The sequence below is a fragment of the Vibrio sp. S457-15 genome (assembly GCF_000960545.1).
Classification (GTDB): Bacteria; Pseudomonadota; Gammaproteobacteria; order Enterobacterales; family Vibrionaceae; genus Vibrio; species Vibrio parahaemolyticus.
Genome location: NZ_JYOQ01000135.1, coordinates 1 through 81,573 on the forward strand (window position 1 = coordinate 1; position 81,573 = coordinate 81,573).

At 47.4% G+C, this 81,573-nt stretch carries 79 protein-coding genes; 45 read left to right on the forward strand and 34 right to left on the reverse strand.

Features of this window, described 5'->3' with window-relative positions; genetic code table 11:
- Positions 1 to 43: 43 nt before the first annotated feature.
- Genes hemG through UF05_RS14945 form a run of 3 tightly spaced genes read right to left on the reverse strand, consistent with a single transcriptional unit; the run spans position 44 to position 2,708 of the window.
- The gene (gene hemG / locus UF05_RS14935) at positions 44 to 571 is read right to left on the reverse strand and encodes a menaquinone-dependent protoporphyrinogen IX dehydrogenase (RefSeq protein WP_005465051.1); all 528 of its coding nucleotides are present in this window, start codon (positions 569 to 571) and stop codon (positions 44 to 46) included.
- Positions 572 to 580: 9 nt separating this feature from the next.
- On the reverse strand, positions 581 to 2,038 hold the full coding sequence (locus tag UF05_RS14940; protein ID WP_005465049.1) for a TrkH family potassium uptake protein: 1,458 nt from the start codon (positions 2,036 to 2,038) through the stop codon (positions 581 to 583).
- Positions 2,039 to 2,084: 46 nt separating this feature from the next.
- Complete coding sequence (locus tag UF05_RS14945; protein WP_005465047.1) at positions 2,085 to 2,708, reverse strand: YigZ family protein; 624 nt, start codon at positions 2,706 to 2,708, stop codon at positions 2,085 to 2,087.
- Positions 2,709 to 2,965: 257 nt separating this feature from the next.
- On the opposite strand from UF05_RS14945, the gene fadB reads away from it, so the two are divergent.
- The 3 genes from fadB (at position 2,966) to acuI (ending at position 7,548) form a co-directional block, all read left to right on the forward strand.
- Positions 2,966 to 5,137: a fatty acid oxidation complex subunit alpha FadB gene (gene fadB, locus UF05_RS14950; RefSeq protein ID WP_045545961.1), complete on the forward strand. Its 2,172-nt coding sequence runs from the start codon at positions 2,966 to 2,968 to the stop codon at positions 5,135 to 5,137.
- A 15-nt stretch (positions 5,138 to 5,152) separates the two neighbouring features.
- Complete coding sequence (fadA, locus tag UF05_RS14955) at positions 5,153 to 6,328, forward strand: acetyl-CoA C-acyltransferase FadA (protein ID WP_005458696.1); 1,176 nt, start codon at positions 5,153 to 5,155, stop codon at positions 6,326 to 6,328.
- Between the two features lie 239 nt (positions 6,329 to 6,567).
- Positions 6,568 to 7,548: an acrylyl-CoA reductase (NADPH) gene (acuI, locus tag UF05_RS14960; protein ID WP_045545962.1), complete on the forward strand. Its 981-nt coding sequence runs from the start codon at positions 6,568 to 6,570 to the stop codon at positions 7,546 to 7,548.
- A 53-nt stretch (positions 7,549 to 7,601) separates the two neighbouring features.
- Here the strand turns inward: acuI and UF05_RS14965 are convergent, their stop codons facing one another.
- Positions 7,602 to 8,543, reverse strand: coding sequence for a LysR family transcriptional regulator (locus UF05_RS14965; RefSeq protein WP_197065585.1), 942 nt, complete (start codon positions 8,541 to 8,543; stop codon positions 7,602 to 7,604).
- A gap of 165 nt (positions 8,544 to 8,708) precedes the next feature.
- Positions 8,709 to 8,891, reverse strand: a complete 183-nt coding sequence (locus UF05_RS14970; RefSeq protein ID WP_045545963.1) for a hypothetical protein — start codon at positions 8,889 to 8,891, stop codon at positions 8,709 to 8,711.
- Positions 8,892 to 9,023: 132 nt separating this feature from the next.
- Here UF05_RS14970 and tusA point away from each other — a divergent pair, with 132 nt between their 5' ends.
- On the forward strand, positions 9,024 to 9,272 hold the full coding sequence (gene tusA / locus UF05_RS14975) for a sulfurtransferase TusA (protein WP_005426051.1): 249 nt from the start codon (positions 9,024 to 9,026) through the stop codon (positions 9,270 to 9,272).
- 44 nt (positions 9,273 to 9,316) lie between these two features.
- On the opposite strand, the gene UF05_RS14980 is transcribed toward tusA, so the two are convergent.
- Both UF05_RS14980 and UF05_RS14985 read right to left on the reverse strand, forming a co-directional pair.
- Positions 9,317 to 9,577 carry a hypothetical protein gene (locus tag UF05_RS14980; protein ID WP_005497541.1) on the reverse strand — a complete coding sequence of 87 codons (261 nt, stop codon included), beginning with the start codon at positions 9,575 to 9,577 and terminating at the stop codon, positions 9,317 to 9,319.
- 206 nt (positions 9,578 to 9,783) lie between these two features.
- Positions 9,784 to 10,338, reverse strand: coding sequence for a TMEM165/GDT1 family protein (locus UF05_RS14985; RefSeq protein WP_005458690.1), 555 nt, complete (start codon positions 10,336 to 10,338; stop codon positions 9,784 to 9,786).
- A gap of 481 nt (positions 10,339 to 10,819) precedes the next feature.
- Between UF05_RS14985 and glyQ the strand changes: the two genes are divergently transcribed.
- From glyQ to UF05_RS15005, 4 genes are all read left to right on the forward strand, one after another.
- Positions 10,820 to 11,737: a glycine--tRNA ligase subunit alpha gene (gene glyQ, locus UF05_RS14990; RefSeq protein WP_005458688.1), complete on the forward strand. Its 918-nt coding sequence runs from the start codon at positions 10,820 to 10,822 to the stop codon at positions 11,735 to 11,737.
- Positions 11,738 to 11,750: 13 nt separating this feature from the next.
- Positions 11,751 to 13,817, forward strand: a complete 2,067-nt coding sequence (glyS, locus tag UF05_RS14995) for a glycine--tRNA ligase subunit beta (protein WP_025796226.1) — start codon at positions 11,751 to 11,753, stop codon at positions 13,815 to 13,817.
- A 217-nt stretch (positions 13,818 to 14,034) separates the two neighbouring features.
- Positions 14,035 to 16,119: an alpha-amylase gene (locus UF05_RS15000; RefSeq protein WP_045545964.1), complete on the forward strand. Its 2,085-nt coding sequence runs from the start codon at positions 14,035 to 14,037 to the stop codon at positions 16,117 to 16,119.
- Between the two features lie 217 nt (positions 16,120 to 16,336).
- The gene (locus UF05_RS15005) at positions 16,337 to 17,590 is read left to right on the forward strand and encodes a valine--pyruvate transaminase (protein WP_005458682.1); all 1,254 of its coding nucleotides are present in this window, start codon (positions 16,337 to 16,339) and stop codon (positions 17,588 to 17,590) included.
- Between the two features lie 84 nt (positions 17,591 to 17,674).
- Here UF05_RS15005 and UF05_RS15010 read toward each other — a convergent pair whose 3' ends face one another.
- The 6 genes from UF05_RS15010 to dnaA all read right to left on the reverse strand — a co-directional run bounded on the left by UF05_RS15010 (position 17,675) and on the right by dnaA (position 25,505).
- Positions 17,675 to 18,112 (reverse strand): Hsp20 family protein, encoded by a 438-nt coding sequence (locus UF05_RS15010; RefSeq protein ID WP_005458680.1) that lies wholly within the window; start codon positions 18,110 to 18,112, stop codon positions 17,675 to 17,677.
- 537 nt (positions 18,113 to 18,649) lie between these two features.
- The gene (locus tag UF05_RS15015; RefSeq protein ID WP_024703786.1) at positions 18,650 to 19,066 is read right to left on the reverse strand and encodes a GreA/GreB family elongation factor; all 417 of its coding nucleotides are present in this window, start codon (positions 19,064 to 19,066) and stop codon (positions 18,650 to 18,652) included.
- A 348-nt stretch (positions 19,067 to 19,414) separates the two neighbouring features.
- Positions 19,415 to 21,832: a DNA topoisomerase (ATP-hydrolyzing) subunit B gene (gene gyrB, locus UF05_RS15020; protein ID WP_031855131.1), complete on the reverse strand. Its 2,418-nt coding sequence runs from the start codon at positions 21,830 to 21,832 to the stop codon at positions 19,415 to 19,417.
- A gap of 13 nt (positions 21,833 to 21,845) precedes the next feature.
- Positions 21,846 to 22,925, reverse strand: a complete 1,080-nt coding sequence (gene recF / locus UF05_RS15025) for a DNA replication/repair protein RecF (RefSeq protein ID WP_005458661.1) — start codon at positions 22,923 to 22,925, stop codon at positions 21,846 to 21,848.
- Positions 22,926 to 22,934: 9 nt separating this feature from the next.
- Positions 22,935 to 24,035, reverse strand: coding sequence for a DNA polymerase III subunit beta (gene dnaN / locus UF05_RS15030; protein ID WP_045545965.1), 1,101 nt, complete (start codon positions 24,033 to 24,035; stop codon positions 22,935 to 22,937).
- 63 nt (positions 24,036 to 24,098) lie between these two features.
- The gene (gene dnaA / locus UF05_RS15035; RefSeq protein WP_005488867.1) at positions 24,099 to 25,505 is read right to left on the reverse strand and encodes a chromosomal replication initiator protein DnaA; all 1,407 of its coding nucleotides are present in this window, start codon (positions 25,503 to 25,505) and stop codon (positions 24,099 to 24,101) included.
- Positions 25,506 to 25,933: 428 nt separating this feature from the next.
- Here dnaA and UF05_RS15040 point away from each other — a divergent pair, with 428 nt between their 5' ends.
- The 23 genes from UF05_RS15040 to glmU all read left to right on the forward strand — a co-directional run bounded on the left by UF05_RS15040 (position 25,934) and on the right by glmU (position 46,175).
- The gene (locus tag UF05_RS15040; protein WP_045545966.1) at positions 25,934 to 26,680 is read left to right on the forward strand and encodes an amino acid ABC transporter substrate-binding protein; all 747 of its coding nucleotides are present in this window, start codon (positions 25,934 to 25,936) and stop codon (positions 26,678 to 26,680) included.
- Between the two features lie 115 nt (positions 26,681 to 26,795).
- Positions 26,796 to 27,467 (forward strand): amino acid ABC transporter permease, encoded by a 672-nt coding sequence (locus UF05_RS15045; protein WP_005497519.1) that lies wholly within the window; start codon positions 26,796 to 26,798, stop codon positions 27,465 to 27,467.
- Positions 27,464 to 28,201 (forward strand): amino acid ABC transporter ATP-binding protein, encoded by a 738-nt coding sequence (locus UF05_RS15050; protein ID WP_005481188.1) that lies wholly within the window; start codon positions 27,464 to 27,466, stop codon positions 28,199 to 28,201. The genes UF05_RS15045 and UF05_RS15050 overlap by 4 nt, the downstream gene beginning before the upstream one ends.
- 241 nt (positions 28,202 to 28,442) lie before the next feature.
- Entirely contained in the window at positions 28,443 to 28,577 is a 135-nt protein-coding gene (gene rpmH, locus UF05_RS15055) for a 50S ribosomal protein L34 (RefSeq protein ID WP_005378825.1), read from the forward strand.
- Between the two features lie 46 nt (positions 28,578 to 28,623).
- A complete protein-coding gene (gene rnpA / locus UF05_RS15060; protein ID WP_015296021.1) occupies positions 28,624 to 28,947 on the forward strand; it encodes a ribonuclease P protein component in 324 nt (107 codons plus the stop codon).
- The gene (yidD, locus tag UF05_RS24805; protein WP_005378822.1) at positions 28,914 to 29,171 is read left to right on the forward strand and encodes a membrane protein insertion efficiency factor YidD; all 258 of its coding nucleotides are present in this window, start codon (positions 28,914 to 28,916) and stop codon (positions 29,169 to 29,171) included. Before rnpA ends, yidD begins: the two co-directional genes overlap by 34 nt.
- A gap of 2 nt (positions 29,172 to 29,173) precedes the next feature.
- Entirely contained in the window at positions 29,174 to 30,796 is a 1,623-nt protein-coding gene (gene yidC / locus UF05_RS15065) for a membrane protein insertase YidC (RefSeq protein WP_045545967.1), read from the forward strand.
- 117 nt (positions 30,797 to 30,913) lie between these two features.
- Complete coding sequence (gene mnmE / locus UF05_RS15070) at positions 30,914 to 32,275, forward strand: tRNA uridine-5-carboxymethylaminomethyl(34) synthesis GTPase MnmE (protein ID WP_005458483.1); 1,362 nt, start codon at positions 30,914 to 30,916, stop codon at positions 32,273 to 32,275.
- 104 nt (positions 32,276 to 32,379) lie between these two features.
- A complete protein-coding gene (gene mioC / locus UF05_RS15075; protein WP_020839871.1) occupies positions 32,380 to 32,814 on the forward strand; it encodes an FMN-binding protein MioC in 435 nt (144 codons plus the stop codon).
- A 473-nt stretch (positions 32,815 to 33,287) separates the two neighbouring features.
- Entirely contained in the window at positions 33,288 to 35,183 is a 1,896-nt protein-coding gene (gene mnmG / locus UF05_RS15080) for a tRNA uridine-5-carboxymethylaminomethyl(34) synthesis enzyme MnmG (protein ID WP_025534071.1), read from the forward strand.
- Positions 35,183 to 35,818: a 16S rRNA (guanine(527)-N(7))-methyltransferase RsmG gene (rsmG, locus tag UF05_RS15085; RefSeq protein WP_005458456.1), complete on the forward strand. Its 636-nt coding sequence runs from the start codon at positions 35,183 to 35,185 to the stop codon at positions 35,816 to 35,818. The genes mnmG and rsmG overlap by 1 nt, the downstream gene beginning before the upstream one ends.
- A 10-nt stretch (positions 35,819 to 35,828) precedes the next feature.
- A complete protein-coding gene (locus UF05_RS15090; protein ID WP_005458453.1) occupies positions 35,829 to 36,602 on the forward strand; it encodes a ParA family protein in 774 nt (257 codons plus the stop codon).
- 23 nt (positions 36,603 to 36,625) lie between these two features.
- Complete coding sequence (locus tag UF05_RS15095; RefSeq protein WP_005458443.1) at positions 36,626 to 37,507, forward strand: ParB/RepB/Spo0J family partition protein; 882 nt, start codon at positions 36,626 to 36,628, stop codon at positions 37,505 to 37,507.
- Positions 37,508 to 37,706: 199 nt separating this feature from the next.
- A complete protein-coding gene (locus UF05_RS15100; protein WP_005458481.1) occupies positions 37,707 to 38,096 on the forward strand; it encodes a F0F1 ATP synthase subunit I in 390 nt (129 codons plus the stop codon).
- A gap of 8 nt (positions 38,097 to 38,104) precedes the next feature.
- Positions 38,105 to 38,917 carry a F0F1 ATP synthase subunit A gene (atpB, locus tag UF05_RS15105; protein ID WP_005458499.1) on the forward strand — a complete coding sequence of 271 codons (813 nt, stop codon included), beginning with the start codon at positions 38,105 to 38,107 and terminating at the stop codon, positions 38,915 to 38,917.
- A gap of 55 nt (positions 38,918 to 38,972) precedes the next feature.
- Positions 38,973 to 39,227, forward strand: coding sequence for a F0F1 ATP synthase subunit C (gene atpE, locus UF05_RS15110; RefSeq protein WP_002540812.1), 255 nt, complete (start codon positions 38,973 to 38,975; stop codon positions 39,225 to 39,227).
- A 71-nt stretch (positions 39,228 to 39,298) separates the two neighbouring features.
- Positions 39,299 to 39,769: a F0F1 ATP synthase subunit B gene (atpF, locus tag UF05_RS15115; protein WP_005458451.1), complete on the forward strand. Its 471-nt coding sequence runs from the start codon at positions 39,299 to 39,301 to the stop codon at positions 39,767 to 39,769.
- A 14-nt stretch (positions 39,770 to 39,783) separates the two neighbouring features.
- Complete coding sequence (atpH, locus tag UF05_RS15120) at positions 39,784 to 40,317, forward strand: F0F1 ATP synthase subunit delta (protein WP_005481164.1); 534 nt, start codon at positions 39,784 to 39,786, stop codon at positions 40,315 to 40,317.
- A gap of 13 nt (positions 40,318 to 40,330) precedes the next feature.
- On the forward strand, positions 40,331 to 41,872 hold the full coding sequence (gene atpA, locus UF05_RS15125) for a F0F1 ATP synthase subunit alpha (protein WP_020839874.1): 1,542 nt from the start codon (positions 40,331 to 40,333) through the stop codon (positions 41,870 to 41,872).
- Positions 41,873 to 41,916: 44 nt separating this feature from the next.
- A complete protein-coding gene (gene atpG / locus UF05_RS15130) occupies positions 41,917 to 42,783 on the forward strand; it encodes a F0F1 ATP synthase subunit gamma (protein WP_005457304.1) in 867 nt (288 codons plus the stop codon).
- Between the two features lie 35 nt (positions 42,784 to 42,818).
- Positions 42,819 to 44,222, forward strand: a complete 1,404-nt coding sequence (atpD, locus tag UF05_RS15135; RefSeq protein WP_005481178.1) for a F0F1 ATP synthase subunit beta — start codon at positions 42,819 to 42,821, stop codon at positions 44,220 to 44,222.
- 18 nt (positions 44,223 to 44,240) lie between these two features.
- Complete coding sequence (locus UF05_RS15140; RefSeq protein ID WP_005456027.1) at positions 44,241 to 44,663, forward strand: F0F1 ATP synthase subunit epsilon; 423 nt, start codon at positions 44,241 to 44,243, stop codon at positions 44,661 to 44,663.
- Positions 44,664 to 44,813: 150 nt separating this feature from the next.
- Positions 44,814 to 46,175: a bifunctional UDP-N-acetylglucosamine diphosphorylase/glucosamine-1-phosphate N-acetyltransferase GlmU gene (gene glmU / locus UF05_RS15145; RefSeq protein ID WP_005497454.1), complete on the forward strand. Its 1,362-nt coding sequence runs from the start codon at positions 44,814 to 44,816 to the stop codon at positions 46,173 to 46,175.
- A gap of 62 nt (positions 46,176 to 46,237) precedes the next feature.
- Here glmU and UF05_RS15150 read toward each other — a convergent pair whose 3' ends face one another.
- On the reverse strand, positions 46,238 to 46,978 hold the full coding sequence (locus UF05_RS15150) for an amino acid ABC transporter permease (RefSeq protein WP_017449315.1): 741 nt from the start codon (positions 46,976 to 46,978) through the stop codon (positions 46,238 to 46,240).
- 115 nt (positions 46,979 to 47,093) lie between these two features.
- Here UF05_RS15150 and UF05_RS15155 point away from each other — a divergent pair, with 115 nt between their 5' ends.
- The gene (locus tag UF05_RS15155; protein ID WP_031852410.1) at positions 47,094 to 47,870 is read left to right on the forward strand and encodes a transporter substrate-binding domain-containing protein; all 777 of its coding nucleotides are present in this window, start codon (positions 47,094 to 47,096) and stop codon (positions 47,868 to 47,870) included.
- 57 nt (positions 47,871 to 47,927) lie between these two features.
- Here the strand turns inward: UF05_RS15155 and punC are convergent, their stop codons facing one another.
- Positions 47,928 to 49,133, reverse strand: coding sequence for a purine nucleoside transporter PunC (gene punC, locus UF05_RS15160; protein ID WP_025631385.1), 1,206 nt, complete (start codon positions 49,131 to 49,133; stop codon positions 47,928 to 47,930).
- 154 nt (positions 49,134 to 49,287) lie between these two features.
- Here punC and punR point away from each other — a divergent pair, with 154 nt between their 5' ends.
- Complete coding sequence (punR, locus tag UF05_RS15165; RefSeq protein WP_045545968.1) at positions 49,288 to 50,190, forward strand: DNA-binding transcriptional activator PunR; 903 nt, start codon at positions 49,288 to 49,290, stop codon at positions 50,188 to 50,190.
- A gap of 102 nt (positions 50,191 to 50,292) precedes the next feature.
- On the opposite strand, the gene ilvA is transcribed toward punR, so the two are convergent.
- Genes ilvA through ilvG form a run of 5 tightly spaced genes read right to left on the reverse strand, consistent with a single transcriptional unit; the run spans position 50,293 to position 56,591 of the window.
- Positions 50,293 to 51,840, reverse strand: a complete 1,548-nt coding sequence (ilvA, locus tag UF05_RS15170) for a threonine ammonia-lyase, biosynthetic (protein ID WP_015297539.1) — start codon at positions 51,838 to 51,840, stop codon at positions 50,293 to 50,295.
- A 2-nt stretch (positions 51,841 to 51,842) separates the two neighbouring features.
- Entirely contained in the window at positions 51,843 to 53,684 is a 1,842-nt protein-coding gene (ilvD, locus tag UF05_RS15175; RefSeq protein ID WP_045545969.1) for a dihydroxy-acid dehydratase, read from the reverse strand.
- Between the two features lie 14 nt (positions 53,685 to 53,698).
- The gene (gene ilvE, locus UF05_RS15180; RefSeq protein ID WP_021483937.1) at positions 53,699 to 54,637 is read right to left on the reverse strand and encodes a branched-chain-amino-acid transaminase; all 939 of its coding nucleotides are present in this window, start codon (positions 54,635 to 54,637) and stop codon (positions 53,699 to 53,701) included.
- Between the two features lie 12 nt (positions 54,638 to 54,649).
- On the reverse strand, positions 54,650 to 54,934 hold the full coding sequence (ilvM, locus tag UF05_RS15185) for an acetolactate synthase 2 small subunit (RefSeq protein ID WP_005378958.1): 285 nt from the start codon (positions 54,932 to 54,934) through the stop codon (positions 54,650 to 54,652).
- Positions 54,935 to 54,944: 10 nt separating this feature from the next.
- Entirely contained in the window at positions 54,945 to 56,591 is a 1,647-nt protein-coding gene (gene ilvG / locus UF05_RS15190; protein WP_045545970.1) for an acetolactate synthase 2 catalytic subunit, read from the reverse strand.
- Positions 56,592 to 57,055: 464 nt separating this feature from the next.
- Between ilvG and UF05_RS15195 the strand changes: the two genes are divergently transcribed.
- Complete coding sequence (locus UF05_RS15195) at positions 57,056 to 58,579, forward strand: YifB family Mg chelatase-like AAA ATPase (protein WP_045545971.1); 1,524 nt, start codon at positions 57,056 to 57,058, stop codon at positions 58,577 to 58,579.
- A gap of 56 nt (positions 58,580 to 58,635) precedes the next feature.
- On the opposite strand, the gene UF05_RS15200 is transcribed toward UF05_RS15195, so the two are convergent.
- Complete coding sequence (locus UF05_RS15200; protein ID WP_045545972.1) at positions 58,636 to 59,592, reverse strand: DUF2860 domain-containing protein; 957 nt, start codon at positions 59,590 to 59,592, stop codon at positions 58,636 to 58,638.
- 162 nt (positions 59,593 to 59,754) lie between these two features.
- Here UF05_RS15200 and UF05_RS15205 point away from each other — a divergent pair, with 162 nt between their 5' ends.
- Positions 59,755 to 60,633: an acyltransferase gene (locus UF05_RS15205; protein ID WP_021483960.1), complete on the forward strand. Its 879-nt coding sequence runs from the start codon at positions 59,755 to 59,757 to the stop codon at positions 60,631 to 60,633.
- A 42-nt stretch (positions 60,634 to 60,675) separates the two neighbouring features.
- Here UF05_RS15205 and UF05_RS15210 read toward each other — a convergent pair whose 3' ends face one another.
- From UF05_RS15210 to UF05_RS15225, 4 genes are all read right to left on the reverse strand, one after another.
- Positions 60,676 to 61,278 (reverse strand): thiol:disulfide interchange protein DsbA/DsbL, encoded by a 603-nt coding sequence (locus UF05_RS15210; protein ID WP_005454748.1) that lies wholly within the window; start codon positions 61,276 to 61,278, stop codon positions 60,676 to 60,678.
- A gap of 34 nt (positions 61,279 to 61,312) precedes the next feature.
- Positions 61,313 to 62,299, reverse strand: a complete 987-nt coding sequence (locus UF05_RS15215) for a serine/threonine protein kinase (protein ID WP_020839880.1) — start codon at positions 62,297 to 62,299, stop codon at positions 61,313 to 61,315.
- 54 nt (positions 62,300 to 62,353) lie between these two features.
- Positions 62,354 to 63,775, reverse strand: coding sequence for a cytochrome c oxidase accessory protein CcoG (ccoG, locus tag UF05_RS15220; protein WP_015297519.1), 1,422 nt, complete (start codon positions 63,773 to 63,775; stop codon positions 62,354 to 62,356).
- A 277-nt stretch (positions 63,776 to 64,052) separates the two neighbouring features.
- The gene (locus tag UF05_RS15225) at positions 64,053 to 64,319 is read right to left on the reverse strand and encodes a YihD family protein (protein ID WP_005461387.1); all 267 of its coding nucleotides are present in this window, start codon (positions 64,317 to 64,319) and stop codon (positions 64,053 to 64,055) included.
- Positions 64,320 to 64,894: 575 nt separating this feature from the next.
- Between UF05_RS15225 and UF05_RS15230 the strand changes: the two genes are divergently transcribed.
- Both UF05_RS15230 and trhA read left to right on the forward strand, forming a co-directional pair.
- A complete protein-coding gene (locus UF05_RS15230) occupies positions 64,895 to 65,701 on the forward strand; it encodes a sporulation protein (RefSeq protein ID WP_005497426.1) in 807 nt (268 codons plus the stop codon).
- 72 nt (positions 65,702 to 65,773) lie between these two features.
- Positions 65,774 to 66,427: a PAQR family membrane homeostasis protein TrhA gene (gene trhA / locus UF05_RS15235; RefSeq protein WP_020839884.1), complete on the forward strand. Its 654-nt coding sequence runs from the start codon at positions 65,774 to 65,776 to the stop codon at positions 66,425 to 66,427.
- Positions 66,428 to 66,494: 67 nt separating this feature from the next.
- Here the strand turns inward: trhA and UF05_RS15240 are convergent, their stop codons facing one another.
- The 6 genes from UF05_RS15240 to def form a co-directional block, all read right to left on the reverse strand.
- The gene (locus tag UF05_RS15240) at positions 66,495 to 67,079 is read right to left on the reverse strand and encodes a DUF3157 family protein (RefSeq protein ID WP_020839885.1); all 585 of its coding nucleotides are present in this window, start codon (positions 67,077 to 67,079) and stop codon (positions 66,495 to 66,497) included.
- Positions 67,080 to 67,104: 25 nt separating this feature from the next.
- The gene (locus UF05_RS15245) at positions 67,105 to 68,550 is read right to left on the reverse strand and encodes a TrkH family potassium uptake protein (RefSeq protein WP_005481183.1); all 1,446 of its coding nucleotides are present in this window, start codon (positions 68,548 to 68,550) and stop codon (positions 67,105 to 67,107) included.
- Positions 68,551 to 68,559: 9 nt separating this feature from the next.
- Positions 68,560 to 69,936: a Trk system potassium transporter TrkA gene (gene trkA, locus UF05_RS15250; RefSeq protein ID WP_005461427.1), complete on the reverse strand. Its 1,377-nt coding sequence runs from the start codon at positions 69,934 to 69,936 to the stop codon at positions 68,560 to 68,562.
- Positions 69,937 to 70,000: 64 nt separating this feature from the next.
- Positions 70,001 to 71,284: a 16S rRNA (cytosine(967)-C(5))-methyltransferase RsmB gene (rsmB, locus tag UF05_RS15255; protein WP_045545973.1), complete on the reverse strand. Its 1,284-nt coding sequence runs from the start codon at positions 71,282 to 71,284 to the stop codon at positions 70,001 to 70,003.
- A gap of 80 nt (positions 71,285 to 71,364) precedes the next feature.
- Positions 71,365 to 72,312, reverse strand: a complete 948-nt coding sequence (fmt, locus tag UF05_RS15260) for a methionyl-tRNA formyltransferase (RefSeq protein ID WP_005461453.1) — start codon at positions 72,310 to 72,312, stop codon at positions 71,365 to 71,367.
- 33 nt (positions 72,313 to 72,345) lie between these two features.
- Entirely contained in the window at positions 72,346 to 72,864 is a 519-nt protein-coding gene (gene def, locus UF05_RS15265; protein ID WP_005461416.1) for a peptide deformylase, read from the reverse strand.
- A gap of 138 nt (positions 72,865 to 73,002) precedes the next feature.
- Between def and UF05_RS15270 the strand changes: the two genes are divergently transcribed.
- The 4 genes from UF05_RS15270 to UF05_RS15285 all read left to right on the forward strand — a co-directional run bounded on the left by UF05_RS15270 (position 73,003) and on the right by UF05_RS15285 (position 76,323).
- Positions 73,003 to 74,097: a LysM peptidoglycan-binding domain-containing protein gene (locus UF05_RS15270; RefSeq protein WP_045545974.1), complete on the forward strand. Its 1,095-nt coding sequence runs from the start codon at positions 73,003 to 73,005 to the stop codon at positions 74,095 to 74,097.
- Positions 74,081 to 75,193, forward strand: a complete 1,113-nt coding sequence (gene dprA / locus UF05_RS15275) for a DNA-processing protein DprA (protein ID WP_045545975.1) — start codon at positions 74,081 to 74,083, stop codon at positions 75,191 to 75,193. The genes UF05_RS15270 and dprA overlap by 17 nt, the downstream gene beginning before the upstream one ends.
- A 2-nt stretch (positions 75,194 to 75,195) precedes the next feature.
- Complete coding sequence (locus UF05_RS15280) at positions 75,196 to 75,675, forward strand: DUF494 family protein (RefSeq protein ID WP_005461440.1); 480 nt, start codon at positions 75,196 to 75,198, stop codon at positions 75,673 to 75,675.
- A gap of 78 nt (positions 75,676 to 75,753) precedes the next feature.
- Complete coding sequence (locus UF05_RS15285) at positions 75,754 to 76,323, forward strand: DNA topoisomerase family protein (protein ID WP_029864579.1); 570 nt, start codon at positions 75,754 to 75,756, stop codon at positions 76,321 to 76,323.
- A gap of 62 nt (positions 76,324 to 76,385) precedes the next feature.
- Here the strand turns inward: UF05_RS15285 and UF05_RS15290 are convergent, their stop codons facing one another.
- On the reverse strand, positions 76,386 to 77,519 hold the full coding sequence (locus UF05_RS15290; protein WP_029864578.1) for a 5-(carboxyamino)imidazole ribonucleotide synthase: 1,134 nt from the start codon (positions 77,517 to 77,519) through the stop codon (positions 76,386 to 76,388).
- A 4-nt stretch (positions 77,520 to 77,523) separates the two neighbouring features.
- Complete coding sequence (purE, locus tag UF05_RS15295; RefSeq protein ID WP_005394016.1) at positions 77,524 to 78,009, reverse strand: 5-(carboxyamino)imidazole ribonucleotide mutase; 486 nt, start codon at positions 78,007 to 78,009, stop codon at positions 77,524 to 77,526.
- A 199-nt stretch (positions 78,010 to 78,208) separates the two neighbouring features.
- Between purE and UF05_RS15300 the strand changes: the two genes are divergently transcribed.
- The 4 genes from UF05_RS15300 (at position 78,209) to UF05_RS15315 (ending at position 80,933) form a co-directional block, all read left to right on the forward strand.
- Positions 78,209 to 78,766, forward strand: a complete 558-nt coding sequence (locus UF05_RS15300) for an L-threonylcarbamoyladenylate synthase (protein ID WP_045545976.1) — start codon at positions 78,209 to 78,211, stop codon at positions 78,764 to 78,766.
- Positions 78,767 to 78,813: 47 nt separating this feature from the next.
- Positions 78,814 to 79,731 carry an oxygen-dependent coproporphyrinogen oxidase gene (hemF, locus tag UF05_RS15305; RefSeq protein ID WP_045545977.1) on the forward strand — a complete coding sequence of 306 codons (918 nt, stop codon included), beginning with the start codon at positions 78,814 to 78,816 and terminating at the stop codon, positions 79,729 to 79,731.
- Between the two features lie 101 nt (positions 79,732 to 79,832).
- Entirely contained in the window at positions 79,833 to 80,666 is an 834-nt protein-coding gene (gene aroE / locus UF05_RS15310; RefSeq protein ID WP_023623056.1) for a shikimate dehydrogenase, read from the forward strand.
- 3 nt (positions 80,667 to 80,669) lie between these two features.
- Positions 80,670 to 80,933 carry a DUF1488 domain-containing protein gene (locus tag UF05_RS15315; RefSeq protein ID WP_012841273.1) on the forward strand — a complete coding sequence of 88 codons (264 nt, stop codon included), beginning with the start codon at positions 80,670 to 80,672 and terminating at the stop codon, positions 80,931 to 80,933.
- Between the two features lie 7 nt (positions 80,934 to 80,940).
- On the opposite strand, the gene UF05_RS15320 is transcribed toward UF05_RS15315, so the two are convergent.
- Positions 80,941 to 81,489 (reverse strand): gamma carbonic anhydrase family protein, encoded by a 549-nt coding sequence (locus tag UF05_RS15320; RefSeq protein ID WP_045545978.1) that lies wholly within the window; start codon positions 81,487 to 81,489, stop codon positions 80,941 to 80,943.
- Positions 81,490 to 81,573: the final 84 nt, after the last annotated feature.

The window sequence follows — 81,573 nt, forward strand, 5'->3', positions numbered from 1 at the left end:
CGGATGAAATTGCAGCAAAACCACTTAAAAGAGCACGTTATTTCTACAGTTCTTTGAATTTATCCGCGAAAAGAGCCACTTTTTCCCAGTTGGTGTACTCCACTTCTTTAGTCGTGTCCGTTTCACCACCAGTCATCGACATAATGAACTTGATCATCATTTTGTCGAACCAACCGTAACGCGGATAGTAAAGGGCACCAGCGAAGACTCCAATTAATGTTGGCTTCCAAGGAGATTTGATTAGGAACTTACGAATGTAGGCACTTCCTTCTGGGGTATCTTTCCCTTGGTCTTCTTTGCGGGCGGTTAAGTTCACACAGAAGAAAGCCACTTTATTCTGTTCTAGCTGAGTGAGGTTGCGTTCAATAAATTGGTATAGCTTCTTATTTAGGTGACCATAACGAATAGAGGCACCAATGAGCACTTTTTCATATTGGCTGAAATCCATCGTCTCTACATTATGTAAATCCACCAGCTCACATTCAAAGTCTGTTAATTGCTCTTCTATATAGTGGAAGATTTTTTTGGTTTGCCCTTCACGAGAAGAGTATAGAAATAATGCTTTTGCCACGATTTCCCCTTAACTACGCCAAAACGTCGGCGTGAGTAGAATAAGTAAGGTAAATATTTCCAGACGACCAAATAGCATGGAGACGATCAACACCCATTTCGCTTTGTCGTTTACATCACCAAAGTGAAGTGCGACTTCGCCCAATCCAGGGCCAAGGTTGTTGAGTGTCGCTGCTACGGCAGAGAATGCACTTAACTCATCCATGCCTGTTGCAATCAAACCCAACATACATACCACAAACACTAATGCGTATGCTGAGAAGAATCCCCATACAGCATCGACCACACGTTGCGGTAATGCACTACCTCCGACTTTGATGGTGTAAACCGCACGAGGGTGAACCAAACGTTTAAGTTCACGCGCACCTTGTAAGGTAAGAAGCAGAATGCGGATCACTTTCATACCACCACCGGTCGAACCTGCGCATCCTCCTATAAAAGAGGAGAACAGCAACAGCACTGGCAAGAACAATGGCCAATCTGCAAAACCGGTTGTGGTGAAACCTGCGGTTGTCGAGATGGAGACAGTTTGGAACAATGCTTGGTCAAACGCATCATAAGGTGATGTGTAAGAGTGGTGCTTCAATAGTAGTAAGAAGCAAACCAAAAACAGTAACACCTGAATAAAGATGAACGCGCGGAACTCTGGGTCTTTCCAGTAATACTTAGGATGAACCCCACCAGAGGCAAATGCCGCAAAGTGCAGAGTGAAGTTACAAGCAGAGATCAGCAAGAACACCACGGTAATCAGGTTAATCGCATAACTGTCGAAGTAGCCCATGCTGGCATCGTGAGTTGAGAAGCCACCAATCGCAATAGTAGAGAAGCTGTGGCTGATGGCATCAAACGGCGTCATGCCCGCGAGCCAAAAAGCAACCGCACAAGCGATTGTCAGGCTTAAATAGATGTACCACAGCGCTTTTGCTGTCTCGGCTATGCGCGGGGTCATTTTGGTATCTTTCACTGGACCCGGGATTTCTGCGCGGTACAACTGCATCCCACCGATGCCCAACACTGGCAAAATAGCGACCGCAAGTACGATGATCCCCATCCCACCAAACCATTGTAGAAATTGGCGGTAGAACAAAATCGCTTTAGGTAACTCATCAAGGCCGACAATAACGGTCGCCCCTGTCGTGGTTAAAGCAGAGAAGGATTCAAAAAAAGCGTCAGTCACAGAAATGTTGGGATTATCTGCGATTAAAAATGGAAGCGAACCCGCGCTGCCCAAAACCGTCCAGAAAAGAACGACGATAAGAAAGCCATCACGTGATTTGAGCTCATGTTTATGCCGACGGTTAGGAAACCAACACATCGCTCCACAAAAAAGCAGCACAAAAAAAGTCGTGACAAAAGGTACACCAGCGCCGTCTCGATAAAGAAGCGCAACCAGTGCAGGTGCCAACATGGTGACACTAAAAAGCGCGAGCAAAAGCCCGACGATTCGAATAATTGAACGAAATTGCATGGATTAATTGACTAGCGAAGCTGTCCCTGTTGCTTCCTGGTTTTCATTATTGTCCGTCGAGTGGGGTTACAATTGCCTTTGCCCCACTTTTATTGATGATAGCTTGGGTAAACGCGCTCACTTCACGAAGCTCAATTTCCACCACTAATATTACCTGATCGCTATATTCAGCAGCGACTTCTACCGCTCCAAATTGAGGCATGATCGACTGGGCGATAGGCATAAACCCATAGTCTAACGTTAGTCTGAGTTTTGTGGTTATTTTTTTCTCAATAGTTTGAAGCAGCTTGAGAGCTTGCTGCACCCCGCCGCCGTAAGCTTTGACTAAACCGCCAGTACCAAGCTTGATGCCCCCTGAATATCGCGTCACTACCGCAGTGATCTCTCCCACGCGAGAACCCGATAGCTGCGCCAAAATTGGCTTGCCAGCAGTCCCGGACGGCTCGCCGTCATCACTGAAGCCCCATTTCATTGAATCTTCAGGTCTGCCCGCTACGAATCCCCAGCAATTGTGTCTTGCATCCGAGTGTTTGGCTTTAATTTGATCAACAAACGCCTTCGCCGCATCAACGCTTGGCGTATGTGCGAGGTAGGTAATAAAGACACTTTTTTTGATTTCTTCTTCAAACAGAGCAGGCGCTGAGGGAATCAGATAAGGCTGGTCATTCATAGCATTAGGTCAATGTTTACTTTGCTCGAAGTCTATCACGAGAGTGAATTCAGAGTCGCATAAGATCTGCCACAGCGCACAATGTTAAACACTTGTTTAAAAAATGTATTGAAATTAAACAATCCGCGATCCAAACTAACTTTACTGGTCAAACCAGAATAAGAATAAACGACTTCCTCGATACTTATTTGCCGACGAATTTAGCACTAACAATAGGTATACAGACAATCCACGATTGTATGTCATGGAGATAGACAATGATTTACCAAGCCGACACCCTACAGGTAAAGGAAATACAAGATGGCATAGCAGAGCTGAGCTTCTGCTCCCCTAAATCCGTAAACAAGCTCGACCTAGCAACGCTAGAGTCTCTCGATAAGGCTCTTGATGCGTTGACTTCACATCAAGGTCTAAAGGGCTTAATGCTCACTTCAGATAAAGACGCGTTCATCGTTGGCGCAGACATCACTGAATTCTTGGGCCTCTTCGCTAAAACAGACGCCGAGCTCGATCAATGGCTACAATTTGCCAATAGCATCTTCAATAAACTAGAAGACTTACCCGTTCCGACAATCTCAGTACTTAAAGGTCACACACTTGGCGGCGGCTGTGAATGCGTACTGGCTACCGACATGCGTATCGGTGACAAAACCACCAGCATTGGCCTACCAGAAACCAAACTGGGCATCATGCCAGGCTTTGGTGGTTGCGTGCGTTTGCCGCGTGTTATCGGTGCAGATAGCGCGATGGAAATCATCACGCAAGGCAAAGCATGTCGTGCAGATGAAGCATTGAAGATTGGTTTATTGGATGCCGTGGTTGAAACTGATGCGTTGTATGAATCCGCATTGCAAACACTGACTTCAGCTATCAACGAAAAGATCGATTGGCAAGCACGTCGTAAACAAAAAACCTCGCCACTGACACTCAGCAAGCTAGAGTCGATGATGAGCTTCACAATGGCAAAAGGCCTAGTGGCACAAGTAGCCGGTCCACACTACCCTGCGCCAATGACTGCAGTTATTACGATTGAAGAAGGCGCACGCTTTGCACGTAACGAAGCACTCGACATTGAACGCAAATACTTCGTTAAACTCGCGAAATCAGAAGAAGCCAAAGCTCTGGTTGGTCTGTTCCTCAACGACCAATACATCAAAGGCATCGCGAAAAAAGCGGCGAAATCAGCAAGCAAAGATACTGAGCGAGCAGCGGTATTAGGTGCAGGCATCATGGGTGGTGGCATCGCTTACCAATCTGCGCTGAAAGGCGTGCCAGTATTGATGAAAGACATTGCCCAACCATCTCTCGATTTAGGCATGACCGAAGCGTCTAAACTGCTAAACAAACGCCTTGCTCAAGGTCGTATCGACGGCTTCAAGATGGCGGGCATTTTGGCATCAATTACCCCAAGCCTACATTACGCAGGCATCGAAAACTCAGATGTGATTGTTGAAGCCGTTGTCGAAAATCCAAAAGTAAAAGCAGCGGTACTGAGCGAAGTCGAATCGCACGTTGGTGAAAACACCGTCATTACATCAAACACATCGACGATTCCAATCAACCTATTGGCACAATCACTTAAACGCCCAGAAAATTTCTGTGGTATGCACTTCTTTAACCCTGTGCATCGCATGCCTTTGGTTGAAATCATCCGTGGTGAGAAAACTTCTGATGAAACCATCAACCGCGTAGTGGCTTACGCAGCGAAAATGGGTAAATCCCCAATCGTCGTGAACGACTGTCCGGGATTCTTCGTCAACCGCGTATTATTCCCGTACTTTGGCGGTTTCAGCATGTTGCTTCGTGACGGTGCAGACTTCACTAAAGTCGACAAAGTCATGGAACGCAAATTTGGCTGGCCGATGGGCCCGGCGTACTTGCTTGATGTAGTCGGCATCGATACTGCGCACCACGCACAAGCGGTGATGGCAGAAGGTTTCCCTGAGCGAATGGGAAAACAAGGTCGTGACGCGATTGATGCTCTATTCGAAGCCAACAAATACGGTCAGAAGAATGGCAACGGTTTCTACAGCTACACCATTGATAAAAAAGGTAAGCCTAAGAAAACCTTCACTGAAGATATCTTGCCAGTACTGGCAGACGTCTGCGCGGATAAACAAGAGTTCGATGAGCAGACCATCATCCAACGTATGATGATTCCGATGATCAACGAAGTGGTGCTGTGTCTGCAAGAAGGCATTATTGCAACTCCTCAAGAAGCAGATATGGCGCTGGTTTACGGCCTTGGTTTCCCTCCATTCCGCGGCGGTGTATTCCGCTACCTAGACAGCGTAGGTATTGCTGAATTTGTTGAAATGGCAAAACAGCACGCTGATCTAGGCGCGATGTACCATGTTCCGCAAATGTTGATTGATATGGCGGCGAAAGGCGAAAGCTTCTACGGCGCGCAACAGCAAGGCTCTATCTAAGGAGGGATTCCAAAAATGACTAATCAAACCAGAAACGTTGTCGTAGTCGATTGTCTACGTACCCCAATGGGTCGCTCTAAAGGTGGTGCTTTCCGTCATACTCGTGCAGAAGACCTTTCTGCACACCTAATGAAAGGCATTCTGGCACGCAACCCACAAGTGAACCCAAGTGAGATTGAAGACATCTACTGGGGCTGTGTGCAACAAACGCTTGAGCAAGGCTTTAACATCGCGCGCAATGCAGCGCTGCTTGCTGGCCTACCAATTGAGATTGGCGCAGTAACCGTGAATCGTCTGTGTGGCTCATCTATGCAAGCCCTGCATGATGGTACTCGTGCAATCATGACAGGTGACGCGGAAATTTGCCTGATCGGTGGTGTCGAGCACATGGGTCACGTACCAATGAACCACGGTGTGGACTTCCACCCTGGCATGTCGAAAAACGTCGCCAAAGCCGCTGGCATGATGGGTTTAACCGCTGAAATGCTTGGTAAGCTTCATGGTATCAGCCGTGAGCAACAAGATGAGTTTGCGGCGCGCTCTCATGCTCGTGCTCACGCAGCAACATTGGAAGGTCGCTTTAAAAACGAAATCCTACCAACCGAAGGCCACGCAGCAGACGGTACATTGTTCCAGTTAGATTACGATGAAGTGATTCGTCCAGAGACCACCGTTGAAGGTCTGTCTCAACTTCGCCCGGTATTCGACCCAGCGAACGGTACCGTAACAGCCGGTACATCTTCAGCCCTATCCGATGGTGCATCCGCAATGCTGATCATGAGCGAAGAGAAAGCCAATGAACTTGGTTTGAAGATTCGCGCACGAATCAAAGGCATGGCGATCGCAGGTTGCGATCCATCCATCATGGGTTACGGCCCTGTACCTGCAACGCAAAAAGCGCTGAAACGTGCAGGTCTTGCAATTGAAGATATGGACGTTGTCGAGCTAAACGAAGCGTTTGCAGCGCAATCTCTGCCATGTGCGAAAGACCTAGGTCTGCTTGAGGTGATGGACGAAAAAGTGAACCTGAATGGCGGCGCGATTGCTCTAGGTCACCCATTGGGTTGTTCTGGCGCACGTATCTCGACAACGCTTATCAACCTAATGGAAGCCAAGGACGCCAAATACGGCCTTGCGACCATGTGTATCGGTCTTGGTCAGGGTATCGCGACAGTCTTTGAGCGCCCGTAGCCCTTAACATCACCAGTTAGGTAATCAACCAATACCAGCAAAATTTGGTATTACACTTAAGGCGGCATCTTATGTCGCCTTTTCTTTTATTAGGCACCCTATAATTTATGCACAAAACACATAAATTAGATGATGAAGTTTCATTTTATTCATAAATAAAGAAGGCATACACTTACAGGCAGTTAATGGCTTGCTGCTCGTGGCATTCCAGCCGCGCTATCGCACACTCGGAGAACCTTATGTTTAATGCTCTAGTTCTAAACCAAGAAGACAAACGTACTATCGCAAACATCGAAAAAATCGATGAAACACAACTGCCGGAAGGCGACGTATTGATTGACGTTGATTACTCATCGTTAAACTACAAGGATGGCCTTGCGATCACAGGGAAAGGTAAAATCATCCGCAACTTCCCAATGGTACCAGGCATTGATCTAGCAGGTACGGTCGTAAGCTCTGATGATGCACGCTACCAAGCAGGCGATAAAGTCGTTCTTACTGGCTGGGGTGTCGGCGAAAACCACTGGGGCGGTATGGCGCAACGTGCACGTCTAAAGGCGGATTGGTTGGTTCCTCTACCAAAAGGCTTAGACAGCAAAAAAGCAATGATGGTCGGTACAGCTGGCTTTACCGCAATGCTGTGTGTTCAAGCTCTGCTGGATGCTGACATCAAACCTGAAGCTGGCGAAATCCTTGTCACTGGCGCCAGTGGCGGCGTAGGTTCGGTGGCAGTGACACTTCTGGCTCAACTGGGCTACAAAGTGGCAGCCGTTACCGGTCGTGTTGAACAAAACGGTCCGCTTTTAGAAAAACTGGGCGCAAGCCGCATCATCGACCGTGTTGAATTTGAAGAGCCTGCACGCCCACTTGAAAAGCAAGTATGGGCAGGTGCGGTAGATACCGTAGGCAGCAAAGTACTAGCAAAAGTATTGGCGCAAATGGATTACAACAGCGCCGTCGCGGCGTGTGGTCTTGCAGGTGGTTTTGATCTACCAACTACAGTGATGCCGTTCATCCTACGTAACGTTCGTCTACAAGGTGTGGACTCAGTAATGTGTCCAACAGAGAAACGCATCGCAGCATGGGAAAAACTGGTTGAACTACTACCAGACAGCTATTTCGAGCAAGCGTGTACTGAAGTAGAACTAGCAGAAGCACCAAAATACGCAGAAGACATCACCAACGGTCAAGTAACAGGTCGTGTGGTTATCAAGCTATAAACACTGACTCAGCGTAAACAAACGAAGAGCCAGCGTTGCTGGCTCTTTTGTTATCAGTTCAATCCCATGTCTTCGATTCGCTTTGCAATCAGCCTGCTGCACTCTTCACGCACAACGGAGCGCAGCCATTCTTGAGCAGGAGAATGCTCACAGCGCGCATGCCAAATCATCGAATAATCAAAAGGCGTAAATTGGAATGGCAACGGTTTTACGACTAGGTCATAACGCTCAGCAACCAGATACGCCAAATCTGCCGGAACGGTAATGATGATAGGTAGTGTATCCACAATCGCCAGCGCAGCTTCTAAATGGTACGCACGCAGCACCATTTTGCGTTGCGGCTTGTCGATCAGAGCCTGCTCAATCAACGCTTTCACTCCGTCACTGATGGCAATCATCGCGTGAGGGTGGCTCAAATAATCGTCCAAACTCATCTCTTGATTCGCCAACGGATGCTGTTTGGACAGTAAACACAACACGCCAACGCGGCCAAGAATTTCGCTACGCAGCGGCTCTACGGGGCCAGTTGGGCGACAAATGGCGAGATCAGCCCCTTCATAAGTCAACTGATCGGATAAACGGTCATGCTGCAAAGGCAAAAAGTTAAACGACACATTCGGCGCTTCTTGATAAATGCGCGGTAAAGCGAACGGCAGAATGGTTTGCATGGCGTAGTCCGTGGTCGCGATAGTGAACGTCTGATCGCACTCCTGAGGATCGAACTCGACGGGCGACAACAATTGGCGCAGCGATTCCAACGGTTCACCTAAGGAGCGATCAATTTCCAACGCCTTTTGGGTTGGGATCAAGTGCTGACCTTGGCGCGTAAACAGCGGATCGCCAAGCAGATCGCGTAATCGTCCTAACACACGACTCATCGCCGATTGGCTTAAATTAAGGCGAGTTGCCGCCTTACTGACGCTGCTTTCTTCAATCAGTACACGCAACGCGACTAATAAATTCAGATCTCGGCGATAGATGTCTTCTAGTTCCACGATTTGCCACTTACAATGCGAGGGGTTTATCAAATTGTACTCTTCAGGCAAAAAAAATCCCGCCTTTCAGCGGGGAAGCCCAAGAAAAATGGGGATAGTGTCGGAATGAAGTGTTGGTAAAAATAGGTGAGCAGTATTGATCATGTTTGATTGAGGCAAGAGGCGCTAATTCTCTTGCTCTGATGCACCTGACCATTTGTGCATCTCAATCCAAATCCCAATAATGGTTGCACTCATGCCTGCTAAAGGCATCAATGAGGTTTCAGCTGGCGTTCTAAGTACCAATGCACAGAACGAGATAAAACACAGCACTGAGTAAATCGTGAGTCTGTCTAACACTGTTAACATCGCCTCTCCTTGCCAGTTGTTACCAAATTGTTAATTTAAGGTAAAACAAAAAAATCCGTTTGCCAAGTGGTTATTGAATATTTTTTCAACGAACGTAAAATTCACCGCTAAGTTAGTTACGAGAATCACACTATGAGCTTTAATCCTGAACTGGCAACAAAGACATTAGAGGCGGAAGGACTGCGCTGCCCAGAGCCAGTGATGATGGTCAGGAAGACAATTCGCAACATGCAAGATGGTGAGGTTTTGCTAGTAAAAGCGGACGACCCATCGACAACTCGAGATATTCCGAGTTTCTGCCGCTTTATGGATCACCAGTTGATTGCAGCGCAAACAGAACAACTGCCTTATCAGTACCTGATTAAGAAAGGTTTGGAATAATCTCAGTGAGATCACAAACGGCAGCCCAGTGGGCTGCCGTTTGTTTATTCGTCATATTCTAGTGTGCGAACTTCAGATTGGAGCTTGTTAAGTTGTTTCTGCATCGCACGTATTTCTTCATGCATTGGAATAATGTGCGCCACCCGAATCCACGCTTCAACCGTCAAGCCAGTAAGAATGAACGTCCCTGCCACAATCGGCAACCACATATCAGTCAGTACCATCGCTAACAAGCACAGCGCCAAACCAAAGGTGAATAAATAACTCTGACTCTTTGGGGTCATCCCCATGTAACGTGTAAGCATAAACTTGCCCTCTCGCTATCATTCACACCATTAAACTACCATGACAAGTATGACACTAATATGTCATCCGTCACGCTACGGAGCGATTTTAAGTCAGAGTTTGAGCTGCGCCACTAATTCGCTAGTTATTGATAATTCGCACCATTTTAACGATTGTTCGCAGATAACGTTTTTCCTTTTCAGGCTACGTTATCCGCTTCAAACCATTAAAAGAAGGCCGCACCAATCGCCAACAACACGAACAAAATAGCGGTTACTTTACGGATCAAACCCAATGGCATCTTGTCTGCTGAAAGCTTACCAATCAACACCACTGGTACGTTGGCCAACAGCATACCAATGGTAGTGCCAAGTATGACCCAACTCAGCGCATCCGCGTATTGCGCGCCTAGAATGGAAGTCGCAATCTGAGTTTTATCACCGATTTCAGCAACAAAGAAGGCAATAAAGCTGGCAATGAATGGTCCACGATTCGATATCTCTTCGTCGTCATCCAGTTTGTCTGGGATCAGAACCCAAGCTGCCATGGCAACAAAACTGACCACCAGCACCCATTTTAAAACATCAGGAGATAGATAGTCGGCCACTACCACACCTAACCATGCAGCTAAAGCGTGGTTGGCAATGGTCGCCAAAAAGATGGCTGCAATAATTGGAATGGGTTTGCGGTAACGACTGGCAAGTAATAGGGATAGCAATTGGGTCTTATCGCCAATTTCTGCTAACGCCACAGTAGTGATTGAAATAGCTAAAACGCTCACGACATGCTCATTGGGGCGGGATAATTATTTTAACCATAGACAAACCTCACGCCCCACCCCGGTTCATGATGATTTGTCTAAGGTCTTGCTAAACTTGAAAGGCTTCAAGTCTCGAACGCCATGGTGATTTTGCACCAATTATGTTGACGAACGAACCGGATGAAACAGAGACTTCATCAGGTAAGCTACTCCCCAAAGACAGGCGCAATTCTAGCCACCTTTGTTGCGCATCACAAGAGTCAAAGCAGGTGAAAACTCCCTTTTAGGAAAAATACAGCAGATAACGCGGTAAAAATTCATTAAAGGAGAAAATTGCCCACGAATTAATCAAGATTAGCTCTACTCCCATGCTCAATATCTGGTTATACTTGATTGTTATTTTATTCAACCGTAATTACTCTTTATCGCCCTTGTTTGAGTTGAAAAACTCGGCATACGAGACGAATTAATGAGTAACTAGAGAATCGCGCGAACCTGACTTATGCAAAAATACGATATCAAAACCTTCCAGGGAATGATCCTCGCGCTGCAGGATTATTGGGCTCAAAATGGTTGTACCATTGTTCAACCGCTAGATATGGAAGTGGGTGCGGGTACCTCTCACCCAATGACCTGTCTACGAGCGCTTGGCCCAGAGCCAATGTCGACAGCTTACGTACAACCTTCACGTCGTCCTACTGATGGCCGTTACGGTGAAAACCCTAACCGTCTTCAGCACTACTACCAATTCCAAGTAGCGCTAAAACCATCGCCTGACAATATTCAAGAGTTGTACCTTGGCTCCCTTGAAGTTCTTGGTATTGACCCACTTGTACACGACATCCGTTTCGTAGAAGACAACTGGGAAAACCCAACACTAGGCGCATGGGGTCTAGGCTGGGAAGTTTGGCTAAACGGCATGGAAGTAACTCAGTTTACTTACTTCCAACAAGTTGGCGGCCTTGAGTGTAAACCAGTGACTGGTGAGATCACTTACGGTATCGAACGTCTAGCAATGTACATCCAAGAAGTAGACTCGGTTTACGACCTAACTTGGAACATCGCGCCAGACGGCAGCAAGGTAACTTACGGTGACATTTTCCACCAAAACGAAGTTGAGCAATCAACTTACAACTTCGAACACGCAGACGTTGATTTCCTATTCAGCTTCTTCGACCAGTGTGAAAAAGAATCGAAAGAACTACTCGAGCTAGAAAAACCGCTACCTCTGCCTGCTTACGAGCGCATCTTGAAAGCGGCACACGCGTTCAACTTGTTAGACGCACGCAAAGCAATCTCGGTTACAGAGCGTCAACGTTACATCCTGCGCATCCGCAATCTGACTAAAGCAGTAGCAGAAGCATACTACGCATCGCGTGAAGCTCTTGGCTTCCCAATGTGTAAGAAAGAACAAGCGTAAGGGGTAGAGTCACATGGCAAAAGAATTTCTAATCGAGCTAGGTACAGAAGAGCTACCACCAACGCAACTTCGTACTCTAGCTGAAGCATTCGCAGCAAACTTCGAAGCAGAACTAAAAGGCGCTGAGCTTGCTCACGAAGGCGTAAAATGGTTCGCGGCACCTCGTCGTCTTGCATTAAAAGTCGCAGCATTGGCAGAAAGCCAATCAGACAAAGTTGTTGAAAAACGTGGTCCTGCGGTTTCTGCAGCATTTGACGCGGAAGGCAACCCGACCAAAGCAGCTCAAGGCTGGGCACGCGGTTGTGGCATCACTGTTGACCAAGCTGATCGCATGGTAACCGACAAAGGCGAATGGCTACTGTTCAAACAAGAAGTGAAAGGTCAGCCTACGTCTGAGATCGTAGTTGAACTTGCAGCAAAAGCACTAGCAAACCTACCTATCGCAAAACCAATGCGCTGGGGTAACAAAACGACTCAATTTATCCGTCCAGTTAAGACGCTAACCATGCTAATGGGCAGCGACCTAATCGAAGGCGAGATCCTAGGCGTAGCATCAAGCCGCACTATTCGTGGCCACCGCTTCATGGGTGAAAAAGAGTTCACTATCGATTCTGCTGAGCAATACCCTGCAATCCTAGAAGAGCGCGGTAAAGTCATGGCAGATTACGAAGCGCGTAAAGCAATCATCCTAGCTGACGCACAAAAAGCAGCAGCAGCGGTTGGCGGTATCGCTGACCTAGAAGATGACCTAGTCGAAGAAGTAACGTCTCTGGTTGAATGGCCAGTAGTTCTAACAGCGAAGTTTGAAGAAGAGTTCCTAAAAGTGCCTTCTGAAGCGTTGGTTTACACTATGAAAGGTGACCAAAAATACTTCCCTGTTTACGATGAAAACAAGAAGCTACTACCGAACTTCATCTTCGTATCGAACATCGAATCAAAAGAGCCTCGTTACGTAATTGAAGGTAACGAGAAAGTAGTTCGTCCTCGTCTTGCTGACGCAGAATTCTTCTTCAACACAGACCGTAAGCGTCCGCTTATCGACCGTCTGCCTGAGCTAGAACAAGCGATCTTCCAAAAGCAACTGGGTACGATCAAAGACAAAACAGACCGCATCACAGAACTTGCTGGCTACATTGCTGAGCAAATCGGTGCTGACGTTGAGAAATCAAAGCGTGCTGGTCTACTAGCAAAATGTGACCTAATGACCTCAATGGTATTCGAATTCACGGATACTCAAGGTGTGATGGGTATGCACTATGCTCGTCACGACGGTGAAGCAGAAGAAGTTGCAGTCGCGCTGAACGAGCAATACATGCCTCGTTTCGCAGGTGATGAACTGCCATCAAACGGCGTTTCAACCGCAGTTGCAATGGCAGACAAGCTAGACACTATCGTCGGTATCTTCGGTATTGGTCAAGCGCCTAAAGGTTCTGACCCATTCGCACTACGTCGCGCATCTCTAGGTGTACTACGTATCATCGTTGAATACGGCTACAACCTAGATCTTGTTGACCTAGTAGCGAAAGCGAAGTCACTGTTTGGTGAGCGTCTAACCAACGACAACGTTGAACAAGACGTTATCGAGTTCATGCTTGGTCGTTTCCGTGCTTGGTACCAAGACGAAGGCTTCAGCGTAGACATCATTCAAGCGGTACTAGCGCGTCGCCCAACGAAACCAGCAGATTTCGACCAACGTGTAAAAGCGGTTTCTCACTTCCGTGAACTGGAAGCGGCAGAGTCTCTAGCAGCAGCGAACAAACGTGTAGGTAATATCCTAGCGAAATTCGACGGCGAACTAGCAGAAGAAATTGACCTAGCACTTCTACAAGAAGACGCAGAGAAAGCACTAGCAGAAAGCGTTGAAGTCATGACAGAAGCACTAGAGCCAGCATTTGCAACCGGTAACTACCAAGAAGCCCTAAGCAAGCTAGCTGACCTACGTGAACCAGTGGATGCGTTCTTCGATAACGTAATGGTAATGGCAGACGACGAAGCACTTAAGAAGAACCGTCTGACACTGCTAAACAACCTGCGTAACCTGTTCCTACAGATCGCAGACATTTCTTTGCTTCAAAAGTAATTCATTACTCTTCGAAGTGATTAAGAGATAAGTAAAAGGGAAGCGTCAGCTTCCCTTTTTTGTTGCCTTCAAACGGAGATAACCGGTTCTTATTATTCATTTTGTGAACAAGGCAAAAATTTGTAGGGTGAGACGCGTTGAACTTGTTGGTGCAGAGCTCGGATTGTAGAGGCACAGTTTTGCTATAACTGGGTTGTTTATTCGGGGGAAGGACACAATGAAAAAAACAATTCTCGCACTCTCTATCGGCCTACTGAGCGCCTGCAGCCAAATTCCAGAAAATGCCATCGTATTAAGCGTTGGAGACGATACTGCCGTCTTCGAACCAAACTCAGACGGTTTACTCGTCGCAGAGCAAAAACTAGAAAAAGGCAACTACACCTTTACCATTGCCGACAGCAAACAAACCTGTGGCAACAGCTTTGCGCTAGCGGAAGAAAGTCGCATCAAATTCAATACACCATTAAAAATGGATAACTGTGCAACCGACACATCTATGCCTCTGCGCATTTTCAAAGCCAATACCTACCTCTTCACGCTCAATCCAGACACCAATGAGCTAACCGTTAAAATCAAACCAAAACAAAGTCAGGACATCACCTATTCTTGCCCTGTTGCAACCGACACAGCTAAAACCATCAACGTAGCCCAAACCTTTACTGATGGCACTGTTGTTCGTGACGCCTTAACCGGGCAAGAAGCCACCGTCGCCAATGGCAGCGTAACCATGCAACCAGGCCCGATTAGCCAAGGTCTATTGCTGTTAGAAGAGGTTGATCAGCAAGCCGAAAAACCTTTCAGCTGGGACAACGCGACGGTGTATTTTGTCATGACCGACCGCTTCTATAACGGCAACCCGGACAACGACAACAGCTACGGTCGCAACAAAGACGGAAAATATGAGATTGGTACCTTCCACGGTGGTGACTTAGCGGGTCTGACGAAAAAACTCGATTACATCGAATCACTTGGTGTGAATGCCATCTGGATAACCTCACCACTGGAACAAATCCACGGCTGGGTTGGCGGCGGCGATAAAGGCGACTTTAAACACTACGGCTATCACGGCTACTACCACCAAGATTGGACCAAGCTTGATGCCAACATGGGTACCGAAGATGAGCTGAGAACCTTCATCGATACCGCGCACAAGAAAGGCATCCGCGTGATTTGGGATGTGGTCATGAACCATACTGGCTACGCAACATTAGCCGACATGCAGGAATTCGGCTTTGGTCAACTTTACCTTGATGACCAAGAAGCCAAAGAAGTCCTTGGTGAAAAATGGACCGACTGGCAACCAAAATCGGGACAAAGCTGGCACAGCTTCAACGACTACATCAAATACGGTGATAGTGAAGCGTGGGAAAAATGGTGGGGCAAAGATTGGATCCGCACCGACATTGGTGACTACGATGCGCCGGGCTACAATGACATCACCATGTCTTTGAACTACCTACCGGATCTCAAAACCGAATCGACGCAGAAAACCGGACTACCAAACTTCTTCCGCAATAAAAACACCAATGCGCAAGATGAGTTGAAAACCCCACGAGAACATCTGATCACATGGCTATCGGATTGGATACGTGATTACGGCATTGATGGCTTCCGCGTCGATACCACCAAACACGTTGAGATGGAAGCCTGGGCAGAGCTCAAAGCAAGTACCACTCAAGCCCTCGCCGAATGGAAACAAAACCACCCCGACAAAGCACTCGACGATCTGCCATTTTGGATGACCGGCGAAGTGTGGGCACACAGCGTGGTGAAGAGCCCGTATTTCGATAACGGCTTCGATTCGATCATCAACTTCGAGTTCCAATCTGACGTGGCACCAAAAGCGCTAAAGTGTTTCGCTCAACTTGATAATGATTACCGCCGCTATGCAGAGCGTATTAACTCCGATCCTGAATTCAACGTGTTGAGTTACCTGTCTTCGCACGATACTCAACTGTTTTGGTCGGCACGCAGCCGCAGCTTTGACGACCAAGCTCGCGCCGCCAATGCGTTAATGCTGGCACCGGGTGCAGTACAAATCTACTACGGCGATGAGATTGCCCGTGACTTTGGCGTGACTGGATCCGATCCGACCCAAGGTACACGTTCCGACATGCCATGGGACAAGATTCATGGCGAGCGTGAAGACTTACTACAACATTGGCAGAAATTGGGCGAATTCCGTCAACGCCACCCAGCGGTTGCTCAAGGTAAGCACATCACTCGTAATCAAGAAGGCTACTACGCATTCGAACGCCAATACCAAGACGACAAAGTACTGATTGTTTACACTGGCGAATAACCGACTCACTCCACCAGCAAGGGAAGCATTTCGCTTCCCTTTTTTAATTCCACATCCTCTCCATCTGGTCTGATGACAAACTTTTTTCTTCTTCGAGTAAATTCACACTTTGCGTCGTAATAACATTAGGGTAAGGTCAAGTATTACTCTATAAGCTGATGTTTCGTCAGCAATCAAGACACATAAAGCAATCACAATGAATTAGGTATATGTAAGCATGCAGTTCTCAAAGTTTGGTGAAAAATTTAATCAGTATTCAGGTATTACGCAGTTAATGGACGATTTGAATGATGGCCTACGCACGCCAGGTGCCATCATGCTCGGTGGGGGTAACCCGGCCGCCATTCCTGCCATGCTCGATTACTTTCACCAAGCCAGTGAAGAAATGCTCGCCAGTGGCGAACTCGTCGCCGCGCTCACTAATTATGATGGCCCTCAGGGTAAAGACGTGTTCGTCAAAGCGCTCGCTCAGCTGTTTCGTGAAACATACGGCTGGGACATTAGTGAGAAGAATATTAGCCTGACGAATGGCAGCCAAAGCGGGTTCTTCTACCTATTTAATTTGTTTGCTGGTCAGCAGCCAGATGGTTCGCACAAAAAAGTCCTGTTGCCTATCGCACCGGAATACATTGGCTACGGTGATGCAGGTATCGATGAAGACATTTTTGTTTCGTACCATCCAGAAATCGAGCTACTCGACAACGGCCTATTCAAATATCACGTTGATTTTGAAAAGCTCACCGTCGATGACTCCGTCGCAGCAATTTGTGCATCTCGCCCAACCAACCCAACAGGTAACGTACTGACTGACGAAGAAGTGCGTAAACTGGACAAATTGGCGCGCGAGAACAACATCCCACTGATTATCGACAATGCGTACGGCTTGCCGTTCCCGAACATCATTTTTGAAGATGTCGAACCGTTCTGGAATGAAAACACCATCCTGTGCATGAGCTTATCTAAACTTGGCTTACCGGGTGTGCGATGTGGGATTGTGATTGCGAGTGAAGAAATCACCCAAGCACTCACCAATATGAATGGCATCATCAGCTTAGCGCCAGGCAGTGTTGGCCCAGCATTGGCAAACCACATCATCGCTAAAGGCGATCTACTCAAACTGAGTTCAGAGGTGATTAAGCCGTTCTACAAGCAGAAATCACAACGCGCGGTAGAACTGCTACAACAGGCGATTACCGATGAGAGATTCCGTATCCACAAACCTGAAGGGGCGATCTTCTTGTGGTTATGGTTTGATGAGCTGCCAATTACGACAATGGAGTTGTACCAACGCTTGAAAGCGCGTGGCGTATTGATTGTTCCGGGTGAGTACTTCTTTATTGGTCAGAAAGACGAGTGGGACCATGCTCATCAGTGCTTACGCATGAACTACGTTCAAGACGATGAGATGATGCAGAAAGGTATCGCGATTATCGCGGAAGAAGTCGAAAAGGCTTACCAACAAGGTCAGTAAAGCAAACTCCCGCATCAAAGACACAAATTAAAAAGAGCGCCAACTGGCGCTCTTTCTCACTCTATAGGGCAAATAACTTGCTGATTAGTTGCTTTCTAGCAGGTTGTTGCCACCGATAGCAATTTTACGTGGTTGCATTGCTTCTGGAATTTCACGCACCAAGTCAATGTGTAATAGGCCGTTTTCCATTGAAGCGCCAGTCACTTTTACATAGTCCGCTAATTGGAACTTACGTTCAAAATCGCGCTCTGCAATGCCTTGGTACACGTAGTTTTTGCCTTCTTCTGCTTTACGCTCGCCCTTCACGATCAACATGTTTTCATTTTGAGTTAGATCGAGTTGGTCTTCAGAGAAACCAGCAACTGCCATAGTAATACGGTAGTTGTGCTCATCTTTTTGCTCGATGTTGTACGGAGGGTAACCGCCAGAAGTATTTTTCGCTGTATTCGCTTCCATCAGGTTTAGCAGACGATCAAAGCCAATTGCATTACGGTATAGTGGTGAGAAATCTACGTTACGCATAAATCTATCCTCTTAATTAAGCAATAGTCTTAGTTCGGATGAAATTCATCCTACTGGCGTGTTTATGCAAAAACCGACGCCGAACTAAGAGATTCTTATCATTCCACTGGCCTTGGTTTGGCTCGGAGACATGATATTGAATCTAAAGGTTTAAGTTGTGTGCTAAAACACCATATCCTCTTTTGAGCGATCTCGTTTTAGCGATTCCAGAGGGCTGGTCTTCTAGTCTCTAGCAAGCCAGTCATCCTCTTCACAACTAGATATAAGGTCATCAAAAATCGCTTTCAAGGGACAAAATGAAAAAAATTTCAACGCGCCTATTAAAGACCTCAAATTAAGCTCGCTTTTCCTACGCGACAACAATACAAAGCCCACCTCTTACGGCGGGCTTATAAGCCGCAATTTTTATTTGCGAGATGGTTTACGCGCTTTCACCATCCCTTGCTCGGCCGCTTTCTCTTGCTTCAACTTACGTTTTTCTTTCAAGCTTAACTGGGGTTGCTTCTTGTCTTTTTTACTCATGACTTCACCTCTATTTTACTGACATAGCATACAGCTACACACCAGATGCGGTGTTGGTGGCTGTGATTGATGAATGATTTCGGTAATCACAAAGCAGCGGCGCTGGTTGAATATCTCGAGTTCTAAGACCTCATCCTGAGAGCGCCCCAACAATCGGGAACCTAAGTACGAATCAACAGCTAGCATCCCCGCAAGAGGTTGGCTCTTACGTGAATCAACTAACGTCATGCGATATTGATAGGAGCGGTCAAGATCCACTAAGCGAACGGTGTCGCCAATCGCAATTCGGGCTAAGTTGCGACACTGGATTTGCTGTTCGTAGACTTCAAACAGCGACAGTAATCTTAGTGGTGATTGATAGGTTAAAAAGCGACTGGTTAACCACCAAGTTCGCAGCGCTAAGCAGTACGCAGTGAACCAGCGTTCAAACATGATATTTTCCTTCTTAATGCCTTGTCTTACAGATAATTGCAGTGCATTGAACCGGAAGTGCGTCACCTCCGGCTTAGTTCAGGAAAATCGTCACCATGTTTTCTAACCTCGTATGATTGGAAAGCTCTACAGCACTATAGCGAGCAGGAAAAAGAAAGCAAAAGCACTCAAGCGAACAAAATGGCAAGAAAAACAGAAAAGGGAAACAAAATGGTGCCGCTACTCAAGCCTCTGGCAGTTAGTAGCAGAAAAGCCAAAGTCTTGGCATAAAGTGGTGATTTTCATACCACCAAGAAACAAAAAAGCAGCGATGACTCGCTGCTTTTTTCTATCCAAAAACGCTTGTCGCTACACGTCTAGGTTTGCAACCTTCAGTGCGTTCTCTTCGATGAAGTGACGACGAGGTTCAACTTGGTCACCCATTAGCGTTGTAAACAATTGGTCTGCGCCTACCGCATCTTCAATCGTTACTTGCATCATGCGACGCGTCTCTGGGTCCATTGTGGTTTCCCAAAGCTGATCTGGGTTCATCTCACCTAGACCTTTGTAGCGCTGACGGCTTAGGCCACGCATCGATTCTTTAACCAACCACTCAAGTGCTTCAGCAAAGCTTGATACTGGCAGAGTACGTTCACCACGTTTGATGTACGCGCCCTCTTCTAGAAGACCGTCTAGGACTTCAGAAAGGTCCGCCAGTTTGCCGTATTCTTTTGAGTTTAGGAAATCAACACTTAGCGAGTGCTCGTGAGTCACACCGTGTGTACGAACGATGATCTTCGGCAGGCTCAAACCAAGCTCTGCGTGCAGCTCCACTTCGTAGCTGTATTGGCTTGCACCCACTTCTTTCGCGTTTAGTTGCTCAACAAGTTGTTTTGTCCAAGCTTCTACTGCTGCTGCATCATGACACTGCTCAGCCGTTAGACGAGATGTGTAGATAAGCTCATGCACTAAGGCGCGAGGGTAACGACGGCTCATACGATCAGCAAGCTTGATACCTGCATTGTATTGTTGAACCAGTTTTTCTAGCGCTTCACCAGCTAGAGCTGGAGCTTCTGCGTTTACGTGCAGTGATGCGTTGTCCAATGCCAATGATACTTGGTATTGGTTCATCGCTTCTTCATCTTTGATGTACTGCTCTTGTTTGCCCTTCTTCACTTTGTATAGTGGTGGCTGAGCGATGTACACGTAACCACGCTCGATAAGCTCTGGCATTTGACGGTAGAAGAAAGTCAACAGTAGCGTACGGATGTGCGAACCATCGACGTCAGCATCGGTCATGATGATGATGTTGTGGTAACGCAGTTTGTCCGGGTTGTACTCGTCACGACCGATACCACAGCCAAGTGCTGTAATAAGCGTTGCAACTTCTTGCGAAGACAACATCTTGTCGAAACGTGCTTTTTCTACGTTTAGGATCTTACCTTTCAGCGGTAAGATTGCCTGATTCTTACGGTTACGACCCTGCTTAGCTGAACCACCCGCAGAGTCACCCTCCACAATGTATAGTTCAGAGAGTGCCGGATCTTTTTCCTGACAATCTGCAAGTTTGCCTGGTAGGCCTGCTAGGTCTAGCGCGCCTTTACGACGAGTCATTTCACGCGCTTTACGTGCAGCTTCACGTGCACGTGCTGCATCGATGATTTTCGAGCAAACCATCTTCGCTTCGCTTGGGTTTTCGACCAAGAACTCAGATAGCTTCTCACCCATCGCCGATTCAACCGCTGATTTCACTTCAGAAGAAACCAGTTTATCTTTAGTTTGGCTCGAGAATTTTGGATCAGGCACTTTTACTGAAACAACGGCTGTCAAACCTTCACGCGCATCGTCACCTGACGTTGCCGTTTTCGCTTTCTTCGAGAAGCCTTCTTTATCCATAAAGCTGTTTAGCGTACGTGTTAGTGCCGCACGGAAACCAGCAAGGTGAGTACCACCATCGCGCTGTGGAATGTTGTTGGTGAAACAGAAGATGTTCTCTTGGAAACCATCGTTCCACTGCATTGCCACTTCTACCGAAATGCCGTCTTCACGTTCTAAGTCGAAGTGGAAGATTTTCTCGATGATTGGAGTTTTGTTGGTGTTTAAGTGCTGAACGAACGCTTGAATACCACCTTCATACATGAAGTGGTCTTGCTTGTCCGCTTCGCGCTCATCAATAAGCTTGATAGAAACGCCTGAGTTCAAGAACGATAGTTCACGCAGACGTTTTGCTAGGATATCGTAATGGAATTCAGTGTTAGAGAAAGTTTCTGCACTTGGCCAGAAACGAATTTGTGTACCGGTTTTATCCGTATCACCCACAACCGCTAGAGGCGCTTCAGGCTCACCATGACGGTAAGTTTGCGTGTGGATATGACCGCCACGATGGATGGTTAGTACCACTTTTTCTGACAGTGCGTTTACTACCGACACACCCACACCGTGCAGACCACCCGATACTTTGTACGAGTTATCATCGAACTTACCACCAGCGTGAAGTACCGTCATGATAACTTCTGCTGCTGATACTTTTTCTTCTGGGTGCATTTCTGTTGGAATGCCACGACCATCATCGCTAACGGAAACCGAGTTGTCCTCATGAATTGTCACAACGATGTCTTTACAGTGACCTGCCAACGCTTCATCAATTGAGTTATCCACCACCTCGAAAACCATGTGGTGAAGGCCGGTGCCGTCGTCCGTGTCCCCGATGTACATACCTGGACGCTTACGTACCGCATCCAGACCCTTCAGTACCTTAATACTCGATGAATCGTAATTTTCAGACATGAGTTTCTCTCTTCTAGTTTGACTCTATCCTGCCATGTTCCACATGAAACAATTTGCCATTATCGTCGAGCATGTCGGCGATTTGGTTTTCAGTGATAGAGCTTACAAATACTTGTGCGCCTGTCTCTTTCAAGCAATCTGCAAGACGCTTGCGACGTTGGCTATCTAATTCCGACGCAAAGTCGTCAATTAGGTAAATGCATTGTTTACCGGTCATCGCTGTAAGATGTTGCCCTTGCGCCACACGCAACGCACACACCATGAGCTTTAACTGACCGCGAGACAGAACATCCTCGACGGGTGTTCCATTCACTTTAATGCGCAAATCCGCTTTATTCGGGCCACTAAAGGTGTACCCCAAAGACTGATCACGCTCGAAATTCTTTTCTAGTATTTCTTGGTATGGGGTGTCTTTATCCCAACCACGATAATACTTCAATTGGATCTCAAATTCTGGCAAAAATGTCTGACAGATCGTTTCTGCGACGGTTTTCATCTGTTCAATGTACAGTGAACGCCACTGGCTGATGTTTTCCGCCAAACGCGCCATCTCTTGATCCCAATAACTGAGCTCACGATAGCTACTCGCGGTCTTCAACAACGCGTTTCTCTGTTTGTTGAGACGCTTAAAACGACCCCATGCATCATAAAATGCAGGCTCGGTATGAAACACGCCCCAATCGATGAATGCACGGCGGTGTTTTGGACCATCCGTCAGTAAATCAAACCCTTCTGGATGTATCAACTGCAGCGGTAACACTTGCGCCAATTGCGCCAATTTTTGCCCAGATTGACCGCCTATTTTAACCTCTGTCGAGCCATCGCGCTGCTTATTAATGCCGATAGGTAGCTCAAATTGATCCGAGTTCAAAAAACGACCATGAACAAACAGTTCATCACACTCATTTTGAATCACACGACCAGTGAGAGAGCTTTTGAATGAGCGACCATGCCCGAGTAAATAAATCGCTTCTAGGACACTGGTTTTGCCGCTACCGTTCGGTCCAATAAGAAAGTTAAAGCCTGCTGATAACTGAATATCACAGGCTTTAATGTTGCGAAACTGCTGAATGATGAGACGAGAAAGAGGCATTCAGTTGGCTTATAGACGAATTGGCATCACCACGTACATGGCACTGTCATCGTCGGCATTTTCAATCAATGCACTGGCATTGGCATCCGACATCGACACTTGTACCTTCTCGCAACGTAGCGTGTTCAGCACATCCAACACGTAGCTAACGTTGAAGCCGATTTCGATTGGGTCACCTTCAAAGGTCACATCCAGCATCTCTTCGGCTTCTTCCTGCTCTGGGTTGTTTGCCGTAATGCGCATTTCGCTGCCCACTAAGTTAACACGCACACCACGGAACTTTTCGTTAGAAAGAATCGCAGCACGCGAGAACGCTTGGCGCAATTCATCACAACTTGCGATCAGTGTTTTGTTGGTATGTTGCGGTAATACGCGGCGATAGTCAGGGAAACGGCCATCAACCAGTTTAGACGTGAAGATAAAGTTGTTCACTTCTGCACGCACGTTTGAGCTGCCAATTTGCAAAACGACAGGTTGCTCTGGCGCATCCATCAGCTTAACCAATTCCTGCACACCTTTGCGTGGCACGATGATTTGCTTTTGGGCGAAGTCAGCACCTAGTTGAGTTTGCGATACTGCCATACGGTGACCGTCGGTCGCCACACTACGCAGTGTCGTGCCATCGATTTCAAACAACATACCGTTGAGGTAGTAACGTACGTCTTGGTTTGCCATCGAGAACTGAGTTTTGTCGATAAGCGTACGCAGGTCCGCTTGGCTCAGTGATACTTCAACTTCACTTTGCCAATCTTCAATGTTCGGGAAGTCATTCGCTGGTAGCGTTGCCAGTGAGAAACGGCTGCGACCAGAACGAACTTGCACGCGATCGCCTTCTAACACGAAAGTGATGATCGCATCGTCTGGCAAGCCACGGCAAATATCGAGAAACTTACGCGAAGGAACGGTAATGCTACCCGCTTCGAAATCCCCTTCTAGAGTCACTTTGCTCACCAATTCCACTTCTAGGTCAGTCGCGGTCATTGATAGCACGTTCTCTTCTACTTTAATCAGTAGGTTGCCCAAAATAGGCAGGGTTGGTCGGCCACCCAAAGCGCCCGAAACCTGTTGTAGCGGTTTGATTAAATGACTACGTTCAATAGTAAATTTCATGCTTGGCTCTTTACGCTGTCAGCTCAAAAATTGATTTGCTTAGAATACCGTTATTCTAACCGATTAAGAAGACAGGGTGCGAATCAAGTTCGAGTAATCTTCCTTAATATCGTGGCTCTCTTCACGCAGCTGCTCAATCTTGCGACATGCATGCAAAACGGTCGTATGGTCTCGGCCACCAAACGCATCACCGATTTCTGGCAAGCTGTGGTTAGTTAGCTCTTTAGCCAGTGCCATCGCCAATTGACGAGGACGTGCAACGGAGCGAGAACGACGTTTAGACAGCAGATCCGCCACTTTGATTTTGTAGTACTCAGCAACCGTCTTTTGAATGTTGTCAATTGTCACCAACTTCTCTTGCAGCGCCAGCAGATCGCGCAGCGCTTCGCGAACGAAGTCGATGGTGATTGGGCGGCCAGTAAAGTTCGCGTTGGCAATTACTCGGTTCAACGCGCCTTCCAATTCACGAACGTTGGAACGCAGACGTTTTGCAATAAAGAACGCAACTTCGTCAGCCAAATGAATTTGATGGTCTTCAGCTTTCTTCATCAAGATCGCCACACGCGTCTCTAGCTCAGGCGGCTCGATCGCAACCGTTAGACCCCAACCAAAGCGCGATTTCAGACGATCCTCTACCCCGCTGATCTCTTTTGGATAACGGTCAGAAGTTAGGATGATCTGTTGGTTACCTTCCAACAATGCGTTGAAGGTATGGAAGAATTCTTCTTGTGAGCGCTCTTTGTTGGCAAAGAATTGGATGTCATCGATAAGGAGTGCATCCACACTGCGGTAGTAGCGCTTGAATTCTTCAATAGCATTGTTTTGCAGTGCTTTTACCATGTCTTGCACGAAACGCTCAGAGTGCATGTACACCACTTTCGCGTTAGGGTTGTTATCCACAATCGCGTTACCCACAGCGTGAAGCAAGTGAGTTTTACCTAGACCAGTACCACCGTAAAGGAACAGTGGGTTGTAGGCAGCTCCTGGGTTATCCGATACCTGACGCGCCGCAGCCAAACCCAGTTGGTTCGATTTACCTTCTACGAAGTTGTCGAACTTATGTTTTGGGTTCATGTTTGAGCGGTGATTGATCGCTGCAATCGCTTGAGGGTCGTCATCCCATGTTTTGTGCACAGGTTTACGTGCTTGCAACTGCGCAGGCGCTGAAGATTCCGCAGCCACATCCGCCGGCGTACGTGTCGGTGCTGGCTTAGGCGCAGAAACTGGGCGACTGCCCACTTCAAAGCGTAAATTCGGGATGTCGTTACCACAGTATTCCTGCAGTAAACGAGTAATGCTGTTCAGATACTTATCACGCACCCAATCCAACACAAAGCGGTTTGGCGCGAATAGAGTGAGAGTATTGTCATTGAGCTCCGCTTGTAACGGACGAACCCACATACTGAATTCTGTAGCTGGTAGCTCTTCTTGAAGCTGCTGCAAACATTGCAGCCAAAGCGAAGATGACACGGTGCCCCCACTGAGTAATTGAATTATCGGAAAAGACTGGCAATTTTACCTGTTGATAACCAAGATCGCCAGCAATTGATCGACGATCAAGTGAATAAGATCTAAGTTATTCACAATTATTTCGCCAAACTTGGTGAGATCAACACACCTTGCCCCAAATTTGCCCACACATTGATCCACATTTGGGCAAATTTAGCGAGATCGACAGATTGGTGATAACTCTGTGTATTATTTTCTTTCCAGCGCCTCTTTTTTAGATCCTTTCGCTTTGATTCGATCGTTTTTCCATCGCCTCCTTGCCAAATTGTCTATTATCTAAACCAAATGAGAACTTATTACTCTCTGGTCTAGGTTATTGCTCTTGGTTATTTATTTAATTGAGCTAACTAACAGTAGTATTTCCAACTATAAAAATATGGAGATGTATTATGAAAAACTGGGTTAAGGTTGCCGTTGCAGCCATCGCACTATCTGCCGCGACTGTTCAAGCCGCAACTGAAGTCAAGGTGGGCATGTCTGGCCGTTACTTCCCATTCACTTTCGTGAAGCAAGACAAGCTACAAGGCTTTGAGGTGGATATGTGGGATGAGATCGGTAAGCGTAACGACTACAAGATCGAATACGTGACGTCGAACTTCTCAGGTTTGTTTGGTCTTTTAGAAACTGGCCGCATCGATACAATCTCAAACCAAGTCACCATGACAGATGAGCGCAAAGCGAAATACCTGTTTGCAGACCCTTATGTGATCGACGGCGCGCAAATCACGGTACGTAAAGGCAACGACAGCATCAAAGGTGTAGACGATCTAGCAGGCAAAACCGTTGCGGTTAACCTAGGTTCTAACTTTGAGCAGTTACTACGCCAATACGACAAAGATGGCAAAATCAACATCAAAACTTACGACACTGGTATCGAGCATGATGTTGCGCTTGGCCGTGCAGACGCTTTCGTGATGGACCGTTTGTCCGCGCTAGAGCTGATCAAGAAAACCGGTCTGCCACTAGAACTGGCTGGTGAACCGTTTGAAACCATTCAAAACGCATGGCCTTTCGTCAACAATGAAAAAGGTCAGAAGCTACAAGCGGAAGTGAATAAAGCACTAGCAGAGATGCGTGCAGATGGTACAGTAGAAAAGATTTCAGTGAAGTGGTTTGGTGCTGACATCACGAAGTAATGCTACTTTGCTTTCGAGAATGCGAACAATCGCAACTCTCGACCTAAAATAAACTCATGTGAAGGTGGAACATTGTTTTCCACCTTTTCTTTTCTCTAGCCTTTAGGTAAGCCGTATGGGATTTGATTTTAATTACATGTTGGAACTGCTGCCGATATTGCTCAAATATCTTGGCACAACCATGGAAATGGCCACATGGGGCTTGGTCTTTTCACTGATTTTAGCCGTCATTTTGGCGAACATTCGCGTATTTAAGCTGCCAGTTCTCGACCAATTGAGTCAACTGTACATCAGCTTCTTCCGTGGTACCCCACTGTTAGTACAACTTTTCCTGCTTTATTACGGCTTGCCACAAATCTTCCCTGTGATGGTGGGTATCGATGCATTTTCTGCCGCAGTGATTGGTTTAACATTGCACTTTGCCGCTTATATGGCCGAGAGTATTCGTGCTGCAATCATCGGTATTGATCGTAGCCAAATGGAAGCGAGCCTATCGGTCGGCATGACAACGCCACAAGCGATGCGTCGCGTGATTCTGCCACAAGCAACACGAGTAGCACTGCCCTCATTGATGAACTACTTCATTGATATGATTAAGTCGACTTCCCTCGCCTTTACGCTTGGCGTGGCAGAAATCATGGCTAAAGCGCAAATGGAAGCCTCTTCTAGTTTCCGCTTCTTCGAAGCTTTCCTTGCCGTCGCTCTGATTTACTGGGGCGTGGTGGTGATTCTGACTCGAGTACAAATTTGGGCTGAAGCGAAACTGAATAAGGCGTACGTACGATGATCAAATTAGAAAATATCCACAAGCGCTTTGGCGATACTGAAGTCCTGAAAGGCATTGATCTCGATATCAAACAGGGTGAGATCATCGTGATTATCGGCTCTAGCGGTACGGGTAAATCGACCCTGTTGCGCACCGTTAACTTCCTTGAGCAAGCCGACGAAGGTCGTATCACTATCGACGACATCTCTGTCGATACACAAAAGCACACGAAAGCCGAAGTCTTGGCGCTGCGTCGCCGTACTGGGTTTGTTTTCCAAAACTATGCCCTTTTTGCGCACATGACGGCTCGCCAGAATATTGCCGAAGGTTTGATTACCGTGCGTGGCTGGAAGAAACAGGAAGCTCTGACTCGTGCACAGCAGATTCTGGATGATATTGGCCTTGGCGAGAAAGGTGACAGCTACCCGGCAGCTCTATCTGGTGGCCAGCAGCAGCGTGTCGGCATCGGCCGCGCTATGGCGTTACAGCCAGAACTGTTACTTTTTGATGAGCCAACTTCCGCGCTGGATCCGGAATGGGTCGGTGAAGTTCTCTCATTAATGAAGAAGTTAGCCAATCAGCATCAAACCATGCTGGTGGTAACACACGAGATGCAATTTGCTAAAGAAGTCGCCGATCGGGTGATCTTTATGGCGGAAGGCAACATCGTCGAACAAGGTTCTCCACAGGATATTTTCGATAATCCACAAGATCCTCGTTTGAAAAAATTCCTTAACCAAGTAGGAATAGAGTAACGATCAAGCAACAGGATCGATTGATCCTTGAGATTTTACTCACACTACGTATAATCGCCCGGCCGGAATTTCGTACTCATTGAGTCATTGACACATTATGTGAGTGTGATTACAATTCCGCCTCTTTGTTGAGAGGCGTCGGTTGTTCTTCTCTATATAAAGAGCTTCTTTATAAAGAAAACAGATGCCCACGCCGGGTTTAACAAGAACCTAAAACTACTGATCAGTAAAGGTAATTATCATGAAACGCACTTTTCAACCTACAGTTCTAAAGCGCAAGCGTACTCACGGCTTCCGTGCTCGCATGGCAACTAAGAACGGTCGTAAAGTTATCAACGCACGTCGTGCAAAAGGCCGTGCGCGCCTATCAAAATAATCGCTAGTTTATTTTGAACACGTACGCGTTTAATCGGGAGTTACGCTTGTTAACTCCCGAGCATTATCAAAACGTCTTCCAGCAAGCTCACCGAGCTGGCTCGCCTCATTTCACCATCATTGCTCGCAATAACAAACTTTCTCATCCACGATTAGGTTTAGCTGTTCCGAAAAAGCAAATCAAAACTGCTGTCGGTCGTAACCGCTTTAAGCGTTTGGCTCGTGAAAGCTTTCGTAACTCTCAACATCAACTTCCAAACAAAGATTTTGTTGTGATCGCGAAGAAAAGCGCGCAAGATTTAAGCAATGAGGAAATTTTTAAGTTGTTTGATAAGCTATGGCAACGCCTGTCTCGCCCTTCACGTGGATAGCCATTGGGCTCGTTTATCTTTATCGCTGGTTTATCAGCCCTCTGATTGGTCCTCGTTGCCGGTTCACACCAACTTGTTCCACTTACGCGCTAGAAGCTTTGAGAGCTCACGGTTTTGTAAAAGGATGTTGGTTATCAGGCAAACGTCTATTAAAATGCCACCCTTTGAATGAAGGGGGGTATGACCCCGTTCCACCAGTCCAAAAACAAGACAGAGATAACTAACGATGGATTCTCAACGTAATATCCTGCTCATCGCTCTGGCACTGGTTTCTTTCTTGCTATTTCAACAATGGCAAGTCGCAAAGAATCCAGCACCTCAAGCGGTTGAACAGGCTCAATCAAGCAGCACTCTACCTGCACCATCTTTTGCTGATGAGCTGGACCCAGTTCCTAGTCAACAGCAAGCTTCTGCAAAAACTATCACAGTAACGACTGATGTTTTAACTCTGTCGATCGACACCGTTGGTGGCGATGTGGTACATGCCGACCTAAACCAATACTCTGCTGAACTTGATTCATCAGACCCATTCGTTCTGCTAAAAGACACACAAGGTCATCAATTCATCGCACAAAGCGGTCTTGTTGGTCCTCAAGGTATCGATCTAAGCAGCTCTAACCGTCCTCACTACAATGTGAGCGCAGACAGCTTCACTCTAGCTGACGGTCAAGACGAACTACGCGTTCCGATGACATTTACTGCAAACGGCATCGAATACACAAAAACTTACGTATTAAAACGCGGCAGCTACGCGCTGAACGTTGAATACGATGTAGCGAACAACTCTGGTAACAACGCAACCTTCGGTATGTACGCACACCTACGTCAAAACCTAATGGACGCTGGTGGTAGCATCACAATGCCAACCTACCGTGGCGGTGCTTACTCAACTGAAGATACTCGTTACAAAAAATACAGCTTTGAAGATATGCAGGATCGTAACCTGTCTATCAACCTAGCAGATGGCCAAGGTTGGGCAGCAATGATCCAACACTACTTCGCAGCTGCTTGGATCCCTCGTAACGAACCAGGAACTAACCTTTACACTCGCGTAATTGGCAACCTAGGCGATATCGGCGTACGTATGCCGAACAAAACGATCGCGACGGGTGACCAAGCGAAGTTTGAAGCAACACTTTGGGTTGGTCCTAAGCTACAACAAGAAATGGCAGCAGTGGCACCAAACCTAGACCTAGTAGTGGACTACGGCTGGCTATGGTTCATCGCTAAACCACTTCACTCACTGCTTGCTTTCATCCAAAGCTTCGTCGGTAACTGGGGTGTAGCAATCATCTGTTTGACCTTCATCGTTCGTGGTGCAATGTACCCACTAACAAAAGCGCAATACACGTCTATGGCGAAAATGCGCATGCTACAGCCTAAGCTGCAAGCTATGCGTGAGCGTATTGGCGACGACCGTCAACGCATGAGCCAAGAGATGATGGAACTGTACAAGAAAGAGAAAGTAAACCCACTGGGTGGCTGTCTTCCTCTTGTTCTACAGATGCCTATCTTCATCGCACTATACTGGGCGCTAATGGAATCGGTTGAGCTTCGTCACTCTCCATTCTTCGGTTGGATTCATGACCTTTCAGCGCAGGACCCTTACTACATCCTGCCACTACTGATGGGTGCTTCAATGTTCCTAATCCAGAAGATGAGCCCAACAACCGTAACGGATCCAATGCAGCAGAAGATCATGACCTTCATGCCGGTTATGTTTACCTTCTTCTTCTTGTTCTTCCCATCAGGCCTAGTTCTGTACTGGTTGGTGTCGAACATCGTTACTCTGATCCAGCAAACCTTGATTTACAAAGCGCTGGAGAAAAAAGGCTTACACACTAAGTAACCTTTTAACAAAAGAATAAGAAAGGCGGCCAAAAGGTCGCCTTTTTGTTTTTGGCTGATTACAATTCAGCTAATTAATAGTGATGGCTCCACCGAGCCCAGCTCAAAAGGCAAGATTATGACTACAGATACGATTGTCGCTCAAGCTACTGCACCCGGTCGTGGTGGTGTCGGCATTATTCGTGTTTCAGGCCCTAAGGCCAACCAAGTGGCATTGGAAGTCACAGGGAAAACTCTAAAACCGCGTTACGCTGAATACCTACCGTTTCAAGCCGAAGATGGCACGGTGCTCGACCAAGGCATTGCACTGTACTTCCCTAACCCGCACTCGTTCACGGGCGAAGACGTATTAGAACTGCAAGGTCATGGTGGCCCTGTGGTCATGGATATGCTGATTAAACGTATTCTGGGTATAGCTGGCGTACGAGCTGCCCGTCCAGGTGAGTTCTCGGAACGTGCGTTCTTGAACGACAAGATGGACTTGACTCAGGCAGAAGCGATTGCCGACCTGATTGATGCTAGCTCTGAAGAAGCAGCAAAATCGGCGCTACAATCGCTACAAGGCCAGTTCTCGCAGCGCATTCAAACGCTGGTGGAATCACTGATTCATCTTCGCATCTATGTGGAAGCGGCCATCGACTTCCCTGAAGAAGAAATCGATTTTCTTGCCGATGGTAAAGTTGCAGGAGATCTGCAAGCTATCATCGATAACCTCGATGCGGTACGCAAAGAAGCGAACCAAGGCGCGATCATGCGCGAAGGCATGAAAGTCGTGATTGCAGGTCGTCCAAATGCGGGTAAATCAAGCCTACTGAACGCGCTGTCGGGCAAAGAGTCCGCAATCGTAACAGACATCGCAGGTACCACGCGTGACGTGCTGCGTGAGCACATCCATATCGACGGTATGCCTTTGCACATCATCGATACTGCTGGCTTGCGTGACGCTTCTGATGAAGTCGAAAAAATCGGTATCGAACGCGCTTGGGATGAAATCGCGCAAGCCGACCGCGTATTGTTTATGGTGGATGGCACGACGACCGACGCCACCGATCCAAAAGAAATTTGGCCCGATTTTGTCGATCGCCTGCCAGAAAGCATTGGCATGACGGTGATCCGCAACAAAGCGGATCAAACAGGTGAAGATATGGGGATCTGTCATGTGAACGATCCTACTCTGATTCGCCTTTCAGCAAAAACCGGGGCGGGTGTCGATGCGCTGCGTAACCACCTAAAAGAGTGCATGGGTTTCTCAGGTAATACTGAGGGTGGCTTTATGGCGCGCCGTCGTCACTTGGACGCACTAGAACGTGCAGCCCAGCATCTGCAAATCGGCCAAGAGCAGCTTGAAGGCTATATGGCAGGTGAAATCCTTGCCGAAGAGCTACGCATCACTCAGCAGCATCTGAATGAGATAACCGGGGAGTTCAGTTCTGACGACCTACTCGGGCGCATCTTCTCTTCATTCTGTATCGGTAAATAATCCAATACGCGGCACAAAACCTTGTTTTAGTGCCGCGTTTCTTTTTATATGGACACATCCATTCGCGACTCACATCGTGTCCATTGCATTCAAAAGGAAGAAGTATGATCCACATTATTACAGGTAGCACTCTTGGTGGTGCGGAATACGTCGGTGATCACCTGAGCGATCTGCTCGTTGAACAAGGATTTGAAACCACGATTCACAACCAACCATCATTAGACGAGATCGATAACCAAGGGACTTGGCTTGTGATCACCTCCACCCACGGTGCGGGGGAATATCCAGACAATATTCAACCTTTCATCGCAGCATTGCAAAATACACCACCTAAGATGGCCGACGTAAAGTTTGCAGTCATTGCGATTGGTGATTCGAGCTACGATACGTTCTGCGCTGCCGGTAAGCACGCTTACGACTTGTTAGAAGATATTGGCGCAACGCCGATTGCAGATTGCTTGTTGATTGATGTACTGGCTCATGACGTCCCAGAAGATGCTGCAGAAGCATGGTTAAAAGAGAATATCGAGCGCTTTTAACCCCATACTCATCTCCTACAGAGTCGCGATGCGGCTCTGATTTCCCTCTGTGAATAACCTTCCGTAGAAAAAATCTTTTCAACTGAACAAAAAACACCCAAACCGTCTGTGGATAAGTCAGGTAAGATCCAGTGGTTTTCCTTTAGTTATCCAAATAACAACTTTGATCCATTTTAGCCCCTGTGTATAAACCCCATTTTTGATCCCAGGTAATCCTCGATCAGATCCAACCATGATCACAAGATATGATCCAAAGAAGATCCATGATCTTGTTGATCATTTTTCACTTATCCACAGAAGTAGTCGATCCTAATAATAGATCCAATAAAAGATCATATATATAGATCTTATATATATTTATCTTGAAGCCTAAAACGTAAAAACGAGAAAACGATTTTCTCTCTGGCATAAAGCAGGTAAAATACTGCTCCTTTATCTGTCCATTAAATCCTTTGAATACCTGAGGTCAGTTCATGCTTTATCACGAAAACTTTGACGTCATTGTTGTCGGTGGCGGACACGCAGGAACGGAAGCCGCGCTCGCATCTGCACGCACAGGACAAAAAACTCTTCTCCTTACCCATAACATCGATACATTAGGCCAGATGTCTTGTAATCCGGCGATTGGTGGTATCGGTAAAGGTCACTTAGTAAAAGAAGTGGATGCTATGGGCGGTTTGATGGCAGAAGCTATCGACCATGCAGGTATTCAATTTCGTACACTAAATGCTTCGAAAGGTCCTGCAGTACGAGCTACTCGAGCTCAAGCCGATCGCGCTCTGTACAAAGCGTACGTACGCAACACATTAGAAAACGCGCCAAACCTAACTCTGTTCCAGCAATCAGTTGATGATCTGATTGTTGAACAAGATCGCGTTGTTGGCGTTGTGACTCAAATGGGTCTTAAATTCCATGCCAAAGCGGTTGTGCTGACCGTAGGTACCTTCCTTGGTGGTAAGATCCACATTGGTATGGAAAGTTCTTCAGGCGGTCGCGCTGGGGATCCACCATCGATCGCATTGGCGGATCGCTTACGTGAGTTGCCATTCCGAGTGGATCGTCTAAAAACGGGGACACCACCACGTATTGATGCTCGCACGGTTGATTTCTCAGTGCTAGAAGCGCAACACGGTGACAACCCAACACCAGTTTTCTCATTCATGGGTAAGCGCGAACACCATCCGCGTCAAATTCCTTGTTTCATTACGCATACCAATGAACAAACTCATGAAGTGATCCGCAATAACCTAGATCGTAGCCCAATGTACGCAGGTGTGATCGAAGGAATTGGCCCACGTTACTGTCCGTCTATCGAAGACAAAGTGATGCGCTTTGCGGATAAGAACAGCCACCAAATTTTCATTGAACCTGAAGGTCTTACCACGCACGAGTTATACCCGAATGGTATTTCCACCAGCTTGCCGTTTGATGTTCAAGTTCAAATCGTTCGTTCAATGAAAGGCTTCGAGAACGCACACATTGTTCGTCCTGGTTACGCGATTGAGTACGATTTCTTCGATCCACGTGATTTAAAGCAAACTTACGAGACTAAATTCATCAGTGGTCTATTCTTTGCTGGCCAAATCAACGGTACAACAGGCTACGAAGAAGCTGCGGCACAAGGCTTAATGGCGGGCTTGAACGCAAGCTTGTACAGCCAAGGCAAAGAAGGCTGGAGCCCACGCCGTGACCAAGCATACATGGGCGTTCTGATTGATGATTTGTCGACCATGGGTACCAAAGAACCGTACCGCATGTTCACTTCTCGCGCGGAATACCGCCTATTGCTTCGAGAAGACAACGCCGACCTTCGTTTGACAGAAAAAGCTCGTGAACTTGGCTTGATTGATGATGTTCGTTGGGCGCGTTTCAACGAAAAAATCGAGAACATGGAAACCGAGCGTCAGCGTCTGAAGTCTACTTGGGTAAACCCAAACTCGGCGGGCATTGATGAACTGAACAAACTGCTGAAAACGCCAATGGCGCGTGAAGCAAGTGGTGAGGATCTTCTACGTCGTCCAGAGATCTCATACTCACAATTGACTCAACTTGATGCCTTTGCTCCTGCTCTTGAAGATCAACAAGCGGCAGAACAAGTAGAAATTCAGGTGAAATACGACGGTTACATCAAGCGTCAGCAAGAAGAGATCGAAAAATCACTTCGCCACGAACACACAAAACTGCCTGCGGATTTGGATTACAAAGACGTAAAAGGTTTGTCGAACGAAGTGGTTGCGAAACTGAGCGAAGCCAAACCGGAAAGTATTGGCATTGCTTCGCGTATTTCCGGCATTACGCCTGCAGCGATTTCAATTCTTCTTGTGCATCTGAAGAAGCACGGCTTGCTGAAAAAAGGCGAGGAAGAGTAATGAGTGCACTACGAACCAAGCTTGATTCACTGATTGCACAGACCGATTTAGACGTTTCAGAAAAACAACGAGAGCAGTTAGTCGGTTACGTTGAGCTGCTCGATAAGTGGAACAAAGCGTACAACCTAACTTCGGTTCGCGATCCTTTAGAGATGTTAGTGAAACATATCCTTGATAGCATCGTGGTCGGCACGCATCTGCAAGGTGAACGTTTTATCGATGTGGGCACTGGCCCAGGATTGCCAGGTATTCCTTTGGCGATCATGCATCCGGAGAAAACGTTCTTTCTGCTCGATAGCCTCGGTAAGCGCATCCGTTTTATCAAGCAAGTTGTCCACACGTTAGGTTTGAAAAACGTGACACCAATTCAAAGTCGCGTCGAAGAATTCCAACCGGAAGAAAAATTTGATGGCGTTTTGAGTCGAGCTTTTGCTTCAATGACGGACATGGTGGAATGGTGCCACCATTTGCCGAAAGAACAAGACGGCGTCTTTCTTGCGTTGAAAGGACAGCACCCTAAAGATGAAATGGATCTGCTTCCTGAATGGTGTAGTGTGACCGAGATCATATCTTTAGCTGTTCCTGAGTTGGAAGGCGATCGTCATCTAGTAATCTTATCGCGCAAGGAAAATTAGCGAGGTAGTCGTGGGTAAAATTGTAGCAATCGCCAACCAGAAAGGTGGGGTCGGCAAAACAACAACGTGCATTAACTTAGCGGCTTCGATGGCGGCAACAAAGCGCAAGGTTTTGGTGATCGATCTCGACCCTCAAGGCAATGCTACGATGGCCAGTGGTGTCGACAAATACATGGTTGATGCCACCGCATACGATCTTTTGGTGGAAGAAACCCCATTTGATCAAGTGGTCTGTACTCAAACGACAGGGAAGTACGATCTAATTGCTGCCAACGGAGACGTAACGGCTGCTGAGATCAAATTGATGGAAGTATTCGCGCGAGAAGTTCGTTTGAAAAACGCACTGTCGACAGTTCGCGATAACTATGATTTCATCTTTATTGATTGTCCTCCTTCTCTAAACCTTCTTACAATCAATGCTATGGCTGCAGCCGACTCTGTGCTGGTGCCGATGCAATGTGAATACTTTGCGTTAGAAGGTTTAACTGCTCTTATGGATACGATCAGCAAGTTAGCGGCTGTGGTAAACGAAAACCTCAAGATTGAAGGTTTACTGCGTACGATGTACGACCCGCGCAACCGCCTGTCTAATGAAGTATCCGACCAACTTAAAAAGCACTTTGGCAATAAAGTCTACCGGACTGTCATCCCGCGTAATGTGCGTTTGGCAGAAGCCCCAAGTCACGGTAAACCAGCGATGTACTACGACAAATACTCAGCTGGCGCCAAAGCGTATCTTGCTCTAGCGGGCGAAATGCTCCGCCGCGAAGAAATCCCAGTTTAACTCTAACCTAAGGAATTCAATCCATGTCTAAGCGTGGTCTAGGAAAAGGACTGGATGCGTTGTTGTCGACCAGTTCGTTTGCTCGTGAAAAACAGCAAATTGCATCGCAAAGCCAAGCCTTGTCAGCAGACGGTGAACTCACTGAATTAGCCATTGGCCAATTACAGCCGGGGATCTACCAACCGCGTAAAGATATGGCACCTGAAGCGCTTGAAGAATTAGCAGCTTCTATTCAATCGCAAGGCATTATCCAGCCGATCGTGGTTCGTCAGGTTGTTGGCGGACAGTTTGAGATCATCGCTGGCGAACGCCGCTGGCGTGCCGCGAAACAAGCAGGCCTGAAACGCGTGCCTTGCTTGGTTAAGAAAGTTGAAGACCGCGCAGCTATTGCTATGGCTTTGATCGAAAACATTCAGCGTGAAGACTTGAATGTGATTGAAGAGGCGCAAGCATTGGAGCGCCTGCAAGATGAGTTCTCGCTAACGCATCAGCAAGTGGCGGATGTGATTGGTAAGTCAAGAACTACCGTGAGTAACTTGTTGCGTCTCAACCAATTGGATGCCGACGTCAAACGCTTGGTGGCGGAGAAACAACTTGAAATGGGTCATGCTCGTGCGCTGCTGGCACTGGAAGGTGAACAGCAAGTCGAAGTGGCTCAAATGGTGGCAAAAAAGCAAATGACGGTTCGACAAACCGAACAGTTAGTAAAAAAGTGCTTAGCCCCACAAAATGAGCAAAAAGCTCAACAAGAAGATACCGAAGCCGAGCAAATGTCGCATAAATTGAGTCAACTACTTGATGCGAAGGTTTCCTTAAGCCGTTCTGCAAACGGAAAAGCGAAGTTGACGATAAGTATTGATGAGCCTCACAAATTAGACCAACTAATTGCCAAGCTAGAGGCCTAGATGAGATAATTGATTTAGGTCAATTAATCTAATTAATCTAATTAATCGAATTTTGTGCGAAAGTTGTCGTTTTGTAAACAAAACTGTAAGTTTTTGATGCAATATAATTGCATTAACTCCGACTGAACGTATAATTTTCGCCAATTTCCCTGCACATAGAGAATTAGTGCGAAGTGGATATTACTAGAGGTACGAATACATGGTAGCTGCGTTAGCTAGACCAGGACGAGAGCTCGCAAGGCAATTGTTAATGATCCAGTCTGGCGCGGTTATTTTTGTGGCAGCAGGAATGGCGGTAGCCGTAAATCCTGAATGGGGAATTTCAGCGTTGATTGGTGGTGGCATCTTTGTTGTCGCCAATGCAGTATTCGCGCTATGTGCTTTTATGTTTAGTGGGGCTCGCGCTGCCAAGCGCATCGCTGCGTCCTTCTACACGGGCGAAGTATTGAAAATTCTCATCACGGTTGCACTGTTCTACGTTGCCTACATGTATATGCAGGTGGAACTCGTTCCCCTCAAACTAACCTATTTGCTGGTACTAGGTATTAATATCTGTGCACCAGTGCTATTCATTAACAACAAAAAATAGGATGAGTTATGGCTGCGCCAGGTGAAGCGCTAACATCGTCCGGATACATTGCCCACCACCTTTCTAACCTATCGCTGTATAAGTTAGGCTTAGTAGGGTCGGAGACAAGTTTCTGGAACGTACATATCGATAGCCTGTTTTTTTCTTGGTTTACTGGTTTAATCTTCCTCGGAATTTTTTACAAAGTAGCAAAGAGAACAACAGCGGGTGTACCGGGTAAGCTTCAGTGTGCTGTAGAAATGATCGTTGAATTTGTCGCCGATAACGTCAAAGACACGTTCCATGGACGCAACCCACTGATCGCGCCTTTAGCACTGACTATCTTTTGTTGGGTATTTTTGATGAACGTGATGGACTTAGTCCCGATCGACTTCTTACCATACCCAGCAGAGCATTGGCTAGGTATTCCTTACCTTAAGGTCGTACCTTCTGCTGATGTGAATATCACCATGGCTATGGCTCTAGGCGTTTTCGCATTGATGATCTACTACAGCATCAAAGTGAAAGGTCTAGGTGGATTCGCAAAAGAACTTGCACTACATCCATTCAATCACCCACTGATGATTCCGTTTAACCTACTGATCGAAGTGGTATCGCTACTTGCGAAACCTCTTTCACTTGGTATGCGTCTATTCGGTAACATGTTTGCGGGTGAGGTTGTATTCATTCTTTGTGCGGCAATGCTACCATGGTACTTACAATGGATGGGTTCACTACCGTGGGCAATCTTCCATATCTTGGTTATTACGATTCAAGCCTTCGTATTTATGATGTTGACAATTGTTTACCTGTCAATGGCACACGAAGACTCTGATCATTAATTTTTTAAGCTTTTTATTTGGGCACTAAGCCAACAACTATAAATTGGAGATAGTAATGGAAACTTTACTGAGCTTTTCTGCAATCGCCGTAGGTATTATCGTCGGTCTTGCTTCTCTTGGTACAGCGATTGGTTTCGCACTACTAGGTGGTAAATTCCTAGAAGGTGCAGCACGTCAACCAGAAATGGCTCCTATGCTACAAGTTAAGATGTTCATCATCGCAGGTCTACTTGATGCGGTTCCAATGATCGGTATCGTAATCGCGCTACTATTCACATTTGCAAACCCATTCGTTGGTCAACTAGGTTAATCACCTTTAACTCGGGACAAGTTTTAGCTTGTCACTGATTAACACTAAGTCCAAATAGAGGGGTAGCTGTTGTGAACATAAACGCAACTCTGCTAGGTCAAGCAATCTCGTTCGCACTATTTGTGTGGTTCTGCATGAAGTATGTATGGCCACCATTGATGCAAGCGATTGAAGAACGTCAGAAAAAAATCGCTGATGGTCTTCAAGCAGCTGAACGTGCTGCTAAAGACTTGGATCTAGCACAAGCCAACGCTTCTGATCAGTTGAAAGAAGCGAAGCGCACAGCAACTGAGATCATCGAACAAGCGAACAAGCGTAAGTCTCAAATTATTGATGAAGCTCGCGAGGAAGCTCAGGCAGAACGCCAGAAAATCCTAGCGCAAGCGGAAGCAGAACTTGAAGCTGAACGTAATCGTGCACGCGATGAGCTGCGCAAACAAGTTGCTACTCTGGCTGTAGCTGGTGCTGAGAAAATCCTTGAGCGTACAATCGATAAAGATGCGCAAAAAGATATTCTCGACAACATTACTGCAAAACTTTAAGTCTGGGGGCGCATATGTCTGATTTGACTACAATCGCACGCCCCTATGCTAAAGCAGCCTTCGACTTTGCGGTAGATAAGGGCCAGCTAGACCAATGGGGTCAAATGCTGTCTTTTGCTGCTGAAGTTGCCAAAAACGAACAAATGAATGAGCTTCTAACCAGTTCATTCTCTGCTGAAAAAATGGCAGAAATCTTTGTTGCAGTTTGTGGTGAACAAGTTGATGCGCACGGTCAAAACCTTCTTAAGGTTATGGCTGAGAATGGTCGTTTAGCGGCCCTTCCTGATGTTTGTGAGCAATTCTTCATTCTGAAGAAAGAGCATGAGAAAGAAATCGATGTTGAAGTCATTTCAGCATCAGAACTTTCTGATGAACAACTTGCAAATATTGGCAGCAAACTTGAAGCGCGTCTTGAACGCAAAGTGAAGCTGAATTGCAGTGTAGATGAGACCCTACTTGGTGGGGTTATTATTCGAGCCGGAGACCTAGTCATCGATGACTCAGCGCGTGGTCGTTTGAACCGCCTGAGCGATGCATTGCAGTCTTAATGGGGATTGGAGCATGCAACTTAATTCCACGGAAATTAGCGATCTGATCAAACAGCGTATCGAATCTTTCGATGTTGTTAGTGAAGCTCGCAACGAGGGTACTATCGTATCGGTAAGCGATGGTATCATCCGCATCCACGGCCTAGCGGACGTGATGCAAGGTGAAATGATTGAATTACCGGGTGGCCGTTATGCACTGGCACTTAACCTTGAGCGTGACTCGGTTGGTGCGGTAGTAATGGGCCCATATGCTGACCTTAAGGAAGGCATGAAAGTTACAGGTACTGGCCGCATTCTTGAAGTGCCAGTTGGTCCAGAACTACTAGGCCGCGTAGTAAACACGCTGGGTGAGCCTATCGATGGTAAAGGTCCAATCGAAGCGAAATTGACTTCACCTGTAGAAGTGATCGCACCAGGTGTAATCGACCGTAAATCGGTAGACCAACCTGTACAAACTGGCTACAAATCAGTTGACTCAATGATCCCAATCGGTCGTGGTCAGCGTGAGCTTGTAATCGGTGACCGTCAGACTGGTAAAACAGCGATGGCGATCGATGCGATCATCAACCAGAAAAACTCTGGTATTTTCTCAATCTACGTAGCAATCGGTCAGAAAGCATCGACTATCGCTAACGTAGTTCGCAAACTAGAAGAGCACGGCGCGCTAGCAAACACTATCGTTGTTGTTGCATCTGCTTCTGAATCTGCAGCGCTACAATACCTAGCGCCATATGCAGGTTGTGCGATGGGTGAATACTTCCGCGATCGCGGCGAAGACGCACTGATTGTTTACGATGATCTATCTAAACAAGCGGTAGCTTACCGTCAGATCTCTCTACTACTAAAACGTCCACCAGGCCGTGAGGCATTCCCAGGTGACGTGTTCTACTTACACTCACGTCTACTAGAGCGTGCTGCTCGTGTAAACGAAGAGTACGTAGAGCGTTTCACTAACGGTGAAGTGAAAGGTAAGACTGGTTCTTTGACTGCTCTTCCTATCATCGAAACTCAAGCAGGTGACGTTTCAGCATTCGTACCGACTAACGTAATCTCGATTACCGATGGTCAGATCTTCCTACAAACTGAGCTATTCAACGCAGGTGTACGTCCAGCGGTTGACCCAGGTATCTCAGTTTCTCGTGTAGGTGGTTCAGCTCAGACAAAAATCATCAAGAAACTATCAGGTGGTATTCGTACAGCACTAGCTGCATACCGCGAACTAGCAGCATTTGCTCAGTTCTCTTCTGACCTTGATGAAGCAACGAAGAAACAGCTAGACCATGGTCAAAAAGTTACAGAACTAATGAAGCAGAAGCAGTACGCTCCAATGTCTGTATTTGACCAAGCACTAGTTATCTTCGCGGCAGAGCGCGGTTACCTTGACGATGTAGAACTGAACAAAGTTCTAGATTTCGAGGCGGCTCTACTATCGTACGCTCGCGGTCAATACGCTGAATTAGCAGCTGAGATCGACAAGTCTGGTGCTTACAACGATGAAATCGAAGCTCAGTTGAAGAAACTGACTGACGACTTCAAAGCAACCCAAACTTGGTAATTAGGTCGGTGGCAGTTTCTGCCACCAACTAACGGAGAGTAACGATGGCCGGCGCAAAAGAGATACGTAATAAAATCGGTAGTGTTAAAAGCACGCAGAAAATTACGAAAGCGATGGAAATGGTAGCAGCTTCAAAAATGCGTCGCTCTCAAGATGCAATGGAAGCTTCTCGTCCATACGCTGAAACAATGCGTAAAGTGATCGGTCACGTGGCAAACGCAAATTTAGAGTACCGTCATCCGTACCTAGAAGAGCGTGAAGCGAAACGTGTTGGTTACATCATCGTTTCGACAGACCGTGGTCTGTGTGGTGGTTTGAACATCAACGTGTTCAAAAAAGCCGTTACAGACATCCAAACATGGAAAGAGAAAGGCGCTGAAATTGAGCTGGCAGTGATTGGCTCGAAAGCAACAGCTTTCTTTAAACATGGTGGCGCAAAAGTTGCGGCACAGGTTTCTGGCCTTGGCGACAGCCCTAGCCTAGAAGACCTAATCGGTTCTGTTGGCGTAATGCTTAAGAAATACGATGAAGGTGAACTGGACCGTCTATACGTAGTGTTCAACAAGTTTGTGAACACTATGGTTCAGCAACCAACGATCGATCAATTGCTACCTTTGCCTAAATCGGACAGCAAAGAGATGCAGCGTGAGCACTCATGGGACTACATCTATGAGCCTGAGCCAAAGCCTCTACTGGATACACTATTAGTGCGTTACGTAGAGTCTCAGGTATACCAAGGTGTGGTTGAGAACCTTGCTTGTGAGCAAGCGGCTCGAATGATTGCGATGAAGGCTGCAACGGATAACGCAACCAACTTGATTGAAGATCTGGAACTTGTGTACAACAAAGCCCGTCAGGCTGCGATCACACAAGAACTGTCGGAAATCGTTGGTGGTGCATCTGCGGTTTAAGCTTAGGTAAAACGAAATAGTTTAGAGGATTAACGATGGCTACAGGTAAGATCGTACAGATCATCGGTGCGGTAGTCGACGTAGAGTTCCCACAGAGCGAAGTACCTAGTGTATATGACGCTCTAAACGTAACGGACTCAAAAGAGCGTCTAGTTCTTGAAGTTCAACAACAGCTAGGCGGTGGCGTAGTTCGTTGTATCGTAATGGGTAGCTCTGATGGTTTACGTCGTGGAGTTGAAGTGGTTAACACTGGCGCTCCAATTTCAGTACCAGTAGGTACTAAAACTCTAGGTCGTATCATGAACGTCCTAGGTGACGCGATTGATGAGCGTGGTGAGATCGGTGCAGAAGAGGTTTACTCTATCCACCGTGAAGCACCAAGCTACGAAGAGCAATCAAACGAAACAGCACTTCTAGAAACTGGTGTTAAAGTAATCGACTTGGTTTGTCCATTCGCTAAGGGTGGTAAAATCGGTCTATTCGGTGGTGCAGGTGTAGGTAAGACCGTTAACATGATGGAACTTATCAACAACATCGCACTTCAACACTCAGGTCTATCAGTATTTGCTGGTGTTGGTGAACGTACTCGTGAAGGTAACGATTTCTACTTCGAGATGCAGGAAGCGGGCGTTGTAAACGTTGAGAATCCTGAAGAATCTAAAGTAGCGATGGTTTACGGTCAGATGAACGAGCCACCGGGCAACCGTCTACGTGTTGCTCTGACTGGTCTAACAATGGCAGAGCGTTTCCGCGACGAAGGTCGTGACGTACTACTGTTCGTTGATAACATCTACCGTTACACACTTGCAGGTACTGAGGTATCAGCACTTCTAGGTCGTATGCCTTCAGCGGTAGGTTACCAGCCAACTCTTGCAGAAGAGATGGGTGTACTACAGGAGCGTATCACGTCAACTAAGCAAGGTTCTATCACGTCTGTACAGGCGGTATACGTACCTGCGGATGACTTGACTGACCCGTCTCCAGCAACAACGTTCGCGCACTTGGATGCAACGGTTGTACTTAACCGTAACATCGCAGCAATGGGCCTATACCCAGCGATCGACCCACTAGATTCAACGTCTCGTCAGCTAGACCCACTAGTTGTTGGTCAAGATCACTACGACATCGCTCGTGGCGTTCAGCAGACACTTCAGCGCTACAAAGAGCTGAAAGACATCATTGCGATTCTAGGTATGGACGAGCTATCTGAATCAGATAAGCAAGTTGTATCTCGTGCACGTAAGATTGAGCGTTTCCTAACTCAGCCTTACCACGTAGCAGAAGTATTTACAGGCGACCCTGGTGTTTACGTACCTCTTAAAGAGACTCTACGTGGCTTCAAAGGTCTACTAGCTGGTGAGTACGATGACATTCCAGAGCAAGCGTTCATGTACTGCGGTACGATTGACGATGCTATCGAGAATGCGAAGAAGCTATAAGGCTAACTAGGAGGCGATATGGCACCAATAACCTTTCACCTAGACGTAGTGAGCGCTGAGAAACGTATTTTCTCTGGTCGCGTAGAAACGTTTCAGGTGACCGGTAGCGAAGGTGAGCTGGGTATTTTCCACGGCCACACTCCGCTGCTGTCCGCTATTAAGCCTGGTATGGTGCGTATTGTGAAACAGCACGGCCACGAAGAGTTCATTTATGTCTCTGGTGGTATGGTCGAAGTTCAGCCTGGTACTGCTACAGTACTGGCTGATACAGCGATTCGTGGTGAAGATCTAGACGCAGCGAAGGCAGAAGAAGCCAAGCGCCGCGCTGAGGAGAAAATCCAGAATCAGCATGGTGACATGGACTTCGCACAAGCGGCCAGCGAACTGGCTAAAGCCATTGCTCAGCTTCGAGTTATCGAGCTGACCAAAAAGCGTCGCTAAGCTCAATTAGCAACGTTGCATGACAAAAGGCGGCCAAAGTGGTCGCCTTTTTGATTATTTTTAGTTGGAAATTTACTTAATTCCATTAACTATTCAAAAAGAGCTGTTTAAAATAACGGCCAATTAACAGAAAACGTCAATAGGTTATCAATGAAATTCAGTGCTGTGATTCTTGCAGCGGGTAAAGGTACCCGTATGCACTCAAATATGCCTAAAGTGCTACACACTTTGGCAGGGAAGCCAATGGTTAAACATGTTATCGATACTTGTACTGGCCTTGGCGCACAAAACATTCACCTAGTCTTTGGTCACGGTGGTGATCAAATGCAAACCACACTTGCAGATGAGACTGTCAACTGGGTACTTCAAGCGGATCAGCTTGGTACTGGCCACGCGGTGGATCAGGCTTCTCCACGTTTCGAAGACGATGAAAAGATCCTAGTTCTTTATGGTGATGTCCCACTAATTTCTCCTGAAACCATTGAAAACCTACTTGATGCGCAACCTACAGGTGGCATAGCGTTACTTACTGTAATGCTCGATAACCCGACTGGTTACGGCCGTATCATTCGTAAAAATGGTCCAGTAGTTGCTATCGTTGAGCAAAAAGACGCAAGCGAAGAACAAAAGCAAATTAAAGAGATCAACACTGGCGTAATGGTTGCGACTGGTGGTGATCTGAAGCGTTGGTTGTCTGGCTTAAACAACAACAATGCTCAAGGTGAGTACTACCTAACAGACGTTATTGCTGCTGCGCACGACGAAGGGCGTGCCGTTGAAGCGGTTCACCCAGTGAATGCCATTGAAGTAGAAGGTGTTAATGATCGCGCTCAACTTGCTCGTCTAGAGCGTGCGTTCCAATCTATGCAAGCACAAAAACTACTTGAACAAGGTGTGATGCTACGTGACCCTGCGCGTTTTGACTTACGCGGTGAGCTTCAGTGCGGTATGGATTGTGAAATCGATGCCAATGTGATCATCGAAGGTAACGTATCGCTGGGTGATAACGTGATTATCGGCACAGGTTGTGTGCTGAAAGATTGTGAAATCGACGATAATACTATCGTTCGTCCTTACAGTGTGATTGAAGGTGCAACCGTTGGTGAAGAGTGTACCGTCGGTCCATTCACTCGTCTGCGTCCTGGAGCTGAGCTACGTAACGACGCGCACGTCGGTAACTTCGTGGAAGTGAAAAACGCGCGCATTGGTGAAGGCTCTAAAGCAAACCACCTGACTTACCTTGGTGATGCGGAAATCGGCCAACGCACTAATATCGGTGCGGGCACGATTACGTGTAACTACGATGGCGCAAATAAGTTCAAGACCATCATTGGTAACGACGTGTTTGTTGGCTCTGATAGCCAGCTGGTGGCACCTGTCACTATTGCTGATGGTGCCACTATTGGTGCTGGTACCACACTGACTAAAGACGTGGAAGAGGGTGAGTTAGTGATCACTCGCGTTAAAGAGCGTAAGATTACTGGTTGGCAACGTCCAGTTAAGCAAAAGTAAGCTTTACCTGAATTCTCAAAGCCGCTCCAGTGAGAGCGGCTTTGTCGTTTTTAGTGCAAGTATCAGTAACTGGGAATCGCGATACGCTTTTCTAACCAACGTACTGCTTGAGAAACGAATAGAATGAGCAACAAGTACTCCAGAACCAAGAAGGTATAAATTTCTAACGGTAAGTACTCATTCACCACCAACTCGTTGGCACGTCTCGTTAAGTCACTTAAACCGATTACGCTCACCAGAGAACTCATTTTGAGGATGTAGACAAACTGATTCCCTAACGGCGGTAAAATTTGTCGAAATGCTTGCGGAAGAATCACCAAGCGCATCTTCTGCCAATAATTCAAACCAAGTGATTCTGCCGCTTCATGCTGACCTCGGTTGATCGCTTGAATCCCACCGCGAAATACTTCTGCCATAAACGCACTTTCAGCGATAGTCAGTGCAATTACCCCCGCCCAAAAATGATTGAGAGAGACATCGAGCAGCGTTGGCATGCCGTAGTAAACCCATAAGAGCAACACCAATACTGGGATTGAGCGGATCACCTCAACGTAGATGCGATTCATCCATTTGAGCGTTGGGGAGCGAGAAAGTGCAGGCAATGCAATCAGCAGCCCAAGCGTCATGGCAAAACACATACTCAAGAGTGACACTTGAATGGTGTCATTAAACCCCGCGACTAAAAACTTTAGGTTGGTTATCCCTTGTTCCGTTGACGGGTCGAGTACATACCAGCCCCATTGGTAATCTGAGCAACCCGTTAGCAACAGCAGCGAAATCAGCCATAGAGTTCGAAAGGTCACATTTACTCCCTGAATTAACTAAAAAACTTCCATTGTTACTGCTATGTTATCAATGGGGTTGTAATAAAGGTTAATAATTAAACCGTATAAGGTCATTATTTTTAAGGGAATAAAAATGAAAAAGATTTTGTTTGCGCTAGGAATATGTCTGCTTATGGTCACTCAAGTTGTTCATGCTCAGAGCCGTCTTCAAGAGATTCTGGATAAAGGCGTGTTGAGAGTAGGGACGACTGGGGACTGGAATCCGATGACAATGAAAGATCCAGCCACGAACAGTTACCGTGGTTTTGATATTGATGTCACAACCGAGCTTGCTAAAGATTTGGGTGTCAAAGTGGAGTACATTGCCACCGATTGGAAAACGCTGGTTAATGGCATTACGGCCAACAAGTACGATATCACTGGCAGTGCGTCTTTAAACATGTCGCGTGCGAAAGTAGCCGGTTATAGCCAACCCTATTTCTACTTGGCGTTTGTGCCAGTGGTGCAGAAAAAAGATCTCGCCAAATTCTCTGATTGGGCGGATTTTAATAAACCCGATGTGAAAGTGGCTGCGACGTTAGGTACGGTACAAGAAAAAATGGTGAAAGAGTTCTTCCCATCGGCGCAGCATATTGTGATTGAAGCCCCCGCGCGAGATTTCCAAGAGCTGTTGGCTCGCAGAGCGGATGTGTCTGTGACTTCCAATGTGGAAGCGGCGACGCTGGTGGACAAGTTCAAACAGTTGGCGATCGTGCCTGTGAAAGCTCCTCGCAGACCGACTCCAATTGCCATGTTGTTACCACAAGACGACCAAGTCTGGATTAACTACATCAATCACTGGGTGGAGTTAAAAAAAACACAAGGCTTCTTTAAGCAGACTGCTCAGAAGTGGGGGCTGAAAAGTTTATAAATGAAAAGAGCCGCATTACGCGGCTCTTATTATGATCGGATGGACTGAAGTACTGACTTAAAGTTCATCTTCGCTGACGACGCGAGCGTTGTCAGGTGTAGTGAAATGCTTAGAGAGTTCACGATTCGACAGAATGTAACCCATCCACAAGCCACCCATACAAATGACGATTGCCACGCCCGTAACCACTTGAGCTTGGCTTGCCATCGCGGCAACTAATGCGCTCGATAAGCTGCTCACACAGATTTGCAGACTGTTCTGTAGACCTGCTGCTGTCGCTGGGCTTTGGTGTGCACTAGCTAGGGCACGGTTTACGACGATTGGGTAAAGCGCACCATTTGCAACGGCAATCAAACAGAATGGCGCAAGAATTGGCCAGATTGACGTGAGCTCCCACTGTGAAGCGACGAAAATCAACAACGCGGCAACACTGAATAAACCGATCAACTGACGTAGAATTTTTTCATCACCAAATTTGCGAACACCAACTTTACCTAGGTAACCACCCACCATGAAAGCAATGGTTTGTGGGATAAAGCTCAAACCGATGTCTTTTGCTTCGTAGCCGAGTTGAGACATGATTTCTGGCATACCAGTAAGGTAAGCAAAGAACGCTGCCGAAGCGGTTGCGAACATAAACACGTTACCTAGGTAAGTTTTTGAACCTAGTAACGCTTTAATATCCGCAGACATGCTGGTTTGTTTGATTTCGGCTTGTTCGTTCTTTTGTGCCATGGTGGCAGCAACCAGCACCACGCCAACAAGCGTTAATGCGATAAAAATACTGTGCCAACCAAAGCTATCCGCTAAAACCACACCCAGTTGAGGTGCAAGTGCTGGTGATAGTGCCACCAACGGCATGATGGTTGCAAAAATTTGCTGGCTACTGCTGGAGTAACGCTTGATTACCATCGCTTGCCAGATAACCGCAGGAGCACAAACGCCGATTGCTTGCACAAAGCGCAGTGTCAGTAGCTGCCAAACTTCATCGCAGAATGCTAAGCCGAATGAGGCAATGGTAAAGAGTACCAGACCTGCGGCCAGCGTATTGCGGTGACCAAATTTATCCGATGCCAATCCCCACATCAACTGACCAAAAGCCATACCTACAAGAAATACGGTCAGAGAAAGTGCGATTTGTTCGGGACCTGTAGCAAAGTCGATTTCCATCGCTTTGAACGCAGGTAAGTACATGTCAGTGGCAACAAAGCCAAGCATAGATAAAGCTGCAAGATAAACGAGCTGTAGTTTTGATATTTTCATGATTCAACCAATCAAATTATTTAATCATTTTTTAATCAATATCAGTTGGCGCCAACCCTGATTTATTTACCTTATTATTCTATTTTTCGATTTTGAGAAAATAAAACGCTAAAATTGTTGGTTATCAATCAAATTTTTTGAAAGGTCAGAAATCATGTTCTCCAAAGCATCATTGGAAATGCTCGATACGGTTGCTCGGTTAGGTAGTTTCACGGCCGCTGCTGAAGTGCTTCACAAAGTTCCTTCGGCGATCAGCTATGGCGTGCGACAGGTAGAGCAGGATTTGGATGTCGTGCTATTTCGCCGCTTACCAAGGAAAGTTGAATTAACACCAGCGGGTGAGCTATTCATGGCTGAAGCGCGCTCGTTACTGCGTCAGATGGAAGAGGTGAAAGCACAAACTCGTCGAGCTGCGCACGGCTGGAAAACAACGTTGAAACTGACGCTAGATAACGTAGTGAAGCTCGAAAAGCTCAAGCCGTTAGTGGAAGATTTCTATCGTGAGTTTGAATTTGCGGAACTGCAAATCAACATGGAAGTCTTTAACGGCTCTTGGGAGGCGATCGCTCAAGGTCGTGCCGACATCGTCGTCGGAGCCACTTCAGCAGTTCCAGTCGGCGGGGATTTCGAAGTGAAAGACATGGGTGTGTTGGATTGGGCGTTTGTCATGTCGCCTGCTCATCCTTGCGTACGTCAGCAGGTTCTCACCGAAGAGTTTGTTAGCCAGTTCCCCGCGATTTGTCTGGATGACACATCGAACGTACTGCCAAAACGACACACAAGTCACTATGCCAAGCAGCGTCGTTTATTATTGCCGAATTGGTACAGTGCGATTGAATGTTTAAAAAATGGCGTTGGAGTCGGGTATATGCCGCGTCATATTGCGATGCCACTTATTCATGAAGGTGTGCTGGTGGAGAAACTGCTGCAAGATGACAAGCCATTGAGCCGATGCTGTTTGGTATGGCGTAAAGATGACGATCATAAGTTGATCCAATGGATGGTGGATTATTTGGGATCACCGAATCAGTTGCATCAAGATTGGTTGCAGTGTTAGTCAAAAGAATCATCCGATCTCAGTATTAGCTCATCACTTGGTCCATGAAACCGTAAATTGGAAACAAAACACCTCGCCGCAGCGAGGTGTTGATAAGGCGAATTAAGACAAGAAAAACTTGTAGGATGGATTATCGGTTTCATCCTTACATTGGTAGCCAAGTTCTCGTAAATGCGTTGAAAATTGGGCTAAATCGCTTTCATCTAACTCGAAACCACATAGAACGCGTCCGTAGTCGGCGCCGTGGTTACGGTAGTTGAATAGGCTGATGTTCCAATGGGTGCCAAGCGTGCTTAAGAACTTCAATAGTGCGCCTGGATACTCAGGAAATTCAAAGCTATAGAGACGCTCTTTCAGCTGTTTAGAGGGCTTGCCACCGATCATGTAACGAATGTGCAGTTTGGCCATTTCATCGTCGGACAAATCCACGACTGGGTAGCCACCTTCGCGTAGATCGCGAATGATGTTATCCAGCTCTTCCTGACCGCCTTGCAGGCGTACACCAACAAAGATATTCGCCAGTTCATCATCGTTGTAACGGTAGTTAAACTCGGTGACAGCGCGGCCGCCAATCAGATTACAGAATTCAAAGAAAGCGCCTTGGCGTTCTGGAATCGTCACGGCTAATAGACCTTCACGCTTCTCACCTAATTCACAACGCTCTGAAACATAGCGTAAACCATGGAAGTTGGTATTCGCGCCAGACAACACCGTGGCAAGGTTTTTGTTTTCCAGTTGGTTTTGCTCAACAAACTTCTTCAAGCCAGCAAGCGCAAGCGCCCCGGATGGTTCAGCAATCGCGCGAGTATCCTCAAAAATGTCTTTTACGGCAGCGCAGATTTCATCGCTTGAAACCGCCACATGACCATCAATGTATTTCTGACACAAGCGGAACGTTTCTTCACCGATGCGTTTTACCGCCACACCATCGGCAAACATGCTGACTTGGTCGAGCACCACCGGTTCACCAGCATCAAGCGCCGCTTTCAGACAAGACGAGTCTTCCGGTTCGACGGCGATGACTTTGATTTCTGGCATCAGTTGCTTGACCAGAACCGCTACACCAGCCGCCAAGCCTCCGCCTCCAACTGGCACGAAGATGTAGTCGAGATGACCATTTTGCTGCAGCATTTCCATGCCGATGGTGCCTTGACCTGCGATCACCAATGGGTGGTCGAAAGGAGGCACGAACGTATAACCGTGTTGTTCTGACAAGCGTTCGGCTTCGGCTTTTGCTTCATCAAAGTTGCTGCCGTGCAGCACCACATTGCCACCGAAACTGCGTACCGCATCGACTTTGATGTCTGGCGTTGTCTTTGGCATAACAATCGTGGTTTTGATTCCGAGTTTGGTGCCAGACAGTGCCATGCCTTGAGCGTGGTTACCAGCCGATGCTGCAATCACGCCTGCGGCTTTCTGTGCTTCAGTTAGGCTTGCCACCATGTTGTAGGCACCGCGCAGTTTGAACGAGTGCACGGGTTGGCGGTCTTCACGCTTGATCTGCACGTTATTCCCGATACGTGCAGATAAACGAGGCATTTCTTGCAGTGGCGTTACTGTTGCGACTTCATAAACAGGTGCGCGAAGGATTTGGCGCAGATAGTCTGCGCCAGATTGATTCGCTTTTTTTTCGGGTTGAGATTCCATCATGGCTAGCCCTCTAGCTTCGATTTATCTCGTACTGCACCTTTGTCAGCACTGGTTGCCATGCTGGCGTACGCTTTTAGGGCGAAAGACACTTCACGTTGACGATTTGCTGGTTTCCAACCAAGTTCGTCTTGTTTTACGCGGCGCTCTGCAAGTTCCAGTTCAGAGATCTCAAGAGAGATGCTGCGATTTGGAATATCAATCGCAATCAAATCGCCATCTTGAACCAAGCCGATCGCACCGCCATTGGCCGCTTCTGGAGAAGCATGGCCGATAGACAAACCAGAGGTACCACCAGAGAAGCGGCCGTCAGTTAATAACGCACACTCTTTACCTAAGCCCATCGATTTTAGATAAGTGGTTGGGTAGAGCATTTCTTGCATGCCCGGGCCACCTTTTGGACCTTCGTAGCGAATCACAACTACATCGCCCGCTTTCACTTTGCCGCCAAGGATGCCGTCTACCGCATCTTCCTGGCTTTCAAACACTACTGCAGGGCCAGTAAATTTCAGGATGCTTTCGTCCACACCAGCAGTCTTTACAATACAACCATCCAGCGCGATGTTGCCTTTCAGAACGGCAAGGCCGCCATCTTGGCTAAACGCGTTTTCTTTGGTGCGGATACAGCCTTCCGCGCGGTCATCATCGAGGGTATCCCAGCGACAATCTTGCGAGAATGCTTGTGTGGTGCGGATACCCGCAGGGCCAGCACGGTAGAATGATTTCACTTCTTCTGAATCGGTCAGCATGATGTCGTATTTGGCTAGCTGTTCTTCCCAAGTCAGTCCTAGTACTGTCTTAGACTGATTGTGCAGCAGACCTGCACGGTTCAGTTCACCAAGGATACCGACAACGCCACCCGCACGGTGTACATCTTCCATGTGGTATTTTTGCGTTGAAGGAGCCACCTTACAAAGGTGTGGTACTTGGCGAGACATGCGGTCGATGTCCGTCATATCAAAATCGACTTCACCTTCTTGCGCCGCAGCTAAAAGGTGTAACACCGTATTGGTCGAGCCGCCCATTGCGATGTCGAGTGCCATCGCGTTTTCAAATGCGGCTTTGGTCGCGATATTGCGTGGTAGAGCCGTTTCGTCATCTTGCTCGTAGTAGCGTTTGGTGAGTTCAACGATGCGTTTACCTGCATTGATAAACAGCTCTTTACGGTCGGCATGCGTGGCCAACAGCGAGCCGTTGCCTGGCTGAGACAGACCCAGAGCTTCCGTCAGACAGTTCATTGAGTTTGCAGTGAACATGCCTGAACACGATCCACAGGTTGGGCACGCGCTGCGTTCGATCTGTTCGCTTTGTTCGTCAGACACTTTTGGATCGGCGCCTTGGATCATGGCATCGACAAGGTCTAGCTTGATGATCTGATCTGAAAGCTTGGTTTTGCCCGCTTCCATTGGGCCGCCAGATACGAAGATAACTGGAATGTTGAGACGCATTGACGCCATCAGCATCCCTGGAGTGATTTTGTCACAGTTAGAGATACACACCATGGCATCTGCACAGTGCGCATTAACCATGTATTCGACCGAGTCGGCAATCAATTCACGTGATGGCAGCGAGTAAAGCATGCCGCCGTGACCCATTGCGATGCCATCATCGACGGCGATGGTATTGAATTCTTTTGCGATGCCGCCTGCCGCTTCAATCTCTTGAGCAACAAGTTGGCCTAAATCTTTAAGGTGTACGTGGCCTGGTACGAACTGAGTGAATGAGTTCACCACGGCGATGATTGGTTTACCGAAATCTTCATCTTTTACACCGGTTGCACGCCAGAGCGCACGAGCTCCCGCCATGTTACGACCATGTGTGGTGGTTGCTGATCTATATTTTGGCATTTCTTAAATCCTTCTTACTGCTGCTCTGGGTACACATAGTCTAACCAGCCCCACTTATCTTCCGTGGTGCCGTTAAATAGGCCAAAGTAGGCTTCTTGCAATTCTTTGGTAATCGGACCGCGTTTACCGCTGCCCACTTCAATTTTGTCGATGGTTGCCACAGGCACAACTTCTGCTGCGGTACCAGTCATGAATACTTCATCCGCAAGGTATAACGCTTCGCGAGCAATGTTAGCTTCACGGACTTCGTAACCTTTATCGCGAGCAATGGTCATGATCGAGTCACGAGTGATGCCCGGTAGGATAGCGCTGGTTGCTGGTGGTGTGGTGATCACGCGATTTTTGATGACAAAGATGTTCTCGCCCGCGCCTTCTGACAAGTAACCGTCAACACTCAGTGCGATACCTTCGTCGTAACCATGACGACGTGCTTCACCACCAACGAGTAGTGAAGAAAGGTAGTTACCACCCGCTTTTGCAGCGGTAGGGATGGTGTTAGGTGCCGCGCGATTCCAGCTTGAAATCATCGCATCCACGCCTTTTTCTAGTGCTTCTTCACCAAGGTACGAGCCCCATGGGAACGCCGCGATGATCAGCTCCATTTCGGTGCCTACTGGAGGACACACACCTAAACCGACATTGCCCACAAATCCCAATGGACGAATGTAAGCGCTGTCGAGTTTGTTTTGACGCAGAGTTTCACGCGTTGCTTCCATGATTTCTTCAACAGAGTATGGAATAGGGAAGCGGTAAATTTTGGCGGAATCTTTTAAACGCTGTGCATGTTCACGGTGACGGAAGACAATTGGGCCTTTTGGTGTGTTGTAGCAGCGTACCCCTTCAAATACCGAGGTGCCGTAATGCATGGCGTGAGTGAGAACATGCACGTTCGCCTCTGCCCATGGAACCATCTCACCATTAAACCAAATGAAATCTGCAGTTTTCGTTGCCATTTGTTGCCTTCCTTATGCACTTACGTGTTGTTGTAAGTTGTGATTTGGCAGTTCATCGTTGCGGATTTTCAGCACCTCAACTTTACGAACGTCCCACAACTTCTCAATTTGATTGATCAAAAACGAGATTGGTCGATCGCTGTCGACGATGATCTCGACGCTGGCTACTTTACTTTCGTGGTTTTGAGTAGCGGCCACCTGTTTGATCACAAAGCCTCGGTGACGAATCACACGTAGAACGCGCTCTAACAGTACCGGTTTGTCGTCGGCTTTGATGTCGAGTAAATATCTGTCCATGTGATGTCTCCTACGTGTTTTCCAACATATCACTGTTTGATGCACCAGGTGGTACAAGTGGCCACACGTTTTCTTCTTCATCAATTAAAACGTGAAGCATGTAAGAAGTTTCGCTCGCTAGCATCTCTTTAAGTGCAGGTTCGACTTCTTCTTTCTTGGTGATGGTTTTGCCCGGAATGTCGAAGGCTTTTGCCAACATCACGAAATCTGGGTTGTCATCAAGAATGGTTTCACTGTGGCGACCGTCGAAAAACAGTGATTGCCATTGGCGAACCATGCCAAGACGTTGGTTGTTTAGGAGAACAATCTTCACTGGAATTTGGCGACGTTTTAGCGTGCCTAGCTCCTGTACGTTCATCATGAATGAACCGTCACCTGTAATAAGGATAGACTGATCATCCGGACGCGCGACTGATGCGCCCATTGCAGCTGGCAAACCAAAACCCATGGTGCCTAAGCCTGCGGAAGTAATGAAGTTTTGCGGATCGCGTGGCTGAATGTGCTGAGCTGCCCACATTTGGTGCTGGCCTACGTCAGTCGAGACGATGGCGCTGTCTGGCATCATGTCAGATAACTGCTTAAGCAGCAGCGGCGCGTAGATAAGTTCGCCAGGGTGGTCGTAACGCCACTTAAAGCCGCTACGCAGACTTTCACTGTGGTGAACCCACGATGAGATATCTTGAGTCAGCTCCAATTGAGGAAGAATGGTATTGATGTCGCCTCGCAGTGGTGCGTTTGCGTGGCGAAGCTTATGGATTTCTGCCGCATCGATGTCGATATGGATGACTTTGGCGTACGGCGCGAAGGTATCGAGTTTGCCCGTCACACGGTCATCAAAACGCGCACCTACGACAATCAACAGATCCGCTTCTTGAACCACAAGGTTGGCCGCTTTGGTTCCGTGCATACCCAACATGCCTAAGTAGTGAGGGTCATGGCGTTCAATCGTACCTAAGCCTTTCAGAGTGCTTACCGCTGGCATCGGATTCAGACGTAAGAACTCTCTCACTGCATCTGTTGCTTTCGCTAGCTGCACACCGCCGCCGACATACAATACCGGGCGAGTGGATGCCGCCAGTACGTCTTGCGCGCGTTTAATGTCTTCAGCGCTGACGTCTTCGATTTCAGGTGCAACGTAAGGTGGCAGTAATTCTGTTGGGGCTTGAGCAAGCTGAACATCTTTCGCAATATCGACAATGACCGGGCCCGGACGACCCGTTTTGGCCACTTCAAACGCTTCGGCTAGCGTAGGGGCAAGATCTTCAATGTCAGTAACGAGATAACTATGCTTAGTACAGGCGAGAGACATACCAATCACATCCATTTCTTGGAACGCATCGGTACCGATATGAGAGCTGGCAACCTGACCTGTGATGGCTACCAAAGGAACGGAATCAAGGAAAGCGTCGGCTAGGCCGGTAACAAGGTTGGTGGCCCCAGGGCCGGAAGTTGCCATGCACACGGCAACATCTTGAGTGGATCGAGCCATACCGATGGCGGCCATGGCGGCCCCTTGTTCATGACGGCATAAGATGTGCTCGACACCCCCGTCATACAAGGCATCATAGATTGGCATGATGGCTCCACCGGGATAACCAAATACCGTCTTGATGCCTTGCTGTCTTAAAGCGGCTACGACAAGTTGTGCACCAGTCATCGTAAACCTCCTTTGCTACGTTGTGGCTCGTAGCGATTGCCATGTGTGTTGCACTTCATGTGCGCTCCCATTCTTCCCGTTAAACTGTCCGAGGGTTAGACAGATGACAACTTGTAGTTGTAAAAAAACCCCCGGACTTTTCAGCGCGGGGGTTTTTTGTAATTTGTGGTTACCTTTCGCCCACAAGCCCCCGCGCGGTGCCAATAATGACCACGATAATCAGGGCTAGCAGTGTGTTGATGTGAGCGAATAGGTTCATCTGTCTGTCGTTCTTTTTTCGTTAAATAGTATTGTGTAATGTTCTACGAAAATGTTTGCGTCATTAGTGGTATCACACAAATCCGCTGCATGACAAGCAAAAAGTCATTCTTTTTTCACATTAACTCTCAATTTGGACGCGGTATATAACATAACCACATAGATAAAACATTTGTTTATATAGTGTTCAATAGATTGGGGAGTTTATGGGGCTGGCATTCATTCATAGTCGGGCAAGTGTCGGGGTGCAAGCGCCGTCAGTTAGTGTGGAAGTGCATATCAGTAATGGCATGCCCGGCTTTACTCTCGTTGGGTTGCCGGAGACTACGGTAAAGGAATCCAAAGATCGTGTACGCAGTGCGATCATCAATTCAAATTTCCAGTTTCCAACCAAGCGCATTACGGTCAATTTGGCTCCGGCGGATTTACCTAAAGAAGGCGGTCGTTTTGATTTGCCTATCGCATTGGGTATTTTGGCGGCTTCAGAGCAAATCGCGACAGATAGGCTCAAAAACTACGAATTTGTTGGCGAATTAGCCCTGTCTGGAGGATTAAGACCTGTCAAAGGTGTGCTTCCTGCCGCGTTGGCTGCAAGCAAAGTAGGACGTCATTTGGTGGTGCCTCATGTCAATGGTGATCAAGCAGCGCTGGTGGGCAAAGAGCAACATAAGTCAGCGCAATCCTTACTTGAGGTGTGTGCGGAGTTATGTGGTCAGCATCGTCTCAATCTTTATCAAACTCCGAAGCGAAAAACGGTTGAAAAGCATGGTCGAGATCTACAAGACATCATTGGCCAGCAACAAGGCAAGCGTGCTCTAGAAATTGCGGCGGCTGGAAACCACAACCTACTTTTCCTTGGTCCTCCTGGTACAGGAAAAACCATGCTGGCGTCGCGTTTATGCGACTTACTGCCGGAGATGAGCGACGAAGAAGCGATGGAAACGGCTTCAGTCGCATCACTGACGCAAAGTGAGATTAATGAGCACAACTGGAAGTCGCGTCCGTTTCGTGCGCCGCACCATTCCAGTTCGATGGCGGCATTAGTTGGTGGTGGCTCGGTGCCAAGACCGGGTGAGATTTCTTTGGCTCACAATGGGTTATTGTTCCTTGATGAAATGCCGGAGTTTGACCGTAAAGTGTTGGACTCGTTACGAGAACCACTGGAATCGGGTGAGATCATCATTTCGCGCGCACAAGGAAAAACGCGTTTTCCTGCTCGTTTTCAGCTGGTGGGCGCGTTGAATCCAAGCCCAACTGGCTATTACGAAGGGAATCAAGCTCGCACTAACCCTCAAGCTATTTTGCGTTACTTAGGTCGTTTATCGGGGCCGCTTCTCGACCGTTTTGATATGTCGTTAGAAATTCCATCCTTACCGAAAGGCACGTTGGCGGAAGGTGGTGATAGAGGTGAACCCACAGAACTCGTCAAAGAGCGCGTCAGTCTTGCTCACGAGAGCATGCTCAATCGAAACGGCAAAGTAAACGCACTGCTCGGCAGCTGTGAGATTGAGGCATTTTGCCCATTGCAAAAAAGCGATGCGGAATTTCTCGAAACTGCACTCCATCGGCTGGGATTATCGATTCGTGCCTATCATCGCATCATTAAAGTGGCCCGCACGATAGCGGATTTAGAAGGTGCTGAGCAGATTGAACGTTCTCATTTGGCGGAAGCGCTCGGGTATCGCGCGATGGACCGATTGCTGAAACAACTCACGGCTCAAGCCGTATAGTGGTCATTTGAGAGGAGTTCGCGGCGAGTATTCACATGTTCGCCGCGAGAACCATGTTAGAAGCTGTAGTTAAAGCCTAACGACAAAAGGTATTCATTTTCGTCATAAAAGGTGATGTTTGAATCGGTTTGGCTATAACCCGCGAAGGAAATGAACGACCAGTTCTGCCAATCAAACACGTTTTGGTATTCGTAAGCGGCAAACAAGCTCAAGGTGTCATCACTGCGCGTTTTCGCAAAAGTTTGGCTAGCCGATTGATAATCTTTGAGTGCATAGCCTGCGGTTAAGGCTAAACGATGACGGTTGATAAACTTAAACCAACTTACGTCAAAGGCATAAGAGTCATACGATTCTGCTTTTCCATCCGCATCTTGGTTGATGTAGGTGAACGCGGGTTGCAGTAGCGATGTTTGGTCTAGTGAAATACGATATTCGCCTTTTACGTAATAAATACTGGCATCACGCGCGAGTGAACGATCGGTGACTTCATCTTGTTCGACATCTTTATCGGCATAAGCTAAATCGAGGGTGAAGTTTCTATCGATCAAACCTTTGATTTGAAATCGATAGGCGTTACCACCTTCATCCGTTGTTTGACGAGCCGTACCCACTTGATAAGGATTACGCCACGTTTCGCCTTTGAGGACGGTCGGAAGGTAAGAGACATCCAATACTGTGCCTGACGGCAGTTCGTACTGATAGCCTAATTGAAAAGCCAGCGTACCGACTGCCACATCGGAACGCGTTGTACCAGCATACACTTGGTAGTTGAGCTGGTGACCAAACGTGTAGGCGACACTTCCGAGCGGCGCTGCGATGACGGTTGTGTCGCTTTCAGCGCTTTGGTTTAACGAGTCGATGGTTTTGCTGTTGTCGGTATTAAAGTTCGATTCCGATGAAATCACACCAGCATTGATTGAGATTTCGCCGCTGAACCCTGCAGTTTCAGCGAGTTGAGCCTGAGCAGCACTGACGACAAAGGCCAAAGGCAAAAGGGTTAGCCTTGGTTTCATTCGTTATCTCCTTGTTGTCGAATGAATATTGTGATTTTGATATGAGTCTGGTTTTACATAAAACAAATCTGACCATTCTCACAAATGTTCCAATGTGGCAACGGAGCAGTATAATTACACGCTGTTTTATTACTCACACCTTATCACTGTTGTTTGGTTATCATGTTGGCATATTTGTTATTTTTTTTTAACGCTTCTTTTGTGATCCTCAATTCTGCGATTTGTTCACTCGTAATTTGTGTCATCGCTATTTTTAAGATCCTACTTCCGACCACACAGTTAAAAGCTAAAGGGACGGAAGCTGCCAACAAAGTGATGTGGATTTGGGCGACCGTCAATGCGGGGATTCTTGCCTTGTCTAACCGTGTGGAGTGGGACGTTCAAGGCATCGAGAATCTGAAAAAAGATGGTTGGTATTTGCTGATCAGCAATCACCTCAGTTGGACGGATATTGTTGTGCTGTGCTGCGTATTTAAAGATCGCATTCCAATGCCGAAGTTTTTCCTCAAACAACAACTGCTGTATGTGCCGTTTATTGGTATGGCATGTTGGGCGTTAGACATGCCTTTCATGCGTCGTTACTCTCGTGAGTATTTAATTCGTAACCCTCACAAACGTGGCCAAGATTTGGCAACCACACGTCGTTCGTGTGCCAAGTTCAAGCATACTCCAACCACGGTTGTGAACTACGTGGAAGGTACACGCTTTACTGAAGAGAAGCAGCGTAAAAGCAAAGCGGGCTACCAATACCTGTTGCAACCCAAGTCAGGCGGTATTGCTTACACATTGGCGGCAATGGGCGAGCAGTTTGAGAACATCATTGATGTGACCCTCGCGTATCCAGAGAATACGGACAAACCTTTTAAAGACATGCTGATGGGGCGCATGACTAAGATCGTGGTCCATGTGAAAGTGTTGCCAGTTGATGAGCAGGTGTTAGGGGATTACTTCAACGACAAGCCGTACAAGCGCCAATTCCAGCAATGGTTAGGGGATGTGTGGCAAGAGAAAGACCAACTGCTACAAGAGATTCACAAATAAAAAGGGGAGCCATGTGCTCCCCTTTTTATTTGTGCGTTGCGCTTATTTTAGCGTTAGCAAGTAGTTCACCAGTGCAAAGTACTCATCCATTGATTTAATGCTTTGTGCTTGAACTAGGTATTTGTTATTTACGATAACCGCAGGAACGCCTGTCAAACCGCTGTTTTCGAACTGCTTGTCCATACGACGAACCATTGAATCAACCGCGAAGCCGTTGTAAGCCGCGTCAAATTTCTTCGCGTCTATGCCTTCATCTAGGAAGATTTGGCGAAGTTCAGCGTCGTCACGTGGTGGTTTGCGCATGTTGTGGATGCGGTTAAACATCACTGGCACCATTTGATCTTCAACCTTCATTGCGACCATCGTGGCGAATGCTTTGCTCATTGAAGGGCCCATGTTGCCACCCATGAAAGACACGTGGTTCTTTTGCAGTTTGGTGCCTTCAGGTAGCTGCTTTTTAAGCTGCTGGATAACTGGTTCAAAGGTATTACAGTGTGGGCAGTAGAATGAGAAGAACTCAGTCACTAAAGGCTTCTTTGATACCTCAAGATCCAATACTTTGTAATGTTCACCTTCTTTGAATTGCGCTGCATGTGCCGACAGGCTTAGCATCAGCATAGAAAACAGTGCGAACAGTTTTTTCATCTAAATATCTCCATTTTGAATTGTTCGGCCTGACTTACCATTGAGGCATTAAAGACAGTGGTGCTTCTTCTAAGCTGGCAATCTGCTCTTTAAATGCAAGGACCTGACCTTCCCAGTATTTTGGCTCATTAAACCATGGAAAAGCGAGTGGAAATGCCGGGTCATGCCAACGTTTTGCTAGCCATGCCATATAGTGCACCATTCGTAGACCGCGAAGCGGCTCGATTAGTTTCAATTCCGCGGCGTTAAAATCGCAAAACTCTTGATATGCCTCTAAAATGATGTCCAGTTGCATCAGCTTATCTTGGCGTTCGCCGTTAAGTAGCATCCACAAATCTTGTACGGCAGGGCCGTTGCGCGAGTCATCTAAATCGACAAACATTGGGCCGTCGCGCCACAAGATGTTACCCGGATGGCAATCGCCATGCAGACGAATCGTTGCGAAGCTGCCTTGCCAGTGGTTTTCGATGGCTTTGATGAGCATGTCCAAGTCATTGAAAAAGCTGTTTTCTAAATGCATCGGGATCATATTGGCGTTTTGCAAAATCTCACGTGGTTGGTAGAGATACTCTTGCAAACCAATGGTAGGGCGATGTTGAAAAGCTTGTCGGCTGCCGACTTTATGGATGCGTCCTAAAAAGCGACCAACTCCTTCAAGCTGCTCTAAGTTATCGACTTCAAACTGACGACCGCCTACGCTTTCGAAGAGAGCGAACCCATAGCCTTGATAGTGGTGTAGGGTGTTGCCATTGATGCGTACGGGTGGGGCGACGGGGATTTCGTTATCAATCAGCTCAAGCGTGAAATCGTGCTCTTCTTGAATCTGCTCGTTGCTCCAACGTTCCGGACGATAGAACTTCACGACGTAGCGACGACGCTCTTCATCGGTAAATTGATACACGCGGTTTTCGTAACTGTTGAGAGGCAGAAAGCCCGATTCAGCACGAATGCCAATGCTTTCTAACGCGTACCACATGAAATCAGGGGTGAGGGCGTCAAAGTTAAACATACTTTGGGACATATAAATAAAAAGGCTCATTACTGAGCCTTTTTCCATTAATTGTCGACGTTGTCGTTACAGCTTTTTGATAAACCGACTTTCAACTTCGATAGTGAATTCGTTGCTCTTATCGGTGAGTATAAACTGAATTGTGGTGATCGCAGAGTTTAGCTTGTCAGGATCGGCACCAAGGCTCATTGGCAAGTTCAACACTTCCCCTGGCTCAACTTGAATTGTTTGTTTGCCGTACCAACTCACATCGTTCAATCCTTTTACATCCAGATTGTATTCTTGGACTTGTTGAGTTTTGTTGATCACTTTTAGGGTGTAGGTGTTTTCTACTTCGCCAGCGCTGTTCACGCGGAACAGTTGGTTACGGTCGCGAATCACGCTCATGCCTGCAGGATCGACGGCGGCGATTTGAGCGAAGAACAGACCAATCATCACCAAGAGTACCGCGCCATAGCCCAGTAGCTTAGGTCGCATCACTTTGGTGTGTTTGCCCGATAGACGGTGTTCGGTGGTGTAGCTGATTAAGCCTTTTTCGTAGCCCATGCGATCCATAGTGTTGTCACACGCATCAATACAAGCGCCACAGTTAATACATTCATACTGCAAGCCGTCACGGATATCGATGCCAGTTGGACACACCTGCACACACAGATCACAGTCAATACAGTCACCTAAGCCCAGTTGTTTTGGATCGGCTTTACGTGAACGCGGACCGCGCTTTTCACCACGTTTGGTATCGTAACCGACGATGAACGTGTCTTTGTCGAACATCGCTGATTGAAAACGCGCGTAAGGACACATGTGAATACACATGATTGAGCGCATCCAACCTGCGTTGCCGTAAGTACAGATGGCAAAGAACATCACCCAGAATACTGGCCAGAAGTTCGCGTTGAAGGTGAAGAAATCAATCACCAGTTGTTTCATCGGCACAAAGTAACCAACAAAGGTGAATCCTGTGGCGAGCGCGATAGCAAACCAAGCGATGTGCTTGAGTGTTTTACGCATAGCTAAGTTGGCGGTGAGTTTATTGGCGTCTTGTTTGCGACGTTTATTCGCGCTGCCTTCGAGTTTTTCTTCAAACCAGATGTACATGAAGGTCCACACGGTTTGCGGGCAGAGATAGCCACACCAGACTCGGCCTAAAAAGGTGGTAATGAAGAACAGGCCAAACGCTGCGATCACAAAGAGCAAAGCGAGTAGGGTCAGATCTTGCGGATAAAGCGTGGTGCCGAAAAAGTTGAACTGCTGGTTGCCGATATCAAGCAAGATCGCTTGTCGCTCGCCGTATGGGATCCACGGTACCAAAGCAAACAGTAGCAGTAAGAACCAACCACCGTAGCGACGCAGTTTTTGGTAAGTCCCTTTACTTTCTCGAACGTAGATGCGATTGCTTGGGTTAAAACGATCCCCGTTTCCTTTATGGGTTTTCGGGTTGAAAGTCTTGGGAGTCACATCTTTGATATCGATCTTATCCTGACTCATGCACTCATCCTTCTTAGGCTTTTTTATAATGTACGGCGGCATTTCTGGTGATGTCGCTCTGTGACATTGCTATTAATTATTTTAGTTAATACTGATAAACGGCGATTATACAAGCAATAACAATTCCTTTTCTTTAACGCAGTCTACGTTTAACAACAAAAGTCAGTACAGTTAACTTAATAAACGGCTGAACAGTTATAACTGTATTAAAAATCTATTTGATTTAGTTATAAAAAAAGCGACTCTGAGGAGTCGCTTTGAAAGTCGTGAGACGTGTTTATTTGATGATGCCGCGAGCACGTAAGATGGCGGTTTTGAAGTCATCTTCTTGGTCTTTCTTCAGGCCTGGGATCATTTCGTCTTTGCTGCTGTTGCGCATTTTAAGATGGTAGATCAGTACGTCGTCGGAGAGATCTTCCAACTTGCCGTCGTAGCCCGCCTCTTGCGCCAGTTTGACGATGAATTGCAGCAGGTTCATTTCTTGGTCTTTTTGCCACTCAGGTTCTAATAGCTCAAGTAGCTCTTCTATGCGATGACACTTCATTTCTTTCTCCACAATATTTATAAGTATTTGCGCTTAAGGTATCAAATTGCATCGCGAAGACAAATAGAAAAGGAAGGAAAAGAAAAAGCGCAGCTGGCGCCGCGCTTTTGGTTAAGCTGCTTTGATAACTTTGGTTGTAACACTCGACACTATTGCTGTCTTCTCAACCAGTGTCATAGCTGGCGCAACTTGTTTTGCCTTAGATGCAGTAGTGAAGCCACTGCGGCGGCGCATTGCACTTGTATTGGTGTGTGCGAACCTGACTGTAGTTGGGCGCATTCGATTACCTAACTGCCAGGCATATCCATTGCCGATGTAATGGCCTGATTCATTATGAGTTGAGCTTCAACTGCTTGAAGGGTGGCTCTTTTGGCTTTCGCCAGTCCAATAAATGAGTCAGGAATACCGATATGCATGCATATCATGTATAGGTTAGCACCCTTGTTATAATTGGTCGATAGTTGAGCAATTGAATTCTCTCGATTTTGTTATTTTGTCGCTCGGATCGACGCAAAAATTTGTTTTGATCCCATGATCAGCAGTAGTAGTATGAGATCTCGACAAAGGAGGTGCATATGTCATTTTTGAAGAAGACACTTGCGAGCTTTGGGATCGGCAGCGCTAAGGTAGATTCGATTCTAAATCAGGATGTGCTTTATCCCGGTCAAAGTGTGGATGTTTCTATTCACGTTTATGGTGGCGCGACAGAACAAGCGATCGATAATATCGATATGAAGCTTTGTTGCCGCTACATCGCAGAGGCTCCGGACGACCGTGGTGCGCGAGAAGGGCACAGCATGCGTCGAGTACCGCAAACGCATGTCTTGGCGAAATGGAATCTCCCGTACGCCTTTACGATTCATCCTGGTGAAGAGCGCACCTTCGACGTCAAACTCGACGTGCCTTGGAACACGCCAGTGACCATCGGCGATGCAAAAGTCTGGCTAGAAACCGGCTTAGATGTGGCGATGGCGCTTGACCCTACCGACAAAGACATTCTCACCGTTAGACCCGACCCACTTATGGATGCCATATTGTCAGCGTTTGAAGCCCAAGGCTTGCGTATTCGCCAAGTCGAATGCGAAGAGGTAAAAGGTTTCGAACTGCCATTTGTACAAGAGTTTGAAATGGTGCCCACTGATGGCCCGTATCATGGCGTATGGCGCGAGTTAGAGTTTGTCGCGCATCGCGATGAGCAAAACCTCAAGCTTTGGTTTGAGATTGACCGCACTCGCAGTGGCTCTCGCGGTATGCTTGCCAGCTTGCTCGGCAGTGGAAAACTCAAGCGCGAACTGTGTATTCCGGTGACAACAAACTTGGAAGAAGTGGGTGAGCTTGTCCTCAATTACCTCGACCAAACGACCGCGATTCACGAGTCTTAATTTTAGCTTACACGTGTACGCTTAATGTGCCATACTAGAGCGAATATTCAAAACTCTAGTATAGGCGCATTGATGTCCTCACCGCAGAAACCTCAATACAGTCAAAGTGAAGAGCTTGCCAACACCATCACGCACGGTATTGGGATGATTTTCGGCATTGTCGGGTTAATCCTGTTGTTAATCAAAGCGACAAACCACCAAGCTGACACATTGACCGTGACAAGCATGGCGATCTACGGCTCCAGTATTATTGTGCTGTTTTTAGCCTCAACGCTGTACCACGCGATCCCTCACCCTAAAGCGAAACGCTGGCTGAAAACCTTCGACCATTGCGCTATTTATCTGCTTATTGCTGGCAGTTACACGCCATTTTTGTTGGTGAGTTTACGCACGCCACTTGCGTTTGGCTTGATGATAGTTATCTGGAGCATTGCTCTGCTCGGCATCATCATGAAGGTCGCGTTTGTTTATCGCTTTAAGAAGTTGTCGCTGATGACTTATTTGGTGATGGGATGGCTGTCGTTAATTGTGATTTATCAGTTGGCGATCAATCTGGATATCGGTGGACTTACGCTGCTTGCGGTGGGCGGTTTGGTGTACTCGCTAGGGGTGATTTTCTACGTAGCGAAGCGCATTCCCTTTAACCATGCGATTTGGCACGGCTTCGTTTTAGCGGGGTGTATGTGTCACTTCTTCGCGATTTATTACTTTGTCGAGCCTATCTAAACTTAGCGACCTAAGCCTCACGCGTCAGCGTGGCAAGATACGCTCGACAAAGAATATCAGACCCGTATTAGCGAGTTTTCACTTCTAATACTTTGGCAGAAAACTGGTATTGCTGAGATTGCGGTACGGCCAGTTTAATGCTCTTACCTTGTTCTGCTTGCTGTGGTCGCAGGTAGGTATCCGCCATTCGTTTGATGGATTGCCAAACCGTGACCTTTTCTTTCGCCAGTTGCTTGCCAGACATATCAAACACTTGTACCTCAACTTCCACCTGAATGACAGATTGAGAGCTTTGGTTGGTGATAGACGTTGGCAGTACCAGTTCTCCACCTTCGTAGCTCGCAGAGCCAATCAGTACGTCAACCCCTGAGTCTGACAGCTGCATGGTTGGCTTTTTCGCGTTCACAACCACGGTTGTACCGACGGTTTTTGTTACGACCGGAATTGTCGCAATCGCAGGAGCTGCGACAGTTTCAACCGCGCTTGTTGTGATTTGGGCTACGGCCTCTTTTGGCGCAGAACTTGTCATCACGTATTCCCAAGTAAAGTCATCGTTCAACTTCACTTCTCGACCGTCGACTAAAGTGACGACTTCAGCGGCGTAGGCGGATGAGGTGGCGAGTAGGGTCGCCAGAGTGATCCATGTTTTCATTGTCATACCTTTTATTTGTGTCTGCTTAACGGCGCCAAAACGCAGGGAAGAACAGTACAAGAATAGTCAGAATCTCCAAGCGGCCCATCAACATACCAAAGCTTAGAAGCCATTTAGCGGCATCTGGTAGTGGCGCGAAGTTACCGGTTGGGCCGATCACGCTACCCATGCCAGGACCCACGTTGGCAACGGCGGTGATTGAGCCAGAAATGCTGGTCACGGGATCAAGACCAAGGGCACTTAAACAGCCAGCGATAAAGATGATGGTGATAAAGAACATCAACCCAAACGCCACCACAGAGCGCACGATGTCGTCGTTCACAGGACGTTGGTTGTAACGTTGCACGAAAACGCCGGATGGATGAATCAGTTTCATGATCTGTTTGTTCAACAGCGTCATAGCAATTTGGAAACGGAAGATTTTAATCCCGCCTGCGGTTGAGCCAGAACATGCCCCAGCCATCATTAAGAAGGCAAAGAGCGTGGTTGGCAGAGCGCCCCAAGCGGTGAAATCTTCCAAGCCGAACCCAGTGGTTGTCACCACAGAAACGATGTTGAACATCGACACTCGCAGGGCATCCAAAATGGTGTAACCATCGCGAATCACTAGCCAAGCGGCAACCACCAAGCTTGAGAACAAGAACAAGTAAGCAAAGCCTCGTACCTGTGCATCTTTGACCAGAATATCGATGCTGCGTTTGCGTAGAGCGGCAACAAACAATAGAAATGGCAGACCGCCCAAGAACATGAAAGTGGTCGCGACCCAGTGCGCACCGTTGGAGAAGTTGTTCATCGAGCTATCGGAGGTCGAGTAACCGCCGGTAGATAGGGTGGTAAAGGCGTGGTTGATCGCTTCAAACAGGTTCATGCCCGTCAGAACATAACCACCAATGCACATGCCCGTTAAGATCAGATACACCAACACGATGTTCTTCGCTACGGTTTTGGCTCTTGGGCTGCTTTTATCTGACCAGTCGGACGATTCCGTTTGGAACAGCTTCATACCACCGACGTTCAACATGGGTAGGATTGCCACCGCCATTACGATAAAGCCAATGCCACCCAGCCATTGCAAGATGGAGCGCCATAACAAAATGCTCGGCGCCATGTTGTCCAAGCCACTGAGCACTGTGGAGCCCGTGGTGGTGATCCCCGACATGGTTTCGAAGTAGGCATCGGTGAAGCTGATGTGGTTAATGAACACAAATGGCAACGCGGCGAACGCGCTGGCGATGGTCCAGACCAAACTGGTGATGAGGAACATGTCGCGCACACTGAGTTTGAACTTGGCGGTTCGGCCAATCGTCAAACAAATGAAGGCGGCAAGGTGCGTGATCACAACGGCTTGGGCGAAATCGAGGAAACCGCCCGTACCTGTGAAGAAAGCGACCAAAGTCGGCACGTACATAAAAAGGGCCAGTTTGGATAAAACCAGCCCGATAACAAACAGTACGGGACGTAAGTTGACCATAGGAAAATCCTAGAGGAAGAATGGGCTCGGCTGGAACAGCGCTTCGACGTCTGGTACGTACTTTTTGTCGACCAAGAACATCACGACGTGGTCATCTTGCTCGATGACGGTACGATCGTGTGCGATAAGAACTTCTTCGCCACGAACGACAGCACCAATGGTGGTTCCCGGTGGCAGTTTAATGTCGCCAATCGCTCGGCCAACCACTTTCGATGTGGTTTCGTCACCGTGCGCTACGGCTTCGATAGCTTCCGCCGCACCGCGACGCAGAGACGACACGTTTACGATGTCTGCACGGCGAACGTGTGTTAGCAAGGCGGAAATGGTCGCTTGCTGTGGTGAGATGGCCACATCAATCACGCCGCCTTGGACTAAGTCAACGTACGCGCCACGTTGGATTAGTACCATCACCTTCTTCGCGCCCATGCGTTTTGCCAGCATAGCGGACATGATGTTGGTTTCATCTTCGTTGGTGAGAGCGATGAATACGTCAACTTGGTCGATGTTTTCTTCAGTCAGTAGCTCTTGGTCTGCGGCATCGCCACAGAACACGATGGTGTTCTCTAATTGCTCAGACAGCTTTTCTGCACGTTGATAGTCGCGCTCAATCAGCTTCACGCTGTAAGTTTGCTCTAGGCGTTTTGCCAAGCTTGCGCCGATGTTACCCCCGCCAACAATCATGATGCGGCGGTAAGGTTTTTCTAGGCGCTGTAGCTCACTCATTACAGAGCGAATGTGGTTGCTTGCGGCGACGAAGAACACTTCATCATCGGCTTCAATAATGGTGGTGCCTTGCGGGCGAATCGGACGGCCTTGACGGAAAATCGCTGCCACACGGGTATCAATGTGCGGCATGTGCTCACGCAAAGCAGACAGCGCGTTACCCACCAACGGGCCACCGTAGTAGGCTTTTACCGCCACTAGGCTGACTTTCTGTTCAGCAAAGCTCACCACTTGCAGCGCGCCTGGGTATTGGATCAGACGTTCGATGTAGCTCGTAACGAGTTCTTCTGGGGCGATAAGGTGATCGACAGGAATGGCTCCAGATTTAAACAGGGCTTCTTTTTCTGCCAAGTATTCTGGAGAGCGAATACGTGCAACGCGGTTTGGGGTGTTGAATAGAGTGAACGCGACCTGACAGGCGGCCATGTTGGTTTCATCAGTGTTGGTTACTGCGACGAGCATATCGGCGTCTTGTGCACCAGCTTCGTGCAGCACGTCTGGGTGGCTCGCATGGCCATTGACCACACGCAGGTCGTATTTGTCCTGCAATTCACGCAGTCGGTCGGCATTGTTGTCGACGATGGTGATGTCGTTGTTTTCACCCACTAGGTTTTCTGCCAGTGTGCCGCCAACCTGACCTGCACCAAGAATAATGATCTTCATACTCTTTTCTCGTTATCTGAAAAAGGCGATTGAAATCACTCCAATCGCCCTATTTAGCATGCTGTTACGCGTGTGTTTTAGTTAGCACTGCGTAGTAGAAACCATCCATATCTTCTTCGCCTGGTAGAATTTGACGACCAGGCTGGTCGGGATCAGAATCCAGCAGTTGCGCATCCGCGGTACGTGCTAAAAACGCTTTTACTTGCTCCACGTTTTCTTGCGATGTGATTGAACAAGTCGCGTAAACCATTGTGCCGCCGGGTTTCAGTTGCGTCCACATGGCATCAAAAATTTCACTTTGTAGCTCTGCTAATGCGGCGATGTCGTCTGCACGACGTAGCCATTTGATGTCTGGGTGACGACGAATCACGCCAGTCGCAGAACATGGGGCATCCAGCAAAATGCGATCAAATTGCTCGCCTTGCCACCATTCTTGTGGATTACGCGCATCACCGCAAACCACTTTTGCCTGAAGGTTGAGACGCTTCAGGTTTTCATGCACACGTTTCAAGCGTGTGTCGTCGCAGTCAATCGCGACCACTTCACTACCCGACGTGCGCTCTAGAATGTGCGCAGTCTTGCCACCTGGCGCAGCACAGCAATCTAAAATCAGTTCGCCGTCTTGTGGTTTTAGGTAGTTGATCGAAAGCTGCGCCGCCGCATCTTGTACCGAAACCCAACCTTTATCAAAACCAGGTAGCTTCATCACGTCACATGGTGCGGCCAATTTTATGGCGTCCATTGCTTCTGTGTGTGGCGTGCTATCAATGTTTTCATTTTTGAGTAGCGCAAGGTATTCATCACGAGTGTGGTGTTGATGGTTCACACGCAGCCACATTGGAGCTTTTTGGTTGTTCGCTTCAACAATGCTTTCCCATTGCTGTGGGTAGGCCTCTTGCAGCAGTTTTAGTAACCAGCTTGGGTGACCGTACTTGCCAGCGTTGTTGCTGACGGCCATTTGGTCGAGTTCTTCTTGGTTGCGTTGGTAGTTACGCAATACAGCGTTAATCAAACCACGCAGACGAGGACCTTTCAGCTCTTTAGTGCCTTCAACCGTTTCACCGACTGCTGCGTGCGCAGGAATACGCATGAAGCTCAGTTGGTAAATGCCAACCAGAATTAGGTGATGGAATACACGTTGTTTGCCTTTGAGCGGCTTATCCATCAACTGGTTTGCGATCATTTCTAGGCGAGGTAGGTAACGTAGCGCACCGTAACAGATCTCTTGTAGCAGAGCGTGGTCACGAGGTCGTACCGTTTGTTGAGCCGCTGGAAGAGCGCTTGAAAGTGAGTGGCCCTTGTCGACGACAAGATACAGGACGTTAGCAGCCGCAGCGCGAACATTCATGATGAGTACCTTAAAGTAAAGGAGGGCATCTCTGCCCTCTAAAAGTTCGTATTATTGGGGATGATAACCCCTAGTATGGCTTAAACCAGCAGAGTGCCGACTTCAAACCAAGCTGCACGTGAGTTCAGAATATCCTGAACTGACATGGCTTTTTTGCCAGGAACTTGCAGTTGCTCTAGCACCAGTACGCCGTTGCCTGTCGCAACATAAATACCGGTTTTATCTGCTTGCACGATGGTGCCGGCTGGCTTGTCACTGGTTTGCTCTGCCACACGGCTTTGCCATACTTTGATGCTGTTTTCTGCCGCCTCAAAGTGGCTCATTGGCCATGGGTTAAATGCACGAACGCAGCGCTCAATGTGCGCCGCATCATCGTTCCAGTTGATGCGAGCTTCTTCTTTGCTGAGCTTTTTCGCATAGTTCGCTAGTTCATCGTCTTGCTTCACTGGCACTGCTTTACCCGCAGCAATGTCTGCTAGGCAGTCAATCAGGGCTTCTGGGCCAAGCTCCGCCAATTTTTCGTACATTGAAGCGCTGGTATCTGTCGCTTCGATTGGCAGCGTTGCAATCTTCAGCATATCACCAGTGTCGAGACCGATGTCCATCTGCATGATGGTCACGCCAGTTTCTGCATCGCCCGCCCAAATAGAGCGTTGGATTGGAGCCGCACCACGCCAACGAGGTAGGATAGAACCATGTACGTTGATACAACCCAGTTTAGGGGTATCAAGAACCGCTTGTGGCAGGAGCATACCGTACGCCACGACAACCATGAGATCGGCGTTCAGATCGGCAAGTTCTTGTTTCGCTTCGTCGGACTTAAAGCTTTCAGGTTGGTAAACCGGGATGTTGTGTTCCAGCGCCAGTTGTTTTACCGGTGGCGCAGCCAATTTCTTGCCACGACCCGCTGGACGATCTGGGTTTGTGTAAACCGCGATTACTTCATGCTCCGAAGACAACAACGCCGCCAAGTGACGGGCGGCGAAATCCGGAGTACCTGCAAAGACAATACGTAAAGACTGACTCAAGGTAGACTTCCTTCTAATTGGTATGGTTCGAGATTAAGCGTTTTGCTGCTTCTCGTTAAAGCGTTTGATTTTTGCTAGCTTGTCCTGAATGCGTTTGCGTTTCAGTGGTGATAGGTAATCCACGAATAGCTTACCTTGTAGGTGATCAAGCTCGTGTTGAACACAAATCGCTAGCAGGTCGTCGGCTTCAAAGGTGAACTCTTTGCCATCACGATCCAGTGCTTTAACGGTAACTTCTGCAGCGCGAGGCACAAGTGCGCGTGCACCTGGTACCGACAGACAGCCTTCTTCGATGCCATCTTCGCCACGCTTTTCCAGAATCTCAGGGTTGATTAGCACCATCGGCTCATCGCGAGTTTCTGAAATATCAATCACTACGATACGTTTGTGGATATCAACCTGCGTTGCAGCAAGGCCAATACCTTCTTCGTCGTACATGGTTTCAATCATGTCATCGACGATTTTTTGAATCTCAGGAGTCACCGCGTCAACAGGCTTCGCGACCGTGCGCAGGCGATCATCTGGGAATGTTAATACTTGTAATACAGACATATTCACTCGAAATATTGAACTGTGCCGAAACAGCACAAACCTTGTTGGCTCAATTCTAGACATTTTATAGCCTAAATGACAGCATCCTTGCACCAATTTCCATTCTGGTTCCTGCTTAACAGACCAAGGACGAGGGTCATGAATCGAATTTTCCGCAACGTTGCCAGTGTTACGTTGCCGTTACTTTTCTCTTTCAACGCTGTAGCAAATGTGGATGCTAAACCACTGACTGTTAAAGATGATGCGCCACAAACTTATGTAGTCGTGAAGGGCGATACGCTATGGGATATTTCGGCCATGTACTTAGATAGCCCGTGGTTGTGGCCTCGTTTGTGGCAAGTCAATCCAGACATCGATAACCCTCATTTAATTTATCCCGGAGATAAGCTGTCTTTGGTGTGGATTAACGGTCAGCCCGTGTTGAGCCTAAAACCGGTTAAGAAGCTGAGCCCGAAAGCACGCATCACAGAAAAGAAAGCCGTACCAACGGTAGCGGAAGGTTTGGTGATGCCGTATCTCAAATCGGATCGGTTGCTGGATCAAGATGCGTTGAACAATGCTGCAAAAGTGATGGGCAGCAGCAAAGGCAGTAAGTATCTGACGGCAGAAGATGTGCTGTACATCGATGGCAAGCAGACCGCTATAGGCTGGGCTATTTACCGACCGGTAGAAACCTTTTCGCGTGACGATGTGTCTAAAGAGATCACTGCGCTGCGTTTGATTGCCAAAGGCGAACTCGTTGAAGCTTCGAGCGATTATTCTGGTTTGAAGATTACGTCTCAATTGCAAGAAATCCTGCGCAACGATATCGCGTTGCCAAATCAATCGGTTGAGAACACTGACTTCACAACAACGTTCTACCCTATGCCGTCGCCACAAGGCAGTTCTGCAAAGTTGCTAGGCAATATCGAAGGTATTCGCTTTAGCTCAACCAACCAAGTCGTGGTGATTGATAAAGGGACGTCTGACAGTCTGAAACAAGGCAGTGTGTTTGATTTAAAAGAAGACGCGTATCCGGTTTACAAAGATGGCGATGAATTCAAGAAAGAGTTTGGTGTCCTCGATAAGAAAATAACCTTACCTCAAAGCAAAGTTGGCGAGTTGCTGGTCATTCGTCCTTATGAGTACTTTAGCTTGGCGTTGATCACAACCAGCACTAAACCCATCAATAAAGAGGTCTCTGTGGTTTCGCCTCTGACGCAAGAGTCGACCACCAATGAAACCACGCAATAACGACAGTGACCTTGCTGCCTGGCTTAAGCTGAGTTGCTTACCAGGCATCGGTGGGGTCAAAATGAATAAGCTGCTCGCCAAAGATACGCCTCGCAATATCATCAATTCCTCTTCTGATCAGCTCTATCAATTGGGTTTGACGAACAAACAGTTGCAAGCTTGGGCTTCGGCCGATAAAGAGGTCGATGCTTGTTTAATGTGGCTAGCCACTTCTACAAATCATCACATCCTGACGCTGGCCGATCCTTTATATCCCCCTTTACTCAAGCAAGTTGTCGCTCCGCCTCCGTTGTTATTTGTCGAGGGGAATCCTACCTTTTTATCGCAACCACAAATAGCCATGGTGGGTAGCCGTAACGCCAGTTTTGATGGTTTACACCATGCACGTCAATTTGCGGCAGAGTTGGCTCAGCAAGAATTGATTGTCACTAGCGGCTTAGCGCTTGGGATTGATGGCCATGCTCATGATGGTGCGCTACAAGTGGGTGGTAAGACGATAGCTGTGCTCGGGTCTGGTTTAGAACATGTTTATCCTGCTCGTCATCGTGGTTTAGCGCAGCGAGTAACAGAAAATGGCGCACTGGTTTCTGAGTTTCGCCCCAATGCCAAGCCTCGCGCAGAAAACTTTCCGCGTCGAAACCGTATTATTAGCGGCTTATCGTTAGGTGTGTTAGTGGTGGAAGCGGCCGAGAAAAGTGGCTCGCTTATTACCGCGCGTTATGCCCTTGAGCAAGGGCGAGAAGTGTTTGCGCTGCCGGCCTCAATTAATGCTCGCAATGCTAGTGGTGGTAACCAATTGATTCGCAACGGTGCCTGCCTCGTAGAGAAAACCCAAGATATCCTCGATGAAATACAGTCTTTACTCGATTGGTCTGTTAATCAAAGTATCGATTTATTTTCTACGCTAAATGATGAAGAAGAATTGCCATTTCCTCAGCTGTTAGCTAACGTAGGAAGTGAAGCTACACCGGTTGATATTCTTGCAAACAGGACCAATATACCTGTCCAAGAAGTCATGATGCAGCTCTTAGAGCTTGAGCTCTCTGGGCATGTTGTTGCGGTTTCAGGTGGCTATATTCGAAAGGGGAGGGGCTAGCTATGATGATGGATATACTGATGTATCTATTCGAAACCTACATCCATAGCGATGCAGAGTTACAGGTCGAACAAGACGAGTTGGAAGAAGAATTGCTTCGCGCTGGCTTCCAACAAAAAGATATCTACAAAGCCCTTGTCTGGTTAGAAGAGCTCGCAGCGCTGCAGCAAAGTGATACATCTTCTGCGATTTCGGCTTGTATCGCGTCATCATCGACTCGTATCTACACTGCGAAAGAGATGCAGCGTTTGGATTTGGAGTGCCGAGGCTTTTTATTGTTCCTTGAGCAAATCAATGTGTTGACGACAGAAACTCGTGAAATGGTGATTGACCGAGTGATGGGGCTAGAAACGAGCGAGTTTGAGCTTGAAGACCTCAAATGGATCATTTTGATGGTGCTGTTTAATGTGCCTGGTAATGAAAACGCTTATACGCTAATGGAAGAGCTGTTGTACACCAAGGAACAAGGGATTCTTCACTAACCCAATCTAGGCAAGTTCGAGTTTAGCTAGCAAGAACGCGAGCTTGTCTTTTGGTGTGTTTTTCACGAAACGGTAAGTATGAGTAGTAAAATCGACAATACCCTTTTCTCTGCCCATGAACACGCATTGGAACACGAGCCGTGTCCTAAATGTGGCAGCGAGTTGACCCTCAAACATGGCAAACACGGCCCCTTTCTTGGCTGTAGCCACTACCCAAGCTGTGATTACATCAAAGCCCTGCACAACAATGATGGACACATCGTCAAAGAGCTTGGCGTTCCTTGTCCAGATTGTGGTAACGAGTTGGTATTACGCCAAGGGCGTTATGGGATGTTTGTTGGTTGCAGTAACTATCCGGCGTGCCATCATATTGAGTCGATTAATCAACCTGAGCCAGAAAAGCAGTCGCAAGAGCACTATGCGTGTCCTGAATGCGGTAAAGGTCATTTAGTTGAACGTAAGACGCGTTTTGGTAAAACTTTCTACGCATGTGATAACTACCCTAAATGTAAATTTGCCGTGAATCTCCCTCCTGCAAAGGGGAGGTGCGAAGAATGTGGTTTTACGTTGTTGGTGGAGAAGAAACTCGCCAGTGGTGTGAAATTGCAATGTGCCAACCGTAAGTGCCAGCACACTCAACAAGGGTAAATACATCAAAGGAATTAAAAAGGGTCGCATCGTGCGACCCTTTGTGGTTTTTGGGCTAGATTTTAGCGTTGTGCTTGTTTCGCAAACTCGTGCACGGCTGGGAATGTCATTGGATCTAAGACCTCCGCGAGAGCGCACAACCTACGGTGCAATTCTCCTGGGTAGTCACCGCATACGTTGATGTGACCCATTTTGCGCCCTTCGCGCTTCTCTTTGCCGTACCAATGGATGTGACAACCATCCATGGCGAGCAGCGCTTCTGGCAACGTATCTTCACCAAGAATATTCACCATTGAGGTTTCGCGAATCAGTTTGGTGCTGCCTAACGGCAAGCCGCACACGGCGCGCAGATGGTTTTCAAACTGACAAGTTTCCGCACCTTGCTGTGTCCAGTGACCGGAGTTGTGCACGCGTGGGGCAATCTCATTGACTAACAGTGTGCCCTCGACATCAAAGAACTCGAGTGCCAATACGCCAACGTAATCCAGGCTATCTGCGACGGCCGTGAACATCTGCTTGGCTTGGGCTTGCAGCTCTGGCGCATCAATCGCGGTGGATAAGCTCAATACGCCATTGGTATGAACGTTTTCTGCTAGAGGGTAAACTTCAACACTGCCGTCTTTGCCACGCGCACCAACTAAAGAGACTTCACGATTAAATGGCACAAACTCCTCAGCCACAATCGCTTGAGTTGGTGTTGCTGCAATGCACTCCGCCATTTCTGCCCAGATCGTCTCGATCTGAGCCGCTTCTTTCAAGCGCCATTGGCCTTTACCATCGTAACCACCCAATGCACTTTTCAGCACCATAGGCATGCCAACATGTTCAATTGCGCGTTCAAAATCTTCACGTGTCTCAATCACGTAGTACTTTGCATTACGCACGCCAGCATTATCGAGTAGCGCTTTTTCAACACGGCGGTCACCGCCTGCTTTGATGGCTGCGGTACTAGGGAGGAACTTGCCACTTAATTCACAGATGTCGAGTACATCGTGAGGAATATGTTCGAATTCTGCGGTGATCGCATCCACTTGTTCAATGGCATTTTCCAAACCATGACCAAGCACCTGTTGGGTAAGAGGATGGACAACGTTACCGCTGCCGACATCGTAAGCCGAGATTTGGATGTTTAGTGGTGCACCAGCCAGAGACATCATGCGAGCCAACTGACCTGATCCGAGAACCAGTACATGCATCTGATTAATCCTCAGCTGGATTTGGGTTAGCCAGTACGGTTTCCGTCTGTTCATTGCGGAACGCTTCTACCTTCGCCATGATGCTTTCGTCATGAGTGCCTAGGATTTGTGCCGCTAAGATGCCCGCGTTTGCAGCGCCCGCTTCGCCAATCGCTAACGTGCCGACTGCAATGCCTTTTGGCATTTGTACAATAGATAGCAAAGAGTCCATGCCTTTTAGAGCGCGAGATTGAACCGGAACGCCAAGTACAGGCAAACTGGTGAAGGCTGCCGCCATTCCTGGTAGGTGAGCTGCACCACCGGCACCTGCGATGATCACTTTGATGCCGCGTTCTTTCGCGCTGCTAGCGTAATCGGCTAATAGCTGAGGAGTACGGTGAGCTGACACCACCTTTGTTTCGTAAGACACGCCAAATTGATCCAGCATGTCTGCTGCTAGTTTCATGGTTGGCCAATCGGATTTAGAACCCATGATGATACCGACTTTCATCTCAAACTCCTTCAAGCTGCAAAATTAGGTGAGCTGATAAATTTGTGCGCATTATACGGGGATTTTTATCTCAAGCAAACGTTTGCGTCTTGTTGTTGACGCTATTGATACATTTTATAAAAAAATTGCTTTAGTGTCTGAGAATGAATATTTGTACACTTAGTGAAAATAATACAGTCAGATAATCAGGAAGTAATCGGTGGATAACTTTGAACAAGTGCTCAACGCACTACAACAAGGCGAAGTGATTGCCTACCCAACAGAAGGGGTTTTTGGTGTCGGATGCGATCCAGATAACCCAGAAGCAATTCAAAAACTGCTGGATCTCAAGCAGCGTCCGGTGGAAAAAGGGCTGATTCTGATCGCCGCAAGTTATGAGCAGCTCTTGCCGTATATTGATGAATCTCAACTGACTCCAGAACAATTAGCGACCGTTCATGCAACTTGGCCTGGCCCATACACTTGGATCATGCCAGCGAGCGATAAAGTCTCCAACTGGGTTTCAGGACAGTTTGATTCAATTGCAGTTCGTGTGACTGATCATCCTTTGGTTCAAAAGATGTGTAATGCATTCGGAAAGCCGTTAACCTCTACCAGCGCGAATCTTTCCGGCTTGCCACCGTGTATGACCACGGAAGAGGTAGAGCTGCAATTGGGTGACAAGCTGGTGGTCATTCTTCGTGGTGAAACCAGCGGCCGTGATAAACCCAGCGAGATTCGTGACGCCAAAACTTCACAAATATTAAGACAGGGCTAACCCTGCTTGCCAGCCATCAATAGGTATCACGTAATAGGTAATAACGTATGTCAGCAATCGATAAGTACGCCGTAAAGCAGTTCCTGATGTCACTTCAGGACTCCATTTGTCAGCAGTTAGAACAAGAAGATGGAAAGGCCGTCTTTGTCGAAGATGCATGGCATCGTGAACCGGGCGAACGTCTTGGTGGGGGTGGGCGCTCACGTGTTCTGCGTGATGGTCTTGTTTTCGAGCAAGGTGGGGTGAACTTCTCGCATGTGGAAGGGAAAGAAATGCCAGCATCTGCGACGGCTCATCGTCCGGATCTAGCTGGTCGCCGCTTTGAAGCGATGGGGGTCTCTTTGGTTATCCATCCCAAAAACCCTTACGTCCCAACTTCTCATGCGAATGTGCGTTTCTTTATCGCAGAGAAAGAGGGCGAAGAGCCAATTTGGTGGTTTGGTGGTGGTTTCGACCTGACTCCTTTCTATCCTTTCGAAGAAGATTGTCAGTCATGGCACGATACAGCTAAGGCAATCTGTGCCCCATTTGGTGAAGAAGTATATGCAGAACACAAAGCGTGGTGTGATAAGTACTTCTTCTTGCCACATCGAAACGAAACTCGTGGTGTTGGTGGTTTGTTCTTTGATGATTTGAATCACTGGGAGTTTGATAAGTGTTTTGACTACATCAAAGCGGTGGGTGAAGGCTATTGCCAAGCTTACTTGCCGATCGTGTCTCGTCGTAAAGACATCGAATATGGCGAGCGCGAACGTGAATTCCAACTTTACCGTCGTGGTCGTTATGTTGAGTTCAACTTAGTGTACGACCGTGGCACTTTATTCGGTTTACAAAGTGGTGGGCGTACCGAGTCGATTCTGATGTCGATGCCGCCGTTAGCGCGCTGGGAGTACTGCTACGAACCAGAAGCAGGAACGCCTGAAGCCGAACTTTACGCGCGATACCTGAAACCACGCGAATGGTAAGCGCGGAATCTCCTTTTCTATATAGATAGATAGTGATAGGGTCATCTGTAATCAGATGGCCCTGTTTTCTCTATATCTAAGTAAGGAATAAAGGTAAGGACATGACCCCGCAAATCGATCGTTACGCTGTGTTTGGTAACCCTATCGGGCACAGCAAGTCGCCATTTATCCATACACTCTTTGCTCGTCAAACGAATCAGTCCCTTACATACACCGCAGAGTGTGCGCCTGTGGGTGGATTTATCGAGGCGGCGAAAGCATTTTTTGCTGACGGCGGCAAAGGCTGTAACGTGACCTTGCCTTTTAAAGAAGACGCCTATCAATTTGCCAGCCGTTTGACCGAGCGTGCTCAGCTTGCTGGAGCAGTGAATACACTTAAGAAGCTTGATGATGGTGAAATCATTGGTGATAACACTGATGGTGCAGGCTTAGTTCAGGACTTGTTGCAACATCAAGTCGTTTTAGAAGGCGCACGCATCCTGATCATAGGAGCTGGTGGTGCCGCTCGAGGAGTGATTAAACCATTGCTCGATCAAAAACCAATATCTCTAACGATAACTAATCGTACATTTTCCAAAGCCGAAGAATTGGCAGAATTGTTTTCTGCATATGGCCCTGTTACAGCAAAAGAGATGAATACCATTGCTGAAGAGTTCGATGTCATAATCAACTCTACGTCTGCATCATTGAGTGGTGAGTTACCTGCGATCTCTTCCTCGGTGTTCGCCGCCAATAGTACAAGCTACGACATGATGTATGGCAAAGGTGATACCACATTTAACCAATGGGCTAAGCAACACGGTGCGGCACATGCTTATGATGGTTTAGGTATGTTAGTTGGCCAAGCTGCTGAGAGTTTTATGTTATGGCGTGGTCTTCGTCCTGGAGCCAAACAGATTTTGCGTGAATTAAGAAAGAACCTTGAAGGTCAATAAGTGATGAATCAATCCATCTTATTCCCAGACATGCAATCATGGGATGAAGTATCACAATCAGTAAACTTTGCAGCGCAACAATCTGGTGCGTTAATAGAATGCTTTGTGACGAAACAAAAGTTAGAAAAGTTATCTGGCTCAGAGTTAGATACGGAGCAGGCCGTGCTCTCTGCTTTTATTGACTACCGATTTGATCTGGAAGAAATAGCAGAAGAGTTAATAGAAGATGAAGCCTTCAACGAAGAAGGCCATATTATCATCGGCTAACAGACCTTTAGTTCAAGTCTTCTACTTCATGTAAGTAGTCGTTTTTGTTTTGAACATAGTTGTTGGCAGACTTTTGCAAAAAAGCTCGTTCTGTCTCTGATAGAGGGCGAGCTTGTTTTACTGGACTACCGACATAAAGATAACCGCTTTCTAATTTCTTTCCTGGCGGTACTAAACTGCCCGCTCCAATCATCACCTCTGATTCAATAACGACAGCATCTAAAACAATCGCCCCCATACCAACCAATACACGATCGTGTATCTCACAACCGTGCAGCATCACTTTGTGGCCAATCGTAACGTCATTGCCAATAATAAGTGGATAGCCGTTTGGGTTTTCAGAGTTCTTATGGGTGACATGCAAAACACTGCCATCTTGAATATTCGTTCTATCACCAATGTGAATGTGGTTCACATCGCCTCGTGCCGCTACTAATGGCCAAATGCTAGAATCGTCCCCAATACGGATATCTCCGACTAACACTGAGGTTGAGTCAACGTAAACACGCTCACCAAGTTGAGGCTTGATACCTTTGTAGCTTCTAATTGAGCACATCTTTTCTCCTTATTAGGGGCGAGTACAGGGGACATGGAGGTAGAATAGTAGTGAAAACTCGCCTTTTAGAATAAAAAACACCCA

Coding starts and splice junctions, on each gene's coding strand:
- UF05_RS14940 (WP_005465049.1), bottom strand. CDS start 2,038: ATGCAATTTCGTTCAATTATTCGAATCGTCGGGCTTTTGCTCGCGCTT.
- UF05_RS14945 (WP_005465047.1), bottom strand. CDS start 2,708: ATGAATGACCAGCCTTATCTGATTCCCTCAGCGCCTGCTCTGTTTGAA.
- fadB (WP_045545961.1), top strand. CDS start 2,966: ATGATTTACCAAGCCGACACCCTACAGGTAAAGGAAATACAAGATGGC.
- fadA (WP_005458696.1), top strand. CDS start 5,153: ATGACTAATCAAACCAGAAACGTTGTCGTAGTCGATTGTCTACGTACC.
- acuI (WP_045545962.1), top strand. CDS start 6,568: ATGTTTAATGCTCTAGTTCTAAACCAAGAAGACAAACGTACTATCGCA.
- UF05_RS14970 (WP_045545963.1), bottom strand. CDS start 8,891: ATGTTAACAGTGTTAGACAGACTCACGATTTACTCAGTGCTGTGTTTT.
- tusA (WP_005426051.1), top strand. CDS start 9,024: ATGAGCTTTAATCCTGAACTGGCAACAAAGACATTAGAGGCGGAAGGA.
- UF05_RS14980 (WP_005497541.1), bottom strand. CDS start 9,577: ATGCTTACACGTTACATGGGGATGACCCCAAAGAGTCAGAGTTATTTA.
- glyQ (WP_005458688.1), top strand. CDS start 10,820: ATGCAAAAATACGATATCAAAACCTTCCAGGGAATGATCCTCGCGCTG.
- glyS (WP_025796226.1), top strand. CDS start 11,751: ATGGCAAAAGAATTTCTAATCGAGCTAGGTACAGAAGAGCTACCACCA.
- UF05_RS15000 (WP_045545964.1), top strand. CDS start 14,035: ATGAAAAAAACAATTCTCGCACTCTCTATCGGCCTACTGAGCGCCTGC.
- UF05_RS15005 (WP_005458682.1), top strand. CDS start 16,337: ATGCAGTTCTCAAAGTTTGGTGAAAAATTTAATCAGTATTCAGGTATT.
- UF05_RS15010 (WP_005458680.1), bottom strand. CDS start 18,112: ATGCGTAACGTAGATTTCTCACCACTATACCGTAATGCAATTGGCTTT.
- UF05_RS15015 (WP_024703786.1), bottom strand. CDS start 19,066: ATGTTTGAACGCTGGTTCACTGCGTACTGCTTAGCGCTGCGAACTTGG.
- gyrB (WP_031855131.1), bottom strand. CDS start 21,832: ATGTCTGAAAATTACGATTCATCGAGTATTAAGGTACTGAAGGGTCTG.
- recF (WP_005458661.1), bottom strand. CDS start 22,925: ATGCCTCTTTCTCGTCTCATCATTCAGCAGTTTCGCAACATTAAAGCC.
- dnaN (WP_045545965.1), bottom strand. CDS start 24,035: ATGAAATTTACTATTGAACGTAGTCATTTAATCAAACCGCTACAACAG.
- UF05_RS15040 (WP_045545966.1), top strand. CDS start 25,934: ATGAAAAACTGGGTTAAGGTTGCCGTTGCAGCCATCGCACTATCTGCC.
- UF05_RS15045 (WP_005497519.1), top strand. CDS start 26,796: ATGGGATTTGATTTTAATTACATGTTGGAACTGCTGCCGATATTGCTC.
- UF05_RS15050 (WP_005481188.1), top strand. CDS start 27,464: ATGATCAAATTAGAAAATATCCACAAGCGCTTTGGCGATACTGAAGTC.
- rpmH (WP_005378825.1), top strand. CDS start 28,443: ATGAAACGCACTTTTCAACCTACAGTTCTAAAGCGCAAGCGTACTCAC.
- yidD (WP_005378822.1), top strand. CDS start 28,914: ATGGCAACGCCTGTCTCGCCCTTCACGTGGATAGCCATTGGGCTCGTT.
- yidC (WP_045545967.1), top strand. CDS start 29,174: ATGGATTCTCAACGTAATATCCTGCTCATCGCTCTGGCACTGGTTTCT.
- mnmE (WP_005458483.1), top strand. CDS start 30,914: ATGACTACAGATACGATTGTCGCTCAAGCTACTGCACCCGGTCGTGGT.
- mioC (WP_020839871.1), top strand. CDS start 32,380: ATGATCCACATTATTACAGGTAGCACTCTTGGTGGTGCGGAATACGTC.
- mnmG (WP_025534071.1), top strand. CDS start 33,288: ATGCTTTATCACGAAAACTTTGACGTCATTGTTGTCGGTGGCGGACAC.
- rsmG (WP_005458456.1), top strand. CDS start 35,183: ATGAGTGCACTACGAACCAAGCTTGATTCACTGATTGCACAGACCGAT.
- UF05_RS15095 (WP_005458443.1), top strand. CDS start 36,626: ATGTCTAAGCGTGGTCTAGGAAAAGGACTGGATGCGTTGTTGTCGACC.
- UF05_RS15100 (WP_005458481.1), top strand. CDS start 37,707: ATGGTAGCTGCGTTAGCTAGACCAGGACGAGAGCTCGCAAGGCAATTG.
- atpB (WP_005458499.1), top strand. CDS start 38,105: ATGGCTGCGCCAGGTGAAGCGCTAACATCGTCCGGATACATTGCCCAC.
- atpE (WP_002540812.1), top strand. CDS start 38,973: ATGGAAACTTTACTGAGCTTTTCTGCAATCGCCGTAGGTATTATCGTC.
- atpH (WP_005481164.1), top strand. CDS start 39,784: ATGTCTGATTTGACTACAATCGCACGCCCCTATGCTAAAGCAGCCTTC.
- atpA (WP_020839874.1), top strand. CDS start 40,331: ATGCAACTTAATTCCACGGAAATTAGCGATCTGATCAAACAGCGTATC.
- atpG (WP_005457304.1), top strand. CDS start 41,917: ATGGCCGGCGCAAAAGAGATACGTAATAAAATCGGTAGTGTTAAAAGC.
- atpD (WP_005481178.1), top strand. CDS start 42,819: ATGGCTACAGGTAAGATCGTACAGATCATCGGTGCGGTAGTCGACGTA.
- UF05_RS15140 (WP_005456027.1), top strand. CDS start 44,241: ATGGCACCAATAACCTTTCACCTAGACGTAGTGAGCGCTGAGAAACGT.
- glmU (WP_005497454.1), top strand. CDS start 44,814: ATGAAATTCAGTGCTGTGATTCTTGCAGCGGGTAAAGGTACCCGTATG.
- UF05_RS15155 (WP_031852410.1), top strand. CDS start 47,094: ATGAAAAAGATTTTGTTTGCGCTAGGAATATGTCTGCTTATGGTCACT.
- punC (WP_025631385.1), bottom strand. CDS start 49,133: ATGAAAATATCAAAACTACAGCTCGTTTATCTTGCAGCTTTATCTATG.
- punR (WP_045545968.1), top strand. CDS start 49,288: ATGTTCTCCAAAGCATCATTGGAAATGCTCGATACGGTTGCTCGGTTA.
- ilvA (WP_015297539.1), bottom strand. CDS start 51,840: ATGATGGAATCTCAACCCGAAAAAAAAGCGAATCAATCTGGCGCAGAC.
- ilvD (WP_045545969.1), bottom strand. CDS start 53,684: ATGCCAAAATATAGATCAGCAACCACCACACATGGTCGTAACATGGCG.
- ilvE (WP_021483937.1), bottom strand. CDS start 54,637: ATGGCAACGAAAACTGCAGATTTCATTTGGTTTAATGGTGAGATGGTT.
- ilvM (WP_005378958.1), bottom strand. CDS start 54,934: ATGGACAGATATTTACTCGACATCAAAGCCGACGACAAACCGGTACTG.
- ilvG (WP_045545970.1), bottom strand. CDS start 56,591: ATGACTGGTGCACAACTTGTCGTAGCCGCTTTAAGACAGCAAGGCATC.
- UF05_RS15195 (WP_045545971.1), top strand. CDS start 57,056: ATGGGGCTGGCATTCATTCATAGTCGGGCAAGTGTCGGGGTGCAAGCG.
- UF05_RS15200 (WP_045545972.1), bottom strand. CDS start 59,592: ATGAAACCAAGGCTAACCCTTTTGCCTTTGGCCTTTGTCGTCAGTGCT.
- UF05_RS15205 (WP_021483960.1), top strand. CDS start 59,755: ATGTTGGCATATTTGTTATTTTTTTTTAACGCTTCTTTTGTGATCCTC.
- UF05_RS15210 (WP_005454748.1), bottom strand. CDS start 61,278: ATGAAAAAACTGTTCGCACTGTTTTCTATGCTGATGCTAAGCCTGTCG.
- UF05_RS15215 (WP_020839880.1), bottom strand. CDS start 62,299: ATGTCCCAAAGTATGTTTAACTTTGACGCCCTCACCCCTGATTTCATG.
- ccoG (WP_015297519.1), bottom strand. CDS start 63,775: ATGAGTCAGGATAAGATCGATATCAAAGATGTGACTCCCAAGACTTTC.
- UF05_RS15225 (WP_005461387.1), bottom strand. CDS start 64,319: ATGAAGTGTCATCGCATAGAAGAGCTACTTGAGCTATTAGAACCTGAG.
- UF05_RS15230 (WP_005497426.1), top strand. CDS start 64,895: ATGTCATTTTTGAAGAAGACACTTGCGAGCTTTGGGATCGGCAGCGCT.
- trhA (WP_020839884.1), top strand. CDS start 65,774: ATGTCCTCACCGCAGAAACCTCAATACAGTCAAAGTGAAGAGCTTGCC.
- UF05_RS15240 (WP_020839885.1), bottom strand. CDS start 67,079: ATGAAAACATGGATCACTCTGGCGACCCTACTCGCCACCTCATCCGCC.
- UF05_RS15245 (WP_005481183.1), bottom strand. CDS start 68,550: ATGGTCAACTTACGTCCCGTACTGTTTGTTATCGGGCTGGTTTTATCC.
- trkA (WP_005461427.1), bottom strand. CDS start 69,936: ATGAAGATCATTATTCTTGGTGCAGGTCAGGTTGGCGGCACACTGGCA.
- rsmB (WP_045545973.1), bottom strand. CDS start 71,284: ATGAATGTTCGCGCTGCGGCTGCTAACGTCCTGTATCTTGTCGTCGAC.
- def (WP_005461416.1), bottom strand. CDS start 72,864: ATGTCTGTATTACAAGTATTAACATTCCCAGATGATCGCCTGCGCACG.
- UF05_RS15270 (WP_045545974.1), top strand. CDS start 73,003: ATGAATCGAATTTTCCGCAACGTTGCCAGTGTTACGTTGCCGTTACTT.
- dprA (WP_045545975.1), top strand. CDS start 74,081: ATGAAACCACGCAATAACGACAGTGACCTTGCTGCCTGGCTTAAGCTG.
- UF05_RS15280 (WP_005461440.1), top strand. CDS start 75,196: ATGATGATGGATATACTGATGTATCTATTCGAAACCTACATCCATAGC.
- UF05_RS15285 (WP_029864579.1), top strand. CDS start 75,754: ATGAGTAGTAAAATCGACAATACCCTTTTCTCTGCCCATGAACACGCA.
- UF05_RS15290 (WP_029864578.1), bottom strand. CDS start 77,519: ATGCATGTACTGGTTCTCGGATCAGGTCAGTTGGCTCGCATGATGTCT.
- purE (WP_005394016.1), bottom strand. CDS start 78,009: ATGAAAGTCGGTATCATCATGGGTTCTAAATCCGATTGGCCAACCATG.
- hemF (WP_045545977.1), top strand. CDS start 78,814: ATGTCAGCAATCGATAAGTACGCCGTAAAGCAGTTCCTGATGTCACTT.
- aroE (WP_023623056.1), top strand. CDS start 79,833: ATGACCCCGCAAATCGATCGTTACGCTGTGTTTGGTAACCCTATCGGG.
- UF05_RS15315 (WP_012841273.1), top strand. CDS start 80,670: ATGAATCAATCCATCTTATTCCCAGACATGCAATCATGGGATGAAGTA.
- UF05_RS15320 (WP_045545978.1), bottom strand. CDS start 81,489: ATGTGCTCAATTAGAAGCTACAAAGGTATCAAGCCTCAACTTGGTGAG.